At 69.8% G+C, this 97,897-nt stretch carries 106 protein-coding genes (1 of these 106 cut by a window edge); 55 read left to right on the top strand and 51 right to left on the bottom strand.

Going from position 1 to position 97,897, the window contains the following annotated elements:
* Positions 1–261, top strand: the 3' end of a protein-coding gene (locus AB0L64_RS35380) for a WYL domain-containing protein (RefSeq protein ID WP_363717357.1). 729 nt of this gene lie to the left of the window's left edge; 261 of the gene's 990 nt are visible here — the last part of the coding sequence; its start codon lies off the left edge, out of view; the stop codon is at positions 259–261.
* Here the strand turns inward: AB0L64_RS35380 and map are convergent.
* Positions 245–1,015: a type I methionyl aminopeptidase gene (gene map, locus AB0L64_RS35385; RefSeq protein WP_363717358.1), complete on the bottom strand. Its 771-nt coding sequence runs from the start codon at positions 1,013–1,015 to the stop codon at positions 245–247. The genes AB0L64_RS35380 and map overlap by 17 nt on opposite strands.
* 45 nt (positions 1,016–1,060) lie before the next feature.
* On the opposite strand from map, the gene AB0L64_RS35390 reads away from it, so the two are divergent.
* Positions 1,061–1,327 (top strand): helix-turn-helix transcriptional regulator, encoded by a 267-nt coding sequence (locus AB0L64_RS35390; protein ID WP_363717359.1) that lies wholly within the window; start codon positions 1,061–1,063, stop codon positions 1,325–1,327.
* Between the two features lie 38 nt (positions 1,328–1,365).
* Here the strand turns inward: AB0L64_RS35390 and ychF are convergent, their stop codons facing one another.
* Positions 1,366–2,442, bottom strand: a complete 1,077-nt coding sequence (gene ychF, locus AB0L64_RS35395) for a redox-regulated ATPase YchF (protein WP_363717360.1) — start codon at positions 2,440–2,442, stop codon at positions 1,366–1,368.
* Between the two features lie 44 nt (positions 2,443–2,486).
* Positions 2,487–3,008, bottom strand: a complete 522-nt coding sequence (locus tag AB0L64_RS35400; protein ID WP_363717361.1) for a GNAT family N-acetyltransferase — start codon at positions 3,006–3,008, stop codon at positions 2,487–2,489.
* Between the two features lie 67 nt (positions 3,009–3,075).
* On the opposite strand from AB0L64_RS35400, the gene AB0L64_RS35405 reads away from it, so the two are divergent.
* The 10 genes from AB0L64_RS35405 (at position 3,076) to AB0L64_RS35450 (ending at position 11,465) form a co-directional block, all read left to right on the top strand.
* Positions 3,076–3,942 carry a DUF817 domain-containing protein gene (locus AB0L64_RS35405; protein ID WP_363717362.1) on the top strand — a complete coding sequence of 289 codons (867 nt, stop codon included), beginning with the start codon at positions 3,076–3,078 and terminating at the stop codon, positions 3,940–3,942.
* A 74-nt stretch (positions 3,943–4,016) separates the two neighbouring features.
* On the top strand, positions 4,017–4,784 hold the full coding sequence (locus AB0L64_RS35410) for a polysaccharide deacetylase family protein (RefSeq protein ID WP_363717363.1): 768 nt from the start codon (positions 4,017–4,019) through the stop codon (positions 4,782–4,784).
* 31 nt (positions 4,785–4,815) lie between these two features.
* Entirely contained in the window at positions 4,816–5,787 is a 972-nt protein-coding gene (locus AB0L64_RS35415; RefSeq protein WP_363717365.1) for a methyltransferase, read from the top strand.
* 93 nt (positions 5,788–5,880) lie between these two features.
* Positions 5,881–7,050 carry a DNA recombination protein RmuC gene (locus tag AB0L64_RS35420; protein WP_363717366.1) on the top strand — a complete coding sequence of 390 codons (1,170 nt, stop codon included), beginning with the start codon at positions 5,881–5,883 and terminating at the stop codon, positions 7,048–7,050.
* Between the two features lie 47 nt (positions 7,051–7,097).
* Positions 7,098–7,655 (top strand): DinB family protein, encoded by a 558-nt coding sequence (locus AB0L64_RS35425; protein ID WP_363717367.1) that lies wholly within the window; start codon positions 7,098–7,100, stop codon positions 7,653–7,655.
* Between the two features lie 195 nt (positions 7,656–7,850).
* A complete protein-coding gene (locus AB0L64_RS35430) occupies positions 7,851–9,044 on the top strand; it encodes a glycoside hydrolase family 64 protein (protein ID WP_363717368.1) in 1,194 nt (397 codons plus the stop codon).
* 40 nt (positions 9,045–9,084) lie between these two features.
* A complete protein-coding gene (locus AB0L64_RS35435; RefSeq protein WP_363717369.1) occupies positions 9,085–9,435 on the top strand; it encodes a metalloregulator ArsR/SmtB family transcription factor in 351 nt (116 codons plus the stop codon).
* A complete protein-coding gene (locus AB0L64_RS35440) occupies positions 9,432–9,881 on the top strand; it encodes an SRPBCC domain-containing protein (RefSeq protein WP_359926253.1) in 450 nt (149 codons plus the stop codon). The genes AB0L64_RS35435 and AB0L64_RS35440 overlap by 4 nt, the downstream gene beginning before the upstream one ends.
* 14 nt (positions 9,882–9,895) lie before the next feature.
* Positions 9,896–10,306, top strand: coding sequence for a PPOX class F420-dependent oxidoreductase (locus AB0L64_RS35445; protein ID WP_363717370.1), 411 nt, complete (start codon positions 9,896–9,898; stop codon positions 10,304–10,306).
* Between the two features lie 40 nt (positions 10,307–10,346).
* On the top strand, positions 10,347–11,465 hold the full coding sequence (locus AB0L64_RS35450) for an aromatic ring-hydroxylating dioxygenase subunit alpha (RefSeq protein ID WP_363717371.1): 1,119 nt from the start codon (positions 10,347–10,349) through the stop codon (positions 11,463–11,465).
* Between the two features lie 82 nt (positions 11,466–11,547).
* Here the strand turns inward: AB0L64_RS35450 and AB0L64_RS35455 are convergent, their stop codons facing one another.
* Positions 11,548–12,156 carry an NAD(P)H-binding protein gene (locus AB0L64_RS35455; protein WP_363717372.1) on the bottom strand — a complete coding sequence of 203 codons (609 nt, stop codon included), beginning with the start codon at positions 12,154–12,156 and terminating at the stop codon, positions 11,548–11,550.
* 77 nt (positions 12,157–12,233) lie between these two features.
* On the opposite strand from AB0L64_RS35455, the gene AB0L64_RS35460 reads away from it, so the two are divergent.
* The 3 genes from AB0L64_RS35460 to AB0L64_RS35470 all read left to right on the top strand — a co-directional run bounded on the left by AB0L64_RS35460 (position 12,234) and on the right by AB0L64_RS35470 (position 14,027).
* On the top strand, positions 12,234–12,596 hold the full coding sequence (locus tag AB0L64_RS35460) for a helix-turn-helix domain-containing protein (protein WP_363717373.1): 363 nt from the start codon (positions 12,234–12,236) through the stop codon (positions 12,594–12,596).
* An 81-nt stretch (positions 12,597–12,677) separates the two neighbouring features.
* Positions 12,678–13,196 (top strand): SigE family RNA polymerase sigma factor, encoded by a 519-nt coding sequence (locus tag AB0L64_RS35465; protein WP_359926263.1) that lies wholly within the window; start codon positions 12,678–12,680, stop codon positions 13,194–13,196.
* Between the two features lie 3 nt (positions 13,197–13,199).
* Positions 13,200–14,027, top strand: a complete 828-nt coding sequence (locus AB0L64_RS35470; RefSeq protein ID WP_363717374.1) for a hypothetical protein — start codon at positions 13,200–13,202, stop codon at positions 14,025–14,027.
* A 1-nt stretch (position 14,028) separates the two neighbouring features.
* Here the strand turns inward: AB0L64_RS35470 and AB0L64_RS35475 are convergent, their stop codons facing one another.
* Both AB0L64_RS35475 and AB0L64_RS35480 read right to left on the bottom strand, forming a co-directional pair.
* Entirely contained in the window at positions 14,029–15,069 is a 1,041-nt protein-coding gene (locus AB0L64_RS35475; protein ID WP_363717375.1) for a 4-hydroxy-3-methylbut-2-enyl diphosphate reductase, read from the bottom strand.
* A 113-nt stretch (positions 15,070–15,182) separates the two neighbouring features.
* Positions 15,183–15,692 (bottom strand): HAD domain-containing protein, encoded by a 510-nt coding sequence (locus tag AB0L64_RS35480; RefSeq protein ID WP_363717376.1) that lies wholly within the window; start codon positions 15,690–15,692, stop codon positions 15,183–15,185.
* A gap of 45 nt (positions 15,693–15,737) precedes the next feature.
* Between AB0L64_RS35480 and xseA the strand changes: the two genes are divergently transcribed.
* The 3 genes from xseA to AB0L64_RS35495 all read left to right on the top strand — a co-directional run bounded on the left by xseA (position 15,738) and on the right by AB0L64_RS35495 (position 17,670).
* Positions 15,738–16,952: an exodeoxyribonuclease VII large subunit gene (xseA, locus tag AB0L64_RS35485; RefSeq protein ID WP_355700482.1), complete on the top strand. Its 1,215-nt coding sequence runs from the start codon at positions 15,738–15,740 to the stop codon at positions 16,950–16,952.
* 17 nt (positions 16,953–16,969) lie between these two features.
* Positions 16,970–17,164 carry an exodeoxyribonuclease VII small subunit gene (locus tag AB0L64_RS35490; RefSeq protein WP_363717445.1) on the top strand — a complete coding sequence of 65 codons (195 nt, stop codon included), beginning with the start codon at positions 16,970–16,972 and terminating at the stop codon, positions 17,162–17,164.
* 62 nt (positions 17,165–17,226) lie between these two features.
* Positions 17,227–17,670 (top strand): GNAT family N-acetyltransferase, encoded by a 444-nt coding sequence (locus AB0L64_RS35495; RefSeq protein WP_363717377.1) that lies wholly within the window; start codon positions 17,227–17,229, stop codon positions 17,668–17,670.
* Here the strand turns inward: AB0L64_RS35495 and AB0L64_RS35500 are convergent.
* The gene (locus AB0L64_RS35500; RefSeq protein ID WP_359926277.1) at positions 17,648–18,223 is read right to left on the bottom strand and encodes a helix-turn-helix domain-containing protein; all 576 of its coding nucleotides are present in this window, start codon (positions 18,221–18,223) and stop codon (positions 17,648–17,650) included. The two genes, AB0L64_RS35495 and AB0L64_RS35500, sit on opposite strands and share 23 nt — an antisense overlap.
* Positions 18,224–18,316: 93 nt before the next feature.
* Between AB0L64_RS35500 and AB0L64_RS35505 the strand changes: the two genes are divergently transcribed.
* Together AB0L64_RS35505 and AB0L64_RS35510 are read left to right on the top strand one after the other, a co-directional pair.
* The gene (locus tag AB0L64_RS35505) at positions 18,317–18,916 is read left to right on the top strand and encodes a flavodoxin family protein (protein ID WP_363717378.1); all 600 of its coding nucleotides are present in this window, start codon (positions 18,317–18,319) and stop codon (positions 18,914–18,916) included.
* Positions 18,916–19,236, top strand: coding sequence for a multidrug efflux SMR transporter (locus AB0L64_RS35510; protein ID WP_355476911.1), 321 nt, complete (start codon positions 18,916–18,918; stop codon positions 19,234–19,236). Before AB0L64_RS35505 ends, AB0L64_RS35510 begins: the two co-directional genes overlap by 1 nt.
* A gap of 111 nt (positions 19,237–19,347) precedes the next feature.
* On the opposite strand, the gene AB0L64_RS35515 is transcribed toward AB0L64_RS35510, so the two are convergent.
* Together AB0L64_RS35515 and AB0L64_RS35520 are read right to left on the bottom strand one after the other, a co-directional pair.
* The gene (locus tag AB0L64_RS35515; protein ID WP_363717379.1) at positions 19,348–20,004 is read right to left on the bottom strand and encodes an NTP transferase domain-containing protein; all 657 of its coding nucleotides are present in this window, start codon (positions 20,002–20,004) and stop codon (positions 19,348–19,350) included.
* A 185-nt stretch (positions 20,005–20,189) separates the two neighbouring features.
* Complete coding sequence (locus tag AB0L64_RS35520; protein ID WP_363717380.1) at positions 20,190–20,816, bottom strand: DUF4245 domain-containing protein; 627 nt, start codon at positions 20,814–20,816, stop codon at positions 20,190–20,192.
* Positions 20,817–20,885: 69 nt separating this feature from the next.
* Between AB0L64_RS35520 and glpX the strand changes: the two genes are divergently transcribed.
* The 3 genes from glpX to AB0L64_RS35535 are packed head-to-tail and all read left to right on the top strand — an operon-like array spanning position 20,886 to position 23,334.
* Entirely contained in the window at positions 20,886–21,920 is a 1,035-nt protein-coding gene (gene glpX / locus AB0L64_RS35525; RefSeq protein WP_363717381.1) for a class II fructose-bisphosphatase, read from the top strand.
* Positions 21,917–22,861, top strand: a complete 945-nt coding sequence (locus tag AB0L64_RS35530; protein ID WP_363717382.1) for a carbohydrate kinase — start codon at positions 21,917–21,919, stop codon at positions 22,859–22,861. The genes glpX and AB0L64_RS35530 overlap by 4 nt, the downstream gene beginning before the upstream one ends.
* Positions 22,862–22,863: 2 nt before the next feature.
* A complete protein-coding gene (locus AB0L64_RS35535; protein WP_363717383.1) occupies positions 22,864–23,334 on the top strand; it encodes a hypothetical protein in 471 nt (156 codons plus the stop codon).
* Here AB0L64_RS35535 and AB0L64_RS35540 read toward each other — a convergent pair.
* On the bottom strand, positions 23,331–23,999 hold the full coding sequence (locus AB0L64_RS35540) for a FadR/GntR family transcriptional regulator (protein WP_363717384.1): 669 nt from the start codon (positions 23,997–23,999) through the stop codon (positions 23,331–23,333). The two genes, AB0L64_RS35535 and AB0L64_RS35540, sit on opposite strands and share 4 nt — an antisense overlap.
* 188 nt (positions 24,000–24,187) lie before the next feature.
* Between AB0L64_RS35540 and AB0L64_RS35545 the strand changes: the two genes are divergently transcribed.
* The 3 genes from AB0L64_RS35545 (at position 24,188) to AB0L64_RS35555 (ending at position 27,040) form a co-directional block, all read left to right on the top strand.
* Positions 24,188–25,516, top strand: coding sequence for a 2-isopropylmalate synthase (locus AB0L64_RS35545; protein ID WP_363717385.1), 1,329 nt, complete (start codon positions 24,188–24,190; stop codon positions 25,514–25,516).
* Positions 25,504–26,292, top strand: coding sequence for an ATP-binding cassette domain-containing protein (locus AB0L64_RS35550; RefSeq protein ID WP_363717386.1), 789 nt, complete (start codon positions 25,504–25,506; stop codon positions 26,290–26,292). Before AB0L64_RS35545 ends, AB0L64_RS35550 begins: the two co-directional genes overlap by 13 nt.
* Before the next feature lie 355 nt (positions 26,293–26,647).
* Positions 26,648–27,040, top strand: a complete 393-nt coding sequence (locus AB0L64_RS35555; RefSeq protein WP_363717387.1) for a hypothetical protein — start codon at positions 26,648–26,650, stop codon at positions 27,038–27,040.
* A 10-nt stretch (positions 27,041–27,050) separates the two neighbouring features.
* On the opposite strand, the gene AB0L64_RS35560 is transcribed toward AB0L64_RS35555, so the two are convergent.
* Positions 27,051–27,740 carry a DUF1707 domain-containing protein gene (locus AB0L64_RS35560; RefSeq protein WP_355700460.1) on the bottom strand — a complete coding sequence of 230 codons (690 nt, stop codon included), beginning with the start codon at positions 27,738–27,740 and terminating at the stop codon, positions 27,051–27,053.
* Positions 27,741–27,868: 128 nt separating this feature from the next.
* On the opposite strand from AB0L64_RS35560, the gene AB0L64_RS35565 reads away from it, so the two are divergent.
* Both AB0L64_RS35565 and AB0L64_RS35570 read left to right on the top strand, forming a co-directional pair.
* The gene (locus AB0L64_RS35565; RefSeq protein ID WP_363717388.1) at positions 27,869–29,533 is read left to right on the top strand and encodes a fumarate hydratase; all 1,665 of its coding nucleotides are present in this window, start codon (positions 27,869–27,871) and stop codon (positions 29,531–29,533) included.
* A 53-nt stretch (positions 29,534–29,586) separates the two neighbouring features.
* Entirely contained in the window at positions 29,587–30,015 is a 429-nt protein-coding gene (locus AB0L64_RS35570) for a nitroreductase/quinone reductase family protein (protein WP_363717389.1), read from the top strand.
* Between the two features lie 7 nt (positions 30,016–30,022).
* On the opposite strand, the gene AB0L64_RS35575 is transcribed toward AB0L64_RS35570, so the two are convergent.
* The 6 genes from AB0L64_RS35575 to AB0L64_RS35600 all read right to left on the bottom strand — a co-directional run bounded on the left by AB0L64_RS35575 (position 30,023) and on the right by AB0L64_RS35600 (position 34,900).
* Positions 30,023–30,181 (bottom strand): hypothetical protein, encoded by a 159-nt coding sequence (locus tag AB0L64_RS35575; protein WP_355476938.1) that lies wholly within the window; start codon positions 30,179–30,181, stop codon positions 30,023–30,025.
* 55 nt (positions 30,182–30,236) lie between these two features.
* Positions 30,237–30,866: a DUF402 domain-containing protein gene (locus AB0L64_RS35580; RefSeq protein ID WP_363717390.1), complete on the bottom strand. Its 630-nt coding sequence runs from the start codon at positions 30,864–30,866 to the stop codon at positions 30,237–30,239.
* 32 nt (positions 30,867–30,898) lie between these two features.
* The gene (locus AB0L64_RS35585) at positions 30,899–32,302 is read right to left on the bottom strand and encodes a class II fumarate hydratase (RefSeq protein WP_363717391.1); all 1,404 of its coding nucleotides are present in this window, start codon (positions 32,300–32,302) and stop codon (positions 30,899–30,901) included.
* A 70-nt stretch (positions 32,303–32,372) separates the two neighbouring features.
* The gene (locus tag AB0L64_RS35590) at positions 32,373–33,020 is read right to left on the bottom strand and encodes a hypothetical protein (protein ID WP_363717392.1); all 648 of its coding nucleotides are present in this window, start codon (positions 33,018–33,020) and stop codon (positions 32,373–32,375) included.
* Position 33,021: 1 nt separating this feature from the next.
* On the bottom strand, positions 33,022–33,699 hold the full coding sequence (locus tag AB0L64_RS35595) for a response regulator transcription factor (RefSeq protein ID WP_363717393.1): 678 nt from the start codon (positions 33,697–33,699) through the stop codon (positions 33,022–33,024).
* A complete protein-coding gene (locus AB0L64_RS35600) occupies positions 33,692–34,900 on the bottom strand; it encodes a histidine kinase (protein WP_363717394.1) in 1,209 nt (402 codons plus the stop codon). Before AB0L64_RS35600 ends, AB0L64_RS35595 begins: the two co-directional genes overlap by 8 nt.
* 149 nt (positions 34,901–35,049) lie before the next feature.
* Between AB0L64_RS35600 and AB0L64_RS35605 the strand changes: the two genes are divergently transcribed.
* Both AB0L64_RS35605 and AB0L64_RS35610 read left to right on the top strand, forming a co-directional pair.
* Positions 35,050–35,460: a hypothetical protein gene (locus AB0L64_RS35605; protein WP_363717395.1), complete on the top strand. Its 411-nt coding sequence runs from the start codon at positions 35,050–35,052 to the stop codon at positions 35,458–35,460.
* Positions 35,457–37,013, top strand: coding sequence for an alpha-L-fucosidase (locus tag AB0L64_RS35610; RefSeq protein WP_363717396.1), 1,557 nt, complete (start codon positions 35,457–35,459; stop codon positions 37,011–37,013). Before AB0L64_RS35605 ends, AB0L64_RS35610 begins: the two co-directional genes overlap by 4 nt.
* Here AB0L64_RS35610 and AB0L64_RS35615 read toward each other — a convergent pair whose 3' ends face one another.
* The 3 genes from AB0L64_RS35615 to AB0L64_RS35625 all read right to left on the bottom strand — a co-directional run bounded on the left by AB0L64_RS35615 (position 37,014) and on the right by AB0L64_RS35625 (position 41,452).
* Positions 37,014–37,715, bottom strand: a complete 702-nt coding sequence (locus AB0L64_RS35615) for a hypothetical protein (RefSeq protein ID WP_359926336.1) — start codon at positions 37,713–37,715, stop codon at positions 37,014–37,016.
* 186 nt (positions 37,716–37,901) lie between these two features.
* Positions 37,902–39,233, bottom strand: coding sequence for a PhoH family protein (locus AB0L64_RS35620; protein ID WP_359926339.1), 1,332 nt, complete (start codon positions 39,231–39,233; stop codon positions 37,902–37,904).
* Between the two features lie 1,439 nt (positions 39,234–40,672).
* Positions 40,673–41,452: an isoprenyl transferase gene (locus AB0L64_RS35625; RefSeq protein WP_359926342.1), complete on the bottom strand. Its 780-nt coding sequence runs from the start codon at positions 41,450–41,452 to the stop codon at positions 40,673–40,675.
* Positions 41,453–41,711: 259 nt separating this feature from the next.
* On the opposite strand from AB0L64_RS35625, the gene AB0L64_RS35630 reads away from it, so the two are divergent.
* Positions 41,712–42,407 (top strand): hemolysin III family protein, encoded by a 696-nt coding sequence (locus AB0L64_RS35630; protein ID WP_355476956.1) that lies wholly within the window; start codon positions 41,712–41,714, stop codon positions 42,405–42,407.
* Positions 42,408–42,730: 323 nt separating this feature from the next.
* On the opposite strand, the gene AB0L64_RS35635 is transcribed toward AB0L64_RS35630, so the two are convergent.
* Positions 42,731–43,168: a hypothetical protein gene (locus tag AB0L64_RS35635; protein ID WP_363717397.1), complete on the bottom strand. Its 438-nt coding sequence runs from the start codon at positions 43,166–43,168 to the stop codon at positions 42,731–42,733.
* Between the two features lie 53 nt (positions 43,169–43,221).
* Between AB0L64_RS35635 and AB0L64_RS35640 the strand changes: the two genes are divergently transcribed.
* Positions 43,222–44,376: a phosphotransferase gene (locus AB0L64_RS35640; protein ID WP_363717398.1), complete on the top strand. Its 1,155-nt coding sequence runs from the start codon at positions 43,222–43,224 to the stop codon at positions 44,374–44,376.
* Between the two features lie 57 nt (positions 44,377–44,433).
* Positions 44,434–44,952, top strand: coding sequence for a hypothetical protein (locus AB0L64_RS35645; protein ID WP_363717399.1), 519 nt, complete (start codon positions 44,434–44,436; stop codon positions 44,950–44,952).
* On the opposite strand, the gene AB0L64_RS35650 is transcribed toward AB0L64_RS35645, so the two are convergent.
* The 3 genes from AB0L64_RS35650 to AB0L64_RS35660 all read right to left on the bottom strand — a co-directional run bounded on the left by AB0L64_RS35650 (position 44,949) and on the right by AB0L64_RS35660 (position 50,747).
* Positions 44,949–46,364, bottom strand: a complete 1,416-nt coding sequence (locus AB0L64_RS35650) for a M28 family metallopeptidase (RefSeq protein WP_363717400.1) — start codon at positions 46,362–46,364, stop codon at positions 44,949–44,951. The genes AB0L64_RS35645 and AB0L64_RS35650 overlap by 4 nt on opposite strands.
* 86 nt (positions 46,365–46,450) lie before the next feature.
* The gene (locus AB0L64_RS35655) at positions 46,451–48,535 is read right to left on the bottom strand and encodes a M4 family metallopeptidase (protein WP_363717401.1); all 2,085 of its coding nucleotides are present in this window, start codon (positions 48,533–48,535) and stop codon (positions 46,451–46,453) included.
* 226 nt (positions 48,536–48,761) lie between these two features.
* Entirely contained in the window at positions 48,762–50,747 is a 1,986-nt protein-coding gene (locus AB0L64_RS35660; protein ID WP_363717403.1) for a thioredoxin domain-containing protein, read from the bottom strand.
* A 36-nt stretch (positions 50,748–50,783) separates the two neighbouring features.
* Between AB0L64_RS35660 and AB0L64_RS35665 the strand changes: the two genes are divergently transcribed.
* Entirely contained in the window at positions 50,784–51,311 is a 528-nt protein-coding gene (locus AB0L64_RS35665; protein ID WP_359926363.1) for a nitroreductase family protein, read from the top strand.
* Here the strand turns inward: AB0L64_RS35665 and AB0L64_RS35670 are convergent.
* From AB0L64_RS35670 to mca, 3 genes are all read right to left on the bottom strand, one after another.
* The gene (locus AB0L64_RS35670; protein ID WP_363717404.1) at positions 51,308–52,333 is read right to left on the bottom strand and encodes a CopD family protein; all 1,026 of its coding nucleotides are present in this window, start codon (positions 52,331–52,333) and stop codon (positions 51,308–51,310) included. The genes AB0L64_RS35665 and AB0L64_RS35670 overlap by 4 nt on opposite strands.
* 138 nt (positions 52,334–52,471) lie before the next feature.
* Entirely contained in the window at positions 52,472–52,771 is a 300-nt protein-coding gene (locus AB0L64_RS35675; protein ID WP_363717405.1) for a hypothetical protein, read from the bottom strand.
* A 43-nt stretch (positions 52,772–52,814) separates the two neighbouring features.
* Positions 52,815–53,678, bottom strand: coding sequence for a mycothiol conjugate amidase Mca (gene mca / locus AB0L64_RS35680; RefSeq protein WP_355700439.1), 864 nt, complete (start codon positions 53,676–53,678; stop codon positions 52,815–52,817).
* A 58-nt stretch (positions 53,679–53,736) separates the two neighbouring features.
* Between mca and AB0L64_RS35685 the strand changes: the two genes are divergently transcribed.
* On the top strand, positions 53,737–54,165 hold the full coding sequence (locus AB0L64_RS35685) for a DUF4307 domain-containing protein (RefSeq protein ID WP_363717406.1): 429 nt from the start codon (positions 53,737–53,739) through the stop codon (positions 54,163–54,165).
* On the opposite strand, the gene AB0L64_RS35690 is transcribed toward AB0L64_RS35685, so the two are convergent.
* Positions 54,162–55,469 (bottom strand): hypothetical protein, encoded by a 1,308-nt coding sequence (locus AB0L64_RS35690; protein ID WP_363717407.1) that lies wholly within the window; start codon positions 55,467–55,469, stop codon positions 54,162–54,164. The genes AB0L64_RS35685 and AB0L64_RS35690 overlap by 4 nt on opposite strands.
* A 271-nt stretch (positions 55,470–55,740) precedes the next feature.
* On the opposite strand from AB0L64_RS35690, the gene greA reads away from it, so the two are divergent.
* Positions 55,741–56,253, top strand: a complete 513-nt coding sequence (gene greA / locus AB0L64_RS35695; protein WP_355700436.1) for a transcription elongation factor GreA — start codon at positions 55,741–55,743, stop codon at positions 56,251–56,253.
* A gap of 66 nt (positions 56,254–56,319) precedes the next feature.
* On the opposite strand, the gene AB0L64_RS35700 is transcribed toward greA, so the two are convergent.
* A complete protein-coding gene (locus AB0L64_RS35700; RefSeq protein ID WP_363717408.1) occupies positions 56,320–57,156 on the bottom strand; it encodes an ABC transporter permease in 837 nt (278 codons plus the stop codon).
* The gene (locus AB0L64_RS35705) at positions 57,153–58,130 is read right to left on the bottom strand and encodes an ATP-binding cassette domain-containing protein (RefSeq protein ID WP_363717409.1); all 978 of its coding nucleotides are present in this window, start codon (positions 58,128–58,130) and stop codon (positions 57,153–57,155) included. Before AB0L64_RS35705 ends, AB0L64_RS35700 begins: the two co-directional genes overlap by 4 nt.
* 148 nt (positions 58,131–58,278) lie before the next feature.
* Here AB0L64_RS35705 and AB0L64_RS35710 point away from each other — a divergent pair, with 148 nt between their 5' ends.
* Complete coding sequence (locus tag AB0L64_RS35710; protein WP_363717410.1) at positions 58,279–59,571, top strand: MFS transporter; 1,293 nt, start codon at positions 58,279–58,281, stop codon at positions 59,569–59,571.
* Between the two features lie 28 nt (positions 59,572–59,599).
* Here AB0L64_RS35710 and AB0L64_RS35715 read toward each other — a convergent pair whose 3' ends face one another.
* Entirely contained in the window at positions 59,600–60,598 is a 999-nt protein-coding gene (locus AB0L64_RS35715; protein WP_363717411.1) for a hypothetical protein, read from the bottom strand.
* Positions 60,599–60,726: 128 nt separating this feature from the next.
* A complete protein-coding gene (locus tag AB0L64_RS35720; protein ID WP_363717412.1) occupies positions 60,727–62,226 on the bottom strand; it encodes an MFS transporter in 1,500 nt (499 codons plus the stop codon).
* Between the two features lie 88 nt (positions 62,227–62,314).
* On the opposite strand from AB0L64_RS35720, the gene AB0L64_RS35725 reads away from it, so the two are divergent.
* Complete coding sequence (locus tag AB0L64_RS35725) at positions 62,315–62,761, top strand: MarR family transcriptional regulator (RefSeq protein ID WP_363717413.1); 447 nt, start codon at positions 62,315–62,317, stop codon at positions 62,759–62,761.
* A 73-nt stretch (positions 62,762–62,834) separates the two neighbouring features.
* The gene (locus AB0L64_RS35730; protein WP_363717414.1) at positions 62,835–64,049 is read left to right on the top strand and encodes an aminoglycoside phosphotransferase family protein; all 1,215 of its coding nucleotides are present in this window, start codon (positions 62,835–62,837) and stop codon (positions 64,047–64,049) included.
* Here AB0L64_RS35730 and AB0L64_RS35735 read toward each other — a convergent pair.
* The 7 genes from AB0L64_RS35735 to AB0L64_RS35765 all read right to left on the bottom strand — a co-directional run bounded on the left by AB0L64_RS35735 (position 64,029) and on the right by AB0L64_RS35765 (position 70,546).
* Positions 64,029–64,775, bottom strand: coding sequence for a hypothetical protein (locus tag AB0L64_RS35735; RefSeq protein ID WP_363717415.1), 747 nt, complete (start codon positions 64,773–64,775; stop codon positions 64,029–64,031). The genes AB0L64_RS35730 and AB0L64_RS35735 overlap by 21 nt on opposite strands.
* Before the next feature lie 69 nt (positions 64,776–64,844).
* Complete coding sequence (locus AB0L64_RS35740; protein ID WP_363717416.1) at positions 64,845–65,888, bottom strand: hypothetical protein; 1,044 nt, start codon at positions 65,886–65,888, stop codon at positions 64,845–64,847.
* Positions 65,889–65,944: 56 nt separating this feature from the next.
* Entirely contained in the window at positions 65,945–67,045 is a 1,101-nt protein-coding gene (locus AB0L64_RS35745) for a hypothetical protein (protein ID WP_363717417.1), read from the bottom strand.
* 158 nt (positions 67,046–67,203) lie between these two features.
* On the bottom strand, positions 67,204–68,007 hold the full coding sequence (locus tag AB0L64_RS35750; RefSeq protein WP_363717418.1) for an ABC transporter permease: 804 nt from the start codon (positions 68,005–68,007) through the stop codon (positions 67,204–67,206).
* Positions 68,007–68,789, bottom strand: a complete 783-nt coding sequence (locus AB0L64_RS35755) for an ABC transporter permease (protein ID WP_355700422.1) — start codon at positions 68,787–68,789, stop codon at positions 68,007–68,009. Before AB0L64_RS35755 ends, AB0L64_RS35750 begins: the two co-directional genes overlap by 1 nt.
* A 1-nt stretch (position 68,790) precedes the next feature.
* Entirely contained in the window at positions 68,791–69,738 is a 948-nt protein-coding gene (locus tag AB0L64_RS35760; protein WP_363717419.1) for an ATP-binding cassette domain-containing protein, read from the bottom strand.
* 10 nt (positions 69,739–69,748) lie between these two features.
* Entirely contained in the window at positions 69,749–70,546 is a 798-nt protein-coding gene (locus tag AB0L64_RS35765) for a MerR family transcriptional regulator (protein WP_363717420.1), read from the bottom strand.
* A 58-nt stretch (positions 70,547–70,604) separates the two neighbouring features.
* Between AB0L64_RS35765 and AB0L64_RS35770 the strand changes: the two genes are divergently transcribed.
* The gene (locus AB0L64_RS35770; protein ID WP_363717421.1) at positions 70,605–72,179 is read left to right on the top strand and encodes an amidohydrolase family protein; all 1,575 of its coding nucleotides are present in this window, start codon (positions 70,605–70,607) and stop codon (positions 72,177–72,179) included.
* On the opposite strand, the gene AB0L64_RS35775 is transcribed toward AB0L64_RS35770, so the two are convergent.
* Complete coding sequence (locus tag AB0L64_RS35775) at positions 72,161–72,889, bottom strand: SDR family oxidoreductase (RefSeq protein ID WP_359926418.1); 729 nt, start codon at positions 72,887–72,889, stop codon at positions 72,161–72,163. The two genes, AB0L64_RS35770 and AB0L64_RS35775, sit on opposite strands and share 19 nt — an antisense overlap.
* A complete protein-coding gene (locus AB0L64_RS35780; RefSeq protein ID WP_363717422.1) occupies positions 72,886–73,659 on the bottom strand; it encodes a type II CAAX endopeptidase family protein in 774 nt (257 codons plus the stop codon). The genes AB0L64_RS35775 and AB0L64_RS35780 overlap by 4 nt, the downstream gene beginning before the upstream one ends.
* 239 nt (positions 73,660–73,898) lie before the next feature.
* Between AB0L64_RS35780 and AB0L64_RS35785 the strand changes: the two genes are divergently transcribed.
* The 9 genes from AB0L64_RS35785 to AB0L64_RS35825 all read left to right on the top strand — a co-directional run bounded on the left by AB0L64_RS35785 (position 73,899) and on the right by AB0L64_RS35825 (position 80,857).
* Positions 73,899–74,504: a MarR family transcriptional regulator gene (locus tag AB0L64_RS35785; RefSeq protein WP_363717423.1), complete on the top strand. Its 606-nt coding sequence runs from the start codon at positions 73,899–73,901 to the stop codon at positions 74,502–74,504.
* Complete coding sequence (locus AB0L64_RS35790) at positions 74,501–76,111, top strand: MDR family MFS transporter (RefSeq protein WP_359926426.1); 1,611 nt, start codon at positions 74,501–74,503, stop codon at positions 76,109–76,111. The genes AB0L64_RS35785 and AB0L64_RS35790 overlap by 4 nt, the downstream gene beginning before the upstream one ends.
* Positions 76,112–76,291: 180 nt before the next feature.
* Entirely contained in the window at positions 76,292–76,879 is a 588-nt protein-coding gene (locus AB0L64_RS35795; protein ID WP_363717424.1) for a hypothetical protein, read from the top strand.
* The gene (locus AB0L64_RS35800; RefSeq protein WP_363717425.1) at positions 76,876–77,190 is read left to right on the top strand and encodes a hypothetical protein; all 315 of its coding nucleotides are present in this window, start codon (positions 76,876–76,878) and stop codon (positions 77,188–77,190) included. Before AB0L64_RS35795 ends, AB0L64_RS35800 begins: the two co-directional genes overlap by 4 nt.
* A 111-nt stretch (positions 77,191–77,301) precedes the next feature.
* Positions 77,302–77,883, top strand: a complete 582-nt coding sequence (locus AB0L64_RS35805) for a hypothetical protein (protein WP_359926434.1) — start codon at positions 77,302–77,304, stop codon at positions 77,881–77,883.
* Between the two features lie 11 nt (positions 77,884–77,894).
* Positions 77,895–78,977 (top strand): hypothetical protein, encoded by a 1,083-nt coding sequence (locus AB0L64_RS35810; RefSeq protein WP_363717426.1) that lies wholly within the window; start codon positions 77,895–77,897, stop codon positions 78,975–78,977.
* Positions 78,978–79,056: 79 nt separating this feature from the next.
* A complete protein-coding gene (locus AB0L64_RS35815) occupies positions 79,057–79,719 on the top strand; it encodes a nucleotidyl transferase AbiEii/AbiGii toxin family protein (protein WP_363717427.1) in 663 nt (220 codons plus the stop codon).
* Positions 79,716–80,072: a transcriptional regulator gene (locus AB0L64_RS35820; protein ID WP_363717428.1), complete on the top strand. Its 357-nt coding sequence runs from the start codon at positions 79,716–79,718 to the stop codon at positions 80,070–80,072. The genes AB0L64_RS35815 and AB0L64_RS35820 overlap by 4 nt, the downstream gene beginning before the upstream one ends.
* Entirely contained in the window at positions 80,069–80,857 is a 789-nt protein-coding gene (locus tag AB0L64_RS35825) for a hypothetical protein (RefSeq protein WP_363717429.1), read from the top strand. Before AB0L64_RS35820 ends, AB0L64_RS35825 begins: the two co-directional genes overlap by 4 nt.
* Here the strand turns inward: AB0L64_RS35825 and AB0L64_RS35830 are convergent.
* The 3 genes from AB0L64_RS35830 to AB0L64_RS35840 form a co-directional block, all read right to left on the bottom strand.
* Positions 80,854–82,101 (bottom strand): AI-2E family transporter, encoded by a 1,248-nt coding sequence (locus tag AB0L64_RS35830; RefSeq protein ID WP_363717430.1) that lies wholly within the window; start codon positions 82,099–82,101, stop codon positions 80,854–80,856. The genes AB0L64_RS35825 and AB0L64_RS35830 overlap by 4 nt on opposite strands.
* A gap of 30 nt (positions 82,102–82,131) precedes the next feature.
* Positions 82,132–83,502 (bottom strand): glutamate mutase L, encoded by a 1,371-nt coding sequence (locus AB0L64_RS35835; protein ID WP_363717431.1) that lies wholly within the window; start codon positions 83,500–83,502, stop codon positions 82,132–82,134.
* A 207-nt stretch (positions 83,503–83,709) separates the two neighbouring features.
* Complete coding sequence (locus AB0L64_RS35840; RefSeq protein ID WP_363717432.1) at positions 83,710–84,864, bottom strand: cystathionine gamma-synthase; 1,155 nt, start codon at positions 84,862–84,864, stop codon at positions 83,710–83,712.
* Positions 84,865–85,056: 192 nt separating this feature from the next.
* Here AB0L64_RS35840 and AB0L64_RS35845 point away from each other — a divergent pair, with 192 nt between their 5' ends.
* Together AB0L64_RS35845 and AB0L64_RS35850 are read left to right on the top strand one after the other, a co-directional pair.
* On the top strand, positions 85,057–85,638 hold the full coding sequence (locus AB0L64_RS35845) for a hypothetical protein (RefSeq protein WP_359926455.1): 582 nt from the start codon (positions 85,057–85,059) through the stop codon (positions 85,636–85,638).
* An 8-nt stretch (positions 85,639–85,646) separates the two neighbouring features.
* Complete coding sequence (locus tag AB0L64_RS35850) at positions 85,647–87,977, top strand: DUF4097 family beta strand repeat-containing protein (protein WP_363717433.1); 2,331 nt, start codon at positions 85,647–85,649, stop codon at positions 87,975–87,977.
* 63 nt (positions 87,978–88,040) lie between these two features.
* On the opposite strand, the gene AB0L64_RS35855 is transcribed toward AB0L64_RS35850, so the two are convergent.
* Complete coding sequence (locus AB0L64_RS35855) at positions 88,041–88,343, bottom strand: DUF1905 domain-containing protein (protein ID WP_363717434.1); 303 nt, start codon at positions 88,341–88,343, stop codon at positions 88,041–88,043.
* Positions 88,340–88,921, bottom strand: coding sequence for a helix-turn-helix domain-containing protein (locus tag AB0L64_RS35860; protein WP_363717435.1), 582 nt, complete (start codon positions 88,919–88,921; stop codon positions 88,340–88,342). Before AB0L64_RS35860 ends, AB0L64_RS35855 begins: the two co-directional genes overlap by 4 nt.
* 83 nt (positions 88,922–89,004) lie before the next feature.
* On the opposite strand from AB0L64_RS35860, the gene AB0L64_RS35865 reads away from it, so the two are divergent.
* Complete coding sequence (locus tag AB0L64_RS35865) at positions 89,005–91,161, top strand: MMPL family transporter (protein WP_363717436.1); 2,157 nt, start codon at positions 89,005–89,007, stop codon at positions 91,159–91,161.
* 76 nt (positions 91,162–91,237) lie between these two features.
* Here the strand turns inward: AB0L64_RS35865 and AB0L64_RS35870 are convergent, their stop codons facing one another.
* A complete protein-coding gene (locus AB0L64_RS35870; protein WP_355700401.1) occupies positions 91,238–91,897 on the bottom strand; it encodes a hypothetical protein in 660 nt (219 codons plus the stop codon).
* A gap of 63 nt (positions 91,898–91,960) precedes the next feature.
* On the opposite strand from AB0L64_RS35870, the gene AB0L64_RS35875 reads away from it, so the two are divergent.
* Both AB0L64_RS35875 and msrA read left to right on the top strand, forming a co-directional pair.
* Positions 91,961–93,397 carry a PLP-dependent aminotransferase family protein gene (locus AB0L64_RS35875; RefSeq protein ID WP_363717437.1) on the top strand — a complete coding sequence of 479 codons (1,437 nt, stop codon included), beginning with the start codon at positions 91,961–91,963 and terminating at the stop codon, positions 93,395–93,397.
* A 200-nt stretch (positions 93,398–93,597) separates the two neighbouring features.
* Entirely contained in the window at positions 93,598–94,242 is a 645-nt protein-coding gene (gene msrA / locus AB0L64_RS35880) for a peptide-methionine (S)-S-oxide reductase MsrA (RefSeq protein ID WP_363717438.1), read from the top strand.
* Between the two features lie 44 nt (positions 94,243–94,286).
* On the opposite strand, the gene AB0L64_RS35885 is transcribed toward msrA, so the two are convergent.
* The 3 genes from AB0L64_RS35885 to AB0L64_RS35895 are packed head-to-tail and all read right to left on the bottom strand — an operon-like array spanning position 94,287 to position 95,782.
* Positions 94,287–95,048 carry a class I SAM-dependent methyltransferase gene (locus tag AB0L64_RS35885; RefSeq protein ID WP_363717439.1) on the bottom strand — a complete coding sequence of 254 codons (762 nt, stop codon included), beginning with the start codon at positions 95,046–95,048 and terminating at the stop codon, positions 94,287–94,289.
* 49 nt (positions 95,049–95,097) lie between these two features.
* Positions 95,098–95,586, bottom strand: a complete 489-nt coding sequence (bfr, locus tag AB0L64_RS35890) for a bacterioferritin (protein ID WP_363717440.1) — start codon at positions 95,584–95,586, stop codon at positions 95,098–95,100.
* Complete coding sequence (locus AB0L64_RS35895) at positions 95,573–95,782, bottom strand: (2Fe-2S)-binding protein (protein WP_355477059.1); 210 nt, start codon at positions 95,780–95,782, stop codon at positions 95,573–95,575. Before AB0L64_RS35895 ends, bfr begins: the two co-directional genes overlap by 14 nt.
* A gap of 74 nt (positions 95,783–95,856) precedes the next feature.
* On the opposite strand from AB0L64_RS35895, the gene AB0L64_RS35900 reads away from it, so the two are divergent.
* A complete protein-coding gene (locus AB0L64_RS35900) occupies positions 95,857–96,441 on the top strand; it encodes an AAA family ATPase (RefSeq protein WP_363717447.1) in 585 nt (194 codons plus the stop codon).
* A gap of 19 nt (positions 96,442–96,460) precedes the next feature.
* Here AB0L64_RS35900 and AB0L64_RS35905 read toward each other — a convergent pair.
* Positions 96,461–97,897, bottom strand: a 1,437-nt coding sequence (locus AB0L64_RS35905; protein WP_363717441.1) for a heparinase II/III family protein, incomplete at its 5' end; no start/stop codon positions are given.

The following is a 97,897-nucleotide window of genomic DNA, read 5'->3' on the forward strand; positions in this document are numbered from 1 at the left end:
GCCTCACGCCCGACGTACCCGATCGTCCTGAAGGTCCGCGACCACGCCGTCCGCCGCTTCCGCCCCCTCCAACCGATGCTCCCCGTCGACAACAACTGGTGGATCATCCACACCGACCTCGAAAACCCCCACGAAGCCTGCGCCGCCGTCCTCGCCCAAGCCGGCGCCGCCCAGGTCATCGCACCCCCGGAACTCGTCACGCTGGTGGGAGAAGCCGCCCGGGCGATCACGGCGACCCATCGGCCTACTTCGCGCGAGTGAGGATCTCGGGGCCGTCGGGGGTGATGGCGATGGTGTGTTCGGTATGGGCGGTGCGGCAGCCGGTCACGCTGCGGAGGGTCCACCCGTCCTCGTCTGTGACGAGCTCGGCGGTGTCCTGCATGACCCACGGCTCGAGGGCGAGCAGCAGACCGGGACGAAGCTTGTAGCCGCGCCCAGGACGACCCGTGTTCGAGACGTGTGGGTCCTGGTGCATCGTCGACCCGATGCCGTGACCGCCGAAGTCGGTGTTGATCGGATACCCGGCCTTGCTCAGCACATCCCCGATCGCTCGCGAGATGTCACCGATCCGGGCATCGGGCCTGGCAGCGGCGATGCCCGCGGCCAGCGCGCGCTCGGTCGCGTCGATCATCGCGAGGTCCTCGGGCGCCTTCGATTCGCCGACGACGAAGCTGATCGCCGCGTCCGCCGCGACACCGCCCAGCAGCACCGCGAGGTCGAGCGTCAGCAGGTCACCGTCGGCGAGCTGGTAGTCGGACGGTTTCCCGTGCAGCACGGCGTCGTTGACCGCCGTACAGATGTAGTGACCGAACGGCCCGCGCCCGAACGACGCCTCGTAGTCGACGTAGCAGGACTGCGCGCCGGCGTCCGCGATCAGGCCCTTCGTCCACTGGTCGATATCCAGCAGATTCGTCCCGACGCCGGTCCGGCTCTTCAACGTCTGCAGGATGCCCCCGACCAGCGCGCCGGTCTCCTTCGCCTGCGCCAGCTGCCGGCTGTCCAAGATCTCGATCATGCAATAACTATACCGGCCAAACTATCCCGGTACTATCATCGGACCATGGTCAGGCTGCCGCTCACCCCCGCAGAAGTCGAGCGCGGCGAACGCCTCGGCGCGCTGCTCCGCCGCGCCCGCGGCACCCGCTCGATGCTCCAGACCGCCCTCGACGCCGGCGTCTCCCCCGAAACCCTCCGCAAAATCGAGTCCGGCCGGGTAGCCACCCCCGCCTTCCCCACCATCGCCGCCATCGCCGACGTCCTGGACCTCTCCCTCGACACCCTCTGGTCCGAAATCAACCAGCCGGAAACGAACCGACTCGTCTCCTAGGCATCGAAGCAGTTCCGGGTCCATCCGACGCTTCCGCCTCAGACGTTGAAGCGGAACTCCACGACGTCGCCGTCCTGCATGATGTAGTCCTTGCCTTCCATGCGGACCTTGCCTGCCGAGCGAGCGGCGTTCATGGAGCCGGCGTCCATGAGGTCGTCGTACGAGACGATCTCGGCCTTGATGAAGCCGCGCTGGAAGTCGGTGTGGATGACGCCGGCGGCCTCGGGGGCGGTGGCGCCGCGCTTGATCGTCCAGGCGCGGGACTCCTTCGGGCCTGCGGTCAGGTAGGTCTGCAGGCCGAGGGTGTCGAACCCGACCCGGGCGAGGACGTCGAGACCGGGCTCGTCGATGCCCATCTCGGACAGCATCTCGCGGGCCTCGTCCTCGTCGCCGAGCTCGACCAGTTCGGCCTCGAACTTGGCGTCCAGGAAGATCGCCTCGGCGGGCGCGACCAGGTCCCGCATCTTCTGCTTGAGGTCCTCGTCGGCCAGCTCGTCGGCGTCGCAGTTGAAGACGTACAGGTACGGCTTGGCGGTCATCAGCATCAGCTCGCGGATCGCGTCGCGGTCCACGTCGGTGGCGATGATCGGCGTCCCGGCCTCGAGATGCTTCTGCGCCTCCCGGACCGCCTCCAGGACGACGGCGCTCTCCTTCTTCAGCCGGGCTTCCTTCTCCAGCCGCGGGATCGCCTTCTCGACGGTCTGCAGGTCGGCGAGGATCAGCTCGGTCTGGATGGTGGAGATGTCGTCGGCCGGCGACACCTTGCCGTCGACGTGCGTGACGTCGTCGTCGCGGAACACCCGGGTGACCTGGCAGATCGCGTCCGACTCGCGGATGTGGCTGAGGAACTTGTTGCCCAGCCCCTCGCCCTCCGACGCGCCGCGGACGATGCCGGCGATGTCGACGAACTGCACGGTGGCGGGAATCACCTTCTGCGAACGGAACAGCTCGGCGAGCTTGGCCAGCCGCGGGTCCGGGACGCCGACCACGCCGACGTTGGGCTCGATGGTCGCGAACGGGTAGTTCGCGGCGAGCACGTCGTTCTTGGTCAGTGCGTTGAACAGGGTGGACTTGCCCGCGTTCGGGAGCCCGACGATTCCGATGGTGAGTGCCACGGGCGTCAAGGTTACGCGGGGGAACCCCAACTACCCCAATCCGGCTAGATGAGGAAGGCCTCCAGCGCGGCGCCGTACCAGCGGTGCGTGCGGCCGATCGGGCGCATGCCGAGCCGGTTGCAGACCGCCAGCGACGCGACGTTGTCCGGGCGGACGACCGCGTAGATCTGGCCGATCCCCGCGGTGAACCCGCGCTCGATCGCGCCCCGCGCCGACTCTGTCGCCAGGCCGCGGCCCCACGCGTCCGGGTGGAAGTGCCAGCCGACCTCGACCTCGCCGCGCCCCGCGGTCCCGTCCGTCGGCTCGGGCAGCGGCGCCAGCAGGACGGTCCCCGCGATCGTCCCGGTGGCCCGCTCCTCCACCGCCCAGACGCCGTACGGCGCCTCGCGGCTGCGCTCGTTCCAGCGCTGGATGGCCTTCGACGCGGCCCCGCGGTCGCTCATCACCCGCGGCTCGGCGCCCAGCCACCGGGACACCTCCCAGCGCCGGTAGATGTCGAACACGCGGTCGCCGTCGGCCTCCGACCACTCGCGCACCAGCACCCGGTCCGTCTCGAACACCACCATCCCCGCCACCTCCCAAGGCTGTTCATATTCGGCCCAACCAGGCGATCGCAAGGAACGTCTCCAGTCTGTGACCACATGGACCGACCGGATCGGACTGCCCTCACGCTTCGTGTTCGGATGCCTGCAGTTCCTGCGTTTCGGGTGGCTGGAGGTGGTGTCGTGCCTGTTCCCGGCGTTCCTGTTCGCGGGGCTGGCGATCTCGAAGTACGTCGCCCTGCCGATCGCCCGGTACGACGCCCTGCTGATCTACTGCCTCGGCCTGACGCTGCTGTTCTGGCTGGTGCGGCTGGAGACGTGGCGGGAGGTGGCGGTGATCTTCGGCTTCCACCTGGTCGGGCTCGGGCTGGAGCTGTTCAAGGTCCGGGTCGGCTCGTGGCAGTACCCGGGCGACGCGGTGACGAAGTTCGCCGGGGTGCCGCTGTTCGCCGGGTTCATGTACGCCGCGGTCGGCAGCTACATCTGCCAGGCCTGGCGACGCTTCGACCTGCGGGTCAGCAACTACCGCCCGGTGCTCACCACGATCGGCGCGGTGCTGATCTACGCGAACTTCTTCACCCATCACTGGATCCCCGACCTGCGGATCCCGATCACGCTCGCGCTGCTCGTCGTACTGCGTGATACCTGGGTCTTCTTCACCGTCGGCGTCCGGCGGTACCGGATGCCGCTGGCGTTGTCGTTCGCGCTGATCGGGTTCTTCCTGTGGATCGCGGAGAACTTCGGCACGTTCCTCGACGCGTGGAACTATCCGGACCAGGTGAGTGTGTGGCGGCTCGTGCATCCGGCGAAGTTCGGCGCCTGGTCGTTGCTGGTCAGCATGAGCTTCGTGCTGGTCGCCAGCGTGAAGTCGCTGGAGGGCCGGCTGTACCACCGCGGCGGCGCCGCGACAGTCGAGATCTCACCGCAACACAGCAGCGCCAACCAGCCTGAGGCGTAAGGCGTCTTCCCTTGTGTGAGGGCGCCTGAGGGGGCGCAACTGGGGAAGATCCGCCTGATCTGCAAGGGGAAGTCATGTCCCGGAAGTTCGCAGCATTCGTCGCGACCGGAGTGGCGCTGGTTGTCGTCGCCGGTTCGTTGCTGGTCCTGGCGCTCGGGCACGAAGAGCAGCCACGACCGGCTGCAGCCACCACGCAGACCACGGCGACCCCGGTCCCGGCACCGACCGAGACGCCGACGCTGAACGCGCCGCCGTCGAAGCCGCGCAAGCCGGCGCCGGATCCGACCGCAGCGCTTGCCACCGGCAACAAGAAGGTTCTGTTCTTCAGTTTCGACGACGGGCCGGATCCGGTCTGGACCCCGAAGGTCCTGCAGGTCCTGGCCAAGCACGGGGCGCACGCGACGTTCTTCGAGCTCGGCTCGATGCAGACCGCGCACCCTGGGGTGCGCGAGCAGGTGCTTGCTGCCGGCAACACGATCGGCAGCCACTCGATCACGCACGCCCAGCTGACCGCGGTCTCGCCCGCGAAGCGGCACCACGAGATCTTCGACGGGCCGGAGTCGAGCTGCTTCCGCCCGCCGTACGGCGCCTCGAACCCGAGGGTCCGCGCCGACATCTTGGCGGCCGGCATGGTCCAGGTGCTGTGGGACGTCGACCCGCGCGACTGGGCCCGGCCGGGGACGAACGCGATCGTGCACAACATCCTCACCCACGCGCACAACCACAACATCATCCTGATGCACGACGGCGGCGGAAACCGCGCGCAGACCGTCGCCGCCCTGGACAAGGTCCTCCCGCTGCTCAAGGCGCAGGGCTACTCGTTCCCCGCGATGAACTGCTGACCGGCCGGCCCTCCCGGGTGCACCATGGGCCATGGACGCTTCCCGGGAGTTGCTCCGCCTGATCGGCGGGTACCAGGTGTCGCAGGCGATCTCGGTCGCCGCCCGGCTGGGGATCAGCGACGTGCTCGCCACCAGCCCGCAGACCCTGTCCGAGCTCGCGCAGTCGACCGGCGCCGACGCACCGTCGCTGGCCCGGCTCATGCGCGGGCTGACCGAGCTCGGCCTCTACACGGACGACGGCGGCACGTTCGCGAACACCGAGCTCGGCGCGGCACTGCGGGTCGACGCGCCACGCTCGATCGCCGGATGGGCGCGGTTCATCGGGACGGGCTCCTACTGGCAGACGCAGGCCGCCCTGGAGCAGAGCGTTCGCTCCGGCGAGACGGCATTCTCGATCGTGCACGGCGAGCCGGTGTGGGAGTACCGCGCCAGGCATCCTGAGGAACAGGACGCGTTCGATGCGGCGATGACGTCGATGGCGGACGCGGTGACCGACGCGGTCGTCGCGGCGTACGACTTCGGCCGCTACGGCACCGTGGTGGACGTCGGCGGCGGGCACGGCCGGTTGCTGCTCGGGATCCTCGAGCGCCACCCGGCGGTCAAGGGCGTGCTCTTCGACCAGCCCGAGGTCGTGGCGGGGGCGTCGACCGACCGGTTCCAGGTGGTCGGCGGCGACTTCTTCGACAGCGTTCCGGCCGGGGACGCGTTGGTACTGAAGTCGGTGATCCACGACTGGGCGGACGCCGAGTCGATCGCGATCCTGCGCAACTGCCGGGACGCGCTGCCCGCCGAGGGCCGGGTGCTGCTCGTCGAGCAGTTGCTGGACCGCTCGCCGGATCCGGTGCGGACGGCGTTCTCCGACCTGAACATGCTGATCATGACCGGCGGCCGCGAGCGTACGACGGACGAGTACGCCGCGCTGCTCGCGGCCGCCGGCCTGGACCTGGTCGGCACCGTCGCCACCGCGAGCACGACGTTCGTCATCGAGGCCGCCGCTCGCTGATCCGGAACCGAACCGGACTTCTTCCGGTACTTTCCCGGAACTCCGGGCCCGATCTGCCCAAAACTGTCGGCGGGGTTCGGCACTATCTGTGACATGACGGGTACGACGGTGTTGCTGATCCTGCTCTTCCTCGTGGTGGGGCTGCTGCTGGGTGCTGTGTTCGGCGTGCTGTGGGTGCGCGGTCGGGACGGCGCCGCGCTGGCGCGGATCACCGCCGAGCGTGACGCGGCCGAGGACCGGGTCGTCGAGCTGACCCAGGAGCGCACCAGCGTCGGGCAGCAGATGGGCGGGCAGGCCGTCGTCAAGGAAGCTCTCGATCGCCTGCACGCGCAGCTGAACCAGCTCGAGCAGGGCCGCGCCGCCTGGCAGAGCCAGCTGCATCAGCAGGTGAACGAGGTGCGGATGAGTGGCGAGGCGCTGCGCCGCGAGACGGCGTCGCTGTCGACCGCGCTGCGCAAGCCGCAGGTGCGCGGCCGGTGGGGCGAGCTGCACCTGCGCCGGACCGTCGAGCTCGCCGGGATGGTTGCGCACTGCGACTTCACCGAGCAGACGACGACGTTCGGCGAGGACGGTGTGCTGCGGCCGGACCTCGTCGTGAGACTTGCCGAGGGCAAGAACCTGGTCGTCGACTCGAAGGTGCCGCTGGCGGCGTTCCTGGACGCGAGCGAGTCCGACGACGCGGCGTACCGCGAGGACCGGCTGCGGGCGCACGCCCGGCACCTGCGGACGCACGTGGACCAGCTGGCCTCGAAGGCGTACTGGACACGGCTCTCGCCGTCGCCGGAGTTCGTCATCCTGTTCGTGCCGGGCGAGTCGTTCCTGTCCGCGGCGCTCGACGTCGAGCCGGCCCTGCTCGAGTATGCCGCCGAGCGCCGGGTGATCCTCGCGACGCCGACGACGCTGATCGCCACCCTCCGCGCGGCGGCGTACGCGTGGAACCAGTCGGCGCTGACCGAGTCCGCCCAGCAGGTCTTCGAGCTCGGCCGCGAGCTGTACGAACGGCTCGGCACGATGGGCGACCATCTCGGGCGGGTCGGGCGCTCGCTGACGTCCGCGGTCGAGGCCTACAACGGGACGGTCGGCTCGTTCGAGCGCCGGGTGTTCATCACCGCGCGCAAACTCCGCGACCTGCACGTCACCGAGGCCGAGCTGACCGCGATGGAGTCGATCGAGGCGTCCGTGCGTCCGCTCACCGCACCCGAGTTCGTGGCGCTCGACGAGTCGCCGACGACACGAAGGTGGCCACCGTCCCAGACGGGCTGACCAGTTCCGGACGCTGATCGTCCGGAACCTGGGCTAGCGTGCTCGCCATGAACGATGTCACCCAGACCGAACCGCTCGCCGAGCCGCCCGTCGCCGGAAGCGAGGTCGACACGCTGCTCGGGGCGCTGGAGCGCAACCGCCGGACGTTCGCGTGGAAGTGCGGCGGGCTGGACGCTGCGGGTCTGAAGAAACAGCACCCGCCGTCGACGGTGACCCTCGGCGGGCTGCTCAAGCACCTGGCGCTGGTCGAGGACGACTACTTCACCCGCCGACTGCTCGGCAGGGAGCTCGGGGCGCCGTGGGACACGGTCGACTGGGACGCGGACCCGGACTGGGAGTGGGGCAGCGCGGCCGACGACTCCCCCGAGGAACTGATGGCGCTCTGGGAGGCAGCCGTCGTCCGATCCCGCGCCGCGGTCGCCGAGGTCCTCGCCGTCGGCGGTGTGGACCAGCTCGCCAACTGGACGGGCCGCGGCGGCGCCTCGCCGAGCCTGCGCTACATCCTCGTCGACCTGATCGAGGAGTACGCCCGCCACACCGGCCACGCCGACCTGATCCGCGAATCCATCGACGGCCTCACCGGCGAAGGCATCCCGCCGTCCTGAGCGGATCTGCAGGCCACCACAACCGCTTCCACTCGGCGCATCTGAGCGCGGCAGCCTCGCCTACCCGGCGATTGTGATGGCCCGGCGATCCGGGCCCACCCTGTCGGAAAGCCGACAGTAGCGAGCTGTTGACAGTCAGTGGTCTCCTCACGGAACGATGAGAGCGCTCTCTCAGGCGACGTGAGGAGAAACGAGATGCGCTTCAGAAGCAGAGTGCTGGGTGTCGTCGCGGCTGCGGTGGCTGTGGCCGGGGTGCTGTCGGCGATCCCGGACCGGCCGGCGGACGCGGCTGTGCCGGCGACGATCCCGCTGACGATCACGAACAACTCGGGTCGCGGCGACCCGGTCTACATCTACAACCTGGGCACGAACCTGGCCACCGGCCAGCAGGGCTGGGCGGACGCGTCCGGCGCCTTCCACGCCTGGCCGGCCGGCGGCAACCCGCCGACCCCGGCGCCGGACGCCTCGATCCAGGGCCCAGCCAACGGTCAGTCGACGACGATCCAGATGCCGAAGTTCTCCGGCCGCGTCTACTTCTCCTACGGCCAGAAACTCGTCTTCAAACTCACCACGGGCGGCCTGGTCCAGCCCGCCGTACAGAACCCGAGCGACCCGAACCGGAACATCCTGTTCCACTGGTCGGAGTACACGCTCAACGACGGCGGCCTGTGGATCAACAGCACGCAGGTCGACATGGTCTCCGCCCCGTACGCCGTCAGCGTGAAGGGCGCCGACGGGACCACGAAGACCACCGGCCACCTCAAGCCCGGCGGCTACAACGCCGTCTACAACACGCTCCGCAACACCTCGGGCGGCTGGGGCGGACTGATCCAGACGGCGCCCGACGGCTCGGTCCTCCGCGCGCTCTCGCCGCTGTACGGCGTCGAGACCGGAGCGCTTCCGGCGAGCACGATGGACGACTACATCAACCGCGTCTGGTCGAAGTACAGCTCGGAGACGTTGACGGTCACGCCGTTCGGCGACCAGCCGAACACGAAGTACTTCGGTCGCGTGTCCGGCGGCGTCATGAACTTCACGAACAGCTCCGGCGCCGTCGTCACCTCGTTCCAGAAACCGGACTCGGCCAGCGTGTTCGGCTGCTTCAAGTTGCTCGACGCACCGAACGACCAGGTCCGCGGCCCGATCTCCCGCACCCTGTGCGCGGGCTACAACCGCTCCACCCTGCTGACGAACCCGAACCAGCCGGATCCGAGCGACGCGAACTTCTACCAGGACGCGGTCACCAACCAGTACTCGAAGATCATCCACTCCCAGATGGCCGACAGTCACGCGTACGGGTTCGCCTTCGACGACGTCGGCAACCACGAGGCGCTCGTCCACGACGGGAACCCGCAACAGGCCGGACTGATCCTGGATCCGTTCAGCTGAGGGCTTGACTCCTTCGTTGGTTAGTGGCAGCTTACCGTTCGTGGGAACTTACGGATCACTCGACGCCGCCGGACCGGTGCTGGACGCGCTCGGCGACCCGACGCGCCGGGTGATCCTCGAGACGCTGCGCACCGGCGGGCCGTGCTCGGTCGGCGTACTGGCCGAGCGCGTGCCCGTCAGCCGGCCCGCGATCTCGCAGCACCTGAAGGTGCTCGGCGCGGTCGGTCTGGTGCAGCACGAGTCGCGCGGGACCCGGAACATCTACCGGGTCCACCAGGCAGGTCTCGACGAGCTGCGCAGCTGGCTCGACCGGTTCTGGGGCGACGCGCTGCAGGCGTACGCCGACCATGTGCAGCGGACGGTCAAGCGGACCGAGGAGGAACGGGAATGACTGTGGAACAAGACATCTCACCACTGGTGAAGACCGTGGTCGTGCCGGTCGGGGTGGACCGGGCGTTCGAGGCGTTCACCGCGGAGACGTCGGCGTGGTGGCCGCTGTTCAGCCACTCCGTCGGCGCGGCGGCGGCGAACGAGGTCCGGCTGGAAGGCGCCGTCGGCGGGCGCATCGTCGAGTACGGCGCCGACGGCGAGATCGCGACCTGGGGCACGCTGTCGCACTGGGAACCGCCGGCGTCGCTGAGCTTCAGCTGGCATCCCGGCCAGGATCCGTCGGAAGCCGGGCAGGTCACCGTGACGTTCGAGGCGACCGGTGAGGGCACGCAGGTCCAGCTCGTTCACTCGGGCTGGGAGCGCCGCGGTGACGGCGGCCGGGCCCGGCTCAGCTACGACACCGGCTGGGACTACGTACTGGGCAAGTACGTCGAACACGCACGCTAGCTAGAGTCGCCCGCGTGACCATCAAGTTGAACGACGCCGCTCACCGGCTCCTGGACGACGTGAATCCCGGCGTACTGGCCACGCTGAATCCTGACGGCAGTCCCCAGACCTCCGTCGTCTGGGTCGGCCGGGACGGTGACGACCTGCTGATCTCATCAGCAGCCGGCCGCCGCAAGGTCACCAACGTCCAGCGCGACGGCCGGGTCAGCCTGACGGTCTACGACCGCTCCAACCCGTTGCGGTACCTGGAGGTGCGCGGTACCGCGACGGTGGCCGAGGATCCCGGCCGAAGGCTGGCCGTCACGCTGGCCGAGCAGTACGAGGGCCCTGGCTCCGGAGCCGAGTACCTGGAGCTGCCACCGGAGGTGGTGCGGATGGTCGTCCGCATCACCCCGCAGCGCCTGGTCGGCACCTTCTCCGACTGATCACTGGGCAAGCCGGTCAGGCACGCTCGATAGTTGGGGAATGGCGAATCCTCCCCTCGACGCACGCGCCCTGGAAGCCGCGCTGCGGCCGCATGGCGAGTCCGTCATGCTGCCGCGGGCGGCGTATGTCGATCCGGAGGTGCTCGCCTGGGAACGCCGGCACTTCTTCGCAGGCACCTGGAGCTGCCTCGGCCGCGTCGACGAGCTCTCCGACGGTACGACGTACCGCGAGGTGACCGTCGGCGACATCGCGACCGTGATCACGTTCGGAGACGTGCCGCGGGCGTTCGCCAACGTGTGCCGGCATCGCGGACACGAGTTGCTGGAGCGCGCGGAGTCGGGCAGCCGGCCCGCCCTGGTGTGCCCGTACCACGGCTGGTCGTACGAGCTCGACGGCTCGGTGAAGGCCGCGCCCCGGATGGGCGACGCCTTCAGTACCGAACCGTATGGTCTGGTCGAGCTGCCGACCGAGGTGTGGCACGGCTGGCTGTTCGTGAACGCAACCGGTACGGCGGCGTCGTTCGCGGACCATCTCGGCGGGATCATCGACCTGGTGGCGCCGTATGCGCCGGAAACGCTGGCGCTGAAGGCGCGGCACACGTACGACGTGGCGGCGAACTGGAAGACGATCGTGGAGAACTACCACGAGTGCTACCACTGCCCGCTGATCCATCCCGAGCTGTGCAAGGTGTCGCCGCCGACGTCGGGCGACAACTGGAACCTGCCCGGCGCGTGGGTCGGCGGGCTGATGGACCTGCGGCCGGACGCCGAGACGATGTCGCTCGACGGCCGGTCGCTCGGCGTACCGATCGACGGGGTGAACCCGCGGCAGGTCAACTACCTCGGGCTGTTCCCGAACCTGCTGATCTCACTGCACCCCGACTACGTCATGACCCATCGGCTCGAGCCGCGCACACCGGGCCTGACCGCGATCGAGTGCTCGTGGTACTTCCGCCCCGAGGTGAGCGATCCGTCGTACGCCGTGGAGTTCTGGGACATCACGAACCGCGAGGACTGGGCCGCCTGTGAGTCGGTCCAGCGCGGCGCGGAGTCCCCGCACTTCCGTCCCGGACCGCTGGCGCCCGCGGAGGACGCCGTCTACCAGTGGGTGACGATGCTCGCCCGCGGATACCTCGGTAAGCCTCTCAGCATCCAGTAACGATCGCGGCGGCGGCGCGTGTTCTTCCTTTGGCCTAAGCGTACAAGGAATCGACCGAGCGCCGGCTCGGTTATCCACAGGCTCAGTAGCCCAGCGTGAAACGGCGCTGGTTGTGGGCCGCGGTCTCGGCCTCGTCGACCAGGGCGACGGCGTAGTCCTCGGCGGAGATGTGGTCGCCGACCGGCTCGTCCTGGCCGAGCCGGAAGACGCCGGTGCGCTCGCCCGGGGCGATCACGAACGCCGGCGAGAGCATGGTCCAGTTCACGTCGCTGGCGCGCAGGTTCTCGAGCGCCTGCGAGACGGTCAGCGACTCGCCCTTGTACTCGGCCGGGAAGTCCGGCCCGTCCACCACCCGGTTGCCGTTGACAACAAGGCTGCCCGCGCCGCCGACGACCAGCAGCCGCGTCGCCGTCCCCCGCACGGCGGCGATCAGGTTGTCGACCGCGTCCAGGTACTCCTGGTGGTCGCCGCCGGTCCGGCTCGGCCCGATCGCCGCGATCAGCACGTCCGCGTCCGCCGCCAGCTCCTTGGCCGCCGCCACGTCGTTCGCGCTCGCCGGCACCGCGCGGACGCCGTCCGGCACCTCGCCACCCGAGCGCGTCGCGCCGGCCACCTCGTGACCCCGGCTCACTGCCTCGGCCGCCACCCGGCTGCCGACCATCCCGCTCGCGCCGAACACCGCGATCTTCATCTCTGCTCCTTGTCCGTTGACCTGCGACCGACGGTATCCATTGGTAACTGGCTACTTCAACGTGCTATAAGTACCTTGTGGTAACCAAAGGCGACGCCTTCGACCCGAACTGCCCGACCCGCGCGATCCTGGACCGGATCGGCGACAAGTGGACGGTGCTCGTGGTGCTGAGCCTGCGCGGCGGCCCGCTGCGCTTCACCGAGCTCCGCGACGGCATCGGCCGGGTCGCGCCGAAGGTGCTCACCCAGACCCTGCGCCGGATGGAGCGCGACGGCCTGATCACCCGCGAGGTCTACCCGGAGATCCCGCCGCGCGTGGTCTACACGCTGACCCCGATGGGCGCCTCCCTGACCGCACCGATCGCCGCCGTCACCGACTGGGCCGAGACACACATGCCCGCGATCACCAAGGCCCAGCAGCGGTACGACGAGACCGCCTGAGAGGATCCAGCTCGCCACTCAACCTTTCCTTCGGGTCATGCCATCTCAAGGCTGACCGAGTTGAGTGAGATGGGGGTTGGAATGGATCCAGGACGCGACCACGAATTCGCCGAGTTCGTGGACGGGCGGTTCACCGCGCTGCAGAGGTTCGGTTACCTGCTGACCGGTGAATGGCACCTGGCCGAGGACCTGGTGCAGACCGCGCTGACCAAGGTGTGGTTCCACCGGAACTCGTTGCGCAGCAGCAGCGCTCTGGAGAGCTACACCCGGACCGTGATGGTGAACACCAGCACGCAGTGGTGGCGCCGGAAGTGGCGCGGCGAGACACCGACCGAGCAGCTGCCCGAACCGCAGGCCCGGGAGGAGTACGGCTCGGTCGACGACCGGGACCTGTTGCTGCGGGCACTCGCCGGGCTCCCCCGCCGGACCCGCGCGACGCTCGTCCTGCGGTACTTCGAGGACCTGCCGGAGGCCGAGATCGCGCAGATCATGGGCTGCTCGGTCGGCACCGTGAAGTCCAACGTCTCGCGCGGACTGGCCAAACTCCGCGAACACCACCTGGTGGCCGCCATTTCCGCTCCGGCCCAGAAGGAGGGCTGACGCATGACCGATGATCTCAAGCAGCAGTTCGAACGCCTCGTCGCCGACCCGCCGCCGCTCGGCGCGCGGCCGAGCGAATCCGTGTTCGCCCGGGTCCGTACGGCGCGCCGCCGTCGTACCGCCGGCGTCGTGACCCTGGCCGCGGCGGCCGTCGTCGCCGTCGCCGTTGCCGCGGGCAACCTCACGGACATCAACAGCAGCCCGCCGGTGACCAACACCCCGAGCGCACCGTCCACGGTCGTCACCGGGCCACCCACCGCCACACCGACGAGCACCCCGTCGAACACCCCGCCGAACACGCAGACCAGCACACCACCCGCCGCGCCGGGCACCACCGCGACGAAACCGGCGACGTCGGGTGTGACCGGGGCCGCGCGCACGACGAATACCCCGCCGCCTGTCGCCAACCACACCTCGAACACACCGGATGCCCCGACGCTCGGAGTACAGGTCACGCTGAAGCCGACCGTTCAGGGGCGGACCCTGACCATGAAGGTGACCGTTTCGGGAACCGCGTTGGTGCCGACGGATCTCATCAACCACCGGCCGCTCTCGACCTCGCAGACCACCTTCCTCGACCTTCTGGGTGGCACGCAGTACTTCTTCGGCGACGGCGGCCAGAGCGGCTCCGACGCCGGCGCGGTGGACTGCCTGAGCGGCACGAAGCCGACGACCGGACGGCAGACCTACACACTGCAGGACGGGTCCACGCCGCCCAGCACCCACACGTACGCGATGGCAGGCACCTACACGTTCAAGTACACGGTCCGGTACTGCGGCACCGACGGCTGGGTGCCGGTGACCAAATCCACGAAGGTGACGATCAAGTAGGTCAGATGGTCCAGGCGTGGTCGGAGGTGCCGGTGGTGGGGAGGCCGGCCGCCTTCAGGTCGGTGCGGAGGTCGCGCGGGAGAGCGAACGTCAGGCTCTCCTCCGCGGTCGTGACCTCCTGGACCTCGGCGTACCCGCGCTCGGCCAGCCAGCGCAGGACGTCGCGGACGAGCACCTCCGGCACGCTCGCACCACTGCTCACGCCGACCGAGTCGACGCCCGCCAGCCAGGCCTCGTCGATCTCGTCGGCGAAGTCGACCAGGTAGCCGGCCTTCGCACCGTGCTCGATCGCGACCTCGACCAGGCGCACCGAGTTCGACGAGTTGCGGGAGCCGACGACGAGCATCAGGTCCGCCTCGGGCGCCAGCTTCTTGACCGCGGCCTGGCGGTTCTGGGTGGCGTAGCAGATGTCGTCGCTCGGCGGGTCCTGCAGGTGCGGGAACCGCTCGCGCAGGCGCCGTACGGTCTCCATCGTCTCGTCCACGGACAGCGTGGTCTGGGACAGCCAGACGACCTTCTCGGGGTCACGGACGGTGACGTTGGGTACGTCGTCGGGGCCGTCGACGAGGTGTACGTGGTCGGGCGCCTCGCCGGAGGTGCCGATGACCTCCTCGTGGCCCTCGTGGCCGATCAGCAGGATGTCGTAGTCGGTCGCGGCGAACCGCTTCGCCTCGTGGTGCACCTTGGTGACCAGCGGGCAGGTCGCGTCGATCGTCTTCAGTTGCCGCGCGGCCGCCTCCTCGTGCACGACCGGGGCGACCCCGTGTGCGGAGAAGATCACCGTCTCGCCCTCGGGCACCTCGGCGGTCTCGTCGACGAAGATCGCGCCGCGCTTCTGCAGCGTCTGCACGACGTACTTGTTGTGCACGATCTCCTTGCGCACGTACACCGGCGGCCCGTACAGGTCGAGGGCCTTCTCCACCGCCACCACGGCCCGGTCGACGCCCGCGCAGTACCCGCGGGGGGCCGCAAGCAGCACCCGCTTGGTCTTGGTCGCGGTCGTCGTACCGGTGTCGTCAGGCTGGGAAGTCACGGTCCCCATGGTACGGGCCGCCTCGAACTGCTCCTGATGCACGCCGGATGCGCGCCGGATACACGTCGGGGAGCCGTCCGCCCTGTCCGGACGGCTCCTCCGTGGGAGGTGTTACCGATGAGTCAAGAGTGCCCCGGAAACACCTTCCCCGCAAAGGATTTTCCGGTCGCCCACGTACGCAGCGCCGCGAAGTCGGCGCCGGTGAGCCCGACCCGCGCGTCGACCGGCCGGATCAGCTGGTGCGCACCGGAAAACCGGACGTTCTCGGCCTCCCCCACCTCGTCGTCCACCCAGGCGAACGGCCGATCGCCCACCCAGTCCGCGACGTACGGCGTTTTCCACGAACCGCGCCGGACCGGCGTGCGATCGGGCCACAGGATCGTCGGAAGATCCGACGGAAGCCCGAGCAACGGCGACAGCAGTCGATTCGCGCCGTGCTCCCAACTGGTCGCCCAGACCAGGTCGAAGCTGCCGGCGAGCGCTGCCAATTCGGCGCCGTGGCGCGGAGCGATCAGCACGCGCCAGGTCTTCTCGCCCTCGACGATCTCCCGCGGCCGGTAGCCCGGTGGCGCCTGCTCCGCGCGGTGCGGATTCAGGGGGCCGTCGAAATCCAGCAGCAGGAGGGGGCGCATTACTCAACGTTAGGGAATGTCGGTGCGGGGTCGTAGGGTCTGGGAGTGGCTTTGGAGACCTCGCCGGAAGCGCCGGCGGCCGTGCGCACGATCGCGAACGGGATCGCGAGCTGGATCAACCAGCTCGGTGCCGTGTGGGTCGAGGGGCAGCTGACGGACGTCTCGATCGGCCGGGGTACGACGACGGTGTTCGGCACGCTGCGCGACACCGACGCCGACATCTCGCTGCGCTTCACCTGCAACCGGCGCGTGTTCGAGACCGTCGACGTCCGGGACGGTTCGCGGGTGCTGGTGCATGCCAAGCCGAACTTCTTCGCCCGCCGCGGCACCCTCGCGCTCGCGGTCAGCGAGATCCGCCACGTCGGCATCGGTGAGCTGCTGGCCCGGATCGAGCGACTCAAGCAACTGCTCGGCGCCGAGGGCCTCTTCGAGCCGTACCGGAAGAAGAAACTGCCGTTCCTGCCGCACACGATCGGGCTGATCTGCGGGCGCGACTCGGCGGCCGAGCGCGACGTCCTGGAGAACGCCAAGCGCCGCTGGCCGGCGGTCGCGTTCCGGATCGAGTATGCGTCGGTCCAGGGCCCGTCGGCGGCCGGCGAGGTGATGACCGCGCTGCGCAAGCTCGACGCGGACGAGTCGGTCGAGGTGATCGTGATCGCCCGCGGCGGCGGATCCCTGGAGGATCTGCTGCCGTTCTCCGACGAGGGCCTGATCCGCGCGGTGTCCAAGACGGGCACGCCGGTGGTGAGCGCGATCGGGCACGAGCCGGACTCGCCGCTGCTCGACCTGGTCGCGGACCTGCGCGCGTCGACGCCGACCGACGCGGCGAAGCGCATCGTCCCCGACGTGCGGGAAGAGCTGGACGGCGTGCGGCTGCTGCGCGAGCGCGGCCTGCGGGCGATCCGGTCCTGGCTGGATCGCGAGTCGCATGCGCTGGCGGCGATCCGGTCACGGCCGGCGCTCGCCGCGCCCGTCACGGACCTGCAGCGGCGCGCGGACGAGATCGCGGCCCTGGTCGAGCGCAACCGGCGGACGCTCACGCATCGGCTCGATCGCGCGAGCGACGACATCGCGCACCGGTTGGCGAGTGTGCGGGCGCTGTCCCCGAAGGCGACACTCGAGCGCGGGTATTCCGTGCTGCAGCTGGCCGACGGGACCGCCGTACGGGAAGTGGCGCAGGTGGCGCCGGGTGACCTGCTGCAGGCGCGGGTCAGTGACGGCCGCTTCGCGGTCGAAGTCAAGACGGAGGAAGACAAGTGAGCGGCGACCGACCCGAGATGACCTACGAGCAGGCCCGCGAGGAACTCGTCGACGTGGTCCGCAAGCTCGAAGCCGGCGGCACCAGCCTGGAGGAGTCGCTGGCGCTGTGGGAGCGCGGCGAGGAGCTCGCCGGCACCTGCCAGCGCTGGCTCGACGGCGCCCGCGAGCGCCTCACCAAGGCCCAAGCCGCACACGAGGAGAAGGCCGACTGAACAGCCGGCTGACAACGCACCCGGCCCGCCCGGGCGACCTTCTGGGCGCCGCCGAGGCGCGGGTGGCGAGTTGGCGCGGAGCCTTCACCGGCCTCGTCCCGCAGGACTTCCTCGACCGGATGGACCCGGCCTCGATCGCCGCTTCCTGGGCGGACAGCATCGCCGCCGGCCGCTCCCGGATCCATGTGGCGGTCCACGACAAGCGTGTGATCGGGTACGCCGGCGTCGGCCCGGAGCGTGATCAGGCAGCCCCACCGACCACGGGCGAGCTGTACGCGCTGTTCGTCCACCCCGATCACTGGGGGACAGGCGCCGGCCGCGCCCTGACCGACGCCGCGTGCGCCGACCTCCGCGCCGCGGGCTGCACCGTCGTCCAACTGTGGGTGCTCGAGGCAAACATCCGCGCCCGCCGCTTCTACAAGCGCTACGGCTTCACCGAGACAGCCGACCGGACGCACTCCTCGCTGGACAACCTGCCCGAGATCAGGCTGACAGCAAGCCTGTAGCCACCGCCCGAAGGCCGGCCTTCATCCGGTCGAGCTCGTACCCCTGCTCGCGAAGGGCGTTGTGCAGGTCGGCCGCCAGCGGCGCGAGCACCACGTGCGCCGTGTAGTCCGCGTCCAGGTCCGGGCGGGCGGACTCGATCAGGTGGGACAGGTGGCGGTGCCAGAGATGGTACGAACCGATGCGGTAGCGCGCGCCGTCCGAGGCGTTCTCGCTGTCCATGAACAGCGCGACGTGCCGGTCGAGCAGATCCAGGTAGGCGTCGAGGAAGGCCGTCACCCGCAGCACCGGTGACGTGCCCGGCCCGAGCGGCGGCGGGCCGCTGATGATCTTCGCCTGCAACTCCTGCTCGCGCTCGTCGAGCAGCGCGACCGCCAAGCCCGCGCGATCGCCGAACCGGCGGAACACGGTTCCCTTCCCCACGCCCGCCTCCGCGGCGATCGCGTCCAGCGAGACGTTCTTCACCCCGTGCTCGGTGAACAAGCGCTCGGCGGCCTCCAGCACACGGAGCCGGTTGCGGCGCGCGTCGGCCCGTTCCGGCCGTGGCTCCCCCACGACCGGAAGACTCCGTTGTGAAGCGGACTGCGGTCCGGTATTGTCGTTCATAAGACGGACTGTAGTCCGCTAAAGACCCTGGAGGAAGCAGACATGACCAACACGCACGCCCGGATCGCGATCGCCTACCACTCGGGCTACGGGCACACCGCGAAGCAGGCCGAGGCGGTGGCCGCCGGCGCCGCGTCGGTTCCGGGCACCGCGACCGACCTCGTGCCGCTGGACGAGCTGACCGAGCAGGTGTGGGAGCGGCTGACCGCCGCGGACGCGATCATCTTCGGCGCGCCGACGTACATGGGGAGCCCGAGCTGGGTGTTCAAGAAGTTCGCCGAGGAGAGCGTGCGGATCTGGGCGGCCGACCTCGCCTGGCGGGACAAGATCGCGGCCGGGTTCACCAACTCCAAGGCGATGTCCGGCGACAAGCTCAACAGCCTGGTCGACCTGGCCGTGTTCGCCGCGCAGCACGGGATGATCTGGGTCGGCCTGGACGTCTACCCGGGCTGGGCGGAGAGCACCGCGAGCATCGAGGACCTCAACCGGCTCGGCAGCTGGCTGGGCGCGATGGCGCAGTCCGACGCGGATCTGTCCGCGGAGAAGGCGCCGCCGGCGACGGACCTCCGGACCGCGGCCGCGCTCGGCGCGCGGGTCGCCACTGTCACCCACCGGCACCTGAGAGGAGCACTGGCGGCCTGATGGCATGGCTCATCCTGCTCGCCGCGGCGGCGTTCGAGATCGCGTTCGCGCTCAGCCTGAAACCGAGCGAGGGCTTCAGCCGCCTGTGGCCGACGCTCGGCGTGCTCGTGTTCGGCGTGATCTCGGTCGCCCTGCTGGCCAAGACCCTCGACCGCCTCCCGGTCGGCACCGCGTACGCGATCTGGACCGGGATCGGCTCGGTCGGCGTGGTGACGCTGGGCATCGTCGTCTTCCACGAGCCCGTCACCCCGACCCGCCTGGCCTGCATCGCCCTGATCGTCGTCGGCATCGTCGGTCTCCGCCTGGCCGGCGCCGAGTAGGCGGACCTGCACCACTCATCAACCTGTTCGCGGCGCCGGTCCGCGGCGGGTTCTGAGCGGGCGGGCCGCCGCATCGGCGCAGTTGATGAGTGGTGGCCGTCCGGGCCGGGGTCAGCTCGGGGCGCGGCGCCGACGCCGGGTGGTGGTGGGGGCGACCGGGAGCGGATGCGTGTCGAAGGGGAGCGCTTCGGGTCCGGCGCCGCCGTCGAGGAGTTCGCGGTACGAGGCCCAGGTGCTGGCGCGGGGCGGGATGTTGCCGATGGCATCGACTCTGGTGACCGGGTGGGCGCCGGCGGCGATCGGTCCCCACAGGTCGGCGTCGCTGCGCAGGCCGCGGAGTTCGCCGAAGAGCTCGCGGCCGAACCAGCACGGGTAGCTCTCGCCGTCGTCGTACCGGCAGACGCCGATCGGGGTCGCGGCCTCGGCGACCAGTGACCAGACCGTGGCCGAGGTGATGCCGGGCTGGTCACCGGCGAGGACGACGATCCCGTCGGCCCGCCGGTCGACCGCGTCGAGGGCCGGCACGATCGACGCGCTGCCGGTGTCGGAGTGCGGCGACTCGACTACCCGCACCCCGTCGAGGTCGACCCGGTCGTGGATCTGCTCCGACGCGCTGCCGAGCGTCACGACCAGCTGGTCGAACCCGCACTCCCGCGCGCCGTCGAGGGCGGCGCCGAACAGCGTGCCGCCGCGATAGTCCAGCAACTGCCAGGGCGCACTGAGCTGCGGTGCGCTGTCGGCACCCAGCAAGAGCCCCGTGACGAACATCGGCGGGTCAACTCCCCACTCGGGACGGCGTGACCATGGAACGGCCCCTTCTGCTGTCCCCGAGTGTGCGCAAGCCGAGCTTCGATCGAACCGCTCGCCGACGGCGCGTGTCAACGTGCGTCCGGAAAGTGGTCGGAATTGCCCGGAAAATGGGCATTCCCGTGAACCCGCCGGGCGGGCCGGAATCAGCGCAGCGCGGCTGCGAACGTTTCCAGGGCCGGATATCCGGCATTTCCGGCGACGATCGTCGTCACCCCGGAACCTACCAGGATCAAGGCGTTCTCGTTCTTGCGGTCGAGCAGCACCTTGCGCTGCCAGGTGACACCGGCGACCGTCGCGGTGCCGTCGTCCGACGTCCGGCCGAGCTTGTCGGAGACGAATTTCCCGCCGCTGACATTCGACTGCTCGAGACCGACGTATTTCTTCTCGGTCGTCACGACCCCGAGGTGCCAGGTGATCGGCGCCTGCTGCGGCGTACGGAATTCAACGCTGGTCGCGGTCCACCCGGACGGCATCGGCTCCGGCCCGCGCACCCAGGCGGCGGCCTTCCGGGCGTCCTCCAGTTGGGCCGTGTACGACACGGCGTTGGGCTTCTCCTCGGTCTTCGGCCGCCAGGTCACGGTGATCAGGAACGCGACCACCGCGAGGCAGATCACCAGCGCGAAGACCATGTTCCCGACGGTCTGCGACTTGCGCTTGTCCCGCCGGTACGCCTGCCGGTACTCGTCCGCCTCGGCCCGGATCTGCGCCCGCTCCCGCGCCTTCTCCAGCGCCGCGGCGTCGTCGGAGGCTCCCTGACCTGTCGAACTCATGCCCACAGTGTCTCGCGACGCGCAATCCGCCCGAACACCGGCCGGGGGCGTTGGCTACGATCCGTTGACATGACCGACCCGACCACGCCACCTGCCCACTTGGAGGTCGAGGCGCACGCGCCCGACCGGAACCTCGCCCTCGAACTGGTCCGGGTCACCGAGGCCGCCGCGATGGCGGCCGGGCGCTGGGTCGGCCGCGGCGACAAGAACGGCGCCGACGGCGCGGCGGTGAACGCGATGCGTACGCTGATCGGCACTGTCGGTATGAACGGCGTCGTGGTGATCGGCGAGGGCGAGAAGGACAACGCCCCGATGCTGTACAACGGCGAGCAGGTCGGCTCCGGTGAAGGCCCGGAGTGCGACGTGGCGGTGGACCCGGTCGACGGTACGACGCTGGTGGCGAAGGGCATGGCCAACGGCATCGCGGTGATGGCGGTCTCGCCGCGGAACTCGATGTACGACCCGTCCGCGGTCTTCTACATGGAGAAGCTCGTCGTCGGTCCGGAGGCGGCCGAGGTGGTCGACATCCGGCTGCCGGTCGCGGAGAACATCCGCCGGGTCGCGAAGGCGAAGGGCAGCACGGTCGACGACGTCACGGTCGTCCTGCTCGACCGGCCGCGGCACGAGCAGCTGGCGACGCAGATCCGGGCCACCGGCGCGCGGATCAAGTTCATCTCCGACGGCGACGTGGCCGGCGCGGTCGAGGCAGCCCGGCCGGACACCGGTCTGGACATGCTGCTCGGCATCGGCGGTACGCCGGAAGGCATCATCGCCGCCTGCGCGATGAAGTGCCTCGGCGGGAAGATCCAGGGCAAGCTGTGGCCGCGCGACGACGCCGAGCGGCAGAAGGCGCTGGACGCCGGCCACGACCTGGACCGGGTGCTGGACACCGACGACCTGGTCAGCGGCGACGACTGCTTCTTCGTCGCGACCGGGATCACCGACGGCGAGCTGCTCCGCGGCGTCCGCTACGGACGCTCCACCGCGCGCACCCACTCGCTCGTGATGCGCTCGCGCAGCGGCACGATCCGCAGCATCGAGAGCGTCCACCAACTGGAGAAGCTGCGCGCCTACTCCGCCATCGACTTCGAGCACGCCCGATGAGCACACCCGTCCTCGTCATCGGCGAGGCTCTCGTGGACATCGTCGGCACCGCCGGGAAGTTCCGCAACGGCAACGGCAAGCCGAAGGCGATCCCCGGCGGGTTCGCCGCGAACGTCGCCGTCGGGCTGGCCCGGATGGGCGTGCCGACCGAGCTCGTGGCCCGCTTCGGCACCGATCCGTACGGCGACCTGCTCGGCGCGCACCTGTTCGGGAACGGTGTCCAGCTCGCGCCCGGGACAGTCGATCCCGGGGTCCGGACGAGCACCGCGACCGCGACCTTGGACGCCGACGGGGTAGCCAGCTACAAGTTCGACATGACCTGGGATCCGCCGGCGCTGTCGCTGACCCGCGGCTGCCCGGCGATCCACACCGGGTCGATCGCGATGATGCTCGAGCCCGGGGCGACCGCGATCCGCGATTTCCTGAAGACGGTGGCCGACCAGCCCGTGACGGTCACGCTGGACCCGAACGCACGGCCGGCGATCACTCCCGACCCGGTGCCGGCCTGGGCCGCCGTCCGCGAGCTCGCGGCGCTGTCCGACCTGGTGAAGCTGAGCGACGAGGACTGCGCGTTCTTCCGTCCCGGTGTCTCGCTCGACGACATCGCGGCGGAGCTGCTGACGGCCGAGCGGACGCAGTGCGTGGTGATCACCCGCGGCGGCAGCGGCGCGCTGGGCGTCGGCCGGGGCCTGCGGGTCGAGGTTCCCGCGCCGCCGATCGAGGTGGTCGACACCGTCGGCGCCGGCGACTCGCTGATGGCGGCCCTGATCACCGGGCTGCTCACCCGCGGGCTGCTCGGCGGGCGGCGGCTGGCCGGGATGACCGCCGAGGAGCTGCGGGAGGTCGTGGACTACGCGGTGAAGGCGGCGGCGATCACCTGCACCCGCCACGGCGCCGACCCGCCGACCGTGGCCGAGCACACGGAGAAGTGGGGTTCCTGAGGGTGTCCGCCGAAGCGTGGACCGCCGAGCTGGAGTCCAACGGCAGTGTGGATTTCCGACCGCGCCGCGGCCGGCTGGCGGTGCGCCTGGCCGGGTTCGGCCTGCTGATGGTGCTGTCGGCGTGGACGAACATCGACCATCTGCGCGCGGACGGCATCTCAGGCGCCCTCGGGGTCCTGCGGCTGACCGCGCTCGCGGCGTTCGTGTACGGCACCGGTCTGACCGCGTGGCAGCTGATCACGAACCGCCCGGTCATCACGGTCGACGCCGAGGGCATCACCAGGGGCCGTAGCCTGCGGTGGTCGGGCATCACGAGCATCGACGAGCCCGCCGGCTGGCCGTTGGCGCGCGCAATCCAGATCAACCCGGCCGACCGGCGTACCCGGCCGATCTCGATCCCGCAGGACAACGTCGAGGACCTGGACGCCCTCACCCCCTGGCTGCGCTCACTCCACGAGCAGCACCGCGGCTAGTTGACCGAGCTGCGGACGGCGGCCAGGTGTTCGCGGGAGCGGGCCGCCGCCAGGTCCGGGTCCTTGGCGCGGATCGCGTCCGCGATCGCCTCGTGGGCGGCCTGGTCGTGCCGGTGCCGGTGTTCCTCGTCGAGCTTGAGCATGTCGATCATCGCCCGCCTGATCCGCGGCACGAACGTGTCGAAGAGCTCGGTCAGAACGGCGTTGTGCGCGGCCGTCACGACCGCGCGGTGGAACGCGAGGTCGGCCTCGATGTACCAGTCGTCGGGCGCGTTCACGGCCGCCCGTTTGCGGTCCGCGAGCGTGTAGCGGAAGTTCTTCAGGTCCGCCGGCGTCCGGCGGGACGCGGCCAGCCGGGCGGCCTCGGTCTCGATCGCGAGCCGGCCCTCCAGGACGTCGGTGATGTCCGCCTTGCGCAGAACCTTGTCCCAGTCCTCGGCGGCCTGCAGCGCGATCACGAACACGCCCGCGCCCTGGCGGCTCTCCAGCACCCGGCGGCCGGCCAGCTCCCGCACTGCCTCGCGGATCGTGGACCGGCCGACGCCGAGCTGGGCGGCCAGTGTGGTCTCGCCGGGAAGCTTGGCGCCGAGCGCCCACTCCCCGCTCCCGATCCGGCGCAACAGCTCCTCGGCAGCCTGCTCGGCGAGCGGGTGACGGCGAATCATGCCGGTCAGTCTAGAGGGAGCTGAGTTGTCAGCTTGTCTGAGGAGTTGATAGCGTGCTCGGCATGCGCTCGCTTCCGCGTCTCGTCCTCCTCCTCCGCCGCCACGGCGGGAGCTGATTCGACCGGCGCTCCCTCCGTGGAGTGCAGTCGTCCGCCGGTCCTCCCCGGACTCGTTGGAAGGACCCACGCATGAACCGTCAGCAACCCTCCCCCATGCCCAGCCACCGGTACCGCGACATCTTCGCCAGGGTCCCGGTCGCGCCGGTCGACCGCACCTGGCCCGACCGCCGGATCACCCAGGCGCCGCTCTGGGTGCCGGTCGACCTGCGGGACGGCAACCAGGCCCTGGCCGACCCGATGGACCCCCAGCGCAAGCGCCGGTTCTTCGAGCTGATGGTTGCCATCGGCTACAAGGAGATCGAGGTCGGTTACCCGTCGGCCTCGCAGACCGACTTCGACTTCGTCCGGCTGCTCGCGGAGTCGGATCTCGTCCCGCCGGACGTCACGATCGTCGTCTTCACCCCAGCCCGCAAGGACCTGATCGAGCGGACCGTCGAGTCCGTCGCGGGGATGCGCGGCGACGTCGTCATCCACATGTACGCCGCCACCGCGCCGGTGTGGCGCGAGGTCGTCCTGCGGAAGTCGCGCGACGAGCTGGCGCAGATGATCTATGCCGGCTCGGAGGAGGTCCTGCGGCTGGCCGGGGACTCCGTACGGTTCCAGTTCTCGCCCGAGGTGTACAACCTGACCGAGCCGGACTACGTGCTCGAGCTGGCGGACCACCTCACCAAGCAGTGGGACGCGACACCGGAGCGGCCGGTGATCCTGAACCTGCCCGCCACGGTCGAGGCCGCGACGCCGAACGTGTACGCCGACCAGATCGAGTACATGCACCAGAACCTGCCGCGTCGCGACGGCGTCATCCTGTCGGTGCATCCGCACAACGACCGCGGCACCGGGATCGCGTGCGCGGAGCTGGCGGTGCTGGCCGGGGCGGAACGCGTCGAGGGCTGCGTCTTCGGCAACGGGGAACGCACCGGGAACGTCGACATCGCCACACTCGCGCTCAACCTGCACGCCCAGGGCGTCGATCCGATGATCGACTTCTCCGACATCGACGGGATCCGTTCGGTGGTGGAGTACTGCACGCGGATGCCGATCCACCCGCGGCACCCGTACGTGGGGGAGCTCGTCTACACGGCCTTCTCCGGAACCCATCAGGACGCGATCCGGAAGGGGTTCGCCGTTCAGGGCCCCGGTGCGTGGGAGGTGCCTTATCTGCCGATCGATCCGGCCGATGTCGGGCGCGGGTACGAGGCCGTCGTCCGGGTGAACAGCCAGTCCGGCAAAGGCGGGATCGCCCACGTGCTGGAGTCTGTGTACGGCATCCGCCTGTCGCCGGAGCAGGAGCGGGAGTTCGCGCGGCACGTGCAGCGGCACACCGACGCGACCGGGCGGGAAGCGAGTGCGGAGGAGTTGAAGGCGTTGTACGAGGAGGTCTACGGGTGCTCGAACTGAAGGACGTCGACTTCGTCCGGGACGGCAAGCTGTTGCTGTCCGGGGTGTCGCTGACCGCGGGCGAAGGTGAGCGGTGGGCGCTGCTCGGGCCGAACGGCGCGGGCAAGAGCACGCTGCTCGGCCTGTGCGGCGCGGTCACGCACCCGACCCGCGGCACGGTCGAGATCCTCGGCCGCCGCCTCGGTACGGTCGACATCCGTACCCTGCGCGAGTCCATCGGGCACGTGAATCCACGGCACCCGCTGCGGTCGCCGTCGAGCATCCGGGACGTCGTCCTGACCGGGCTCACCGGCACGATCGAGCGGATGCCGCGGTGGGAGCCGACTCCCGCGCAGGAAGCTCGCGCTCTGGAGCTGATCGACCTGCTCGGGATCGGCGCGCTGGCCGGTTCGTCGTGGACCACGCTGTCGCAGGGTGAGCGTGGCCGGGCGCTGATCGCCCGCGCGCTGATCTCGGATCCGCGGTTGCTGCTGCTGGACGAGCCGTCGACCGGCCTGGACGTCGCCGCGCGCGAGCAGTTGCTGGAGACCCTCGACCAGATCCACCTCAGCCACCCGCATCTGGCGTGGGTCCTGGTCACCCATCACCTCGAGGAGCTTCCGACCTGTACGACGCACGCCGCGCTGCTCCGCGACGGCCGGGTCCTGTCCGCGGGGCCGGCTGACGACGTACTCACGACGGATCGCATCTCGCAGACGTTCGACCATCCGATCGAGATCAACCGCCACGACGGGCGCTGGACCGCCACCGCCCGACGAGGTACCCGGCACCACTGAGCAGGCCGAGCGCGGGGGTGCGGCGCTGCCCCGTCCGGAAGGCGCGGTGGCGGCCGGTTTCGTACCTGTCGCCACCTCGGACGGTGTCACGCCGCGGACCCAGAGAATACCGACGACGGCGCGTACGCCGCCGCCGGACCTCGGACGAAAGCCCAGGTCAGCGGCCCCGCCAAGTCGCCGCATGCGCCAAGCGTGGTGCATTACAGTTGGTTCTGCTCCGGGGTGGAGTTGTGAGGGCGGGGGCGGCGAGATGAGCGTCATGGGTGAACGCCTGCCTGAGGCGTGGATGGTCGAGTGGCACCGGAACGGGCGCGTTGAGTTCCCCCTGCGCCGGTGGTCGTTCATACAGTTCCCGATGCTGCCGGTGCTGGCCTTCGCGGCCTTCAGTTCGAGCCGGCTGCCGAACATGCTCGACGACAACGCCTGGCGGTACCTGGCCTACCTGATCATCGTGGGGTACGTCGGCATCGCGGCCATGATCGTCTGGCAGCTCGTCTCGCAACGCCCGGTCGTCGTCGTCGACCACCGGGGGATCCACGTCGGACACCGGCGGTTCATGGCATGGAGCGAGATCGGGTCGATCGGTTTCGTGGCCGGGCCGAAGCTGGCGCGGCAGCTGCCGGTGCAGCCGAAGAACGTCTGGGCGAAGAACCTCGTCCTCACCCAGCAGCACGTCAACGACCTGTCGGCCTTCCGCCTGTGGCTCGGCGAACTGCTCGACGAGCAGCGCTCGGCTCCGGGTTCCTAGCCGGCGCCGGTCAGGTCAGGCCGAGGCGCTTGCTCAGGCGGGGGCCGCGCTTGATCTTGATCTCGCCGAGGATCGCCGTGCCGCGGATGTGGAAGCGTTTCGGCTCGGCCGGCCGGCTGTTCGGGTCCGGGACCGCCTTCAGTCCGGCTTCCTGTTCGGAGACGGAGCCGAGGATCGGGTTGCTGTCCAGCAGGACGATCGCGTTCTGCGGTACGCGGATCTTCACGTCGGCGAGGATCGACTTCACGTCGATGTGGACCTCGTCGAACGGGATCTGCGCCTCGGTGTAGTCGAGGGTGACGTCGCCGAGCACAGCGTTGATCTCCTGGCGCTGCGGGACCAGCCAGCTTCCGGTCCGCTTGGACTCGGACATGAACACGTTGATGACCGGCCCGGACTCCACCAGGGCGCCGCCGTACTGCGGGGTGGTGGCCGGCACGGTCTGCGCGCGCGGCCCGGTGGGCAGGTCCGCGGTCAGCTCGACGAGTTCGCCGTACGTCTTGGAGGCGTACAGCGTCTCGAGGCGGTCCTCGAGCTCGGTGTAGGACAGCCGGCCCTCGCCCGCGGCGTCGCGGAGGATGTCGGCGACCTCCTCGCGCTCGAGATCGGACACCCGCCGCCGCAGCACCGGATCGTCACCGGCCTGCGCGGGCACGACATCCTGCGGTCGGTTCTCCTGGGGTACGTCATCCTGGGCCACGCCAGAACGATACGCGCGCCCACCCCCGCCCGCAGACCCGTTTCCTCCCCGATTCACCCCTGATCCGGCCCCTGATCGTGAGCGGTAGCCTTTGGGCGTCCAGTCCAGTCTGTGTGGAGGTATGCCCGGTGTCTGCCGACTTCAACTACTCCGACCTGTTGCCGTTGGGTGCCGACGAGACGGAGTACCGGCTGCTGACGACGGAGGGTGTCAGCACGTTCACCGCAGGCGACCGGACGTTCCTGCAGGTGCAGCCCGAGGTCTTGCAGGCGCTGACCGCGGAGGCGATGCACGACATCTCGCACTACCTGCGTACCGCGCACCTCGCGCAGCTGCGGCGGATCATCGACGACCCGGAGGCGTCCGGGAACGACCGGTTCGTCGCACTCGACCTGCTGAAGAACGCGAACATCTCGGCCGGCGGCGTGCTGCCGATGTGCCAGGACACCGGCACCGCGATCGTGATGGGCAAGAAGTCCGAGGGGGTGCTCACCGGCGCGGTCGACGAGGAGTGGATCAGCCGCGGTGTGTACGACGCCTACACCAAGCTGAACCTGCGCTACTCGCAGATGGCCCCGCTGACCATGTGGGACGAGAAGAACACCGGCTCCAACCTGCCCGCCCAGATCGAGCTCTACTCGACACCGGCCGGCTCCGGCGACCCGGCGTACAAGTTCCTCTTCATGGCCAAGGGCGGCGGCTCGGCGAACAAGTCGTTCCTCTACCAGGAGACCAAGGCGGTGCTGAACCCGTCGCGGATGATGGAGTTCCTGGACGAGAAGATCCGCTCCCTCGGTACGGCGGCCTGCCCGCCGTACCACCTGGCCGTCGTGGTCGGCGGAACCTCGGCCGAGTACGCGCTGAAGACCGCGAAGTACGCCTCCGCGCACTACCTGGACACCCTGCCGACGAGCGGATCGCCGCTCGGGCACGGGTTCCGGGACGTGGAGCTGGAGGAGGAGGTCTTCAAGCTCACGCAGGAGTTCGGCATCGGCGCGCAGTTCGGCGGGAAGTACTTCTGCCACGACGTCCGGGTGATCCGGCTGCCGCGGCACGGCGCGTCCTGCCCGGTCGCGATCGCGGTGTCCTGCTCGGCGGACCGGCAGGCGCTGGCCAAGATCACGCCGGAGGGCGTGTTCCTCGAGCAGCTCGAGCGGGAGCCGGCCCGGTTCCTGCCGGACACGACCGACGAACACCTCGACGACTCCGAGGTCGTCCGGGTCGACCTGAACCGGCCGATGAGCGAGATCCGCGCCGAGCTGTCCAAGCTGCCGGTGAAGACCCGGCTGTCGCTGACCGGCCCGCTCGTGGTGGCGCGCGACATCGCGCACGCGAAGATCAAGGAGCGGCTGGACGCGGGCGAGCCGATGCCGCAGTACCTGCGTGACCACGCCGTGTACTACGCGGGTCCGGCGAAGACCCCCGAGGGTTACGCGTCCGGCTCCTTCGGGCCGACGACCGCGGGCCGGATGGACGCCTACGTCGACCAGTTCCAGGCGGCCGGCGGCTCGTTCGTCATGCTTGCCAAGGGCAACCGGTCGGCGAAGGTGACGGCGGCGTGCAAGGAGCACGGCGGCTTCTACCTGGGCTCGATCGGCGGCCCGGCGGCGCGGCTGGCGCAGGACTGCATCAAGTCCGTCGACGTGATCGAGTACCCGGAGCTCGGCATGGAGGCGATCTGGAAGATCCAGGTCGAGGACTTCCCCGCGTTCATCGTGGTCGACGACAAGGGCAACGACTTCTTCACCGACACCCGCAAGCCGGTCCCCCTGACGGTCCGTCCGCGCAGCTGAACCGTTGACCTGGTGAGCCGATCGCCCCACCCTCGGAACCGGGGGTGGTCGCGATGGGGCGGCGGATGCTGCGGATGGGGAACCGGGTCGGCGTGTGGATGTACCGGACGCTGGACGGGCGGCTGGCGAGCGGGAGCAAGGACGTGCACGTCCTGATGCTCACCACACCCGGCCGGCGGACCGGCGTACCGAGGTCGACCTGCGTGCGGTACCTGGAGACGGCGGACGGGCTCGTGGTCTGGGGCACCGGGTCGGGCTCGCCTCAGGACCCGGACTGGTTCCGGAACCTGCGGGCGGCGGTCAGCACCGACGTACAGATCGGCGCCGAGCACCGGCGGATGCGGGCGCGGGAACTGACCGAGCCCGAGCGGAGCACGGTGTGGACCGACGTCATCCTCCGCGAGGACCCACGGATCGCCCGGTTCGCGACGAAGGCAGGGCGGACGATCCCCGTCGCCGTCCTGCAGCCCGCCCCGGACTGAGCTCCGCTCAGCCGGCCTTGGTCTCGATCTCCTCCGGGAGCTTCATCAGCAGGGCTCTGGCCGCTTTGACCAGGTCTGCCTCGTTGTGCCCGAACGCCTGGAGGTAGCACCCAAGGGCCGAGCGCAGCATCTGAAGCTCGTCGGCCTGCAGCTCGATGGTGTACATACTTCCAAGCTAAGACCAATCCCGCCGGTGACAAGCGCTCGTGACCTACCTGTTGTCAGCGGCTGTGCAGCTCCTCGGCGATCCAGGTCGGCTGATGCGTCGTCGGCGCGACGGGCAGCCGCCAGGCCTGCGGCGCCGACCAGGACTCCCAGCCGTCGGAGAACGGCGCTGTCCAGGCCTCGATGTCGCGGATCGCCAGGTGCGCGTCGGCGACGATCCGCTCGGCCTCGGCCGCGCTGAAACGTCCGGCGCTGACCGCTCCCTCGAGCTCGTCCTCGTCCTTCCACTCGATCGTGCGGTCCGGGTTGATCCACAGGTCAAGCACATGATCGACCGTGCTCGTCCGGCGTGCCGCCCAGTCGCGGACGTGTTCGCGCTCGAGGTTCACGTACCACCCGCGGAAGGTCGCGTCGGCGTCCCAGAAGTACCAGACCGACCACGGCTTGCCGGGCGGCGACACCTTGAGGATCCCGGTCCCGCGCCAGACGTCGAGCTTCAGCACCCGCTCCGCGGTGAACATCGCGACCGGGCCGGCGTGCCGGATCTCGCGCCCGTCGACGAGGACCGGTTTGAGCAACGGCGTCCCGGGGGCGAGCCAGGCGACCAGTCCGTCCGCGTCGTCCCGCACCACCGTCATCGGCCGCACGAGCGGCTTGTCGGCGTGCTGTCCAGGGACTTCGTACACCCATTCGATCGTCGTGCCGGGCTCCCAGAACGTCACGACTGCGCCGGCCGGGTCATGGACAAGACGTCGAGGGCCGCGTCCAGCTGCTCCTCGGTGAGGTCGCCCTTCTCGACGTGCCCGTTCTCGATCACGACCTCGCGGATCGTCTTGCCTTGTTTCAGGGCACTCTTGGCGACCGCGGCGGCGTTCTCGTAGCCGATGTAGCGATTCAGGGGCGTCACGATGGACGGGGACGACTCGGCCAGCGCGCGGGCGTGGCCGACGTTCGCCGTGATGCCGTCGACGCAGCGGTCGGCGAGCAGCCGGGAGCTGTTGGCCAGCAGGCTGATCGACTCGAGCAGGTTGCGCGCGATCACCGGGAGCATCACGTTCAGCTCGAAGTTGCCGCCGGCTCCGGCCACGGTGATCGTGGTGTCGTTGCCGATCACCTGCGCGGCGACCATCAGCGTCGCCTCGCAGATCACCGGGTTCACCTTGCCGGGCATGATGCTCGACCCGGGCTGCAGATCCGGCAGCGCGATCTCGCCGAGCCCGGCGCGCGGCCCGGAGCCCATCCAGCGCAGGTCGTTGCAGATCTTCGTCAGGCTGACCGCGACCGTCTTCAGCTGCCCGGACAGCTCGACCAGTCCGTCGCGCGCCCCCTGGGCCTCGAAGTGGTCCTCGGCCTCGGTCAGCTCCAGCCCGGTGCGGCGGTTCAGCTCGGTGATGACGGCTGCCGCGAACCCGGGCGGTGTGTTGATCCCGGTGCCGACCGCCGTCCCGCCGAGCGGCAGCTCGGCGACCCGGGGCAGCGTGGCCCGCACGCGCGCGGCGCCGCGGCGGATCTGCTGGGCATACCCGTCGAACTCCTGGCCGAGCGTCACCGGCGTCGCGTCCATCAGGTGCGTGCGCCCGGACTTCACCACCTCGGCGAACTCGGATCCCTTGCGGGACAGGGAATCCGCGAGATGCTCGAGGGCCGGCAGCAGCTCCTGGACGACACCCGCCGTGGCGGCGACGTGGATCGCCGACGGGAAGGTGTCGTTGCTGGACTGCGAGGCGTTGACGTGATCGTTCGGATGCACGTCGGCGCCGAGCGCGCGGGTGGCCAGGGTGGCCAGGACCTCGTTGACGTTCATGTTCGTCGACGTGCCGGAACCGGTCTGGAAGACGTCGATCGGGAACTCCGCGTCGAACTGCCCCGCGGTCACCTGGTCCGCGGCGGCCGCGATCGCGGCGGACCGGTCGGCGTCGAGCACCCCGAGCGACGCGTTCACGACCGCGGCGGAGGCCTTGATCTGGGCGAGCGCGTGCACGAGCTCCGGCGCCAGCGGCCGCCCGGAGATCGGGAAGTTCTGCACCGCGCGCTGCGTCTGCGCCCGCCACAACGCGTCGCGGGGCACCTTGACCTCACCCATCGTGTCGTGCTCGATCCGGAATTCCACGTCATCACCCATACCTGCAGAGTACGTCGCTCACCGTTGCCGGAACCGTTCGATCGGCAACCTGTGGACAACGACACAGCGACTACGAGGCGCCTTGATAGACGTAGTACAGCTCGTCGCGGCCCTGGAGCTGGACCGGCACGGGTTTGACGTCGCACGTGCCGAACACGGCGCCGACGGCGGTCTCCAGGGCGGTCGACGCGGACGAGGACCACACGGTGAGGATGCCGCCGGCGCGCAGCTTGGCCCGGCAGGTGGTGAGGAAGCCCGACGTGTAGATGGTCGAGTTCTCGTTGTAGACAAGGAAGTCCGGGCCGTTGTCGACGTCCAGGAGGATCGCGTCGACGGACGCGTCGGGGAGGTCCGTGACGACCGCGCGGACGTCGCCGACGACGACCGCGACCCGCGGGTCGTCGAGGATCGACGGGACCAGGCCGGAGCGCATCCACGACACCAGGTCCGGCTCGATCTCCGCCACCACCACCTCGCCGAGCCGGTCGTCGGCGAGCAGCGCGCGGACCGTGTACCCGAGGCCGAGTCCCCCGACCAGCACCCGGTCCGGCCGCTGCACCGCCTCCAGCGCGGCCGACGCCAGCAACTCCTCGCTCGACGTCTCCCGGTCGTCCATCACGAATACACCGTTGACCCGCAGCTCCAGCGCGCCGTCGTCCTCCCGGCGCCGTAGCACGAGCTCTCCGCGCTCACTGTTGCCCCGCGCGATCTCTGCCATGTCACACGCCGCCACTCTGATTGGTCAGCCCCGCGTCGTGGGCCAGCAGCGCCAACTGCACGCGGTTGGTCAACTGGAGCTTGGCGAGGGAGTTCGTCAGGTGTGTCTTCACCGTGGCGATCCCGACGTCCAGGGCGGTCGCCACCTCGGCGTTGCTCATTCCTTCAGCCACAGCCAGCATCACGTCCCGCTCTCGCTCGGTCAGCTGCGCCAGAGCCGCGCAAGCCGTCGTACGGCGGCTGTCCTGGTCGACGGCGCCGACATGGTCCATGAGCTGCCGGGTGGCCTGTGGTGACAGCACGGACTCACCAGCAGCCACCTTCAGCACCGCTGCGACGATCTCGGCCGGCGCAGCGTCCTTCAGCAGGTAACCGGACGCACCGGCACGCAACGCCCGCAGCAGGTCCTCGTCCGACCCGAAAGTGGTCAGCATGACCACGTCCGGCGCCGCAGTCCGCCGCCGAATCGCCTCAGTCGCGGCAACCCCGTCCAGCACCGGCATGCCGATGTCCATCAGTACGACGTCCGGGCGCAGGTCACGGACCGCATCGACTGCCTCCTGCCCATCGGCGGCGACACCGACCAGCTCGAGCTCCGGTGCGCCGGACAGCATGCTGGACAGGCCTGCCCGGACCAGTGGGTCGTCGTCGACCACCAGCAGCCGGACCGGTTCACTCACGGCCGTCATCGTAGGCCACCCAGGGCAGCCAGGCCGCCAGCCGAAACTCTCCGTCAGCCGTTGCCCCGTGCTCGAACCGCCCACCCGCCAGCGACGCCCGCTCCGCCAGTCCGATGAGGCCCACCCGTGAGCCCGGGGACGCGACATCGTGCACCAACGGATTCGACACCTCCACCGAGAGCCCTGCGCCGGGCGCACCGCTCAGCAGCACCCGGACGGCCTGGTGGGGTGCGTGCTTGCGCGCGTTCGTCAGTCCCTCCTGGACGATCCGGTACGCATGCCGCCCGATCGTGTCCGGCACTTCGCTGAGTTCGACACCTGTCTCGAGCTCGATCCTCATCCCGGCTGCCCGTGACTCGTCCAGCAACACATCCAGCTCTGCAATCCCCCGGCGTGGCCCGTCGGCGGTGTGCTGAGACCGCAGTACGCCGACGATCTCGCGCAGGTCGTCCACGCAGTCGCGGGCACTGGACCGAATCACGCCGGCCGCGCGTGACAGCTCGTCGGTCGGCATGTCCGGCCGGAACTCCAGCGCGCCCGCATGGATGCTGAGCAACGACAGCCGATGCCCGAGCGCGTCATGCATCTCCCGCGCGATCCGCTCCCGCTCCAGCCGCTGCCCCTGCTCGACACGCAACTGCTGCTCCGCCTCGGCGCGGACGGCGCGGTCGGTCAGCGAGGTCATCAGCTGCCGCCTGGTCCGGACCACGATGCCCCAGGCAACCAGTGCCAGGCAGGCCAGCGCAGTGAGAATGACTGCGATCCAGTACGCGTTGGGCACGTCAGACAACGGATAGAGCCAGAACTGCAGCATGCAGGACGCCATCGCCACAGCACCCAGCGAGAGGCTGACAGCCGGGCGTCTGTGCACCGCGACATTGAAGAGCGCCAGACCGCCCGCTGCACCGACAGAAGGCACCAGTGTGGACGCAAGGATCATCAGCACGGCCAGCCCGATCGGCCAGCGGCGGCGGACGAGCAGCGAGAGCGCTCCGGCGATGCACAGCGTCAGATCGAGCCAATGCGGCAGTGGACCGATCCGGGGCACCGGGTCGTTGTCTCCCACCGCGATCAGCCCGAACAGGAACGCGATCAGCACGCAGGCGACGTCCACCACCCGGTCCCGCGGCGTCAGCCGTCCGTACCCCGGCGCCGCGCGCGATCCAGGCGCGATCAGCGCGGCGACGATCCCCGTGTCCACCTGAACGACGGTAGCGCCTCGACGGCCCGCTGCACCGGCTCGACGGCGTACGACGAGACTTTCGGTGGAGGCGCGAGTCCACCGAACGACACTGACGGCGTACGGCGGGCTGATCTGCCGGGCGGCTGTCCGGCGGCAGGGTTGCAGGCATGATTCTTGCCGAAAGCACCTTCCGCGGCACGACCGCCGCGGAACTGGCCGCCCGCACCTGGTGGGGCTCGTTCAGGGCCGCCGTCGACCAGCGCGCGATCTTCCCGCGCTCCGGCACGATCCGGCTGCACCTGAGTCATCTGGAGCTGACCGGCTGGGACCACGGCCGCGACGTGACCGTCCATCCCGCCGAGCTGGCGTCGGTGAGCAACGACTTCACCGACCTGTACGGCCGCTTCCTCGGCGGTGGATCCAAGACGCTCGGCGCACCGCTGGTCCTCGAACTGCGATCCGGCACCGTGCTGTACCTGCTCGTGAACCATCGCTGGTTCACCGAACGCACCGACAACGCCCAGTGGACCGGCCGCCTCACCCAATGGCTCGCCGGCGAGCGCGGGTGCACGGCATGAGGCGCGTCGGGAGATTTCTGCTGCGGTTCGCGCTGGTGGTCGTCGTCCTGGTGCTGATCTTCGTCGGGTGTTCGGCCGTGTGGACGTGGCAGGACGACCGGCGGGCCGCCATGACCACCGAGGGGCCGTACGAGGCGACTGTCGAGTCGCTGAACAAGCATCCGCTGCCGCAGTGGTTCGCGGATGCCAAGTTCGGGATCATGATCCACTGGGGGCTCTACTCGGTGCCTGGGTTCGCGCCGAAGGGCACCACGTTCAGCAAGCTGCTGGAGACGCGGTACGGGCACGCGATGACCCACAACCCGTACGCGGAGGACTACGCGAACGCGATGAAGGACCCCGCCTCGCCGACCGCGCAGTACCACCGGGAGCACTACGGCAACGCGCCGTACAGCGACTTCACGCAGCAGTTCGACGCCGGTCTCGCGAAGTGGGACCCCGATCGCTGGGCAGCGCAGTTCAAGGCGGCCGGGGCGTCGTACATCGTGGTGACGGCCAAGTACGCCGACGGGTACTCCCTGTGGCCGACCCAGGTCCGCAACCCGCACGCACTGGACTTCCACGCCCAGCGGGACCTCATGGGCGAGCTGGCCGCGGCAGTGCGAAAGCAGGGCCTGAAGTTCGGCGTCTACTACTCCGGCGGTGTCGACTGGACGTTCCAGCGCAAGACTGTGAAGACCCTGGGCGACTACGTGTACCTGCACTACGGCGAGGACTACCGCAAGTACGCCGTCGCGCAGGTGCGTGAGCTGATCACGCGGTACAAGCCGGACATCCTCTGGAACGACATCGCCTGGCCGACCGGGTCCAAGCGGCTCTACGCCCTGCTCGCGGACTACTACAACACCGTCCCGGAGGGTGTCGTCGACGACCGCTGGAGTACGGCGTCGTTCGGCCGGCAGCTGATGAGCCCGAAACCGATGCGCTGGGGCTTCGACCAGCTCATGAAGGGCCTGTTCAAGCAGCCCGGTGTCGCGGAAGGCATCAACACCCAGAAGCCCGCGCCGCACAGTGACTTCCGGACGCCGGAGTACGCCGCCTTCGACACCATCCAGGACAAGTTCTGGCAGCAGGACCGCGGCATCGGCGGCTCGTTCGGCTACAACCGCGAGGAGACCGCGGGCGACTACACCGGCTCGGCAGAGCTGATCGCAGCACTCGCCAAAGGCGCCGCCAACAACGGTTCGCTGTTGCTGAACGTCGGACCGAGCGGCGGGGAGGGCGAGATCGTCCCTGAGCAGTCGAGTCGGCTCTCCGACATCGGGGCGTGGCTGAAGGTCAACCGGGAGGCGCTGGACGGGGCGCGACCGTGGACACGGTCATCGACGACCACAGCCGCCGGCGACCAGGTGGTGTTCACCCAGAAGGGCAAGGCCGTGTACGCCGTCGTCCTCGGCCGGCCGCGGGGCGACATCGTCATCAAGGACGTCGTACTCTCCGGGGCGGCGCAACGTCTCGGGGCAGGTCCGGTGGCGATGACGACAACCACCGGGGACACCGTGCTGAAGGCGGCCGGCGACGGGACCTACGCGCCGGCCTTCAGGATCGGGTGATCAGTACCAGCCGCTGTTCTGGGAGTGGTTCCACGCCTTGCACGGCGAGCCGTACGTAGCCTCGATGTAGTCCAGGCCCCACTTGATCTGGGTGACCGGGTTGGTCCGCCAGTCCTTGCCGTACGCCGCCATCCGGTTGCCCGGCAGCGCCTGCGGGATGCCGTACGCCGTCGACGTCGGGTTGTCGGCGTTGACCTTCCAGCGGGACTCCTTGTTCCAGAGCTTCTCCAGGCAGCTGAACTGGCTCTGGCTCCAGCCGTGGTCGGGGAGGAGGTTCATCGCGACCTCCTTCGGCGTGCCCTCGTACTTCTTCCGCTCGGCGTCCCGGCTGGCCCGCTCCTCGGCGGCGTCCCGGCTCGCCTCCTTGAGTGCCTTGTAGCGCAGCAACGCCGTGTTCCTGGCCTTCATCTTCTGGTCGGCCGCGTCCTGCAGCGCGGTGCGCTGCTGCTCGATGGCCTCGACCTGGTTCCGCATCCGGACCGCCTCGGCGGCGATCTCGGCGGCCGACTTCTCCTTGGCCGACGGTGTGGTCGCGGACGGGATCGCCTTCCCGCTGTTCAGCACGGCCATCTCGGCCCGCCCGGACACCTTCTCCGACGCACTGCTGCTCCCAGGAGAGCTGAAGAGGTCGACACCGGCGACAACGGAGACCACGGCGATTCCGGTGACTGCGAGAACCGCGACGGAGCGCTTCGCTTTCATCTGTCCTTCCGAGAAAACCCGACCCCCGTCGGCTGCAACGAGAACATACTCTGACGTAAACCGTCCGTGATCACAAGCAGGTCACGAACGAACGGTGCGGCCGCCGCGTGGCGACCGCACCGTTCTTACTCTCGCTTTACAGAAAGCTATTACCTAAGAAACGTAACGCTCCTTACACCGCCCTGGTCACAGCTGGAGATCGTCCAGCATCTCGGTGACCAGCGCCGCGATCGGCGACCGCTCCGAGCGGGTCAGCGTGACGTGCGCGAACAGCGGGTGGCCCTTCAGCTGCTCGACCACCGCGACCACGCCGTCGTGCCGCCCGACCCGCAGGTTGTCCCGCTGGGCCACGTCGTGGGTGAGCACGACTCGCGAGTTGGCGCCGACCCGGGACAGCACCGTGAGCAGCACGTTGCGCTCCAGCGACTGCGCCTCGTCAACGATCACGAACGCGTCGTGCAGCGACCGGCCGCGGATGTGGGTCAGCGGCAGCACCTCGAGCATCCCGCGATCGATCACCTCGTCGATCACGTCACCGCTGGTCAGCGCGCCGAGCGTGTCGTACACGGCCTGGGCCCACGGCTGCATCTTCTCCGACTCGCTGCCCGGCAGGTACCCGAGCTCCTGGCCGCCGACCGCGAACAGCGGCCGGAAGACGACCACCTTCTTGTGCTGGCGGCGCTCCATCACCGACTCCAGCCCGGCGCACAGCGCGAGCGCGGACTTACCGGTACCGGCGCGGCCGCCGAGCGAGATGATCCCGACGTCCGGGTCCAGCAACAGGTCCAGCGCGACCCGCTGCTCGGCCGACCGGCCGCGGATCCCGAACGCCTCGCGGTCGCCGCGGACCAGCCGGATCCGCTTGTCCGGCATCACCCGGCCGAGCGCGCTGCCCCGGTCGGACAGCATCACCAGTCCGGTGTGGGTCGGGAACTCGCCGGCCGCCGGCAGCTCGACCGAACCGTTCTCGTACAGGTCGTCCACGACATGCGTCTCGACCTCGAGCTCCGCCATCCCGGTCCAGCCGGACTCCAACGTCAGCTCCGCGCGGTACTCCTCGGCGAGCAGGCCGCACGCCGACGCCTTGACCCGCATCGGCAGGTCCTTCGAGACCAGCGTGACGTCCTTGCCCTCGGCCATGAAGTTGCAGGCCACGGCCAGGATCCGGCTGTCGTTGTCGCCGAGCCGGAAACCGGCCGGCAGCGTCTCCGGGTCGGTGTGGTTCAGCTCGACCCGGAGGGTTCCACCCTTCTCCCCCACTGGCAGGGGCGCATCCAGACGTCCGTGCAGGATCCGGAGCTCGTCGAGCAGTCGCAGCGCCGTACGGGCGAAGTAGCCGAGTTCCGGGTGATGCCGTTTGGCCTCCAATTCGGTGACGACGACCACCGGGACGACGACCTCGTGCTCGTCGAACCGCAACATCGCGTGCGGGTCCGAGAGGAGCACCGAGGTGTCCAGCACGAATGTGCGCTGGGCCGGTGTGGATGAGGTACTTGACGCCTTGGCATTGTCGGCCATGTCGCACGTCCTCTTCTGGCCGTGACGTGCACCCTCGCCCCGGCCGACCAGTGGTTAGGTGGACCGGGTGCCGCCCTCGGGGTCTGGTGCAGACCCCGTCCGCCGTGCCGCGTACGCAACGACGGGAATCAGTGAGATCGAGACCTGACGTCTCGGGTACTCCGTTCGGCCCCTCATGGGGCTACCGGCTGGCGAACGATTCTCAAGCTGATCGGGCCTCCCGGACAGCCGGCTTCCCCTCCGACCGTCACTGTCAGGGTAGGAGCCTCCTGCAAACGGCGCAGCCCGACACGCCCGGCCACGGGGTTAACACGGTGTTACGCGTTTCCCCCTCACGCGGGGGATCCGCGTCACTCCGCCGGGTGATCCGGTCCGGCGGCCGCGCGACGAGGCTCGGGGCATGACTCGGAGCATGACAAGGAACTGGCCGACGTGGACCGGGTACGCCACCGCGCTCTGGTCCCTGGTGTACGGCGTACTCGGGCTGTACTGGACCTTCGGCGGCGCCGGCTACCCGTTCGCGCGGGTCCCTGACGACCTGTCCACGGCGTCGATCCTGGAAGGTACGCCGGTGCACGTCGTCGCCCCGGTGATGGCGGCGATCGGCCTCGGCGGCGCCGTTCTCGCGCTCGTCATGACGCACACCAGGCCGCGCGGATCGATCCTGCAGGCGATCGCCGCCGTGCTCGCGGTCGGCCTCGCGCTCGTCGTACCCGACTACACGCTGGTCGCGGTGGTCGCGATGGCGCCGGCACTGATCGTGTTCGCCTTCACCGGCGTACCGGGGCCGCAGGACGGCGTCGGCGACATCCTGTACTGGCACCGGGTGAACCTGATCATCCTGTTCGTCGGCGGGGTGCTCTGGGCGGCGACGGCGCTCGCGTACCACCGGCGCAGCCGCGAGGCGTGCGTCTCCTGCGGCCGCGGCGCCGCGGAGCCCGCCTGGAAGTGCCCGGAGGCTGCGCTCCGGTGGGGCCGCTGGGCGGTCGCGATCGCGGTCGTGGCGAACCTCCCGTACGAGCTCACCCGGATCGCCTGGTACTTCGGCTGGCCGCTCGGCATCACCGACGAGTTCCACCGGATGATGGCCGACACGCCCGGGATGCTCGAGATGGGCCTCGGCCTGGCCGTCCTGGGTCTGGGCGGCGGCGTCCTCACGCACGGCCTGGTGCACCGGTGGGGCGAGGTGTACCCGCGGTGGATCTGGTTCAAGGCCGGCCGCCGCGTACCGCCGCTGCTCGCGATCGTCCCGGCCTCGATCGTGTCGGTCGTCCTGATCCCGGCCGGGCTGATGAACACCCAGGCCCCGCTCGACGGCGACATGTGGGGAGCCAACGCGCCGGGCATCCTCTGGATCGCGTGGGGCGCGGCGCTGGGCGTGGCCACGTACGCGTACTACCTGCGGCGCCGTACGACGTGCTCGCGGTGCGGGCGCGGCACTACGTCCCGAAGCGACGCTCTCGCTGCGCGTAGCTCCGGATCGCGCGCAGGAAGTCGACGTGCCGGAAGTCCGGCCACAGCGCCTCGCAGAAGTAGAACTCGCTCAGCGCGCTCTGCCACAGCAGGAAGCCGCCCAGGCGCTGCTCACCCGACGTCCGGATGACCAGGTCCGGATCCGGCTGGCCCTTCGTGTACAGGTGCCGCGCGATGTGTTCCACGTCCACGCGGTCCGCGAGTTCCTCGATCGAGATGCCCTTCGCGGCCTCCTCGAGCAGCAGCGAGCGGACCGCGTCGGCCAGCTCGCGCCGCCCGCCGTACCCGACCGCGACGTTGACCAGCATCCCCTGGTTGTCGTGCGTTGCCGTCTCGGCCGCCTTCAGTGCCTCGGCGGTCGTGCCCGGCAGCAGGTCGAGCGCGCCGACCGGGTGGATCCGCCAGCGGCCGATCGCGGTCAGCTCCTCGACGGTCTGCTCGATGATCCGCAGCAGCGGCTCGAGCTCCTCGGCCGGGCGGGTCAGGTTGTCGGTGGACAGCATCCACACCGTGACGACCTTGACGCCGACGTCGTCGCACCACTCCAGGAACTCCGAGATCTTGTTCGCCCCGGCCTCGTGACCGCGCGACACCGGATCGCCGACCTGGCGGGCCCAGCGCCGGTTGCCGTCGATGATGACGCCGATGTGCCGCGGGATCCGGTCCGGTGACAGGGACCGGCGGACCCGACGCTCGTACAGGCCGTAGATCGCGCCGCGCAGCTTCTGCTTGCCAGGTGTCCGCATGGGCAGGGTGCTCTCCTCAAAGACTCTCGGTCACGAGGCTAGCCCAGAAACGCCGCCGGTGAGAGGCCCTGGAGCGGCTCACGGAAAGCTGCCGGAAAGGTCGAACTTTCCGGTGCGTTCGAGCATCGTAAACGCGGGAGTGCTGCAGCACCCGGGTGACTTCGCCTACATTTCATTCTTCCGACCGATGCAACCTACGGTCCCGTAGGTTACGGTTGCGTAGGTATGAACCGCCCGGACTCCCCTCGAAAGGACGGCGATGACCGCTACCAGCGCCCAGCCCCAGGACCTCGGGCACCGGCTCTCCGGCCGGCTCGGACCGCTCAAGCCCAAACTTCGTGGATGGTTGCACGCCGGCACCTTTCCGTTCGCCACCGCCGCCGGCATCGTGCTGATCTGCCTGGCCCCGCATGCGAACGCGCGCTGGGCGGCCGCGGTCTATACCGCCGGATCGATGCTGCTGTTCGGCATCTCCGCGCTGTACCACCGGTTCTACTGGGGCCCGACCGGTGAGGCGATCCTGCGCCGGCTCGACCACAGCAACATCTTCCTGCTGATCGCCGGCACCTACACCCCGCTCGGCATGGTGCTGCTGCACGGCAAGGACCGGGTGCTGATGCTCAGCCTGGTCTGGGGCGGCGCGGTGCTCGGCATCCTGTTCCGGATCTTCTGGCTCAGCGCGCCTCGGTGGATCTACACCCCCATCTACCTGGCCCTCGGCTGGGTCGCGATCTTCTGGATGGGCGCGATCTACCACACCGGCGGCGCGGCAGTCGTCACGCTGATCGCGGTCGGCGGCGGCCTGTACTCGATCGGCGCCGTCGTCTACGGCACCAAGCGCCCCAACCCCTCCCCCCGCTGGTTCGGCTTCCACGAGATCTTCCACGCCTTCACCGTGGCCGCCTTCATCTGCCACTACATCGCCGTCAGCATCGCGACGTACCACGCCGGCTGACAAGGACACGCTTTCGGCGCGGCTCCTTGTTGGCCGGCTCCGCCGGTGTGCGAGCCTCGCGCCTGGCTGGATGGTCCGGCGAAGCAGGCACCACCACGCACCCGGCGAACGACGCGCAGCGCCCACGAACAACGAACCCGGCCCCTGGTCGGACACGCCTGCGGCGAGTCGTGGCGAATGGCTCCTACCCCTCCCGCCGAGTCGTGAAAAACGGCTGCCGCTGACAACCACTTTTCACGACTCGACGACCAAACCCGCTCCTGAAAACACTCTGCTCGCCGGCGGAGCCGGTCAGCAGGACAGCCGCGCCGAAGGCGTGTCCTTCAGCTGTCCGCGCCTAGTTCTCGGAGGGTTTCTCGGAGGGCCGCGTAGCGGGACTCGCCCAGGTGGCGGGACCAGGATTCTTCTACTCGGGCTATGGCTTCTCGGCTGTGCGCGACTGCTTCGTCACCCAGCGCCGTACGGCGGACCAGGCGGACTCTTCGGTCTTCGTGGAGGCGTTCTGAGGTGGTGTAGCCGAGTTTCTGCAGGTAGTCGACGTGCTGGCCGAGGCCTTGTTTCGTCATCGTGGCGACCTCGGCCAGGTCGGTGATCCGCGCGCCCTCGGGCGGGATCAACTCGAGCAGCCGGTAGTGCGAGACGCGCAGCCCGGGGAACTGCTCCTCCGAGGTCGCGAGGATCTCCGCCCGGATGCGCCGCAGCGCCTGCCCGAGCAGTCCAGCCACGTGGTCGACGCGGGGATCGTCGTTGACGGAGGTCATAAAGCCACTTTACTATGCCGATAGTAAGGTGACTTTACTTCCTTGGGGGGAACATGATCACCGAACTCGCACCGTTGGGCCGGGACGCGTTGGGGGCCGACGACCTGGCGGCGCTCGTGCGGACCATCACCGGGGATCCGGCGGCCGTCGCGGGCGCGGTCCGGGTCGAGCCTGTCGACTACCCGATCGGCACGCCGAGCACCGAGTCCCTGCACCGCGTCTTCGGTACGACGGCCGACGGCGCCGGCTGGTCGTGCTTCGTGAAGAAACTCCAGTCGGTCCGGCATTCACCGATCATCCGGTTCGTGCCGATCGAGTACCGGCAGAGCTTCATCGACTACATGCCCTGGCAGCTGGAGATCGCCGTGCACCGCAGCGGCGTCGGCGATCTGATGCCCGACGGGTTGCGGCTCGCGAAGGCCTACCGCATCGACCTGTACGACGACGACCGCGGCACGGTGTGGATGGAGAACGTCGTCCAGGAATGGGGCCCTTGGCCGCTCGAGCGCTTCGAGCGGGCGGCATACCTGCTCGGCCGGCTGTCCGCGCGCCGGCAACCGCACCTCGTCGAGCCGCTGCTCGACAGGGAGGTCTCCAGCACGCCCGGTGCGGCGTTGCGCTACTACGCGAACGGCCGCGTCATGAAGTCCGCACTGCCGGTCCTCGCCGACCCGCAATGCTGGCGGCAGCCGCTGCTCGCGGCGGCGGTGTGCAACCTCCACGAGCACGCCTTGCGGGACGATCTGCTCGCACTGGGCGAGCGCATTCCCAAGGTCCTCGACACGCTCGACGCGCTGCCGCAGTGCTACCAGCACGGTGACGCCAGCCCGCAGAACCTGCTGGTACCGCACGACAGCCCGGACGAGTTCGTCGCGATCGACTGGGGTTTCGACTGCCCGCAGGCCGCCGGATTCGACCTGGGGCAGTTGCTGATCGGGCTGGCTCACGCGGGCGAGCTCTCGCCGGAGGCGCTGCCCGCAGTACACGAAGTCATCCTGAAGGCGTTCCAGGAAGGGCTGCTCGAAGACGGGATGGAGGTGGACGAAGAGCAGGTGCTGTACGGGTACCTCGGCTCGCTGCTCGTCCGCGCCGCGTTCACCGCGCTGCCGCTGGAGCAGTTCGGTACGGCGGACGCATCGCTGGAGTTGTTCGAGGAGCGTGTACTGCTGACCCGCACGCTGGTCGATCTGGTGTCGCCGGTGATCTGAACATCTCAGTCGTGTCACAGCTGCAACGAACGGGCTGTCACCCTGTATCCATAGTGCGTGACGAACCTGAGCAGATACGCAGCAATGGCCGTGTGTACGACCGTCGCCGGACTCGTGCTGACCGGGTGCGGCAGCGAGTCCGGCTCGGCGGGCACGCCGCAGAGCACGACACCGCCGCCCACCCTGCCGACCGTGACGCAGTCGACGCCGGTGGGCACCGGCCTGCCGCTGACCGTGTCCAGGACCGGCGGGTTCGCTGGCTTCGACGACCACGTGCAGGTCGCCCCCGACGGCGTCGCGACCGTGACCAAGCGCGGGAGCAAGGAAACAATCCGGTGCAAGCTCGACCCGAGCCTGCTGACGAGCATCACCACGGCCGCTCAGCAGGTCGACTGGGCGAGCGTCACCGCGACCAAGCTGACCGCGAAGCACCCCGACGACATGATCGTCGCGGTGTCGGCGAACGGGAAGACGGCCCGGATCGAGGACCCGAACCTGAAGCCGTTGGCGGCCCCGGTGAGCAAACTGCTCACCGAAGCCGCCATTCCGCCGGGCAAGCTCTGCAAGCAGCTCTAGGCGGTCAGGGCCACGTCGTCGATCACGAAGCTCGTCTGCAGCGAGGAGTCCTCCTGGCCGACGAACTTCACCGTGACCGTCCTGCCCTTGTACTGCGTGACGTCCAGCGTTTTCTGCACGTACGCCGAGCTCTTGTTCAGGTTCGAGTACGTCGCCAGCGTCGTCGTGGTGGATCCGTCGACGATCTGGACCTTCACGGTGTCGTAGACGGTCGACGAGGTGGTCTCGGCGGTGTCGATCCGGATCCACAACGACAGCGAGGCCGCCGTCGCCGTGGCCGGGATCGCGACCGACTGGCCGAGGTTCTCGGTGCTGCTCCGGCCGTTGCCCTGCAGCCACGCCTTGTACGACCCGGTGTGGGCCGGACGTGACGAGCTGTTGGTGATCACGCCGGTGGTCCCGGTCCAGTTCACCGCACCGGACTCGAAGCCCGGGTTCTGCAGCAGGTTGCCGCCGGTCGGCGGCGGCCCGCCGGTGTAGTCCTTCTGCGCGTAGTTCCAGATCATGTGGCCGATGGCATCGATCTGGCGGTCGAGCGACGTCAGGTTCAGATTGTTGATGGTGTCGCAAGACCGGTGGTAGCACGGGTCGAACGCGCTCCCCGCGGTACCGCCCCACTTCGACGCCTGGGCGGACGTCTTGGTGTCCTCGGCGCCGGAGAAGGTCCCGGCCGTGGGGATACCCAACGACCGGAACGCGGCATGGTCGGAGCGGCCCTGGACGTCGATGAACTCGGTCTGGACGCTCTTGCTCGTGAAGTACGCGACCAGGTCGTCACGGGCGCCGTCGCCGGCCGGGTTGTCGTCGTACACGAAGTACCCCGGGTTCGGCGACGCGATCATGTCGAAGTTCAGGTACAGCTCGATCTTGTCGCGCTCGGCGGAGGGCAGGTTGTTGACGTAGTACTTCGAGCCGAGCAGCCCGAGCTCCTCGGCACCCCAGAAGCCGAAGCGCAGCCGGTTCCTGGGGGTTTGGCCGCTGGCGGCGTAAGCGAGGGCGGTTTCCAGTACGCCGGCGCTGCCAGAACCGTTGTCGTTGATTCCCGGACCGGAGCTGACGCTGTCCAGGTGCGAGCCGGCCATCACGACGTGGTTCGCGTCGCCGTGCGGCCATTCCGCGATCACGTTGTACGACGTACCGGCCGAGGTGCTGAACGACTGCAGGGTGGTGGTGTACCCGGCCGCGTCCAGCTTGGCCTTCACGTAGTCGGCCGAGGCCTTGTAGCCGGCCCGGCCGGTGTACCGGTTGCCGCCGTTGCTGTTGGCAATGGACTGCAACTGGTCCAGGTGGGCCTTGGTGTTGGTGACCGAGATGTCGGGCGACTCGGCCGCGACCGCGCTGTTGCCGGTGACGAGCACTGCTCCGGCGACGAGCGCTACTACGCCGAGCCCTGGGACGAGGGACTTGCGCATGGTGGAACTCCTTCAGGCAAAGGAAATCCGGGGCGTGCGGGCCTTGGGCGGAGGGCCGCGCACGCCCCGGACGATTCACCGCGAGGTCAGCTCGCGATCAGGGAGGTGTCGTCGATGACGAAGCTGGTCTGCAGGGAGGAGTCCTCCGTGCCGACGAACTTCACCGAAACCGTCTTCCCCTTGTACTGCGTCACGTTGAGCGTCTTCTGGACGTACGACGTGTTCTTGTTCAGGTTCGAGTACGTCGCCAGCGTGGTCGTGGTCGAACCGTCGACGATCTGCACCTTGGCGGTGTCGTACGCCGTCGAGGTGGTGGTCTCCGCGGTGTCGATGCGGATCCAGAACGACAGCGTCGCGCTGGTTGCCGACGCCGGGATCGCGACCGACTGGGCCTCGTTCTCGGCCGCGGCGCGGCCGTTGCCGCCGAGCCACAGCTTCCAGGTGCCGGTCCGCGCCGGGCGGCCCGAGTCGTTGGTGATCGGGCCGGCGGTGCCGGTCCAGTTCACCGCGCCGGACTCGAAGCCCGGGTTCAGCAGCAGGTTGTCGCCGGTCGGCGGTTCCGGGTCGCCGCCGCCCGAGCAGGCAGCCGCACCGGCCGGGACCGAGATGCCGTTGAACGCGGCCTCGATGCCCTTGCACTGCGCGGAGTCCGCGCCGTACAGCTCCTTCGCGGAGTTGATCGCACCCTCACGGGCGTCCTTGTAGGTGCTGCCCGAGCTCAGCTTGGTGCTCAGCGTGCGGTACCAGACCTTGGCGGCCACGTCGCGGCCGATACCGGTGATGGTGGCGCCGTTGCAGGCGGTGCTGCTGTGCGTCACGCCGCCGATGACCTTGCTGCCGGTGCCCTCGGAGGCCAGGTAGAACCAGTGGTTCAGCGGGCCGGACGAGTAGTGCGGGTCCAGGCCGCCGGTGCTGGTCGACCAGCAGTCCACGCTCCGGCCGTCCTTCGACGGCTTGTCCATGTAGCGCAGCGGCGTGCCGTTGCCGTTGATGTTGATCTTCTCGCCGATCAGGTAGTCACCCGGGTCGGACGAGTTGTTCGCGGAGAACTCCACCGCCGTACCGAAGATGTCGGAGGTGGCCTCGTTCAGGCCGCCGGCGTCGCCGGAGTAGTTCAGGTTCGCGGTCGCCTCGGTGACACCGTGGCTCATCTCGTGACCGGCGACGTCGATCGCGGTCAGCGGACGGGCGTTGCTCGCGCCGTCGCCGTACGTCATCTGGGTGCCGTCCCAGAACGCGTTCACATACGCGTTGCCGTAGTGCACGCGGGACCGCGCGCCCTGGCCGTTGTTGAAGATTCCGTTGCGGCCGTGGACGTTCTTGTAGTAGTCCCAGGTCAGCTGGGCGCCGTAGTGCGCGTCCACACCGGCGGTCTGGCGGCTCGACGTGGCGCCGTTGCCCCAGGTGTCGTCGGGGTCGGTGAACGTGGTGCCGTTGCCGGAGGTCGCACCGTTGAGGTCCGTGGTGTAGTTGCCGCCGCGGTTCGGGTCGCTCATCGTGTAGCTGCCCGACGTGCCGATGCTGACGGTGCCGGAGTACATCGAGTTGCCGGTACCGGTCTTGACCTCGTCGTCCTGGTCGAGCACCGCGCCGGACTTGGCGTCGATGAACGAGTGCAGCACCGACGGGGTCTGGTCGGCCTTCACACCGGTGGTGATCACCTCGTACGCGAGGACGGGCTTGGTCGGCGTCACGAAGACCACCAACTCACCCTTGTTGCCGGTGGCCTTGAACTCCGCGGCCTTCGCACCCTTGGCGAGCGCGGCCGACTGGGACAGGGTCGGCTTGGTGGCGACGGCGACGGCCTTCGCGCCGCGGTTGTACGTGACCTGCCCGATCGACTCGCCCTTGCGCTTGACGATCAGATCACCGCCGACGACCTTGAGGCCGTTGAAGGTGCGGTCGTAGCGGACGTACTCGGTGCCGTCCGCGTCCTTCACCACATCGCGGACCTTGAGCTGCTCGCCGGTGCCGAGGCCGAGGGCGGCGGCCGTCTGCGCGGTCAGCGCCTGTTCGGCCTGAACGGCGGCCGGCTGGTTGAAGCCGGATGCCGGGAGCGGAGCCGTCCGGTCGGCGGCACCCGCGGTCGAAGCGGTGAACCCTGTCACGCCAGCGGCAAGACCCGCTGCCGCGACGACGGCCACCGCCCCTGCTGATGTCAGTCGTTTCAAGACAACATCTCCTCACGGTGTGGTCGCTGTTTGGGCGCAGCGACCTAATTCAGTTGGGGACGCGCCGGATGCTGACGCAACAGTGTCACTGCCTCATTTGTGACACTTCGTGTCGATGCATGCGAGTTCTGTTACATCCGACTTGAGGACAGACTGTTGCCGTCCGTACGCCGTGAGTCAAGGGATTCGGCCGAAACCGCAGGGAAAACCCGCGCCCGGGACAGGATCAGTCCGTGGGGCGCAACTCCTGCCGAAGGTGTTCCGGCAACGTCACGGGCAGCCGGCAGGTGAATTTCTGACACACGAACGCCGCCGGCGACCCGCCGACCAGCCCCCGTCCGTCCATCAGCGGTACGCCGAGACCGGGCGCCCCGGCCGCGATCGGCGTACCCCAGGGAGCGTCGGCGAACGCGACCCGCACAAGCTCTCGCGCGGAGCCGGTGAGAGAGTCGTCGGCGGCAACGACGGCGATCTCGAGGGGGCCTCCGGCAATTGTTTCGGCGACGGCCAGGGCGCGACCCGCGAAGCGGGAGGCCCGGGCGGCGATGGTTGCTGAGGCTTGCAGGGCCTGGTGGGCGGCGGTCTCGTAGCTGTCGGATCCGGTCAGGCTCGCGAACGTGATGAGGGCCTCGGCCGCCAGGCTGACCCCCGACGGGGTCGCGTTGTCCGTCGCGTCCTGCGGCCGCCACACCAACTGCTCCGCGTCCGCGGCCGTGTCGAAGTAGGAGCCATCAGCAACAAACTGCTCCAGAACCCTGCCCAGCAAGCCCTCCGCCACCCGGAACCACTCGACATCACCGGTCGCACCGAGCAGCGTCAAGCACCCCTGGGCGAACGCCGCGTAGTCCTCGAGTACGCCGTCCGCACTCCCCCGCACTCCGTCCCGCGACGTCCGGTACAACCGAGCGCCGTCAAGATGCACCTCCCGGATCAACCGCGCCGCCGCAGCCGCGGCCTCGACGTACTCAGGCCTGTCGAGCACCACCCCGGCCCGCGTCAACGCCGTGATCGCCAACCCGTTCCACGCGGCAACGACCTTGTCGTCCCGGCCGGGGTATGGGCGCCTGCTCCGCACCTGCGCGAGCGTCGAGCGCACCCGATCCCACCGCTCGACGTCCTCCGGATCCCGCCGAAGCTGGAGTACCGACGTACCGTGCTCGAACGTGCCCGTCACGTCGCAGAGCTCGATCACCCAGGCGGCGTCGTCCCCGAGCACCTGCCGAAGCTCGTCCGGCGTCCAGACGTAGTACTTGCCTTCCTCGCCCTCGGTGTCGGCGTCGAGCGCGGAGGCGAAGCCGCCCTCCGGCGTCCGGAGCTCCGCGAGCAGGAAGCCGGCGGTCTCCTCGGCGACGCGTCGCGCCAGCGGGTCGCCGCTGAGCGTCCACCAGTGCGTGTAGACGTCGAGGAGCAGCGCGTTGTCGTACAGCATCTTCTCGAAGTGCGGAACGACCCACTGCCCGTCGACGGAGTACCGCGCGAAGCCGCCGGCCAGCTGGTCGTACATGCCGCCCCGCGCCATCCGGTCGCAGGTGTGGGCAACCATCGCGAGCGCGTCCTCGTCTCCGGTGCGCCGGTGGTGCCGGAGCAGGAAGTCGAGCACCATCGACGGCGGGAACTTCGGGGCCCGCCCGAAGCCGGCGTCGACCGGGTCGAAGTCGGTCTTCAGCAGTTGGACGGCGCGGTCGAGATCGAACGCCTCCTCGCCGGCAGGCTGGTGCGCGCCGAGCTGTTCGACGACCCGCTTGCCGATCCCGTCGAGCTGCTCGCGCCGGTGCTGCCACGCGTCGGCGATCGCCTCCAGCACCTGCCGGAACGACGCCATCCCGCCGCGGGTGTCCTTCGGGAAGTACGTGCCGCAGAAGAACGGCTCGCCCGCCGGCGTCAGGAACACCGACATCGGCCAGCCGCCCTGCCCGGTCATCGCCACGGTCGCCGACATGTAGATCGCGTCGACGTCCGGCCGCTCCTCGCGGTCGACCTTCACGCTGACGAAGTGCTCGCTCAGGTACGCGGCGGTCGCGGCGTCCTCGAACGACTCGTGCGCCATCACATGACACCAGTGACACGCGGAGTACCCCACCGACAAGAAGACCGGCACGTCCCGCTCGCGGGCTTCGGCGAACGCCCGCTCGGACCACTCCCGCCACTCCACCGGGTTGTCCGCGTGCTGCCGCAGGTACGGACTGGTCGACCGCCCGAGTTCGTTCGCCATACGTCCCACCGTATGCGTCCGGGGTTGAATGGGAGCGTGCCCGTCCACCCTTTGCTCGCCAGCCGCTTCAGCCCGCTGATGTTCGATCCCGCCTGGACCGTCTCCGAGGACGACGTCGAACTGCTCCTCGACGCGGCCCGCTGGGCGCCGTCCGCGGGCAACTCGCAGCCCTGGGCGTACTTCGTGGCGCGCCGCGGCGAGCCCGAGCACAAGCGCGTCGTACGGCATCTCGCCCGCAGCTCGGCCCGCTGGGCGCCGAGCGCGTCGCTGCTGATCGTGACGATGGCCCACCGGTACGTCGAGGACACCGACTGGGCGTACTCCGACTTCGCGGACTACGACCTCGGGCAGTCGGTCGCGCACCTCACCCTGCAGGCCCACGCGATGGATCTCGCCTGTCGCCAGTTCCGCGCGTTCGACCTCGAGTCCCTCACCGCGGACCTCGATCCCGGCCCCGGCTGGCACATCCTCTCGATGATCGCGGTCGGCCGGCCCGCGGAGGACCGCCCGGCCGATCGGGAGCGTCGCAGTACCGCTGACCTGCGCACGGCTCCCTGGGACTAGGCGGTCTGCGACAAGGCGACCGACAGGCCGAGGGTGAGCGCCATCACCAGGAGCTCGACGCCGACCACGCGCCAGAACGGGCCGCCGGAGTCCAGCAGGTCGACGTCGGAGCGAGCCCGGTGGATCGCCGCGAGGACGACCAGGAGCACGAACGCCGCCACCTTGGCGATCAGCAGCGCGCCGTACGCGTCCTCGGTGAGGGCGTCGACGAGCGAGCCCCAGCCACCGCCCTTCGCCGCCAAGCGGCCGACGGCACTGATCAGGCCGCTGACCAGGACGGCGATCGCCGAGATGAACGCCGCCTGACCGTACCGCTCCATCACGAGCGGCAGTCCGGTCCGGCTCGCCCGCCCGTACCGGACCAGGCCGGCGAGTCCGCCGATCCAGGTCGTCGCCGCGATCACGTGGATCACCAGGGCGGCGCCGGCCAGGACGACGTACGACTCGTTCCTCGGGTACGCCGTGACCGCGGTCGGTATCAGTGCGCCGATCGCGACCAGCACGCCGAGTCCCGCGGCCGCGGACGTCTGCACCCGGCGGATCCCGATCGCCAGCGCGAGGACCAGGATGCCGGTGATCAGCAGCGCCTTCACCTCGGGCACGCCGAGCGCGTCGTCGAGGCGGAGCCGGAGCAGCAGCACCGGCGTGTTCAGCAGCAGCGACGCGGTCACGATCGCACCCGCGAACGCGCACACCGCCCAGATGATCGCCGCGTTGCTCGCGTCCCGGACCGCACGCCGGCCCTGTACGCCGAGCGGCCCGCCCTCGACCCGCAGCAGGACGACCGCGGCCAGCAGCGCACCGGCGCAGCCGACCGTCGCCAGCGTGGAGATCATCCGCAACAGCGGCAGCAGCCAAGCGACGAAGACATCCGGACCGCCGATCCCGCCGACATCACGAGGCTCGCTGTCCGCCGCGAACAACGCGGCCACCAACGCCGCCGAGGCGACGAGAACAGCACCCACCCCACCCACGACCAGACGTCCGGGCATGCGATGCCGGGCGGCGCGGGTCGCGGTCACCGGGGGGACCGGTCCTGGGCACCATTCAGCACGCGGCTCACTATAGGGTCAGCCGGAGGTGGGCCGCCCAGTCCGACACCATCTCGTGACCAGGGTGTTTCCGAGCTCCCAGGATTCAGTCACCGCACTGACACCGACTCAGTGCTCTGAGTGGTCCTTGGACTCACTCGGCGTCGGGGCCGAAGTCGTCGGGGTCGGGGCCGAAGTCGTCGGCGCTGCATCGGTAGCCGGGGACGCTGAGCGGTCCGGACTCGCTGGGTCGCCGGACGGTGCTGGGTCGTCCGCACCATCGCGATCGAAGTCGATCCGCTTCAGCTGCTTGCCCATGTTGCGCCACAGCAGCACCGTGGCGGCACCGAGCGCCAGCACGATCAGCAGCGCGACCCACCCCGGCTTCACCACGTTGGGGTCGATCTCGGCCGTCTGAAGGGAGATCATCGCTGTTACCACGCCACCATTGTCTCATTGTCCGCGCCGCCCGTCAGTGCAGCCCCGCGAACAGATCGTCCTCGGGCAGCTCGGACTCGACCACACTCCGCGCGAGCTCGTAGTCCTCGGTCGGCCAGGCCGCCTGGTGCACGTCGAGCGGTACAGCGAACCAGGCGCCGTCCGGGTCGATCTGGGTGGCGTGCGCGAGCAGTGCCCGATCGCGCACCTCGAAGTACTTCGCGCACTCCACCCGGGTGGTGATCCGGCGCTCGTTCTCCGGGTCCGGCTTCCAGTCCTTCAGCCGCTCGGCGTACGGCGACTCGAGGCCGCGCGCGACCATGCCGTCGTGCAGCGCCTTCATCCGCTCGTAGTGGAACGTGTGGTGGTAGTACAGCTTGAGCGGCTGCCACGGCTCGCCCAGCTCCGGGTAGGCGTCCTTGTCCCCCGCGGCCTCGAACGCGGCCACGGTGATCTGGTGGCACATGACGTGGTCCGGGTGCGGGTAGCCGCCGTTCTCGTCGTACGTCGTCACGACCTGCGGGCGGAACTCGCGGATCAGCTTCACCAGCGGCGCGGCGGCGTCCTCGACCTTCTGCGCCGCGAAACAGCCCTCGGGCAGCGGCGGCAACGGGTCGCCCTCCGGGAAGCCGGAGTCCACCCAGCCCAGCCACTCCTGCCGGATGCCGAGGATCTCGCGCGCCGCGTCCATCTCCTTGCGGCGGATCTCGGTGATGTTCGCCAGCACCTCGGGGCGGTCCATCTTCGGATTCAGGATCGATCCGCGCTCCCCGCCGGTGCACGTGGCGACCATCACTTCCACGCCTTCGGCGACGTACCGTGCGGTCGACGCGGCTCCCTTGCTCGACTCGTCGTCCGGGTGGGCGTGCACATGCAACAACCGAAGATCTCCACTCACAAGACACAATGGTCCTCCAACACCCGCGAAAACCCACGACCGACCCCCTGGACACCCCGTGACCGAGTCATCTGCCGCCAGTCCGCCCTCCGACCTGAACGCCCGCTACGGCCGGTCCGGACGGTCCCGCCGGCCGCTGCTGATCGGTGTGGCGGGCGTGATCGCGCTGGCCGGACTGGCCTGGTTGATCTGGGTGGCGTGGGTGCAGTCGAATCCGCCGGTGACGTCGCAACTGCAGGGATTCGAGATCGTCTCGCCGACCAGCGTGAAGGCCAGCGTCAAGGTCGACCGCAGCAAGTCGGTCGCGGCGAACTGCCGGCTGCAGGCGAAAGCGGCCGACTTCTCCATCGTCGGCGAGGTGACGCTGACGGTCCCCGCGGACGCACCCCGTCACCAGGTGCTCCCGGTGACGCTGACAACGCAACGCTCGGCGACATCGGTCGTCCTCGTCGGCTGCACCACCGCGGACCAGCACCGCCCGCGCTAGTCGGGCCCGTCGTACTTCTTGAGCGCCGCGACGAGCGCCGCCTCGCCGATCTTCAGGTGCTTGCGCAGCACCTGCTCCCGGGCCGCGGGGGCGTCGGGTCCGCGGGCCAGGTCGGCGTACAGGGCGTTCACCTTGGCCTGCCCGTACTTGCTCACCAGGTACTCGACGATGATCCAGGCGACGCCGTAGCTGTCCTCGTCGTAGTCGCCGTGGAACACACCGTCGATCGGGAGCACCACCAGCGCCGGAATCTTCTCGCTCAGCAACTCCTGGCGCTGGTCGTCGATCTCGTCCTGGTACTCACCCCGCGCCGCGAGCTCGTTCTCGACGTACATCGCGAAGCCTTCTACCAGCCAGATCGGCGCCCGGTCCCCCAGCGGCTCCATCGCCGCATGCGTGAACTCGTGCGCGAGCAGCAACCGGTCGGCCTTGGTGCGCTGGTCCGGGTTGATGACCACGCGGCTGCCGGTGACCTTGAACTCGCTCGCCTCCGGGTTCGCCGGGGCGAAGTTCGGCACGGCCACGGCGGCGGCCGGATGCCCGCCGGTTCGCCATTCGTCGGACATCGAGCGGCTGTCGGCCATCGCGACGACCAGAATGCCGGCCTGGGCGCGCCGGGTGATCGAGTGCACGATCGGGATCGCCGGCTGTGCCTCCCGGGCGAGACGTTCGGCGTTGGGACGTTCGCCGGCCGGTACGACGACGAGTACGCCGGGGCGGCGCGCCACCTCGATCGCGCCGAGGTCCCAGGGTTCGCGGTACGCGCTGAGGTTCGTCTCGGCCGCGAGATCGTCGTCGTCGACCAGCAGCCAACGGCCGTCGCGCTCGGCGAAGGTGTAGCCGAGCGAGGTGGCCCGCGGAGCCGAGTCGATGCCGGCGATCTGCAACTGCATGAGGACACGCAGGGCCCGCGCGCTCGGGCCGTGCTGCGCCTGCACTTCCGGGGCCCAGTTGGTGTCGACCTGATAGCTCAGCCGGGAGAGGCCGAGCTTGCGCAGGTTCGCGAACACCTGCTGGTCGCGTTGCCGGAGCTGCTGATTCTCCGGGTCGACGTACTGGAGGTACTGCGGCAGCCGACCGGCCAGCAGGGCCGACGCTCGAGCCTTCAGCACGGCTTCGGCGCCGGCCAGCAGCTGCTCCTCGGAGGGCGGTTCGGTCGTGGTCGGCACGGCCGCCGGTACCTCGGCGCCACTTTCCCCGCGCCCCACGACGAACCAGGTCACCGCGGCTGCCAGGACCGCGAGCACGGCCACCCCCGCGATCCACAGCCTGCGCGGCCAGGGCCGCTCGGCACTCGTTGTCACATGAACCACTTTCCCCGCCCCGGGCCGCTGTCCTGGGGAGCGTAGGAAAGCGCAGGTCAGGCGTCAATCGATTGCTTGGCGGCAACCGATTGCCAGGAAACTTTCCACGATCGGCGAAATGTCGACGAGCAAGCGTTTTCCAAGCGTTTGCGACCATCTGGAGACCCTGCGTGATCTGCGGTCTCTTGCTACGCTCATTGGATTGGTCGCCGTCGACGACGGCGGCCAAGAGTATTTTCCTGCCCATCCCATCCGACACAAGGAGCAGCCCGTGACGCAGAAGATCGACGAGGACAGCGTTGTCTGGCTGACGCAGGACGGTTACGACCAGCTGAAGTCCGAGCTCGAGCACCTGAAGGGCCCTGCCCGTGCCGAGATCACGCAGCGGATCAGCGAGGCCAGGGACGAGGGCGACCTCAAGGAGAACGGCGGCTACCACGCCGCCAAGGACGAGCAGGGCAAGATCGAGGCGCGGATCCGGCAGCTGGAGGACATGCTCCGCCGGGCCCGGGTCGGCGAGACCCCGAAGGCCGGCGGCAAGATCGAGCCGGGCATGAAGGTGTCGATCAAGTTCGCCGGCGACGACGACGTCGAGACGTTCCTGCTCGGCTCCCGTGAGCTGCTCGCCCTGGACGCGTCGGTGGACATCGACGTCTACTCGCCGCAGTCTCCGCTCGGCGCGGCGATCCTCGGCAAGAAGAAGGGCGACAAGGCCTCCTACGAGGCCCCGAACGGCAAGGACGTGACCGTCGAGATCGTCGCCGCGGAACCCTTCACCGGCTGACCCACCAAGCTTCCGAAGCGCCCCGGTGGGATCCCCCACCGGGGCGCTTCGGCTTGGCGGGCCGGTTCAGCGCCCGGTCGCGCTGCGGTACTTGCGGACCGCGAGCGGCGCGAAGACGGCGATGATCGCCGTGCACCAGATCAGCGACAGCCAGACCGGGTGCTGGGCCGGGAAGCTGTCCGGGCTGGCGAACGGCGACGGGTTGCCGAACAGGTGCCGGCAGGCCGCGACGATCGACGAGATCGGGTTCCACTCGGCGATCGGCTGCAGGGCGCTCGGCAGCTGCGGCGTCGGCACGAACGCGTTCGACAGGAAGGTCAGCGGGAACAGCCAGATCAGTCCCGCCGACGACGCCACCTCGGGTCCGCCGACGGACAGCCCGATCAGCGCGCCCACCCACAGCATCGCGAACGCGAACAGCAGCAGGATCCCGAACGCCGCCAGGGCCTGCCCGAACCCGTTGTGCCAGCGCCAGCCGACGAGCAGGCCGCAGAGCACCATGATCACCATCACGAACGAGTTGAACACCAGGTCGCCGGCCACCCGTCCGGCGATCACCCCGGACCTCGCCATCGGCAACGACCGGAACCGGTCGATGAGGCCCTTCGACATGTCGTCGGCCAGCCCGACACTCGCCGAGGCGACCGCGAACGCCATCGTCTGCGCGAAGATCCCGGCCATCAGGAACTCCCGGTACGCCTGCGGTCCGGGGAAGCCCGGGATCGGAATCGCGTTGCCGAACACGTAGGCGAACAGCAGCACGAACATGATCGGCTGGATGGTCGCGTAGATCAGCATGTCCGGCGTCCGCGGGATCCGCTTCAGGCTCCGCCAGGCGAGGATCCCGGCATCCGACAACGCCCGGCCGATCGGGTTCACCCGGGCCGGCAGCTCCGCACTCACACTGTCTCCTTCTGCTCGGCCTCGTGCCCGGTCAGGCTGAGGAACACGTCGTCCAGCGTCGGGCGCCGCAGCCCGATGTCGGCGATCCGGATCCCGGCCGCGTCGAGCGTCCGGATCACCTCGACCAGCGCGCTCGAGCCGCCCGGGGCCGGCACCGTGATCCGGCGGGTGTGCTCCTCGAGCGTGGTCGACTCCGGATCCGCGATCCCGAGCGCGCGGGTCAGCAGCTCCAGCGCCCGCACGGCGTCGCCCGGATCGTGCACGACGACCTCGATCCGCTCGCCGCCGACCTTCGCCTTGAGCTCGTCCGCCGTACCGCGGGCGATCACCGAGCCGTGGTCGACGACCGCGATGCTGTCGGCCAGCTCGTCGGCCTCTTCCAGGTACTGCGTGGTGAGCAGGATCGTCACGCCCTCGCGGACCCGGTCGCGGATGATCTGCCACAGGTCGAGGCGCGAGCGCGGGTCCAGGCCCGTGGTCGGCTCGTCGAGGAACAGCACCTTCGGGTGCGCGATCAGCGACCCGGCCAGGTCGAGCCGGCGCCGCATGCCGCCCGAGTACGTCTTCAGGATCCGGTCCGCGGCGTCGGTCAGGTCGAACGTCGCCAGCAGCTCCTCGGCCCGCTCCTTCGCCTGCCGGCTGGTCAGCCGGTACAGCCGGCCGAACATCCACAGGTTCTCCCGGCCGGTGAGCAGCTCGTCGACCGCGGCATACTGCCCCGACAGCCCCACCAGCGACCGGACGGTGTCCGCCTCGGTCACCACGTCGTGGCCGAGCACGCGGGCGGAGCCGGCATCCGGCTTCATCAGCGTGGTGAGCACCCGGACCGTGGTGGTCTTGCCCGCCCCGTTCGGCCCGAGCAGGCCGAGCACTGTCCCTTCCGGCACGTCGAGGTCGATCCCGTCGAGTGCCTTGACCGTGGCCTGTCGGCCTTTGAACGTCTTCACGAGGCCGGTTGCCTCGATTGCAGCCATCCGCACGTCCCCCTTCTGGATGTGACGCAGGCCACCATCCTGCCGGAGAACACCGACAATTTCACTCCAAAATTATATTGAGTCCAGTCGACTCAACTTTGTTGATACTTGAGTCGACAGGGCTCAGGTTTGGCCCTACGGTCGCGGAATGGGCATCCTCCGCCATCCCGATTTCCGCCGGTTGTGGGCCGCCGACCTGCTCAGTCAGCTCGGATCCCGCCTGAGCATGGGCGCGATCCCGCTGCTCGCCGTCCTCACCCTGGACGCGTCGACGCTCCAGGTCTCACTGCTCCGGACGTGCGAGACGGCCGCCTGGCTCGTCCTCGGCCTGTTCGCGGGCGCCTGGGCGGACCGGATCCGCTGCCGACCGGTCCTGGTCTACGCCGACCTGCTCCGCGCACTCCTGTTCGCGTCGATCCCGATCGCCTGGTGGTTCGACGTACTCACGCTCACACAGGTGTACGTCGTGCTGGTGCCGGCCGGGATCCTGACGGTGCTGTTCGACGTCGCGCACAACTCGTACCTGCCGCGGCTGCTCGAGCGGGACCGCCTGCTGCCGGGCAACGCCAAGCTGGCCGCGAACCACTCGATCGCGGCCGTCATCGGCGCCGGTGCGAGCGGCCTGCTCGTCCAATGGCTCGGGGCGGCGCTGACCATCGGCCTGGACGCCCTGACCTTCCTCTGGTCAGCGCTCTGGCTGCGAAGCATCCGGACGCCGGAGGCCGAGCCCGTGAAACCCGAACGGCCGAACCTGCGCCGCGAGATCGGCGACGGCATGCGGTACGTCTTCCGGCATCCGCTGCTGCGACCGCTCGCGCTGAACACGATGGTGACCATGCTCTTCCAGGCCGCCGCGGGCGCGATCGTGGTCGTCTACCTGGTCCGCGGCGTCCATCTGCAGCCGGCGACCATCGGCGTCCTCAGCATGATCGGCCTGCTCGGCGCGATCGTCGCCTCGGCCGTCACCGAGAAGCTCAGCACCCGGTACGGCGATGCACGCACGCTGCTGTTGTCGTCGACGGGCATCGGTGTCGCGTTCACCCTGCAGGCCCTCACCGCGCCCGGCTGGATGGTGAGCTGGTTCGTGGTGGCCACGCTGCTGGCCGGCTTCTGCATCATCGTCAGCTACATCCTGCAGGTCAGCACACAGCAGCGCCTCTGCCCGCCGGACTTGCAAGGCCGGGTCAGCGCCACCATGAGCTTCGTCAGCTGGGGCGCCGCACCGCTGGGCAGTCTCCTCGGCGGCGCCCTCGGCACGGCGTTCGGCCTGCACACCACGCTGTGGATAGCAGGCCTCGGCACCCTGGCCGGCAACGCCTTCCTCTACTTCTCCCCACTCCGCACCTTGCGGACTGTTCCTCCCGAGCTGGCGGGGATCCCAGGGCCATCACAATCGCCGGACCAAGGCGTGCGCCCGCGTGGCGGTGCGGCGGACGGGTGATTGTGATGGCCTGGCGATCCGGGCGCCGTCAGTCCGAGGCGATCTGGGCGGTGCCGACCAGGACCTCGACGTCGAGGGCGGCGCGCCCGCGGCCGATCTCCACGTCCTTGGACTGGCCGGAGACGGCGCCGGTCCAGGTGACGCGGCCGAGTTGGGCCTCGGTGTGGACGTGCACGTCGGAGCCCCGGCGGAGCGCGACCTGCGCCGTACCGGACTCGACGCGGACGCGGGAGCGGCCCTTGGTGATCTGGGCGTCCAGGTTCGCGGAGCCGGCCTGGACGAGGACATCGATCGGGCCGTCGACGTCGGAGACCTTCGCCGTACCGGCGGTGACGCGGACGCGGCTCAGGCCGGGCAGGCGCTCGGCGTTGACGCTGCCGCCGGTGACCTCGACCTCGACCTGGAGCTGCGGGTTCACGCGGATCGACAGCTCCCTGGCGAGGCCGTTGACGTGCGCCTTCAGGTCGGTCGGGTTGCGCAGCATGCTGAAGCCGTCGATCGAGACGCCCATGTCGCCCTCGCTGCTGATCGCGAGGGTGTCGCCGTCGCGCTTGATCACGTGCGGCCCGTCGACGGCGACGCCGTTCACGGCCGGCTCGCCGATCAGCCGCACCCGCCGCCCGATCGCCCGCACGGTCACCCGCTGCACGCCCGACGGAATCGGCACGTTGCTGTGCTCCTCCTCGACCGGCTCGGCCTCCTCCACAGCCGGCTCGACGACCGCCTCGGCTGCAGGCTCGGGAGCACGTTCGGCGGCGGGTGAGTCGACGGCGTCCGCCCAGACCTCCGGGGACGCGAGGTCCTCGGCGGCCGGCCAGTCGGTCGAGTTCCGGCGCGGGGCGTCCTGGGTCCCCTCCTCGGCAACCGGCTCCTTGGCGCCCGGCCCATCAGCGGTCGAGGTGTCACCGGCGTCGGCGGCCGGTTTGATGGCGGCGATCAGGGTGGTGGCCTCCTCGGTGGACAGGTGGCCTTTCGCGACGCGGTCGAGGATGGCCTTGACCTTCTCGTCGTAGCTCTGGTTGCTCATGTCCCCAGTCCAGCACCCCACCGGGCCGAAACCAATCGGGGATCGCCCCGAAAAGCAGTAGTGCGGACCCCCGGAAGGATCCGCACTACTTCATCTATAACCGCACAGCCTGGGAGGGCTGGTTGTTGTCAGGCGGCCGGGGTCATCTCTTCCGACGCCAGTTCGTCCTGTACGGCGGCCAGTTCCGCGGCCTCCCGTTCCTCGACGGCCCGGCGGGCGCGCAGGCCGCGCAGACCGGTCAGCGCGATGACCAGGCCGAGCGCAGCGATCCCCGTGACGACGCCGAGGCCGGACTTGTACGCGGACAGGATCCCGGTCGGTGCCGTGACGCCGACGGTCTGGCTGCTGATCACCGCGGTCACGATCGCGAGGACCACCGCGCCGCCCACCTGGTTGGAGGTGTTGAACAGCCCGGAGGCCAGCCCTTGCTCGTGGTCCGGGACCCCGGACACGGCCTGGATGTTCAGCGACGGGAACCCGATCGCGAACCCGAGACCGAGCAGCATGATGGTCGGGAACACCTCGGAGAAGTACGCGGACTCCGGACCGATGCGCAGCGAGAGCGCGTACCCGGCGACGAACAGCGCCATCGCGACGATGATCATCTTCTCGGTACCGACCCGGTCGACGATCTTGCCGACGTTCGGGGACAGCGTGGCGACCAGCAGGCCGGCCGGGAGGAAGCCGAGCGCGGTCTCGAACGACGACCAGCCCAGCAGGTTCTGCAGGTACAGGGTGCCGATCAGCTGGAAGGCGACGTACGAACCGAAGACGGTCAGGATGGCCAGGTTCGCCCGCCGCAGCGAGGCGTTGCGCAGGATGCCGAGCCGGACCAGCGGGTGCTTGGTGCGCTGCTCGATCGCGACGAAGCCGGCCAGCAGCACGGCCGCGAGCGCGAACAGCCCGATGGTCTGGAACGAGACCCAGCCGGCGTGCTCGGCGCCGACGACCGCGTAGACCAGGGACAGCATGCCCGCGGTGACGGTGACCGCCCCCGGTACGTCGTACCCGCCGGCGGCGTCGTCGCGCGGGCTGTTCGGGATCAGCTTGATGCCGAACAGCAGCACGATCAGGGCGACCGGGCCGGGCATCAGGAAGGTCCAGCGCCAGCCGACCTCGGTCAGCGCACCGCCGAGGATCAGGCCCATCGAGAAGCCGCTGGCGGCGCAGGTGGTGAAGATGCTGAGGGCGCGGTTGCGATCCGGGCCCTCGTGGAAGGTCGTGGTGATGATCGAGAGCGCGGCCGGGGCGGTGAACGCCGCCGCGACGCCCTTCACGAACCGCGCCGCGATGAGCAGTTCGGGGTTGCTCGCCAGTGAGCTCAGCATCGAGACGACGGCGAAGACGGCCAGCGCGATCAGGAAGACGCGGCGCCGGCCGAGCAGGTCGGCGGTCCGGCCGCCGAGCAGCAGCAGGCCGCCGTACCCGAGCACGTAGCCGGTCACGACCCATTGCAGAGAGGCCAGGGAGACGCCCAGGTCGGCGCCGATGGACGGCAGGGACATGCCGACCATGGACACGTCCAGGCCGTCGAGGAAGATCACGCCGCAGACCACCAGAAGTGCGCCCCAGAGGCGCGCGTCCCAGGTCATGCGGGCCGGTGATGTGGTGTGCGTTGTTTCGGTCACGAGGAGAGACTATTGCATGCGTGTGCATCTAATGTCTAGGCATTAAATGCGTTTGCATAGATTGCGCGTGCATGCTATGGTCGGCTCCATGACCGCTACGAAGGTCAGTGGTGGGACTGGTGAAACCACCGCCGATGTGCGCGAATGGCGCGAGCTGCTGGCTCGCCATGCGGACCTGACCTGCGCCCTCGACCGCGCGCTGCAGGCCGGCCACGCCCTCGGCATGAGTGAGTACGAGGTGCTCGAGCGGCTCGCCGAGCTGCCGGAGCACTCCGCGAAGGTGGCGACGATCGCCAAGTCCGTGCACCTCAGCCAGAGCGCGCTGTCGCGCGTGATCGGGCGCCTGGAGGTGGCCGGGCTGGTCGAGCGGCACATGTGCCCCGAGGACCGCCGCGCCGTCAACGTCCGGCTGACCGACGAAGGCCTGCGGCGCCAGACCGAGGCCCAGCCGACCCAGCGCCGAGTGCTCGCCCAGCGGCTGCACGCGCCGCTGGTGAAGACGTGCGAGCCCGTGCCCGCAGCAGACCTCAGCTAAGGGCGGCGTCGGCGCAGCGATCACGGCAGCACGTAACGAAAAGCAGTTGCGTGCGGTACATACGCTTCAGCACGTGGAAGCCACTGCTGTCGTCGCGCGTCCGTCCGACCAAGCCGTCCTGATGCTCCCGTCGGGGCTCCCCCGGGTCGCGCGGCCGGACGACTTCTGGTTCCCGGACGTCGAGTCGGTTCTGGAGGCGTTGCGGGACGAGCACGGCGTCGAGGCCGTCGTACTCACGTGTCTGTCCGACGACCCGCTCACATACCTGATGCTGTTGTCCGGCGAGCCGCCGGCCGGCGCCCGCTGGGTGCACGACCATCCCGTCACCGCATCGGACCTGCCCGACTGGTCACGACCGGAGTGGTTCGGCGAAGCGCCGCGGTGGATCGCCGAGGGGGTGAAGGCGACAGGCCCGTGGGCGCAGGTGAAGTCGTGGGGCCTCTCGAACGTGTTGCGCATCCCGACCGCGGGCGGCGACGTGTACTTCAAGGCGCTCTCGCAGGCGTCGACCGAGCCGGACGTCTTGCCGTTCCTCTTCGCGAACGAGCCCCAGTTCCTGCAGCGCGCGTCCACCGACCGCCCCGGTGAGGTCCCGGCGCCGATCGCGATCGACGAGCAGCGCGCCTGGATGTTGCTGCCCGACCTCGGGTCGCCGCTCGCCGGCGAGGACGACATCGCGGTGTGGATCGATGCCGTGCGCAACCATGCGCGGTTGCAGCGCAGTTACGCCACGGAGCCCGACCGGCTGCTGGAGTACAGCTGCGCCGACCGGCGGCTCGCCGTACTCGACGCGGAGCTGGACCACCTGCTCGCGCCGAACGCGCTGACCGAGGGCCTCGATCCGACCGAGCGGGCGAAACTGCCGGACCGCGCGAAACAGTTGCGTGCGGCAATCGCCGAGCTGGCGGCGATCGGCGTACCGGAGACGCTGCTGCACGGCGACCTGCACCCGCGGAACCTGGCGGTGCGCGACGGTCAGGTGCTCGCGTTCGACTGGACCGACGCGGCGCTGGCGCATCCGTTCCTCGACCTGGTCACGTTCGTGGAGAAGTCGTCGCCGCTGTCGAGCGACCCGCGCGTGCGCGACGCGTACCTGGCCGAGTGGGAGGAGTACGCCGCGCCCGCCGACCTGCGCCGCGCGCTGACGCTGGCCGAGGAGCTCGGCACCCTCTACCAGACGATCACCTACCTGCACCTCGTCGACCACCTCGGCGGCCCGAGCAAGCAGTCGATGCTGCGCGGCGGCTCCGTCTGGCTCGAGAAGCTGCTAGCGGTGCAGGACGACTAGCTGGTTGCGGAGCCCGCGACGCACCGGCGGATCGAGGTAGCGGTCCCAGTCCGGGTGGCGCTCGCCGCGGAGCTTCGCGTAGTGCGCGAGGGCTTCGGACAGGGCGGACTCGCGCAGGTAGCCGCGGGCGAGCGGCTGCTTGCCGCGGCCGTTCGGGCGGGGCCGATACTCGTACGCCGCGTTGGCGGTGAAGATCCCGAGTCCGTAGAAGACCGTGAGCAGGTCGGTGAGCGACTCGTGGTCGGGCCGCCGGACAAGTGAGATCCGGCCGCTGCCGAGCAGCAGCTCGTGGCCGGCCTCGTGGGCGTAGGTGGCGATCAACGCGACCGGATCGGCCGCCAGCGCGGGTGCGAGCAGAATCTGGTTCTTCCCGTTGGTGCGGATCCAGCGCCCGGACTGCTCCTTCACCACCAAGCCGTTCACAGGGCGCCGTACGCCGTCCAGCTCGAAGCTCAGCCCGCATTGACCCGGGCGCAGGTCCATCCACGCGTCGATGCGGCCGCACAGCTCGGTGGCCGCGGCCACGCTGCCGTCGTACCCGTCGGGGATCAGGTCGGACGGCAGCGCGATCGGCCGGAGCAGTACGTCGCGACCGAACTCGGCCACCAGCCAGTCCATCGACGATCGGATCCAGCGCCGGCTGCCGCCCGGCAACCGTTCGCGCGGCGCCTTCAAGTGGGATCGCAGCTGCTGACTTCGCCGGATCATCCCGATCGGATTCCTCACCCGCCGGATCATGCCTGTACGACGCCGCAGCGAAACCTCTTGGTTCCGCTGCGTCACTGCCGCTTGCCATCAGGGCAGCGGCGCGCCCTCCTGGATCGACGCGATCTCGGCGTCCTTCACCAGCGTCGCGAGCCGCGCGAAGGTGCGGATCCGGACCGCCCGGTCGACTTCGGTGGGCATCGCCGGCAGCAGCGACTCCGGCCACAACAGGTGCCGCCGGAAGGTGTACGCCGCCAGCGCGTCGCAGGCGCCGCGCTCGCCGAGGTAGCCGAGCGTCTGCAGCGCCGAACGCCGGCCGGGGACGCGCTCGACCGCCTGGTTGGCCAGGAAGATCCCGAATCCGTGGAACACCCCGAACAGGTCCGTCAGCGCCTCGGCGTCCGGGCGGCCGCGGTCGATCAGGTGATAGCCCCAGAGCACCTCGTGCCCGAGTTCGTGAGCGGTGGCCGCGACCACGGCGGCCGGGTCGGCCAGGGTGCTTGCCGACAGCATCACCGCGGTCCCCCGGTGCCCGCCGCTGCGCAGGTCCAGCCAGGCCGCGCGCGATCCGCTGCCGGCCGGCGTCGACCAGATCGCCTCGGCCCGCCGGCTGAGTTCGGCCCGGCGGACCGGGTCGGTCGCGGCGCGGATCGCCGTACAGCGTTTCACCTCGGCGTGCAGTTCGCGCTCCGCGAGTACGCCGATCTCGGCCGCGAACCCGGCGGCGGCCAGCGCGGCCACCTCGGCCGGTGTCATCGTTGCCTTGAGCCCCGACACCGCGATCAGGTCGCGGCCCTGCTCGGCGTGCAGCCGGTGCGCGGCCGCGCTGCGGGCCGCCGCACGGACCTGTTCCATCCGGAAGCTGAACCGGATCCGGTCGTCGGGGACCTCCATCCATGCGCAGACCTTCAGGCAGAGTTCGCGCGCCGCGTGCTCCGAACCGTCGTACCCGGCGGGCACGAACTCGCTGGGCAGAACCGGCGGCCGGCGAAGCGGCTCGACCCCGAACCGGCCGATCAGCCAGTCCAGCGAGTTCTCGATCCACTGCTCCGGCCCACCGGGCAGCAGGACCTTCGGTCCGTACAGCTGCTCGCGATGTCGTCGCCGGCGCCGCCACGCACCGATCAGATTCATACCGGAACTGACGCGGCCGCACGCGGCCCCGTTCCATCATCAGTGTTGCGGCTGGATCACCAGCCCAAGACGGTCGGCGGGCCGCCGATCAGCTCCTCCAGCCGGGCGACGAAGCGGGCTCGCGGCTCCAGATCGAGAGCCTGGTGCCAGTGCGGGAGGAGTGGTCCGTCGCGGACCAGCTGGTGCTGCCGGAAACGGTACACGGCGAGCGCTTCGGCGACGGCGTGTTCACCGAGGTAGCCGAAGGTCTCCACGGTCGGCGTGCCGAGCGTCTTCTCGTCGAGCGCCGCGTTCGCGTGCGCGATCCCGAACCCGTGCAGGACGGCGTACAGGTCGGTCAGCGGTTCGCGGAGGGGGCCGGCGGCGCCCGGTACGTCGGAGGACAGCAGGACCAGGTGGCCGAGCTCGTGCGACGCCGCCGCGATCAGCACGGTCGGGTCGGCGAGGAGGCCGGAGCCGAGCATCACCGCGGTGTGGCCGGGCAGCAGCTCGACGCCCGGCAGGCAGTAGGTCAGGTCGGTCCAGCGCCCTGCGGCGGACGCCTCGGCGGCGGCGGTCCCGGGGTCCGGGCGATCGGGGCGGCGCTCGAGCTCGGCGCGGCGGACGGGGTCGGGCTCGGCCGCGATCTCCCGGCAGCGGACCAGCTCGGTGAGGAAGTCGAGGAACGCGAACCGCTGGATCTCCGGCAGCAGGCCGTCGCCGTCCGTGCCGTCGTGAACGCCGCACTCGACGAGCAGTTCCTCGAGCCGGTCGCCGGTCTCGGTGCCTGGCATCCGCGCGTACTTCCGGACGGCGGCGACGTCCTCCGCGGCCGCACCGCGGAACGCCGGCAGGGACCGCGCGACGTACGCGTCGACGAGGGTTGCCGCCAGCAACTGTCCCGCCTCGACGACCTGCTCCAGCTGGAAACTGAACCGGATCCGCGCCGACGGGATGCCCATCCGCTCGCTCACCTGCAGGCACAGCTCACGAGCGGCTTCCGGCGACCCGTCGTACCCGTCCGGCACGAACTCCCCCGGCACGACGGCCGGCCGCCGCAACCCGTCCGTCCCGCAGTGCTCGACGAGCAGCCCCAACCCCTCCTCGACCCACCGCCGCGCCCCACCCGGCAACTCGACCTTCGGAGCGCGCACGAGATCGCGGAAGGACCCGATCATGGGGCCTCCCGGCCTGGACCGAGGAGCGCAGGGAGCGAAGCGACCGGAGCAACGAGGGAAGGCCGGGAGTCACAACCCCATGATCCGCCGCGCCGGAGGCGCGGCACCAATACCGTCATGCCTGCTCCGACGGTGGCCACTGGTGTGTCGGTTCCGCACTACTTGAGCAGGAGTTTGCCGAGGCGGCGGGAGGCTACGTACATGCCGAGGGCGCCCATGGCGGCCAGGTAGAGCGCGTGGACCAGGAGGAACCAGTCGACGTTGCCGGTGCTGAACGCGCGCTCCAGGACGACGCCCTGGTAGAGCGGGGTGATCTCGACCAGCCGGCGGATCGCCTCGGGGTAGGTCTCGACCGGGTAGAACGTGGCCGAGAACAGGAACATCGGCATGATCGCCAGCTGCACGAACTCGAAGTCCTGCCAGCTGCGCATGAACGTCGTCAGCGCCATCCCCGCACCGGCGAACGCGAACCCGATCAGCACCGCGGCGGGCAGCGCGAGCAGCGCCCACCACGACGAGATCAGGCCCATCAGCAGCATCACGACGATGAACATCGCGGAGTAGATCGCGCCGCGCAGCAGCGCCCAGGTGACCTCGCCGGTGGCCACGTCCCACGGCCGCAGCGGGGTGGCGAGCATCGAGTCGTAGAGCTTGGCGTACTTCATCCGGAAGAAGATGTTGTACGTCGAGTCGAAGATCGCGCCGTTCATCGCGGAACTGGCGAGCATCGCCGGCGCGACGAACGCGGCGTACGCGATCTTCGTGCCGTCGGACAACGTGAAGTCGCCGACCAGGTGCGCGACGCCGATACCGATCGAGAACAGGTAGAACACCGGCTCGAAGAAGCCGGACAGGAACACCACCCAGGACCGCCGGTAGAGCAGGAAGTTCCGCTCGACGATGTGCCGGCCGCCGCCGAGCCGCACCGGAACCGGCAGCACCCGCGCCGCGATCGTCGCCATCAGCCGACCAGCCTTCGGGTGAAGCCGCGGACGGCGAGCCAGGTGCCGACGACGAACCACGCCAGCAGGTACGTGACGTTGAGGAGCGCGAGCCAGGGGTCGACCGTGCCGAGACTGAGGCTGCGGCACAGGTCGACCGCATGCCACAGCGGGCTCACGTAGGCCAGCCACTCGATCCAGTCCGGCAGCTGCGAGACCGGGAAGAACGCCCCGGAGAACAGGAACGCCGGCACCACACCGAACCGGAACACCATCGCGAACCCGGAGTCGTTGTCCAGGATCGTCGCGTACGCCGCGATCGGGCTCGCGACCGCCATCCCGACGAGCAGCGCGACCGGCAGACCGAGCACCCCGAGCGGCGACTTCAGCCCGCCGAACAGCGTGATGATCACCAGGAACACCGCGCACGACGTGAACACCCGGAACGCGATGAAGCCCAGCTGTCCGTAGACCACGTCGGCCGGGCGCAGCGGCGTCGCGATCATCGAGTGGTAGAACTTCTGCCACTTCAGCCCGCTCATCACCGGGTACGTCGCCTCGCCGACCGCGATCTGCAGCGCGGTGGCGGCCAGCAGGCCCGGCGCGATGAACTGCAGGTAGCTGACGCCGCCGAGCGCACCGGTCCCGTTGCTGTCCACGAACGAGCCGAGCCCGATCCCCATCGCGGCCAGGTAGAGCATCGGCAGCAGGAAGCTGCTGATCATCGTGCCCTTCCAGGTCCGCTTGTAGACGGTCAGCCAGTAGTCGAACATCCGGCGCCCGTTCTCCACTGCGAGCGCCATGTCAGTCCACCAGCGTCCGGCCGGTCAGGCGGAGGAACACGTCCTCCAAGGTCGAGCGGCGGACCAGAACAGCGGCCGGCTGCAGACCGCGCTCGTGGACGGCCGCGACGGCGCGCTCACCGTCGTCGGTGTAGAGCAGCAGACGGTCGGGCAGCACCTCGATGCGCTGGGCCAGGTCCTCGACCTTGCCGGCCAGGGCGTCGTGGTCGGCGAGCATCACTTCCGGCCCGAACCGCAGCTCGGTCACCTCGCGCGTCGAGTAGTCGCGGATCAGGTCGGCCGGGGAGCCCTCGGCCGCGATCAGGCCGCCGTCCATCACCACCAGCCGGTCGCACAACTGCTCGGCCTCGTCCATGTAGTGGGTGGTGATGATCAGCGTGACGCCGGCTTGTTTGAGCCGGAACAGCTTGTCCCACAGCAGATGCCGGGCCTGCGGGTCGAGGCCGGTGGTCGGTTCGTCGAGCAGCAGCAGGTCGGGCTTGCTGACCAGCGAGCGCGCGATCGTCAGCCTGCGCTTCATCCCGCCGGACAGCTCGTCGACCTTGACCTTCGCCTTGTCGGTCAGCGCCACGAATTCGAGCAGCTCGTCGGCGCGGCTGCGGCACTCGGCCCGGCTGAGACCGAAGTACCGCCCGTAGATCGTCAGGTTCTCCCGGACCGAGAGCTCGGTGTCGAGGGTGTCGTCCTGCGGGCACACCCCGAGTCGCGCGCGGATCGCCGGGCCGTCGGCGGCCGGGTCCATGCCGAGGATCCGCAGGGTGCCGCCGCTGGTCGGCGAGACCGCGCCGATCATCCGCATCGTCGACGACTTGCCCGCGCCGTTCGGCCCGAGAAAGCCGAAGGCCTCGCCCCGCCACACGTCCAGGTCGATCCCCCGCACGGCCTCGAAGTCGCCGTACGACTTCCGCAGGCCGCGGACATGCACCAGTGACTCCCGCTCAGCACTCACCTGACCGACACTAGACGGACCGTCGGACAGTTTCCTCCTGGTTTCGCCGGTAACCGAGCCGCTTGACCGCATACGCCCGCACCCCCGCGGCGAGCCACTCCGGCAGGTCCCGGTCCACCAGCTCGATGATGGCGCGCTGGTCCGCGTTCGCCACCAGCAGATCCCCGAGCCCGTAGTACGTCGTGGGCGTAGCCGGCCAAACCTCCAGCACGCCGAGGTAATGCTGCTCGATCAGCTCCAGCCCCTCCGCCGAGTCCGGGAGAACACCGCGGTCCCTTGCGGCGGCCATGCGCAGCAACAGGCGACGCCCTTCGTCGCCCATGCGCTCGTAGTCCTCGCGCGTCCACCCCTCGGCGTCCCGCACCGCCTTCTCGAACCCCTCCGCCGCGCCTTCCCCGTACCGCTCGGCCAGGTCGTCCCGCAGCCGGGATCGAGCCTGCGACAGTCCGGCGAAGAACTCGTCGTCGGCCACCGAGGCGTCCCCGGACAAGGCGGCGACGGTCCTGTCGATCGCGCCGAGCATCGTGTCCAGCCGTTCGCGCTCGCGCAGCAGCTGCTCGCGGTGCCCCGCGAGCGCTGCCACCTCGTCGTCCTGCTCGTCGAGGATCCGCGCGATCCCCGGCAGCGGTACGCCGAGCTCACGGAGCAGCAGGATCCGTTGCAGGCGGAACAGTTCCGGCCGGCCGTAGTACCGGTAGCCGTTGGCGGCGACGCGGCCGGGTGCGAGCAGCCCGATGGCGTCGTAGTGCCGCAGCGTCCGCACGGACACACCGGCAAGCTTGGCCACCTCGCTGACCGTGCGCTCCACGACACCTCCGGAAACAAGACTGGAGTATGACGTTACGTCAGCCTTTAGCGTCCGCGGCATGGCATTCACGATCCTGCACACCCGACTGGCCGACCGAGGCGCGGCGCTGCCCGCGGACTGCCTGCGAATAGCGAACGGTCGCATCACGGCGATCGGCGGCCCGGAGATCGCCCAGCCGAGCGACACGCTCGTCGACGGTTCCGGCGCGACCCTGCTCCCGGGGCTGATCGACGCGCACGTCCACCTGGCGCCGGGGTGCGTCCAGCTCGCGGCGGCGTACGGCGTGACGACGCAGCTCGACCAGTTCAGCACGCCGGAGGTGATCGACCCGGAGACCCCGCGGTCGTCGTTCCGCACGTCCGGCATCGGCGCGACCGCGCCCGGCGGGCATCCGACGATCGCGTTCCCGCCGATCCCGTACGTCACCGGGCCCGGGGACGCGAAGCAGTTCGTCGCGGACCGGATCGCCGAGGGCGTCGACCACCTGAAGCTGGTCTACGACGACGGCTCCGGCGCGATGCTGAACATCCCGACGCTCGACTCACGCACCGTCCAGGCGCTGACCGACGAGGCGCATGCCCACGGGCTCTTGGTCGTCGCACATGTGTCGACGGCAGCCGGCGCGGTCAAGGTGGTCGAGTGCGGGGTCGACGTACTGGCGCATGTGCCGTCCGACCTCATGTCGCCGGCGGACATCGAAGCTGTGGCGGACGTAGCCGTCATCGCGACGCTGGGGGTCGCCGTCGACGGCTTCAACGGGCCGTCCGGACACCTGCCGCTGCTGGACGAGCCAGTGCTCATGGCGCGCATGCCCGCGCGCTGGAGACGAGTGCTGGACCACCAGTCCCGTCGCTGGATGCCGCCGGAACCACCGGACGGTACGGCGGCCCGCGCCAACACGCTCGCGCTGCACCAGGCCGGCGTACGCGTGCTGGCCGGTACAGACGCACCCAACCCCGGTTTGGTGTTCGGAGCCTCGCTGCACCGAGAGCTGGTCCATCTTGTGCGCGCTGGGCTCACACCGGCGGACGCGCTCGTGGCTGCAACCAGTGCACCGGCCGAGGTGTTCGGCCTGGCGGACCGGGGCCGACTGACAGTCGGTGCACGCGCAGACCTGCTGCTGGTCGACGGCGATCCACTGGCCGACATCACTGCAACCCAGCGGATTCTTCAGACCTGGGTCGGCGGAGAGCAGGGCGAGTACGACGACGAGCGAGAGCTGGCGAGCATCCGCTTCCTGGGAGAGACGACGGCTCGGATCGTCGCAGCTCTGAAGTCGCAGTTTCCGGGCTTCCCGTCGCCGGAAGACGTGGTACGCGAGGACGGGGAACTGCTGGGCCGCGTCGTACCGGTGACCGGCGGCTGGTTGCCGACGACTGTCTTCGGCGCGGAGCTCGGTCCGGTGAGCAGCCACGACAGCGCGGTCGAGACGGTCGAGCGAGAAGGGCTGGCGAGTCTCACCGAGACCTGGTGGGCGCGGACCGACGGGCCTTGGCTGGAGGCCGTGCTGACAGAGGTACAGCCGGCGCGGGTCCGGCTGCGCTGGAAGGACCCGCTGCTCGATCAGCCGCCGTCAGGCCGGTGGTACGACCTGACGGACATCGACCTGTCCCGTCACCCTCTCCCGACATAAGGCATGCCGGCCGCCATCACCGTCAGCGTGGGTACGGCGACCGACGTCGGCAGCTCGGCGATCCGCACGACGAAGTCGGCCACGATCTTCGGGTCGAACGTCGGCTCGACCGCGATCGAACCGTCCGGCTGGAGCACACCCTGCTCCATCCGGGCGGTCATCGCCGTCGCGGCGTTCCCGATGTCGATCTGGCACGCCGTGATCCCGTGCGCCCGGCCCTCCAGCTCGAGGCTCTTGGTCAGACCGGTGACGGCGTGCTTGGTCGCGGTGTACGCGATCCCCTGCGGCCGCGGCACGTGCGCCGAGATGGACCCGTTGTTGATGATCCGCCCGCCCTTCGGGTCCTGCCGCAGCATCACGTCGTACGCCGCCTGCGCGCAGAGGAACGAGCCGGTCAGGTTGGTGTCCACGACCCGCCGCCAGTCCTCCTCCGCGACGTCCTGCACGGCCGCGGCCGGTGAGCCGATGCCCGCGTTGTTCACCAGGACGTCGACCCGCTCGAGTCCGCCGAAGAACTCCCGCACCGCAGCACCGTCGGCCACATCGAGTACGACGTGCCGCACCGCCCCGCCCGCAGCGTCGACGGTCTCCTTCAGCTTCGCTTCTGTCCTGCCGGTCACCCACACCTGGAACCCAGCCGCCGCCAAGGCCAGCGCCATCTCCCGCCCCAGCCCTGACCCGCCACCGGTAACTACTGCGACCCTCGTCATGCCGTCACCCTTCTGCCTCGCCGGACTGCCGTCCAGGATGGCAGCAACGCCGCGGCGACCGCGGTGAGGACCAGCAACTCCAGCCACACGCCCTTGCCCAGTGGAGGCACCAGCTCCTCCGTCAGGTTCCAGGCCGCGTGCACCAGGATCGCGGCCGGCACCCCGCCCCGCAGACGCTCGCTCACGAACAGCATCACGAACGTCAGCGGGAACAGCTCCAAGAAGAACGTCAGCCCCTGCTGGGTGAACAGCCCGTCGTCGTACTGCCCTGTGCCGGGTAGGAAGTACAGCGGCATATGCCAAAGACCCCACGCCGCCCCCAGCACCGCGGTCGTCCCGAGCGGCCCGAAGTATGCACGCAGCCGCGGCTGCACGTACCCACGCCACCCGAACTCCTCCGACACCGGCCCCGCCAGGAACGTGTACGCCGCCGCGCCGAGCACCCCTCCAGCTCCCGCGACGACCGAGGCAGCGTGATCCGGCAACGCCGGGAGGTCTCCCATCAGTGCGGTGGTCACCAGCGGCGGCAGCGCACCCAGTACGACGGCGGCGACCGGCCACGCCAACGACCAACGGACGACACGCCGCCGCTCACGGTGCAGCAGCCACATCACCAGCGCGGCCAACGACGGCCCCCCGGCCGCCAGCGCGAAGACGAGCGAGCCCACCCCCTCGTCCGGATCGGCCCCCAGTACGCCGAGGACTCCCCACGGCACCCAGGTCAGAACCAGACAGATGACCCCGAACTCCACCAGCCGCCGTTTGATCACCGCCACAGCCTCGTGGCGCCACGGCAGTCGTACGAGGGTGCTGGACCGACCATCGCCGGGGAGGCCAGCACTACCTCGCGTCACAAAACGCCGGCCTGCACCGTCGCATTACTGCCCACACCCACGATTCGGCTGCAGAAAGTGATCACCCTGCAACAGAGAGTAAATGAGTGGCGGCTCAGTTGATGATCATGGAAAGTCATTTGCGTGTATCACGCAAGCATGTATATGCTTGCAGCATGCAAGTAAACGACGCGTACATCCCGGAGACCCCCATCGAGGGCGTCATGCACGCGTTCACCCGGATCGGGCGCCGGCTGAAGGCCAAGCAGCCCGGCGACACCATCGACCACAGCGCCCACGTCGTGCTGTTCGCGCTGCGCTGCAACGGCGCCCTGCGGCTGTCCGACCTCGCCGCGCGGCTGGAGCTCGACGCCTCCACCACGAGCCGGCACGTCCGGTCCCTGGAGCAGCTCGGCCTCGTCCGCCGCTCCCCCGACCCCGACGACGGCCGCGCGTTCCGCGTCGAGCTGACCGAGCAGGGCGTCGAGCAGTGGGAGGCCGGCGCCCGGCACCGGATGGAGCTGCTCAGCGCGGCCATGGAGGGCTGGTCCGAGGAGGACGTGCAGACCTTCGAGCGGCTGATGACCCGCTTCGCGGACGGCGTCGCCGCCCTCACCGAAGCCCCCAGCAGCGGCGCTTGGGCCGACAAGGGCTGGGCCGCGGTCGCACCACGACTGCAGCAGCCCGCCCCGGCAGAGCGCAGTACCGACAAAGACTCCACTGCCGGCGGCGACCCCGCTGACAGCGTGAACAACGACAACAACCTGGAGAGCACCAGATGAGCACCACAGAGCCCGCCACCGCCGGCGGCGCTGCACCAACCGACGGTGGTCCCAACTACCTGTCCCACAAGCAGATCCTGGTCGTCCTCGGCGGACTGATGGCGGGGATGTTCCTCGCCGCCCTGGACCAGAGCATCGTGGGCACGGCGCTGCCGCGGATCGTCAGTGAGTTCAACAGCCTGGACAAGCTGTCCTGGGTGGTCACGGCGTACCTGCTGACCTCGACCGCCTCCACCCCGCTGTGGGGAAAGATCTCCGACCTCTACGGCCGCCGCCCGCTGTTCATCGCGGCGATCCTCACGTTCCTCGCCGGCTCGGTGCTGTCCGCGATGTCGCAGAACATCGAGATGCTGATCGGCTTCCGCGCGGTCCAGGGCCTGGGCGCCGGCGGTCTGATGTCGCTCGCGTTCGCCACCATCGGCGACGTGATCCCGCCGCGCGAGCGCGGTAAGTACATGGGATACTTCGGCGCCGTCTTCGGCCTGTCCTCGGTGGCCGGCCCGCTGCTCGGCGGCCTGCTCACCGACGGCCCGGGCTGGCGCTGGATCTTCTGGATCAACCTGCCGATCGGTCTCGTTGCCCTCGGCATCGTCAGCGCCGTCCTGAAGCTGCCGCACGTGAAGCGCTCGCACAAGATCGACTACCTGGGCGCCGCGACCGTGGCCGCCGCCGTCACCTCGCTGCTGCTGGCCGTGTCCTGGAGCGGCCCGTCCAACGGCTGGGGCACCGGCACCACGCTGGCCCTGCTCGCGGGCTCCGTCGTGCTGGCCATCGCGTTCGTGTTCATCGAGCTCCGGGTCGCCGAGCCGATCATCCCGATGGACCTGTTCAAGGGCCGGATCTTCTCCGGGTACGCCGGGTTCGCGTTCCTGCTCGGCTTCGCGATGTTCGGTGCGCTGATCTTCCTGCCGCTGTACCTGCAGGCGGTCAAGGACCTGTCGCCGACCCGCTCCGGCCTGGCGCTGCTGCCGATGATCGTCGGCATCTTCTCCGCGTCGATCCCGAGCGGCCAGCTGATGAGCAAGACCGGGCGGTACAAGATCTACCCGATCATCTCCGCGGTGATGGTCAGCGGCGCGATGGTGCTGCTGTCGACGCTGAGCCTGAGCACGCCGTACTGGCAGCTGGCGATCTACATGTTCGTCATGGGCGCCGGTCTGGGTCTGTCGATGCAGATCACCGTCACCGCCGCGCAGAACAGCGTGCCCCGGCAGCACATGGGCTCCGCGACCTCGACGATGACGTTCTTCCGCTCGATGGGCGGCGCGATCGGTACGGCGGTGTACGGCGCGGTCCTGACCAGCCGGCTGAAGGTGCACCTGACCGACCTGGTGCCGCAGGCCGCGCAGGGCATGGTCGACAAGCTGGCCGACGCGGCGAACAGCGTGCAGGCACTGCACCTGCTCCAGCAGCCGATGAAGGGCTGGGCGCTGCACGGTCTGGTCGACGCGATGGACGACGTCTTCCTGGTCTCGCTGCCGTTCCTGGCGATCGCACTGGTCCTCGCGGTCATCACGCCGGAGCAGCGTTTGGCCGGCCGCAACGACGGCCCCAAGCCCGAGGGCGAGGAGTCGCTGGAGTCCTCCGCGGCCGCCGCGATGCACTGACCGGCGCTTGACCGAACCGATACCGAACTTCGGTTGACCTACCCGACAGCCGCCCTGGGAAGCTTCCCAGGGCGGCTGTTCTCGTTCTGTCCGCGGACAGGCCGGGAGCAGGACGTCCGCCTGACCCCTCCGGGGACTTAGTTTCGACACGTACCGCAACCGACAGGGACTGCCGCACGGATGAAGACACTTGACCGGCCGCTGGACGACGACGACCGCGCGATGGCCGATATCGCCGAGGTCCGCGACTGGCGACGCCTCGGCGGCCCGCACGCGGGCCAGACCGGACCGCTGCCGGTCCGCCGCCTGATCCGCCGGGTGAAGTCCGCGACGAACTGGAAGCCGTGGCCGATCAACCGCAAGACGGTCATCGACGAGCAGCTCGACGGCTGGGGTTTCCTGACCCGCCGCAACACAGAGCTCGCGGTGTACGACGACCAGGTGCTGCCGCACAGCCCGTTCAGCGGCTGGGTCGCGTTCGCCCTCGAGCCGGCCGACGTCGATGCCGCGGCCGCCGGGCTCGACGAGCACTGGCCGGCGAAATTCGACCTCGCCTGCCGGCACTGGGGACAGCCGTCGTACGTCGGAATCGAGAGCAAGACCGGTTTCGAGGACGACTGGGCCCCCGGCGCCGGCACCGACCGCCGGCACCTGGCGGTCTGGACGCCGCCGGGCGCGCAGATCCACCTGTACAGCAACAAACCGACGCCGAGGTCGACGTCGGTCGGCATCAACTATGTGGTGTACCTCAACGAGGAGGGGTCATGACAGCACTCGACGAGCGCCGGGCCGCCCGGACCGCGCTCCGCGACCAGATGGCGAACGGCGACGTCGCGCCGGCCACCGGACCGGAGAGCAGTGTGTCGCAGGAGGCCCTGACCCGGATCTCGCGGCAGGTCGCCGCGATGAGCGGGAACGGCCCGTCAGAACTGTCCCCCGACCTCGCCAGGAGCGTCCAGGCCGCAACCCTCCCCCGGGTCGCGCCGGGGCAGGCGCGGACCGGCGATGTGCACGGCTCTCGCACCGAGTCCAGCACCTTCGAAACCCGCAAAACCGACCGCGGCGGACCCGCCCGCTGACAGCGGATCAGACCGCTTTCCAGGGCTCATCGCCCTGCAGATGCTGACCCCGCTACCGCCGTACGGTTGCCGCCGACGGCTCGAGTACTGACGGAAGGAACAAAGCCCGGAATGAAAACCCAGGACAGGCCCCTCGACGAAGACGCCGCAGCGATCGCCGACTTCGCCGAGATCGCCGACTGGCGACCGATTGCCGGACCGGACAACGACGAGACCGGCCCCGAGGTGGTCAAGGCGATCGTCCAGCGCGTCACGTCGGTCACCGACTGGCAGCCCTGGCCGCTGCTGCCAGGACAGCAGATCGACGACGTGCTCGCCTCGTGGGGATTCACCACCAAGCGCGGGAGCACCGTCGTGGTCTTTCCCGGGCTCGCGTTCGCGGACGCCCGCAACAGCGGCTGGTCGGCGTACGAGATCAGCCCCGACGACATCCCGGCGGCCGAGGCCGGGCTCGACCAGGCCTGGCCGGCGATGCTCGACCTGGCGCGCAAGTACCTCGGCGAGCCGGACTATGTGGGCGACGACAGCCGCCCGCACTTCCTCGACGAGTGGCGCCCCGGTGCGGGCGCCGACAAGCGGCACCTGGCCGCCTGGGTCCGCCCGGGCGCGCAATTCCACCTGTTCAGCAGCAAGCCGACGCGGGACCCGCTGACCGAAGCGGTGGGCGTCACTTACGCGGTCTACATCGACTAGGAGTCCGAGATATGTCGCAGCCCACCGAAGGCCCGCAGCCGCAACGCACCTGGACCGAGACCCTGGACTGGCTGGCCAGCCAGCCCCAGCAGAACTTCGAGAACCTCGGCCGCCTTGCCGCGCTGGAGAAGGAACAGTTCGATCGCCTCATCAAGCAGGCCCAGAAGGTGCCGTTCAAGGACAAGGTGAACGACAAGGTCCTGAGCGCCACCGTTCGCGTCCAGGCGGTCTTCGACCGGGAGACGCAGCGCCTGAGCGACATGGCCGAGCGCCTGCAGAGCCAGGCCGGTCAGTACCTGAACGCAGGCCGCGAGTGGGCCGACCAGCAGATCCAGGCCGGTCGCCAATGGGGCGGCCAGCAGATCCAGGCCGGACGTGAGGGTCTGCAGGCCGGGCGTGAGTGGGCCGGTCAGCAGGCCCAGGCCGGTCGTGAATGGGCCGGTCAGCAGATCGACCGGGCCGCCGCGTTCGGCGGCCAGCAGATCGACCGCGCGGCCGCCTTCCGCGACCGGCAGATCGACCGCGCCACGGAGTTCGGCCAGCAGGCCGCCGGTGCGTACCAGGCCGGTGTCGAAGCGGCCGGCCGCGGCATCCAGGCCGGCCGCGAGTGGGGCGGCCAGCAGATCGACCGGGCCGCCGCGTTCGGTGGTCGGCAGGTCGACCGGGCCACAGAGCTCGGCGGACGTGCGATGGACGCCGGACGCGACCTCCGTGACCGGGCCGGGCGCTGGCTCCAGGCCCAGAAAGGCCGCGTCAGCAGAGCTTCCGAAGGCGCCCGCGCAACCATCGCGATGGCACGGTTCGACGGGAACATGCCGGGTGTGACAACGCAGGATCTGGCGCACCTGAGTCAGCAGCACAGCCGCATCATGACCGGCGGCACGCTGGAAGCCCGGCTGGCGGCCGCACAGGACGTGGCGCAGCGGCTCCAGTCCCAGATGGACGCTCAGACCGCGGCCCAGGCCCTCGGTGGTCTGGCACCGGCCGGGCAGGCCGTCAACCAGGGCCAGGGCACCCAGACCCCTGCGACCGAGCAGGCCGCCACCACAACCCTGCAGAAGAACGCCGACAACAAGGGCATCGGCAAGGGCTGATACCCGACCCGAACCCGCAGCGACGCCGCCGAGCCCGGCTCGGCGGCGTCTTGGCTTGTTCGCACGGCAGACTGGGCCCATGAATCCGCTGCAGACCCGGATGGCCACCGTCGGCCTGCAAGCCCTCGCCGACCGCGGATTCGTCCTCGCCGGCGGCTACGCCCTCCAGGCCCACGGCTACGGCCACCGCGAGTCCGACGACATCGACCTCTTCACCGACGACCTCGACCCGACGCATTTCACCGAGTCCGTCGAGCAGTTGGTCAGCGCCTATCAGGCGGCCGGCCTGCGCACCGAGGTCACCAGACAGGTCGCGACGTTCGCCCGGATCGTGGTGACCGACGTCGACGGGAGTTCGGCCAAGGCAGACCTCGGGACGGACCATCGGCAGTTGCCCCCGGCTACGACCGAGATCGGTCCGGTGCTCGCCGAGCAGGACGCGATCGGGAGCAAGGTCGGCGCCCTCTACTCCCGGCTCGAGCCGCGCGACCTCATCGACGTACAGGCGGTGCTGGACAGTGGGCGGTACGACGGTGACGGCTTGCTCGCGCTCGCCGACCGGCGCGAGGTGACACCGCTGGACCGGGAGATGTTCGCCGGCCAACTGCGCGCCGGCGCCCGGCTGCCGGATTCGGGCTTTCTGCAGTACGGCGCGACGCCCGAACTGATCGCCCGCATCCGCGACACGGCACGGCGGTGGGCCGACCGGCTGAACCGGCCGTCAGGAAAGATGGACGCATGAACGAGCCGCGCTACACCCAGCCCGGGGATTCGTACGCCTCCCGGATCCCGTACGTCGTCCCCGAGTCGCTCGACCAGCTGACCGGGCCGCGTAGCGGAATCGTGGAACTGCCCGTCTCGATCGTCTGGGGCGCACAGCGGATCTTCGACCTCGGCAACGTCGACGACCGGCTGTCCCTGTACAAGACCGTGCTCAGCGAGGCCTCGACGATCGACCAGCTCACCAGCCTGGTGAACAAGGACCTGCTGATCGAGCTCTGGCCCCAGCTGCACCTGCCGCGGTACTGCGTCCGCCGCTGGCACACGGCGTTCCCGCAGCTCGCCGAGATCGGCGCCGGCGGGATCTGGCAGTGATGGACGCCGACCACGCCCAGGTGGCCCGGATCGGGCTCGCCGCGACCCGCGACGACGGGTTCGCACTGGCCGGCGGGCAGGCCTTCAAGGAGCACGGGATCGGCATCCGGGAGCCGAACGACGTCGACCTGTTCACCGACCGGCAGACCGACTTCGACCAGACGATGAGCAAGTTTGAGACGGCGTACGGCGACGCGGGGTATCAGTTCGACCTGGTCGAGCGGTCCGGCGAGCACGCCAAGTTCACCGTGACCAAGGACGGCCGCAGCACCGAGGTGGACGTCGGCCGCGACTTCCGCAGCCGGCCGCCGGTCGAGACCGAGGTCGGGCCGATGCTGTCGGCCGAGGACTCGGTCGGCTCGAAGGTCGGGATGGTCTACGACCGTGTCGAGGCGAAGGCCTACATCGACCTCGAGGCCGCGGTCCAGTCCGGGCGGTACTCCCGCGACGACCTGCTGGCGCTCGGCGACGAGCGGGAGATCTCCGGGATGGACCGGGAGGGCTTCGCCTATCAGCTGGACCAGGCCCGGGGGATCCCGGACGCCAAGTACGCGGAGTACGGCTTGAACGCCGAGCAGACCGCGGCGCTCAAGCAGGACATGGGCAACTGGGCCGACCAGCTCCGGACCCGCGCGGAGAACCCGGACATGGACCGGGCGATGCGGCTCACCGAGACCGGGCAGTCCCGCGCCGGCTCCGGCCCCAGCAGCCTGACGCAGGGCGCGGCAGGCCGGACCGGGAAGTCGTTGAGCCAGGAGCGGTCGAAGGGCGAGCGGGGTAGTTAGTCGACGATCGGGGCGTCCTCGGTGGCTCCCTGGTGGTTGCGGCGTCTGGGGAGCGGTCTGGGGGGTTCGGGGTCGACGTCGTTGCCGGCCAGGTGGTTGACGATGGTGTTCAGGACGGCTGCGGTCGGGACCGCGACCAGGGCGCCGACGATGCCGGCGATGACCACACCGGTGGCGATGGCGAGGATGACCGCCAGCGGGTGGACGCTGACCGCGCGGCCGAGCAGGAACGGCTGCAGCACGTGCGCCTCGAGCTGCTGGACGCCGATCACGACCGCGAGCATGATGATCGCGACGATGGGGCCCTTGGCAACCAGCGCGACGAGGACGGCGACGATCCCGCTGACCAGGGCGCCGACGACCGGGATGAACGCGCCGACGAACACCAGGATGCCGATCGCGCTCACCAGCGGCAGGCCGAGGATCGCGGCCCCGAGCGAGATCCCGATCGCGTCGACCGCGGCGACGATCACCGTGGCCCGGACGAACGCGGTCAGCGACACCCACGCCTTCCGGCCGGACGAGTCGGCCTTGTCCCGGGCCCGGCGCGGGAACAGCCGGACCAGCCAGGACCAGATCTGTTCGCCCTGGTAGAGGAAGAAGAACAGGCAGAACAGCGAGATGAACAGCCCGGCCACCACGTGCGTCGCCGTCGTACCGACCGCCGCCGCCTGCTGGCCGAGCGCGCCGCCGGACGTGATCTGTTCGCGGACCTGCTTGAACAGGTTGGTGATGTCGGCGTCGGTCAGACCGAAGTTGATCCGGGCCGTGTCGCGGATCTTCTGCACACCCTCGCCGACCTGGTTGGACAGGTCCTCGAACTGCCCGGCGATCTGCGTGCCGACCAGCGTCAGCAGGCCGGCGAGCACGATGATCGTCGCGATCACCGTGATCCCGGCCGCCGGTCCGCGCGGCAGGCGAAGCTTCTGCAGGCCGGTGGTGACGGGCACCAGCAGCGCGGTGAGCAGGACGCCGACGGTCACCGGTACGACGACCTCGGACAGGTACCGCATCCCGTAGCCGATCACGCCGACGGCCGCCACGATCACGAGGAACCGCCAGGCCCAGGCGCTGGCGATCTCCATCGCCGGCGTCACGCCGTGATCCACCTTCTTCCGCGCCGCGGGCTCCGAAGGCACCGAGTGCGCCGCCGGCTCGGCGCTCGACGACTCCAGCACGTCGTTGTCCGCCACCGGACTCGACTCGTCACGGTCCTCGGCCCGGTCCCGCCCCGTCTCGCTCATCCCACCTCCGCAGGCTTGGTGATGACGAGACTAGTGCCCGGTGCGGCTGGTTCCATGAATGTGGGCGGCCAGGCCTTCGGCGGCCTTCGGGGCGTCGTCGGCGAGCAGGCCGACCGCGGCGAGCACGTAGTCGGTGTCGACGCACACCTCGGCGCGTTCCGGGACCAGCCAGCCCTCCGCCTGCGCGTTGGTCCCGATCGAGCCGAGGATCCGGGCCGCGACCTCGGGCGGGTTGTGCCGCAGCACTCCCCCGGACCCGACCAGCAGGTCCACCTCGCGCAGGTCCTTCCCGGACCGCTCGATCACGCGTCCGCCCGGCCCGAACACGATTCGCTGCCGTCCCGCATGCCGGCGCAGCGCGACCGTCGCGGCGACACTCGCCAGCGCCTCGTCGTACGACGCCTCCCGGTCACTGCCCGGAAGGTACGACGGGTCCGCGCGCCGGCGCTCGGCCGCCGCCTGCAGCTCGCCGGGATCCGCGACCAGTCCCGCCTCCTCGCCGGCAGCGACCACCGGTACGGCGCTCCAGCGCATCCCGAGGTCGCCCTCGACGGTCCTGGTGACCGGATGCGTCGCGACCACCTCGCGGCCGAGGTTCGCGTCCTCGGGATCGAGCTCGATGACCGAGTGCACATCGGTGGTCGCGCCGCCGATGTCCACGACCGCCACGTCCCCGTGCAGCGCGGCGAGCACCTCGACACCGCGCAGTACGACGTCCGGCGTCGCGGCACGCACCATCCGGGCGAACGACGGGTCCCGGGACAGGTTCTTCCCGCCGATCACGTGCGCGAGGAACATCTCCCGGATCGCGGCGCGGGCGCTGTCCGGCGCGAACACGCCGATCTCCGGTACGACGTTTTCCGCCAGCACATGCGGGACTTCCGCCGCGGTGAGTGTTTCGGTGATTTCCGCCTGGGCGTCGATGTTGCCTGCGACAACTACCGGTTTCCGCCAGCGGTACTTCGCCAGCGTCTCCGCGGCCTTGAGCAGGACGGCCGAGTTGCCGCCGTCGGTCCCGCCGAGCAGCAGCACGACGTCAGGGCGGTCCTTGCGCAGCTCCTTCTGACTCGTCGCGGTCAGCCCGCCGCTGACGACCGCCACGACGCGTCCGCCGCTGGACAGCGCGACCCGCTTGCCCGCCTCCGCGGTGACGAGCTCCTCGTTGCCCACGACACCGATCCGCAGCCCGCCGCCCGCACTCGAACAGGCCAGCACCTCGGCGTCCCGGACGCCCCGATCAGCCGCTTCCAGGACAGCACGGCACGCGTGCCAGCCGTCCAGGACGTCGGTGCCGATCGTCGTGCGGTGCTCGGCCCGGGCGACGAGCTCGCCCGAGCCGGAATCCACCGCGACCGCCTTCGTGAAGGTCGACCCGAAGTCGACCGCCACCACGAGACTCACCCGTCACCACCCAATCCGCCCACGCCGCCCGATCCCCCCACAACCCGCCCCTCCCCCACAACCCGACCCCCACGCCGCCCCATCCCCGCCGGCCTTGAGTGGTTCACCTCGGAGATTGCCCCTTCACCCGGCTGCATGCACGCTGTGAAGGGTCAGACTGGAAGGTTCACCCCTCAAACGTTCCGGGGCGCGGGGGCGGGGGTGGGGTCAGGACAGGGCGTGTTCGAGGTCGAGCAGCAGGTCGTCGATCGTCTCGATGCCGACGCTGAGCCGGATCAGGTCCGCCGGGACCTCCAGCGGGGTGCCGGCGACCGAGGCGTGCGTCATCTTGCCGGGGTGCTCGATAAGGGACTCGACGCCGCCGAGCGACTCACCGAGGGTGAAGACCTCGGCCTTGTTGCAGATGTCCAGGGCCTGCGCCTCGCCGCCGCCGACGCGGAAGCTGACGATCCCGCCGAACCGCTTCATCTGCTTGGCCGCGGTCTCGTGGCCGGCATGCCCGTCCAGGCCCGGGTACAGCACCTGGGTGACGGAGTCGTGCCGCTGCAGGAACTCGACGACCCGCTCCGCGTTGTCGCTGTGCCGGTCCATCCGGACCCCGAGCGTCTTGATGCCGCGCAGCACCAGCCACGAGTCGAACGGGCCGGCGACGGCGCCGATCGCGTTCTGGTGGAAGGCGATCTTGTCCGCCAGCTCGGCGTCCCGCACGATCAAGGCGCCGCCGACCACGTCGGAGTGGCCGCCCATGTACTTGGTCGTCGAGTGCACGACCACGTCCGCGCCGAGCTCCAGCGGCTGCTGCAGGTACGGCGAGGCGAACGTGTTGTCGACGACCAGCAGCGCGCCGGCGTCGTGCGCGATCTGGGCGACGATCGCGATGTCCGCGACGTTCAGCAGCGGGTTGGTCGGGGTCTCCAGCCAGACGACCTTCGTCTTGCCGGGCTGGATCGCGGACCGGATCGCCTCCGGGTGGGTGACCGCGGCGGGCGTCATCTCGACACCCCAGTTGCTCAGCACGCGGGAGAACAGCCGGAACGTGCCGCCGTACGCGTCGTCGGGGAACACCACGTGGTCGCCCGGCGCGCACACCGACCGGATCAGCGTGTCCTCGGCGGCCAGGCCGCTGGCGAACGCGAAGCCGCGGGTGCCGGCCTCGATCGCGGCCAGACACTCCTCGAGCGCCGTCCGGGTCGGGTTCGCCGAGCGCGAGTACTCGTACCCGTTGCGCAGGCCGCCGACGCCGTCCTGCTTGTAGGTGCTGGTCGCGTAGATCGGCGGCACCACCGCACCGGTGGTCGGGTCGGGCTCGTTCCCGGCGTGGATGGCGAGCGTCTCGAAGCCGTAGTGGTGTTCCTTGTTCACCGGACCAGCGTACGGCCTGGTCTGCTGTGCTCCCGCACGCCGTCCGGGAGCCGGCCGATCGGGTGGATCCGAGTTGTCCACAGCTGCGTCGTACCGGCTGGCGAATGACCCATTGGGCCGCCTACGGTTGCGCACAGAAGTTCTACAGAGGGTTGCGGTCAGCGAACCGGGCAGGAAGGACGTCGGGGCCGGATGAAGACGCAGGACAGGCCGCTCGATCAGGACGACCTGGCGATGGCGGATCTCGCCGAGATTCCGGACTGGACCGTGATCGCGGGTCCGGACGGCGACGAGGCCGGGCCGGAGGTCGTGCGCGCCCTCGTGCACCGGGTGATGGGTGAGACCGCCTGGGAACCGTGGCCGCTGCAGGCCGGTGAGGTGATCGGCGCCGACATGGTCTCCTGGGGATTCACCACCCGCCGCGGCACCACGATGATCGTGTTCGACGGGCTGGCGTTCCCCGACTGCCCCGACAGCGGCTGGTCGGCGTACGAGATCGGTCCGGACGACATCGCCGCCGCCGAATTCGGGCTGGACACGCACTGGCCGGACCACCTCGCGCTCGCCACCAAGCACTGGGGACAGCCCGACTACGTCGGCGACGAGAGCAGCCCGACGTTCGCGGACGAGTGGGAGCCCGGCGCCGGGACCGGCCGCCGGCACCTGGCCGTCTGGCTGCGCCCGGGCGCCCAGATCCACCTGTACAGCACGAAGCCCAGCAAGGACCCGCTGACGACCTCGGTCGGCGTCAACTACGCCGTGTACATCGACTAGGAGACCCGATGAGTGAGCCCTCGCAGGAAGGCACCGGCGTTCGCGCCAGGTACTCCCGTTGGCGCGCCACGTCGCGGGGTCGTAAGACGCTGAAGGCGGCGTACGCGCAGGCGGCCCGCGACGTGATGCGGATGGACCCGGCGGTCCGCGAGCGGATCGGTCGCGCCAACATGACGCAGTCCGACCTGCAGCAGCTGGCGAGCCTCCACGTCGACGCACAGATGCGCCCGGATCGGTATGCCGGTGTCTCGGAGCGGCTCGGTCAGCGGGCGAGCGACCGGCTGGCGGAGGCGGGTCCCGCCCCCAGACAGCCCCGCGTGTCCAGGACCAGGAATCCGGTCCGCAGGCTCGCCCGCCGGTACTCACGCTGGGGGCGGAACGAACGTCGGGGGACGAAGGCGCTCAAGGCTGCCCTGACGCAGGCGGCGAAGGACATCAAACGGACCGATCCGTCCGTGCTGCAGGCCATCGGCCGATCGACGCTGAACAGCGCGGACCTCGCGGCGCTGGCCTCGAGCCGGATGGACGAGGTGTTCCGGCCGGAGGGCCGCTTCCAAGGGGTGCCGGGGCAGCAGAACGGTGCCGGACGGCAGGGCATCCAATCCCGGGACGCGGTCCGGCAGACGCCTCAGCAGTCCGAGCAGGTGGCCCAGCGGATCGCGGCGCTGCAGCAGTCGATCCTCGAGAGCCAGCAGCAGATGCTCACGCTGATGGAGGAGAACAACCGCCTCCAGGCCGAGATGCGTCAACTGCTCGAGGCGCGCGTCCAGCAACTCCAGCAGGAGAACGCCGGCACGGACCCTGCCCTGGAGCCCGGTCGGGATCAGCAGCGGGAAGGCGTCAATCAACTCGAGCCGGGCACCGGCCAGGAACCAGGCGAGCGCGCCGAAGGCGGACCCGAGACCGGCGAGACCGCCGAGCCCCGCGCGACAGGTGAAGCCGAGATCGGCGAAGCCGGCGAGCCCCGCACCACAGGCGAAGCCGAGACCGGCGAGACCGCCGAGCCCCGCACCACAGGTGAGGCCGAGGTCGGCGAGCCGCGGGCCGCGGGCGAGGTCGGGGGCGACAACGGGCCGCAGGTCGGTGAGGGCGGAGAGCCGCGGACGCCTCAGGCCGGCCCGGAGGTCGACGGCGCGGAAGCGCGGAACCCCGCCGAGGCCTGGACCGTCTCGTCCGAAACCCAGGGCGAGTCCGCGAGGTCCGCCGAGGCACAAGAAGGCCTGCAGCCCACCGGCGACCTGGACGCACCCGCGGCCGGCACGCAGGACCCGGCAACCACGCCAGCACAAGGCGTCGCCCCCCAGCAACCCGGCACGGACCAGCAACTGCCCGGGCAGCAACCGCAAGAGCCCGCGGCCGGGGAGGCGCCGAGAAGAACGCCGTCCACCCGCCGGGAACTCGTGGCAGACACACCCGGGCCCGTCACCATCGATGCCGAGCTGCTGCGATCTGCCGGCAAGGTCACGGTCACGGTCGATCCGAACTGCACGCAAGCGAGGCTGGAGATCTCGACCGCCGACACCGAGGGGCCTTCGGCCGAGGCGGTGCAGCGCGCAACGCTCGGGCAGAGCCCCGACGGCGTACTCTCCGCGAAGGTGGCCGGCACCTCGAACGGCAGCGTGATCACCACCGGGAACGGTATCCAGATCTCCGGATACAGCGGTTCGATCCAGGTCAACGGCGTGCAGATCAATGGCGATGGCTCCGCGACCCCCGCCCCGTCGCCGATCGAGGTGACCGCCGTCGTGCCGCCCGGGAGTGATCTGAGCGCGCTGACCCAGAGCGCCGACATCGAGGCGAGTGGCCTCGACATCGTCGAGGCACGAAGCCAGTCGGGCGATGTGCGGGTGGACACCGCCCAGAACGTCGCCGCTGAGACCCAGTCCGGAGACGTATCCGTCGACCGGGCGCAGAAGGTCGATGCGAGGTCACAGAGCGGGGACGTGCGGGTCGGCCGCGTAGAAGGCGATGTGCGGGCGAAGACACAGAGCGGGAACGTTTCGGTCGACCAGTTCGCCGGCGGGTCAGCGCGCGTCGGCTCCATGTCCGGTAATGCCCGGATCCATGTGGTCGATCGGGCCGAGAACGGGCCCCGGATCGTCCGCGCCGAGTCGATATCCGGCAACGCGACCATCAGCACCTCGAGTGAAGGGGTCGCGCAGAACCTGAACGCCGACGCGACGTCGATGACCGGTCGCGCCAGCGCGCCGCCGCGTGCGTCCACCGCACCGCTGCACCAGTCGGGCCAGTCGAGCCAGTCCGGCCAGGGCGCCAGACCGGACCACCAGATGCCGGGCCGGCAGTCCCCTACGGCCCGCGGCCCGGCCTCGGAACGGTGACACGGACATGACACGGACATGACACGGACATGACACGGACACTGCCGCGGACCACAGGGGTTGTCAGAAGTCGGTCAGCGTCAGCTGCGTTTCGACTGGAGTGCCTTCGGTGAGGTTCTCCGCGGTTCGGATCGGCTTCTTGACGGGGAGGACGTAGGCGCCGGTCTTGCTCGGGAACACCGACGTCTGCCACGTGCTCCCACCAACCGTCACCGTGACCCGCACCGACCCGAAGCCCTTCCGGCGGCCCGCGGTGAGCGCCGCGATGTCGTCGCTGATCTCCTCGGGAACGGTGACGAAGTACCAGCTGCCCTCGCCCGGGTACTGCCACAGCGGTGCCGTGAACCGATAGCCCGGCGCCGTCATTCGGTGACCGGGGCGCCGCGGCGGGCCAGGATGGCGGAGGCGGCGTCCAGGAGGATGGCCCGGATCTCGGCGTCCGAGACGGCCAGGTCGAGCTCGGCCGACATTGCGGCACCGATGGTTTCGACCGCGGCGGCGGCCCGCAACCGGTCGGCGGGCGTCGGGTCGGGGCCGGCGAGCCAGAGCTGGAAGCGCCGGGACTGCGCGATCAGGATGTCCAGGTCGTCCCCGAAAGCGGCGAGCACGGCGGCGATGTCGCGCATCAGCGTCGGCCCGGTCGAGCGGTGCGCGATCACCACGTCGACGTACGCCGCGAGCAGTTCGCGCTCGTTGTCCGGCGACCACGGGAGGTCCTCGACCTTCCGCAGGACGGCGAACACGTCGTCGAGGAACGTCCCGACGATCGCGCGCAGGAGCTCCTGTTTCGACGAGTAGTGGTAGTACAACGACGCCTTGGTGATGCCGACCTGCTCGGCGATCTCCCGCAGGCTGGTCTTGTCGTACCCCTGGCTCGAGAACAGGGCGACCGCGGCGCGGTGGATCGCCGCCTTGGTATCGCGGGAACTGGTCGCGTGCTGCACGTCACCACCTTCTCACCTTCACTTGCCTACCGACCGGCAGGTAGTCTACCTACCGACCGGCAGGTAGACAGAAAGGTCTCGGGGTGTTCACCAGACTCGGACGCTTCGTCGTCCACAACCCGTGGAAGGTGATCGCCGCGTGGGTGGTCGCGGCGGTGGCCGTGATCGCGTTCGCGCCGACGCTCGCGGACGTCACCACCAAGGACCAGGCGGCGCTGCTGCCTGACAAGTACGAGTCGGTGCAGGCGCAGAAGCTGGCCGCCGACACGTTCGGCCAGACCAACGACGCGACCGCCAGCATCGTCGTCAAGCGCGGCGCCGGCGGCGAGCTGACCGCGGCAGATCAGGCCAAGGTCACCGAGCTCGCCGCCAAGATCAGCGCCGCCGAGATCGATCGGGTGACCGCGGCCGTCACCGGCCCGCAGGCGGTCTCGCCCAACAAACAGGTGCAGATCGTCAGCATCGGCCTCAAGGGCGCACCGGACGAGCAGGCCGTGCTAGACGCCGTCCAGAAGGTCCGGGACGTGACCGGGTCCGCGCTCACCGGCGCGGACCTCGAGTACGGCGTGACCGGCGACGCGGCGCTGATGCTCGACAACCAGGACGCGTTCGAGAACGCCTTCATCGTGGTCGGGATCGCGACCGTCGTGCTGATCATCGGCCTGCTGCTGGTGATCTACCGCAGCCCGGTCGCAGCGTTCCTGCCGATCCTCACGGTCGGCCTGGTGGCGGCGATCGCGCCCGGCCTGATCGCGCTGGTCGCGAAGGCGACCGGCCTGCAGGTCACCCAGGATCTGCAGACGATCCTGACCGTCGTGCTGTACGGCGTCGGCACCGACTACATCCTGTTCCTGCTGTTCCGCTTCCGGGAGCGTCTCCGGGCCGGCGAGCAGCCGAAGGAAGCGCTGGTGAACGCGGTCGCCCGGGTCGCCGAGGTGATCGTGTCGGCGGCGGGCGCGATCGTGGTCGCGTTCAGCGCGCTGCTGCTCGCGGTGTTCGGCGGGTTCAAGAGCCTCGGCCCGGGGCTCGCGATCGCGGTCGCGGTGATGGCCTTGGCGGCGATCACGCTGGTCCCGGCGGTGGTCTCGCTGCTCGGCCCGAAGGTGTTCTGGCCGTCGAAGTCGTGGCAGAAGACCCCGAAGGGCGCGATGTTCAAGCGGCTCGGCACCTTCACCGCGCGCCGCCCGGCGGTGGTCGCGGCGATCTCGGGCGGCGTGATGGTCGTGCTCGCGCTCGGCTCGCTCGGCATGAAGGTCGACTACGACGCGTTCAGCCAACTGCCGGACGGCACCGAGTCGGCGCGCGCGATCAAGGACCTGCAGGCAGGGTTCCCGGCCGGCGCGCTGAACCCGACCACGGTGTACGTGCGCAGCACCGACGGCAAGCCGCTCGATCCGGCCGCGCTGACGGCGTACGCCGGGAAGCTCGCCAAGGTCGACGGTGTCGGCGGGGTCCTTCCGGCCGCCGCGGACGGCAGCCCGGCCCTGCTGAGCAAGGACAAGACCGTTGCCCAGATCAACGTCGTCCTCGACGGCGCGCCGTACGCGAACAGGTCGCTGGACCTGGTCGACGGCCCGCTGCGGGACACCGCGCACGCCCAGGCGCCGGCCGGTACGACCACGCTGCTCGGCGGCGTGACCGCCGGGTACACCGATATCCGGGACGCCAACAGCCGGGACCTGTCGGTGATCTTCCCGGTCGCGGGCGGGCTGATCGCGGTCATCCTCGCGCTGCTGCTGCGGTCGCTGATCGCCCCGCTGATCCTGATGCTCGCGGTGGTGCTGAGCTTCTTCAGCTCGATCGGCGCGACCGTGTTCGTGTTCCAGGGCGCGGCCGGCCACGCGGGCGTGACGTTCTCGCTGCCGATCATGCTGTACCTGTTCGTCGTTGCCATCGGCACCGACTACAACATCCTGATGATCGCCCGGTTGCGTGAGGAGGCCGAGCGCGGGACGGATCCACGGACCGCGGCCGACCGCGCGATCGAGCACGGCGGCCCGTCGGTGGCGGCGGCCGGGCTGATCCTGGCCGGCACGTTCTCGTCGCTGATGCTGGCCGGTATGGCACTGCTCACCGAGATGGGCTTCTCGGTCGCGGCCGGCATCGTGATCTCGGCGTTCGTGATGTCGAGCTTCCTGGTGCCGAGCGTGATCGCCCTGCTCGGCACCCGCGCCTGGTGGCCCCGCCGGCTGAAGGCCCGTCCCGCGGTGGAGGAGCGCGAACTGGAGCCGGTCGGCTGACACAGGCCCGCAGGCTGAGGGGTCCTGCGAGAGTGAACGGGTCCCGGACCACCTGGTCCGGGACCCGTTGCTTGTTCTACTGGTGCTTCAGGCGGACGGTGAAGATCGGCAGCAGGACGTGGACGAGCGGGCCGATCGAGAGGGCGTAGACGACGGTGCCGACGCCGATCGAGCCGCCGAGCAGGAAGCCGGTCGCGAGGACGGTCAGCTCGAGCGTGGTCCGGACCAGGCGGACGCTCAGACCGGTACGGCGTACCAGGCCGGTCATCAGGCCGTCGCGCGGGCCCGGACCGAACTGGGCGCCGATGTAGAGCGCGCCGGCCAGGGCGTTGAGGACGACGCCGGACAGCATGAACACGATCCGCAGCCAGAGCGCGTCCGGGCGGTCGACCGTGGCCAGCGTCAGGTCGGTCACCAGGCCGATCACGATCGCGTTGCTGATCGTGCCGAGGCCGGGCCACTGCCGCAGCGGGATCCACGCGAGCAGGACGACGAAGCTGATCGCGATCACCACGGTCCCGAAGCTGAGCGGGACATGCTTGGTGATGCCGGAGTGGAACACGTCCCACGGGTCCAGTCCGAGGTTGCCCTGGATCATCAGGCCCATCGAGGCGCCGTACAGGGCCAGGCCGACGTACAGCTGCACGAGGCGGCGCGGGAGGTGGCCTGCCTTCAGCTGCTGGATCGGGTTGATGGGCGCGAGCTGGCGCGGCGGGGCATCGGAGGTGGCGGTCACGATGTCCAGTGTCCGGAGTAAGTGGCCTGGTGTTCGATAGCCAATTGCGCGATAGTGGACTGCATGCAAGGGCGTTATCTCCCCGCCAGCACATTGACCGGCCTGCTCGGCGAGTGGGCCGACGGGACCGGTCCGGCGTACCGGGTGCTGTCCGAGCGGCTGCGGCTGCTGATCGCCGACGGGCGGATCATGCCCGGGTCGCGGCTGCCGAGCGAGCGTGAGCTGACCGAGTCGCTGGGCGTGAGCCGGACGACGGTCGCGTCTGCTTATCGGGAGCTCCGGGACAGCGGGTACCTGACCAGTCGGCGCGGTTCAGGCAGCGTGACCGCGCTGCCGTCGAAGGTCGAGCCCGAGCTCGGGCGGCACCATGCGCCGGGGATCGACACCGACGGGCTGGTCGACTTCACCTGCGCGGCACCGGCCGCCGTGCCCGGGATCAGTACGGCGGTCGAGTCCGCGGCTCGTGAGTTGCCGCTCCACCTGGCCACACCCGGATACCACCCGCAAGGCCTGCCGGTACTGCGGGCCGAGATCGCGGCGGCGTACTGCGAACGCGGGCTGCCGACGACCGCGGACCAGATCGTCGTCACCGCCGGTGCGCTCGCCGCGACGTCGATCGCGGTGCGGGCGATCACCCAGATCGGCGACCGGGTCCTGACCGAGAGCCCGACGCATCCGAACTCGGTGGACGCGATCCGGCGCAGCGGCTGCCGCGTGGTCGCCGTGCCGACGTCGCCGGGCGGCTGGGACCTACCCTTGCTGGAGGCAACCATTCGGCAGACGGCACCGCGGGCGGCGTGGATGGTCGTCGACTTCCAGAATCCGACCGGTTTCCTGATGCCGGCCGCGGACCGGCAGCGGCTGGCGCGGGCGTTCGCCCGGTCGCGGACGACGGCGATCGTGGACGAGACGTTGTTCGAGCTGTCGCTGGACGGGCAGGAGATGCCGCCGCCGTTCGCGTCGTACGACCCGGACGGCGTGATCACGGTCGGCTCGGTGAGCAAGTCGTTCTGGGGTGGGCTGCGGATCGGGTGGATGCGGGTGCCGGAGGCGCTGGTCGCGCGGGTGCTGGACGCCCGCGCGTCGATGGACCTCGGTGCGCCGGTGCTGGAGCAGCTGGTCGTCGCCGACCTCCTGCGGCGCCGCTCGACCCTGTTGCCAGAGCGCCGGGCCACGCTGGCGCGGCGGCGGGACGCGCTGGCCGCCGCGGTCTCCGCCGAGCTGCCGTCCTGGAAGTTCCGCCTGCCCGGCGGCGGGTTGTCGCTGTGGTGCGAGCTGCCCGAGCCGGTCGGGTCGAGCTTGGTCGGCGTCGCCCAGCGCAACGGCGCCCTGCTGGTCGCCGGGTCCCGCTTCTCCCCCGACGGCGGCCTCGAATCCTTCATCCGCCTCCCGTTCACGCTGGACGAGGACGCCCTGCGCGAGGGCGTACGCCGGCTGGCCGCGTCGTACGACTCGCTGACCACCGCCCCGGCCCGCCGGACCGGGGTGATGATCGCCTGAGGCGGACGCCCATCACCCACCAACCTCCGGCCCGGGCGCCGCGACACGCTCAGCTGCGGTGTCCGGACGCTCTCCGACACCGGTTGATGAGTGATGCAGGTCCGCCCCGGCACGTCATCGTGCCGTAAGGGGTGCGGGGAAGGTTCGCCTTACCGCGGGCGTTGGGAGACTATGAGAGTCACTCTGCGAGAGGCGTGAGAATGTCGTTCTTCACCCGCAACACCGCCATGGTCGAGCCGGAGGCCGCGCTGCCGGGCCGACCCACCCCGGGCTTCGCCGTACCGGACGAGAACATCGTCCTGCACACGCCGCAGACCGCCGCCGCGCCCGAGGGGTTCGAGGAGGTCTGGTTCGGCACCGGATGCTTCTGGGGCACCGAGGAGATCTTCTGGCAGCAGCCGGGCGTCTACACCACCGCCGTCGGGTACGCGGGCGGTTACACCCCGAACCCGACGTACGAAGAGGTCTGCACCGGCCGCACCGGCCAGGCGGAGGCGGTCCGGGTCGTCTACGACCCCACCAAGACCACCTTCACCGACCTGCTGAAGGTGTTCTGGGAGACCCACGACCCGACACAGGGCATGCGGCAGGGCAACGACCTCGGTTCGCAGTACCGCTCGGCGATCTACTACACCACGGACGCCCAGCGCGCCGAGGCCGAGCGCACCCGCGACCTCTACGCCCCGGTCATCAAGCCCCTCGGCTACGGCGACATCACCACCGAGATCGCCCCCGCGCAGACCTTCTACTACGCGGAGGGCTACCACCAGCAGTACCTCCACAAGAACCCGAACGGCTACCGCTGCCACAGCAACACCGGCGCGCCGTTCCCTTCTGACGCCTGAGCGTCTGACGGGCGAGGGCTCCACCGGTTGGTGGGGCCCTCGTCTTAGGTGCTGCGGCGGGCCAGGTGGATGTGGATCCGGGCGTCGACTTCTACGGTTTCGGGGAGGGCGCGGAGGGTGCGGCGGAAGACCTCGGCGCGGTCGGCGGGGTCCAGCATCACGTACGCCGATACCGTCGAGAGGTATCCGACGTAGTCTTCGGCGCTCACCGTCAGGGACCGTTCGATGACTGCCTGGCGGACGTCGGTGAACGACGCGGTCTGCTGCAGCTCCGTGCCGGGCCATTGCATCGGGCGGTCCGCGGGGGTGCCGTCGGGCGACGGGACGCCGTCGTCATCGAGGTACGGTGCACGGGCCGCGCGCAAGGCCTCGCTGAGGTCCGGATCGGCGGGCCCGATCGGCACGCCGAACGACGTGAACACGCCTCCCGGTCGCACGAGCGCGGCCATGCGGTCCCACCGGCCTTCCGGGTTGGTCCAATGCAGCGCCGCGGCCGCATAGGCCAGGTCGTACGACGAATCCAGCGGCAGGTCCTCGAAGGCGGCCTGCAGAGTGGTGACCTCGGCCGGCACGTGTTTGCGCAACTCCGCGAGCATGGCCGCGTCCGGCTCGGTCGCTGTGACCGCGATCCCTCCCTGCGCGAACAGCCGTGTCGCCTTACCGGTCCCGGCACCGATCTCGAGCGCAGTCCCGAGCGACTCACCGGCGTACGCCGTGATCAGATCGAGGAGCTCCACCGGATAGCCGGGCCGGAACCGCTCGTACGCCTCCGCCACCGACCCGAAACTCAACGCCCGCGCAACCATGCGGGCATCCTGGCACCTTCCGCCCGCCGGCGCTTCTCATTTCTGCTCGTCAGCCTGGAGACTTGCCGGCGTCCAGTTGCTGGGCGAGGTACTGCTGGATACCGATGCGTTCGATGGCGTCGAGCTGGGATTCGAACCAGTCGACGTGGCGTTCCTCGTCGCGGACCATTTCCTCGAAGACGGCGGCGGTGCCGTGGTCGTCGAGGTCGTGGCATTCCTTGGCGGACGCGTTGAACTGGGCCACCGCGGCCAACTCGCCCTCGAGGCCGAGGCGGAGCATCTCCTGGGCGTCCTCGCCGACCGTGACCGCGCCGAGCTTCTGCAGGTTCGGGTGACCGTCGAACAGCAGGATGCGGTTGATCAGCTCGTCGGCGTCCTTCATCTCGTCGATCGAGAGGTCGTAGAAGGTCTTGCCGAGCCGGCCGAAGCCCCAGTTGTCGAGCATCCTGGCTTCCAGGAAGTACCCGTTGATGACGGTCAGCTCAAGGGTCAGCGCCGCGTTGAGAAGCTCGACGACGCGTGGGTTAACCGGTTGCACCTGCCACCTCCGTGAACGGAGTTGCCGAGACCGACCTCCCATGCTGGCACAACAGGCGCTTCACAGAGAAGACGCAGCCCCCGCAGTTCCGCCCCGCCCCGGTCGCCCCGCACACCTGCGCGAGCGTCCGGGCCCCGGCGTCGATGCTCTCGACGACGTCCCGGTCGCTGACGACCTCACAGTGGCAGACGATCACAGAGGTGAGGCTACCCTAACCATCAACTCCGAGCACCATCGTGTCCACGAATGAGACACCATGGGCCGGTGTCGATGAGTGCGAGTCATGAGTTGGTTCCTGGGGCATGGACCGCGCGAGCGGGGCGGGTGGTGTTGCTCAACGGGACGTCGAGTTCGGGGAAGTCGAGTATCGCGAAGGAGTTGCTCGCGACGCTGGACGGCGCCTGGTACCACCTGGCGATCGACCAGTTCCATCGGATCCGGTCCCGCGGGGAGTGGACCGAGGCGGAGTTCCTGCCGGTGTTCCAGCGGACCGTACTGGGGTTCCACCGGGCGGTCGCGGGGATGGCGGCGGCCGGGAACGACGTGATCGTGGACCACATCCTCGGCGAGCGCTGGCGGTTCGAGGACTGCCTCGCGGTGTTCGACGGGTTGCCGGTGCTGTTCGTCGGCGTCCGCTGCTCGTTGCCGGAGCTCGAACGGCGGGAACGCGAGCGCGGGAACCGGACGATCGGCCGCGCCGCCCTCCAGTTCCCGCTCGTCCACGAGCACGGCGGGTACGACGTGGAGGTCGACTCCGAGCGGCACACGCCGGCCGAATGCGCCGGACAGATCCGCGAGCGCCTGGACCAGGCTCCGCCGACCGCCTTCGAGGACCTCCGGCGGGTGCCCCGGTAGCCCCGGGGCACCCCGTGGGTCAGCCGGCGCGGTAGAGGGAGCCGCCGCCGGAGATCGCGATGGCTGTCCGCTTGCCGCCGACGTTGAGGTTGACGATGAAGGTCGTGCCCGACTGGCGAACCGAGTAGGTGACCGTGCCGCTGGCGCGGACCGGGACCACGAAGGACAGGATCGAGGCCGTCCTGCCCGAGCGGGCCAGCAGCAACGTCGGGGCGGACTTGCGGACGAAGCTGCTCGGGTACTGCCAGCCCTGGATCGGGTTGGTCTGAGCCTGCTTGACCAGGATCGCGCCGGGCGGCAGCGCCTGCTTGAACGGGACCTGGAACAGGATCGTCTTCGTGGCGTCCCCGGGCGCCATCGCGACCGCGGTCGTCCGCGAGTACACGCTTGCCCGCTGATCCGACGGCAGGTGCCACAACGTCTGGAACGCCTGCGCGGTCCGCGCCGACGCGCTGTCCCAGGTGACCAGCAGATCCGGGTCCTTCAGCACCAGTACCCGCCGTACCCGGCTGATCCCGCTGCCGGGAGCGTCGGTGAGCACGTACGACTCCGACGTGGTCTTCACCGAGTACGACGCCAGCCTGGTGGTCGGATTCAGCGCCGCCGAGGTCGGAGTCGTCAGCACGCTGTGCGCAGCCGGACTGACCGCCCACGTCCGGTACGCGCCGGCGTTGTACGCGGCGTACCCGCCGTCGACCACGATGTCCCGGCCGCGCGCCGTGTACGTGATGCTGGTGTGGTCCAGGTGCCCGTGGAACGCCCGCGGCGGGCCGTACCTGATGCTGTACGCCGACTCGCCGGTGAACCCGCGCGCCGGATCGGTACCCCACCCGGTGCGCCCGAAGACGTACCCGGCCGAGTAGACCCCCACCCGCCACGGCGGCGCGGAACCCTTCGTGCCCAGTGAACCGGCGTACTCCATCGGCGTACCGCTCCACGGGTACGTCGCTTGCAGCTCGGTGTCGCCGATCTGGGGCAGCTTGCCGAGCGAGTTCGTGGCCAGCGTCAGCCACTTCGCCAGCAATGCTCGCCGGGTCGTGATCGTCGTCCCCGGACTCACCCCGCCGTTCTGCAGCACCGCGGCCGCCCGGCCCCACAAGGAGTAGTTGAACGAGGCGTAGCCGGTCGACTGCTCGTTGGTCGAGCCCTGTGCGTCGATCGAGGTGGTGATGCCCGCGGCGAGACGTTTGACCGCGAGGTTCTTGTAGTCGCTGCGATTGAGGGTGACGCCAACGCCGAAGAGCGCGATGCTCTCGTCGGTGCCGTGGTTCCACGCGCCGCTCCAGTAGTTGGTGAGGAACCGCGCGTGACTGAGCAGCGCCGCGTCCACCCACGCGTACCGAGCCGGGACTGTGGTGACTTTCAGCCCGGACAGGATCGCCTGCCGCAGGCAGATCAGCACGTTGGTGCGGTGCATGGTGGACTCCCACGCGCCGACGTTCGCCTTCCACGAGTA

The sequence above is a fragment of the Kribbella sp. NPDC051936 genome (assembly GCF_040680955.1).
In the GTDB taxonomy this organism is placed as follows: Bacteria; Actinomycetota; Actinomycetes; order Propionibacteriales; family Kribbellaceae; genus Kribbella.

What these genes read in the sequence shown, in the direction of transcription:
- AB0L64_RS35640 (WP_363717398.1), top strand. Translation starts at nt 43,222, where the DNA reads ATGATCACCGAACTCGCACCGTTGGGCCGGGACGCGTTGGGGGCCGAC.
- AB0L64_RS35480 (WP_363717376.1), bottom strand. Translation starts at nt 15,692, where the DNA reads ATGCGCCCCCTCCTGCTGCTGGATTTCGACGGCCCCCTGAATCCGCAC.
- AB0L64_RS35420 (WP_363717366.1), top strand. Translation starts at nt 5,881, where the DNA reads ATGACGGGTACGACGGTGTTGCTGATCCTGCTCTTCCTCGTGGTGGGG.
- AB0L64_RS35470 (WP_363717374.1), top strand. Translation starts at nt 13,200, where the DNA reads ATGACCGATGATCTCAAGCAGCAGTTCGAACGCCTCGTCGCCGACCCG.
- AB0L64_RS35605 (WP_363717395.1), top strand. Translation starts at nt 35,050, where the DNA reads ATGATTCTTGCCGAAAGCACCTTCCGCGGCACGACCGCCGCGGAACTG.
- AB0L64_RS35455 (WP_363717372.1), bottom strand. Translation starts at nt 12,156, where the DNA reads ATGAAGATCGCGGTGTTCGGCGCGAGCGGGATGGTCGGCAGCCGGGTG.
- msrA (WP_363717438.1), top strand. Translation starts at nt 93,598, where the DNA reads ATGTCGTTCTTCACCCGCAACACCGCCATGGTCGAGCCGGAGGCCGCG.
- AB0L64_RS35710 (WP_363717410.1), top strand. Translation starts at nt 58,279, where the DNA reads ATGGGCATCCTCCGCCATCCCGATTTCCGCCGGTTGTGGGCCGCCGAC.
- AB0L64_RS35630 (WP_355476956.1), top strand. Translation starts at nt 41,712, where the DNA reads ATGACCGCTACCAGCGCCCAGCCCCAGGACCTCGGGCACCGGCTCTCC.
- AB0L64_RS35425 (WP_363717367.1), top strand. Translation starts at nt 7,098, where the DNA reads ATGAACGATGTCACCCAGACCGAACCGCTCGCCGAGCCGCCCGTCGCC.
- AB0L64_RS35450 (WP_363717371.1), top strand. Translation starts at nt 10,347, where the DNA reads ATGGCGAATCCTCCCCTCGACGCACGCGCCCTGGAAGCCGCGCTGCGG.
- AB0L64_RS35415 (WP_363717365.1), top strand. Translation starts at nt 4,816, where the DNA reads ATGGACGCTTCCCGGGAGTTGCTCCGCCTGATCGGCGGGTACCAGGTG.
- AB0L64_RS35845 (WP_359926455.1), top strand. Translation starts at nt 85,057, where the DNA reads ATGAAGACGCAGGACAGGCCGCTCGATCAGGACGACCTGGCGATGGCG.
- AB0L64_RS35620 (WP_359926339.1), bottom strand. Translation starts at nt 39,233, where the DNA reads ATGGCCGACAATGCCAAGGCGTCAAGTACCTCATCCACACCGGCCCAG.
- AB0L64_RS35510 (WP_355476911.1), top strand. Translation starts at nt 18,916, where the DNA reads ATGGCATGGCTCATCCTGCTCGCCGCGGCGGCGTTCGAGATCGCGTTC.
- AB0L64_RS35675 (WP_363717405.1), bottom strand. Translation starts at nt 52,771, where the DNA reads ATGATCTCCCTTCAGACGGCCGAGATCGACCCCAACGTGGTGAAGCCG.
- AB0L64_RS35805 (WP_359926434.1), top strand. Translation starts at nt 77,302, where the DNA reads ATGAAAACCCAGGACAGGCCCCTCGACGAAGACGCCGCAGCGATCGCC.
- AB0L64_RS35715 (WP_363717411.1), bottom strand. Translation starts at nt 60,598, where the DNA reads ATGAGCAACCAGAGCTACGACGAGAAGGTCAAGGCCATCCTCGACCGC.
- AB0L64_RS35390 (WP_363717359.1), top strand. Translation starts at nt 1,061, where the DNA reads ATGGTCAGGCTGCCGCTCACCCCCGCAGAAGTCGAGCGCGGCGAACGC.
- AB0L64_RS35795 (WP_363717424.1), top strand. Translation starts at nt 76,292, where the DNA reads ATGAAGACACTTGACCGGCCGCTGGACGACGACGACCGCGCGATGGCC.
- AB0L64_RS35625 (WP_359926342.1), bottom strand. Translation starts at nt 41,452, where the DNA reads ATGCGGACACCTGGCAAGCAGAAGCTGCGCGGCGCGATCTACGGCCTG.
- AB0L64_RS35745 (WP_363717417.1), bottom strand. Translation starts at nt 67,045, where the DNA reads ATGATCGGGTCCTTCCGCGATCTCGTGCGCGCTCCGAAGGTCGAGTTG.
- AB0L64_RS35770 (WP_363717421.1), top strand. Translation starts at nt 70,605, where the DNA reads ATGGCATTCACGATCCTGCACACCCGACTGGCCGACCGAGGCGCGGCG.
- AB0L64_RS35785 (WP_363717423.1), top strand. Translation starts at nt 73,899, where the DNA reads ATGCAAGTAAACGACGCGTACATCCCGGAGACCCCCATCGAGGGCGTC.
- AB0L64_RS35775 (WP_359926418.1), bottom strand. Translation starts at nt 72,889, where the DNA reads ATGACGAGGGTCGCAGTAGTTACCGGTGGCGGGTCAGGGCTGGGGCGG.
- AB0L64_RS35790 (WP_359926426.1), top strand. Translation starts at nt 74,501, where the DNA reads ATGAGCACCACAGAGCCCGCCACCGCCGGCGGCGCTGCACCAACCGAC.
- AB0L64_RS35610 (WP_363717396.1), top strand. Translation starts at nt 35,457, where the DNA reads ATGAGGCGCGTCGGGAGATTTCTGCTGCGGTTCGCGCTGGTGGTCGTC.
- AB0L64_RS35575 (WP_355476938.1), bottom strand. Translation starts at nt 30,181, where the DNA reads ATGTACACCATCGAGCTGCAGGCCGACGAGCTTCAGATGCTGCGCTCG.
- AB0L64_RS35590 (WP_363717392.1), bottom strand. Translation starts at nt 33,020, where the DNA reads ATGGCAGAGATCGCGCGGGGCAACAGTGAGCGCGGAGAGCTCGTGCTA.
- AB0L64_RS35660 (WP_363717403.1), bottom strand. Translation starts at nt 50,747, where the DNA reads ATGGCGAACGAACTCGGGCGGTCGACCAGTCCGTACCTGCGGCAGCAC.
- map (WP_363717358.1), bottom strand. Translation starts at nt 1,015, where the DNA reads ATGATCGAGATCTTGGACAGCCGGCAGCTGGCGCAGGCGAAGGAGACC.
- AB0L64_RS35725 (WP_363717413.1), top strand. Translation starts at nt 62,315, where the DNA reads ATGACCGCTACGAAGGTCAGTGGTGGGACTGGTGAAACCACCGCCGAT.
- AB0L64_RS35555 (WP_363717387.1), top strand. Translation starts at nt 26,648, where the DNA reads ATGCTGCCGGTGCTGGCCTTCGCGGCCTTCAGTTCGAGCCGGCTGCCG.
- AB0L64_RS35400 (WP_363717361.1), bottom strand. Translation starts at nt 3,008, where the DNA reads ATGGTGGTGTTCGAGACGGACCGGGTGCTGGTGCGCGAGTGGTCGGAG.
- AB0L64_RS35740 (WP_363717416.1), bottom strand. Translation starts at nt 65,888, where the DNA reads ATGAATCTGATCGGTGCGTGGCGGCGCCGGCGACGACATCGCGAGCAG.
- AB0L64_RS35635 (WP_363717397.1), bottom strand. Translation starts at nt 43,168, where the DNA reads ATGACCTCCGTCAACGACGATCCCCGCGTCGACCACGTGGCTGGACTG.
- AB0L64_RS35585 (WP_363717391.1), bottom strand. Translation starts at nt 32,302, where the DNA reads ATGGGTGATGACGTGGAATTCCGGATCGAGCACGACACGATGGGTGAG.
- AB0L64_RS35475 (WP_363717375.1), bottom strand. Translation starts at nt 15,069, where the DNA reads ATGGGGACCGTGACTTCCCAGCCTGACGACACCGGTACGACGACCGCG.
- AB0L64_RS35440 (WP_359926253.1), top strand. Translation starts at nt 9,432, where the DNA reads ATGACTGTGGAACAAGACATCTCACCACTGGTGAAGACCGTGGTCGTG.
- AB0L64_RS35490 (WP_363717445.1), top strand. Translation starts at nt 16,970, where the DNA reads ATGACCTACGAGCAGGCCCGCGAGGAACTCGTCGACGTGGTCCGCAAG.
- AB0L64_RS35755 (WP_355700422.1), bottom strand. Translation starts at nt 68,789, where the DNA reads ATGGCGCTCGCAGTGGAGAACGGGCGCCGGATGTTCGACTACTGGCTG.
- AB0L64_RS35570 (WP_363717389.1), top strand. Translation starts at nt 29,587, where the DNA reads ATGGGGCGGCGGATGCTGCGGATGGGGAACCGGGTCGGCGTGTGGATG.
- AB0L64_RS35515 (WP_363717379.1), bottom strand. Translation starts at nt 20,004, where the DNA reads ATGTTCGTCACGGGGCTCTTGCTGGGTGCCGACAGCGCACCGCAGCTC.
- AB0L64_RS35810 (WP_363717426.1), top strand. Translation starts at nt 77,895, where the DNA reads ATGTCGCAGCCCACCGAAGGCCCGCAGCCGCAACGCACCTGGACCGAG.
- AB0L64_RS35900 (WP_363717447.1), top strand. Translation starts at nt 95,857, where the DNA reads ATGAGTGCGAGTCATGAGTTGGTTCCTGGGGCATGGACCGCGCGAGCG.
- AB0L64_RS35820 (WP_363717428.1), top strand. Translation starts at nt 79,716, where the DNA reads ATGAACGAGCCGCGCTACACCCAGCCCGGGGATTCGTACGCCTCCCGG.
- AB0L64_RS35850 (WP_363717433.1), top strand. Translation starts at nt 85,647, where the DNA reads ATGAGTGAGCCCTCGCAGGAAGGCACCGGCGTTCGCGCCAGGTACTCC.
- AB0L64_RS35520 (WP_363717380.1), bottom strand. Translation starts at nt 20,816, where the DNA reads ATGAGTTCGACAGGTCAGGGAGCCTCCGACGACGCCGCGGCGCTGGAG.
- glpX (WP_363717381.1), top strand. Translation starts at nt 20,886, where the DNA reads ATGACCGACCCGACCACGCCACCTGCCCACTTGGAGGTCGAGGCGCAC.
- AB0L64_RS35855 (WP_363717434.1), bottom strand. Translation starts at nt 88,343, where the DNA reads ATGACGGCGCCGGGCTATCGGTTCACGGCACCGCTGTGGCAGTACCCG.
- AB0L64_RS35830 (WP_363717430.1), bottom strand. Translation starts at nt 82,101, where the DNA reads ATGAGCGAGACGGGGCGGGACCGGGCCGAGGACCGTGACGAGTCGAGT.
- AB0L64_RS35800 (WP_363717425.1), top strand. Translation starts at nt 76,876, where the DNA reads ATGACAGCACTCGACGAGCGCCGGGCCGCCCGGACCGCGCTCCGCGAC.
- AB0L64_RS35650 (WP_363717400.1), bottom strand. Translation starts at nt 46,364, where the DNA reads ATGCGCAAGTCCCTCGTCCCAGGGCTCGGCGTAGTAGCGCTCGTCGCC.
- AB0L64_RS35540 (WP_363717384.1), bottom strand. Translation starts at nt 23,999, where the DNA reads ATGATTCGCCGTCACCCGCTCGCCGAGCAGGCTGCCGAGGAGCTGTTG.
- AB0L64_RS35750 (WP_363717418.1), bottom strand. Translation starts at nt 68,007, where the DNA reads ATGGCGACGATCGCGGCGCGGGTGCTGCCGGTTCCGGTGCGGCTCGGC.
- AB0L64_RS35875 (WP_363717437.1), top strand. Translation starts at nt 91,961, where the DNA reads ATGCAAGGGCGTTATCTCCCCGCCAGCACATTGACCGGCCTGCTCGGC.
- AB0L64_RS35465 (WP_359926263.1), top strand. Translation starts at nt 12,678, where the DNA reads ATGGATCCAGGACGCGACCACGAATTCGCCGAGTTCGTGGACGGGCGG.
- AB0L64_RS35815 (WP_363717427.1), top strand. Translation starts at nt 79,057, where the DNA reads ATGAATCCGCTGCAGACCCGGATGGCCACCGTCGGCCTGCAAGCCCTC.
- AB0L64_RS35410 (WP_363717363.1), top strand. Translation starts at nt 4,017, where the DNA reads ATGTCCCGGAAGTTCGCAGCATTCGTCGCGACCGGAGTGGCGCTGGTT.
- AB0L64_RS35545 (WP_363717385.1), top strand. Translation starts at nt 24,188, where the DNA reads ATGAACCGTCAGCAACCCTCCCCCATGCCCAGCCACCGGTACCGCGAC.
- AB0L64_RS35705 (WP_363717409.1), bottom strand. Translation starts at nt 58,130, where the DNA reads ATGGCTGCAATCGAGGCAACCGGCCTCGTGAAGACGTTCAAAGGCCGA.
- AB0L64_RS35505 (WP_363717378.1), top strand. Translation starts at nt 18,317, where the DNA reads ATGACCAACACGCACGCCCGGATCGCGATCGCCTACCACTCGGGCTAC.
- AB0L64_RS35530 (WP_363717382.1), top strand. Translation starts at nt 21,917, where the DNA reads ATGAGCACACCCGTCCTCGTCATCGGCGAGGCTCTCGTGGACATCGTC.
- AB0L64_RS35885 (WP_363717439.1), bottom strand. Translation starts at nt 95,048, where the DNA reads ATGGTTGCGCGGGCGTTGAGTTTCGGGTCGGTGGCGGAGGCGTACGAG.
- AB0L64_RS35615 (WP_359926336.1), bottom strand. Translation starts at nt 37,715, where the DNA reads ATGAAAGCGAAGCGCTCCGTCGCGGTTCTCGCAGTCACCGGAATCGCC.
- AB0L64_RS35430 (WP_363717368.1), top strand. Translation starts at nt 7,851, where the DNA reads ATGCGCTTCAGAAGCAGAGTGCTGGGTGTCGTCGCGGCTGCGGTGGCT.